This window comes from Thermoflavimicrobium daqui, from assembly GCF_003313465.1.
Taxonomy (GTDB): Bacteria; Bacillota; Bacilli; order Thermoactinomycetales; family Thermoactinomycetaceae; genus Thermoflavimicrobium; species Thermoflavimicrobium daqui.
The window spans coordinates 57,672-173,014 of the sequence record NZ_KZ845668.1; the positions used below are offsets into that span (position 1 = coordinate 57,672).

A 115,343-nucleotide genomic window follows, 5' to 3' on the forward strand; every position below is an offset into this window, starting at 1 on the left:
CGTTTTTAAATATCTTGTGGGAAAAGCCGTACCTACACAAAAAATTCGCTCTAACTAGATCTGACTACGCTATTTTGATCAAATGATGCAACATATTCTCATTTATAAAATAAACCCTTTAAATAATAAATAAATACAAAAGTCAAATTAAAATGACCCTACAGAAAAATGAAACATTCTATGCAACCTTCACTTTGCTTTAGATCAAGTAGCAGTTTGCACCTCCCACATCTTACTCAATCAAAAGTCTATCGAACCACATTTTAGCACAAAATGATAAAAAGGGATTTGGAAATATATTATGTTTCTCTCCTAATGACTGCAAAAAATAAGCAAGCACTAAGTGCTTGCTATTATTACTTGATATTGTATTTCTTTTTAAAACGATCAACGCGTCCACCAGCGTTAACCATTTTTTGCTTTCCGGTAAAGAATGGATGGCATGCAGAACATACATCAACACGTAGATTTTCTACTGTGGATCCAGTTTCAAATGTATTGCCACATGCACAGGTAACGGTTGTTAATTTATAGTTTGGATGGATAGCTGTTTTCATCTATACTCACCTCTTTCACTCACGATTGTTTTTCAATCGCCGTTAAAAACCACTGGTGTATTATATCATGAAGTCGGAACAGATCGCAAGGTAAAGAGATAGGCTTCTCTATATTACACTGATACAAAAATTTTCTTGTATAAGAAATAATAGAATAAAATGAGTCCATTAGTTCAATAAAGATAACGGATTGATCGCCTGACCATTCTTTCTTATTTCAAAGTGTAAATGATAACCGGTAGCATCTCCTGTTTTCCCCATCATACCCAATATTTGACCTGTGGTAACTTTTTGACCTTTGCTAACAAGTATACGACTTAAGTGCGCGTAGTAAGTAACCCAGCCATTTCCATGATCGATAACCACAAGGTTACCATAACTACTCGAATACCCAGCACGTGTGACTACACCATGAAGGGCAGAGTGAATAGGTGTATGGGATCGCGCGGCATGCCAAATGTCTATACCTTTATGAGGTCTACCATTACGCCAACCATACTTGCTAGTTAATGTTCCTACGACAGGCCACCTAAATACATAAGATTCCTTTCTCTCTGACACTTGCAAATTCATAACAGCTTCATCATTTTGCTGTCGAATTGGGAGAACTTTGGCTTTATGCCTATCTTCTGTTTCATCGCTTAACTGATGAGTCTTAAAAATATCCAGTGATTGCGGAACAGCGATCAATTGTCCAACAAAGATTAAATTTGACTGTTTTAATTCTGGATTGAGGTGCTTGATTAGTTGATCTGATGTTTTATATTTTTCCGCGAGTGATTCAATGGTCTCTCCCATTTTGACACGAATCCATTTCTTTAGAATAGGAATATTCAATTTTTGACCTACTCTTAGTTGATACGGGTCTTTTAGCCGATTATACTTGGCGAGTACATGATAGTCCATTCCAAAAAATTGACCAATCTGAAAAAGCGTATCGCCAGCCTTTACTTCATAAGTAAGTGGTTTGGTTTCTATCTTTGCTGCCAAATTACCATCAGCTACAGCTGTAATGGGACTTAAATACTGAACCAATGCTTCTTGGGCGATTAACTCTTTTCTTAAATCGACTTTGGAATTCTGTAGGTCTTCTGCCAACACTAATGGGGAATTTGTTGTACCCATCGCCCAAGTTGCTGAAGCGGAACAAATAGTCAAAGAAGAAGCTATAAGCTTTTTGTGGGACATTCCAACACCTCATATCAGATGATAGTTTGGGTCGACCCCATTCTAACTATATGAGGTAAATAAGTTAGATATACCAAAATTTTATTATGAAGCTGAAGTAGTTTTTAGAGGAGAGCGGGGAAGTTCCAGTGTAGCCAAAAATTCTTCATTTGTCTTACTATTTTTTAACTTTTTCAGAAAAGCCTCTACATACTCATTATTATCCGAGAGGGATTTTCTAAGTAACCACGCCTTCTCTAACTCTTCCTTACTAAGTATCAGTTCTTCCCGCCGAGTACCTGAACGTAAAATATCAATCGCTGGGAAGATACGTCGCTCTGCAAGTTTTCGATCCAAATGTAACTCCAAATTGCCTGTGCCTTTAAACTCTTCATAAATAACATCATCCATACGAGATCCTGTATCAACGAGCGCTGTAGCCAAAATGGTTAGACTACCACCTTCTTCAACATTGCGTGCCGCTCCAAAAAAACGCTTTGGACGATGAAAAGCCGCCGGGTCAATTCCTCCAGACAATGTTCGGCCACTAGGGGGAATAACCAAATTGTAAGCTCGAGCTAAACGAGTAATACTGTCAAGCAAGATGACCACATGACGTTTATGTTCCACTAAGCGCTGTGCTCGTTCTAATACTAATTCAGCCACCTTGATATGATTTTCAGGTAATTCATCAAATGTAGAACTGACAACTTCTGCTTTTACAGAGCGCTGCATATCTGTTACTTCTTCAGGACGCTCATCGATCAGTAGTACAAATAGTTCAATCTCTGGATGATTCGTAGCAATGCTATTAGCTATCTCTTTTAATAACATCGTTTTACCTGCTTTAGGCTGAGCTACAATCAGACCTCTTTGTCCTAATCCAACAGGTGAAACAATGTCCATAACACGGGTAGAGATTTTTTCAGAGCTAGTTTCTAAACGTAATCGTTCCTGTGGATACAATGGAGTTAATGCTGGAAAATGAAGTCTTTCTGCCGCAACCTCAGGATCTGCCCCGTTTACAGCTTCAACATGGAGCAAACCAAAAAAGCGTTCATTTTCCTTAGGAGCACGTACTTTTCCAGAAACCAGATCACCGGAGCGAAGGTCGAACCGGCGAATCTGGGATGCCGAAATGTAGATATCCTCTGAAGATGGTAGAAAGTTAATCGGACGTAAAAAGCCATATCCTTCAGGAAGGACATCTAAAACCCCTTCCATGAACATTAAACCATCTCTCTCAGCTTTTGCTTTTAAAATAGCAAAAATTAATTCCTTCTTTTTCATTTGGCTATAATATGGAATTTGGTATTCCTTAGCCAATTTATATAAATCCGTTAAACGGCGACCTTCCAAGTCGCTAAGTGATAATTCTTCCACGATTGCTGTCACCACGCAATTCTTCTAGATTATTTCATAACCAAATTCGGCTTTTTCTCTAGGCGATGGGTTCCTTCTATAAAGCGAACTGTTCCTGTTTTCGCGCGCATAACTAGAGAATCGGTTGTAACAATGTTCCCCTTATAGCGAACCCCTTTTAATAATTCTCCATCAGTAACACCTGTAGCTGCAAAAATAGCATCTTCTCCACTTACCATATCTTCCATACGCAATACTTTTTTCGGATCTAGTAGTCCCATTTTTATACATCGTTCATACTGAGCTTCGTCTTCAGGTACTAGGCGACCTTGGATTTCCCCACCTAGACATTTCAAAGCGACAGCAGCAAGTACTCCTTCTGGAGCTCCACCCATTCCAAATAAAATGTCTACACCCGTATCAGGAAATCCTGTATTTACTGCTGCAGCAACATCCCCATCCGAAATCAACTTAATCCTTGCACCAGCTTTACGGATCTCTTCAATTAGTTTAGCATGCCTTGGACGATCAAGAACAACAGCCACTATATCTTCTATATCCTTTCCAGTTGCCCTAGCCACAGCCTTTAGATTGTCCTCCACAGATGCATCAAGATCAACTTGTCCGATCGCTTTTGGCCCTACAGCAATTTTTTCCATATACATATCAGGTGCATGCAATAAGCCACCTCGATCAGATATAGCCACGACAGATAAAGAGTTCCAAAGCCCTTTAGCTACGATATTGGTTCCTTCAAGAGGATCTACAGCAACATCTACTTCAGGTAAGTAACCAAGCCCTAAACGCTCACCAATGTATAGCATAGGAGCTTCATCCATCTCTCCTTCACCGATCACAACGGTACCTCGCATAGGAATGGTATCAAACACTTTACGCATTGCAGAAGTTGCTGCATCATCAGCTTCATTCTTTTTGCCTAACCCCATCCAACGTCCAGCTGCAATCGCGGCTGCTTCTGTTACTCGAACAAGTTCCATTGTTAAACTTCTTTCCATACACGTTCATCCCCTTTTTTTAAGTACCAGTATGACATAAAGTCCAAAAATAGTGTAACATATTAATAAATCATGTTACACTTTATCTTTTTATATCTTTACACCTAGAGACTGGAATTTGGGGACTAATCTTTCATATCCACGTTCGATTTGTTTCCACCCAACCAGTGTTGTTTCCTTGTTCGCTAATAAGCCCGCAATTAGTAAAGCAGCAGTCGTATGTATATCTTCTCCATAGACTGTACTACCCATCAGCTTAGTAGGTCCATTAATAATCGCTGATCGACCTTCAAGGCGTATTTTCGCTCCCATCTTTACTAGTGGGTTAATATGGGAAAAACGGGATAAATGAACGTGCTCGGATACCAAGCTGGTTCCTTCGGCTTGAGTTAAGAGGACAGTAAATAGCGGTTGTAAATCAGTAGGAAAGCCAGGATAAGGAAGTGTTTTTACATCCACAGAAGTATATCTATGATTTCCTGAAACGATAAGCGTTTCGTCATCTTCTTGGATTAAGACTCCCATCTCTCTAAGTTTAGCGGAAAGGGGCTCAACATGCTTAGGAATAATTTGCCCGATTTGTACATTTCCGCGAGTAGCTGCTGCAGCAATCATAAATGTTCCAGCTTCAACCCGATCGGGAATCACTGTATGCCTACAACCACTTAAATTTCGAACCCCTTTAATGCGAATAGTATCGGTTCCAGCTCCTTTAATCTTTGCTCCCATCGAGCTTAACAGAATAGCCACATCTATAACTTCAGGATCTTTCGCAGCATTCTCAATGATTGTTAAGCCTTCGGCGAGTACTGCAGCCAACATGATATTAATGGTTGCTCCGACACTTGCCTCATCCAAATAAATTCGCGCTCCACTTAGTCGGGAGGAAGATAAGTGAATTTGACCTTCTGTTTGTGTTAAATTCGCTCCAAGTGCTAGAAATCCTTTTAAGTGAAGATCAAGAGAGTAAAAGGCATCTTCATAGCCATTAGGCATTCTTAATACAGCTTCACCAAATCGTCCGAGAAGCACACCCATTAAATAACAGGTAGCCCCGATTGGCAATGATTTTCTACTCGGTAATGATAATGAATGAACACCTCTTGGGTCAATCATCAAATCATTACCAGTAAATTCCACCTTAGCACCCATCTCTTGAATTAATTCCAAATAAGTCATGACATCGCCAATTTGCGGGACATTTTCCAAAATACACGGGGCATCAGAGAGTAATATGGCAGGAATTAGGGCAAGAGCACTATTTTTCGATCCACTGATCTGAACGCTTCCAGAGAGTGTCTGACCACCTTTGATCACCAGTTTGTCCATATATAACCTCTTCCTTTAGACGACAAGTGAATGAATTTGGCGGAAGGTACCCATCATACCTACCGCCAGTAAAGATGCCACCCTACCCAGTTACCTTCTTCCAGTCTGCTTCAAACTTTTCAATTCCTTGGTCGGTAAGAGGGTGCCTTACAATTTGTTTCAGTACTTTATATGGTACTGTGGCAATATGTGCACCATTTAATGCTGCTTCTGTTACATGGACAGGATGACGAACACTTGCTGCTATAATCTCAGTTTTAATGTTATGGATATCATAGATCTCTGCTACTTGCCGAATCAACTGCATTCCTTCTTGTCCTATATCATCTAGGCGACCAATAAATGGACTCACAAAAGTAGCCCCAGACCGGGCTGCCATTAACGCCTGATTTGCTGAGAAAATCAAGGTAACATTTGTTTTAATCCCTTTTTTAGCAAAATGATGGACAGCTTTTAACCCTTCCAATGTCATAGGTACTTTAATAGTAATATTCGAAGCGATTTGCGCTAATTTTTCTCCTTCTTCTATCATTCCTTTTGCTTCACGGCTGATAACCTCAGCACTAACCGGTCCATCTACAAAACTAACGATCTCTTGTAAGACATCTTCAAAAACACGACCTGACTGCGCAATCAAGCTAGGATTGGTAGTAACTCCTGCAAGGAGTCCTAATTCATTTACCTCACGAATCTCTTCAACGATTGCTGTATCAATAAAAAATTTCATTTTTGCACTACTACTCAAACATAGGCAATGAAAAAAGCTGATGACTTCTTATTTATCTGTTGATCCATCGGTACTTTTATTCTGCAAAAACCTATCCAATTCTAATCAGAGTAGGGAAACAAATCCGTTCACATACATGTGACGAATCCTAAGTCTGAAAAAGCTTTGATCCGGTCATAATACCTTGTAATATAAAATGAAAAAGAATGGAAATTTTCCACTTATCTCCTGACTAACTAATCGCAATAATTTAACAGATTTATTGCCCATGTTTTAAGTAACAGTGTGACACCTCCTCAGATAATGTTCTATAGATAAAATCATTTCACCTTCATATGTTTGATCATACTTTTGTTTAGTTACAATTCCTAAATGATTTAACAAGTACCCTTGCTGTAAAAAGAAGAAGGAGGCATTTTCGCCTCCTTTCTACATCTCATTCAATGTTAGGAAGCAAGGAAAACTATAAAAGAAAATTTATTAAGCCTTACCTGAGCTTCCAAAGAGGCGCATTTTTTGTTTCACGACTTCTTTAATGGCTTCACGGCCAGGACCCAAATATTTACGTGGGTCAATCATATCCGGATTAGCTTCTAAAAGTTCACGAATGACTTTTGATGAAGCAACTTGGTTTTCGGTATTTACATTGATTTTCCCAACACCAAGTGAAATTGATTTGACAATAGCTTCGTCAGGTACACCTGAACCACCATGTAAAACGATCGGTACTTCAATATTTTTACTGACTTTCTCAATGATATCAAACCGAATTTTTGGCTCCCCTTTATACATACCATGGGCAGTACCAACAGCAATCGCCATCGCATCTACTTTCGTTTCCTCCCAGAAGCGAATCGCTTCTTCAGGATTTGCTAATTTCGCATCTTCATCTGCTACATTTAAATCATCTTCTACTCCACCGATCGTACCTAATTCAGCCTCGACAGAAACTCCTGCAGCATGAGCAGCTTCTACTACTTTTTTAGTTAAACGAATGTTTTCTTCAAAAGAGTAGTGTGAACCATCAAACATGACGGAAGAGAACCCTGCACGAATACACTTTATAACCATTTCATAGCTACTACCATGATCTAAGTGGAGTGCAACAGGAAGCCCCGACTCTTCAGCAGCTATTTTAGCTAAAGCAACCACATTATTTAATCCCATATAGCGAATTGCACCTTCACTAGCACCAAAAATGAGCGGAGAACGTTCTTCAATCCCTGCCTGAATGATAGCCTGTGTAAATTCCAGGTTATTCATATTAAATTGTCCTACAGCAAATCCTTCTTTTTTAGCACGTGGTAAGAAATCTGACATAGGTACAAGTGGCATAGTTTATATAGACCTGCTACTTAAAAATCTTGCTAACCATTTCTAAGAGCTTATATCAATAACCATATCCGAACAGTCCACTAAAAAATATATATCCCTCATTAACAACTCTTAGATCAGCTTAAGTAGCAGATCTCCCTCCTTTTATTTTTTTATAATTGGACTGCTCCTAATTTATCAATCATGTTATATTTCCATTTTGTCATTATAACACTATCAATCAGACTCTTCATCATTTCCTTAGTTGTAAAATGGCCCTAGCTTCATCAGGGGTAGCAACTTCTCGATCCATTTCCCGGGAAATACGCACAATCCGTTCTACAAGTTTTGCATTCGATGTTAATTCACCTTTCCGGTAGTAGATATTATCTTCTAAACCAACTCGTACATGACCACCTAAAACAATACCCAATACAGCCATTGGTAACTGATAGCGACCAATTCCAGCGACTGTCCATGTGGCATCACTTGGTAACTGTCTAACTAGATGGAGCAAATTCTCAGGTGTAGCAGGAATCGCACCTGGAACTCCCAGAACAAGGTCAAAATGAAGATGCCCTGTCACATATCCTTTTTTAACTAAATATAGGGCATTAGCTATCATACCCACATCAAAGATTTCAAATTCTGGTTTCACACCATATTTTTGCATTTCCTTAGCAAAAGTAATCAGCTGATCAGGCCCATTCATAAACACACCTGATCCAAAATTGACTGTTCCGGTGGAAAGAGTAGCCATTTCTGGACGAAGAGAGACCGGTTGTATGCGCTCTTCAGAAGACATACCGACTGCTCCACCTGTTGATACTTGAATAATGGCATTACAACGCTTTTGAATCTCCTCCATAGCTAAACGGTATATCTCTCGATCCTGTGTCGGATTCCCTTGTGCATCCCGAACATGAATATGGACGATTGAGGCACCTGCTTCACATGCTTCTGCTGCTGCAACACCTATCTCCTCTGGTGAAGTAGGTAAATAGGGAGTATCCTCCTTCCTAACTTCGGCACCGACTAAGGCAGCCGTAATGATCAATTTATTCAAGGTGATTCCTCCCCGCGATTAACGATTTTTTGGAACTACACAAGTTCCTGAAGCACTAGCTACCAAAATCGGTTCCTTTAGCACTCTTCCTAGGTAAGGCCTGTCAGGATCATGGACAGCTTCAATCACTTTATATGCTTCAAATACAATCTTTCGCGATGTATTGCCAACTCTCTTTAAACGACCTACTGCCTCAATAAAATCTCCAGCATATACAGGTGCTTTAAATGTAACTTCATCATAAGCGACAAATAATCCCTCATCTCCATCGTGGCGAATTAATATCTCTGTTGCTATATCGCCGAATAATCCCAAGATTCGAGCACCATCTACCAAATTCCCACCATAATGGGCATCTTGCTGGCTCATACGAATACGAATCATCGTTTCTATCATCGATGTCACCTCTATTTCCATTAGTTGATACGAGACGAGAAATTCCTATGGCTACGATTCGACTTTCAACTCACTCATTTGCTTCTTGTTACTCTTAGAGGAAATTTGACTTTAAACCCAAACCATTCACTTTAAAACCCGAAGTGGATCGATTTCTTATTCCATCCTAGAATAAAACTATTATGAAACAAGCTGTTGAATAACAGCAGCCCGGAGCTCATCAATATCGAAGGGCTTTGTAAAATGACCTATTGCCCCAAGCTTGGTTGCTTCATCTACCATATCTAATTCCCCATAGGCTGTCATCATGATCACCTTAATTTTGGTATCAAGACGACGCAATCTTCGGAGCAATTCTAATCCATCCATCCCGGGCATTTTCATATCAAGTAAAATTAAATCAGGTCTTTCCAAACGTATAATTTCTAAAGCTTGCTTTCCATTTGCCGCTTGAAATACAATGAGATTGTCTTTGGAAAAAACTTCTTTCAATAGGACTCGGATACCATATTGGTCATCAACAACGAGTACTTTCTTATACAAATCCCTTCCCTCCATAGTACGAACCCAACTTTTTGGCTATGAGTATATTCCGTAAATACGAACCATTTTCCTGCACATTGAAAGAAAAATTAATTTCTATGGAAATCTTTGGTTCAATTATTCTTTAAGGACTATTTTTTTATAGTAGAATAATAAGTAAATATAAAAAAGAAAAAACAAAAGGAGGTGTCCAGCTGTTACTTTAAACAAAAGGCAAGGTAGCAGAAGGTTTATGAAGAGAAGAGTGATTGTGACACCATATCAACCTGAATGGCCTTTGTTATACCAAATAGAAGCTAGTCAACTACGTCAAGTATTTCAATCTGAACTAGTAGCAATTCACCATATTGGTAGTACATCGGTACCTCAACTGGCTGCAAAGCCAATTATAGATATTCTAGCGGTAGTCAGAGAAGTCGAAAGAGTAGATGAGTTTATTGAAGCGATGGCCAAACTCAGATACATCGCAATGGGTGAAAATGGAATACCAGGTCGCCGCTTTTTTTATAAAGGGAAAAGTAGACGAAGCCATCATGTCCATATTTTTGCTGAAGATAGTCCACAAATTAAGCGGCATCTAGCTTTTCGTGATTATTTACGACATCATCCAGTCGAGTGTGAACAATACGGTCAATTAAAAAAACAGCTTGCCAAACAATTTCCAAAGGATATAGATAGTTATGTAGCTGGAAAGAGTCATTTGATTAGAGAATTAGAGCAAAAAGCGCTAATTTGGTCAGAACAGAGGGAATTTAAGAAATAAAAGTATAGCTACGACTCTAATACTAGAGTCGTAGCTCACAACTATCTGATTTTGCTGCCCATTCTTGACTTATTTTTCACTTTCAAATATATCGTCATCATCATCTAGTTCTAAATCACTAAAAAAATCATCCAACCATTCTTGATCTTGTAATCCTTCTTTTCCCTCTTTTTTAAGATCAGTCAAATATTTATAGATAATAAAAACCGCTTTTTTTACCGCTTCATTATTTTGCCTCATATCCTCATTATTCAAAATACGATAAGCATATCTTAGAGGATCTTCTGATTTTTGCTTAGCTTCTTTGATAATCTCTTCTTTCCATTCTAAAATATCTTCATGCTGAATATCCCAGTTGGTTACCTCTCTTTCTACAAGGTAGACATTTGCCGGGTCACGCTCTAGAAAACGCCTTAATGTATCAACAGCGCGAACATCTTGATCTTCTCGATTATACCAACGCATTAGCATCAGCCAAGCTTCTTTATGATAAGCATGTTCCTTTAAATGTCCTTCCATATAACGAAAAGCATATTCAGCATACTTTCTAGTTGGTAAAGTTGTTTGATTATGTTTTAGATGCTTATTCCAATTAAATAAGGCTAAAAAATAACGATCCCAAATATCTGGGCACCTTTCTTTAGCTTGGTTAAGCCGCTTTTCTAAAGAACGAAACTCCTTTGATTCTGCAATTACCGGCCCTGTTAAAATTTGAATCCCAGCAATTACACTATTAACTTTTTGATCAAATTCCTGCTTTAATTGCTCCTTTAACTCTTTAAACTGTTTATCAATCTCTTGTTTATAATCCTCAAACTTCTTCTCAACTTGGCGATTATGATTATCTCCTACTTCATTAATAATCTCTTTAAATTTAGTAGCTTGAAAATACCCATAAAATGTTAGTACAAATCCACTTACTGTCACAGTGATTCCTAGCGCTGCAAGAATAAAGTTAGCATTATCAATTTCTCTTTCAAACTGATTCATCTTCTCTTCTTGTGACGCGGGCGTTTGAGTTACAGAATTGTGAATGGAATGATTATCATAACCAATATATGCTACAAAAATAATAGTCAAAAATAAAATAAAGACAGGCACATACCTTTTGGTAAATATCCAATATTTGCTCTTTTCTAACCGGTTTTTATGCATTAAATTATCACCGCCTTTTATATTTTTATATTATCATAATTCATATAAATTAATTAAAGTCATAAATCAATGAAATCATCCATTTTCCAACCATCTAGATTAAATTTCCTCCATTAATCGATTATTTAATCTATTATTTTTATTATTTTGACAAATTTTATTATCGTTAAAGTATCTCTCCCTATTTTCCTACTCATTCTATTATTTTCTATACAAAACTACGGAAATTTATCCGCCTAATCGGAGTATTTTCATAATGAGATAAAGCCTACCCAATTTAAGGTAAGCTTTATCTCATTCACCTATCAAGTTTCTATTATGAGATGGTTTTCCTTCCTTTTTCGCTCAATTGCTCCAAAAGGGGGGGAGTTCTACCAATTGGAAAAGGAAGTCGAATTTTTTAGCTATCTTCATTAAAATGAATTAACTCCCTACCACATTCGATAAGTTGGGTAAATGATTTTTCTTTGGTTGGAGTTCTTCTTTATTTCTACGGAACTTTTCTAAAGCCCGATACAAAGATGGAACAACAATCAAAGTTAAAAGTGTCGACGTGGTTAATCCACCAATCACTGTAATAGCAAGACCTTTTGATATTAAAGCAGCTGAAACTGATTCTACATCTCCTGATAAAGCAAGTGGAATTAAGGCACAGATAGTTGCCACAGCTGTCATCAAGATCGGGCGTAAGCGTACCTTTCCTGCTTCCACAATTGCATCGTTTATTTCCATCCCGTTTTTCCGATTCGTTTCTACTCGATCCAAGAGTACTACAGCATTGGTAACTACAATTCCAATTAGCATGAGCAATCCAATCATCGCACTAAGTGACAAAGATTGCTTCGTGATCAGCAAGAAGCTAAACGATCCAACAGGTACAAATAAAATGGAAGTTAAGATTACAATCGGGGTTAATATCCCATTGAAGGTCATACTTAAGATAAAAAATACTAAACCGACTGCAATCAACATAGCCATACCCATTTGCGAAAATTCTTCATCAATCTGTTCACTACCGCCACCTGTTTTTACTTGAACACCTTCAGGTAATTTTAAGTTGGATACATCTGCTTTTACAGCTTCTGTAACCCCTCTTACATCTTGGCCTTTTACTTGCGCAGTTACTGTGGCTAAAGTACGTCCATCCTGACGGTTAATAGCAATCGGGGTTTTATTATCATTTACTTTTGCAACTTCTTTTAATGCTTTCTCTCCACTAGGTGTTAGAATCTTGGTATTGAGTAGTTTCGCTTTCGTATCGATTTTCTCTTTATATCGAACGGTCAAATCCATTTTTTCTTGGCCGATCTTGTAATCTACTATCTCAACAGGATGAATTCTTTCAGCAATCATCATCGACAGTTGTTGAAGGTCCAAGCCCATGTCTCTGCCTTTTTGATTTAGCTCTAAAGTCCATTTGGTTTGTACTTCATTCATTTCATTTTTAACATTCTTCAATTGATCATTTTTACTTAATAACTCTTCTACTAGTTTGGCCGCTTTTTCTAAGGCGAATTGATTTTCACTATACATTTCAATATCTACATTATTTCCTTCAGCAGCGTTTCCTTGTCCAAATTCTTCTACTTTGACCGTTGAATCTGACATTTCAGCTTTTACCAGATTCGAAACCTCTTTCTGCAACGAACCCATCATTTGATCAGCGTTATAACCTTTTTTAAGCTTAACAACAATTCTTGCCTCATTGTCGACTCTCTTTTCATTTTGTAGCCCTACTTCTGCACTGCTATATTCAACTTCTTTTCTTTTCTTCAAATAATCTTCTATCTTTTGAGTGATCTTATCTGTTTGTTCTAGGCTAGCTTTTTTAGGTAACTTTAAAGTTACTGATAGATTTGTGCTACTCCCTGCTGGCATGAGAGAAAAGCCCAACATCGGCACTAAGAAGAAAGAGGCGATTAGCAATATGACAGATAAGGTGAGAACAAGCCCTTTTCGATTTAAAGCTCCTCGTAGCAGCTTCTCATACCCATGAACCAGCTTTCCATCTTCTTCTTTATGCTTCACCTTGGTAAAAAATCTTTTACCAAGCAGAGGAATAAGCATGATCGCAACGAGTAACGAAGCAAGAATCGAGAATGCTACTGCAAAGGAGAAAGGACGGAACAATTCCCCTACAAAACCACCTATAAAAGCAATTGGCAGGAATACAACACAAGTAACAAAGGTCGAAGATGCAACAGCAGTCATTACTTCTTTGGTTGCTCGGATAGTGATCTCTTTTCGGCTTAAGCGATCTCCTTTTTCTTGAATCCAGCGGTATATATTTTCAATGACAACAATACTATCATCTACGATCCGTCCAATAGCCACAGCTAATCCACCTAGTGACATCACATTGAGCGTATAACCCATTTTATCTAGTAGGAAAATGGTCACAAAAATAGAAATAGGTAAGGAAATAATAGAGATCATAGTAGCACGGAAACTACGTAAGAAAATCGCAATAACTACTACTGTAAATAAAGCACCAAACAATCCTTCTTTCACTAGTTTAGAAATCGATGTTTCAATCTCTTTACCTAAATTAGCAAGTGTAAAAACATTGAACTTATCTTGTGTTTTATACTTATTAATAACTTTTTCTACTGACTTGGCAACCTGAACTGTATTTGCTTTGGTCTCTTTGTTTACTATGATTACCAGTGAATGCTCCCCGTTAATACGAGAGATTTCTTCTGCTTCATTGCTTTGCTTGATGGTAGCAATATCTCCTAATTTAACCGGAGCTAAAGCTTTTGGATCAGACATAGCAGAAGTTTGACTACTCATCACAGTTACCTTTTTTAAGTCATTAACGTTCTTAATACTTTCATTAATATCAATCGGAATGGTCTTTCCTTTATTTTCTACAATACCCACTGTTGAATTGATATTTTTGTTATTTAACGCTTGTTTGATATCTTGTGTACTAATTCCTTTGGATTTTGCTTTTGACTCATTCAGCTCAATTATCCATTTTCTTTCTTTTAATCCCGAAATATCAACTTTGGCTACGCCATTCACCTTTTTGATTTCTGGTAAAATCTTATCTTCTACTTTCTTTTGTAATTGGTCATAGTTTTTAGATGTTAGAGCAAAATAGGATACCAAATTATTGGCAGATTCACTACCAGAAACCATACTTTCGGATTGTTCAGGTAGTTTTAATCCATTGATGATAGATTCAAGTTTATTTTTCGCCTTATCTAAGTCCGTTCCATAAGGATATTTTACCTCAAGTGATACTCCTTGACTGGATGTGGTACTTAGTACTTCTTCTGCTTCATTTGAAGCTAAAATCTGATCTTCTAATGTCTTGGTGATTTCTTTTTCATTATCCTCAGCAGATTGACCAGGCGTATTTATTTGTATCCATAAGGATGGAAAAGAGACATTCGGCATAATCTCTTGCTTAATTTGGGTCATCGAAAAAAAGCCACCCACCAAAATCAATATACATAGAATAATGATGGCAGTTCCATTTTTTAAACTCCAATTCGTAAGCCGAGACATGGTTGTTTAACCCCCTCCAGTTTTTCTATGCTAAATCTAGCACCTCTACCTAAACAGTACCTTAACAACACATAAAAAATAGGTAAATTAAAAAAATATACATATTTACTATGCATTATGCATGTATAAATCAAAAGCCTTGATTATAGCTATATATAGTCAAGTCGGCTTTATGTAAGTCCACCGTTTAGGCAAAAGTGAAATTTAATAACCATTAATAGGTGTGTTAGCAACCTTTACAATACAAGCAATTGTATTATAGCTACTAGCTCAGCACATTTTGGGATAATCTATTCACTCATATCTTTTAGCTTCCAATCGATATCCCATTCCACGTACGGTTACAATGACAAACTCATCAGACCATTGTTTAAATCGTTTTCGAAGACGTTTGATATGAACATCAATTGTTCTTTCATCTCCTTGATAATCCGTCCCCCAAATTTGCTTAATTAATTGCATACGAGTAAATGTTTTCCCAGGATAACTAGCGAGTTTAAATAAGATTTGAAACTCCTTATGGGGTAAAAGTATAAGATGATTTTTTACAAAAACCATTTGATCTTTTTTACATATTTTCAACTGCCCAATGGTTAGTGTTTCAGAAAAAACAATATGATAACGCTGAAGTAGGCCCTTTACTCTTTGGATTAGCTCCAGTGGATTAAAGGGCTCTACGATGTAATAATCATCTTTTAATTGAACACCATTTACTTGATTGTCATAAGGTTTTTTTCTTGTTAAGAATAAAATAGGCAGCAAAAAATCCCGCCTAATTTCGTCATATAAGGAGTTTCCATCCTTATATGTTAAACCATGATTTAAAAGCACTAAATCAAATGGTTGTTCATAAATCTTGTCCAATGCCTCTTCACTACTAAACGCTTGTAATACACTTAGTCCTTCTAATTCCAAATTAAATTTAATCAAATGTTGGATATGGAGGTCATCTTCAACTACTAATACTTTAACCATTTTTTCACCTTACTTTTATCTGACCCCGCTAAAAGCTAGGAGTCAAATAATTATATATGTATAGATAGGAATACAAGAGGATTCATCATAAAATAATGAACATTGTATAAATACACTATAAATATTAGAATAAATACAGAAGATATACAGGCGCTAATCTTCTACTAGCATTTCATAATTCTACATCATTTTTTAATCCTGATGGGTAAAATCTAGCGAATTATTCTATTAGCACATATTTATTTTGCAAATAAATCTAAAGGTCAATCAAATGAGAGGAGTTTACTGATGCGCATTTTAGTGGTAGGAGCCGGAGGAGTAGGTGGCTATTTTGGAGGTCGTTTAGCTGAAAAAGGGGGAGATGTTACTTTCCTTGTTCGTGATCATCGAAAGCTACAACTTGAACAAAATGGGCTAGTCATTCATAGTACACATGGAAATACAACCCTACGTGTAAAAACTTTGATTAGTGGTGAGAAACAAAAATCTTTTGACCTGATACTATTATCTGTAAAAGCATACCATCTTGATCAGGTCATCCATTCTTTGAGGCCTTATGTAGATAATCATACAGTGATTCTTCCTTTGTTAAATGGAGTAAGTCATCTTGAGAAATTACAACAATCTTTTAGTACAAAAAATGTGTTGGGAGGTCTTTGTTTTATCGAAACGACATTAAACGATCAAGGTCACATCGAACATTATAGTCCTCAACACGATCTTGTTTTTGGTGAATTAAATGGTGAGCTTACTGAGCGGGTTGAAAGAATTCATCAAATACTAAATATCGGTAATTTCCAAACTTCCTTGAGTCGTCATATCATCAAAAAAATGTGGCATAAATATATCTTTATTAGCACAATGAGTGGAATGACTGCAATGATGAAGAGCAATATAGGAACTATTTTGGAGTCCCCTTATGGCAAAGAAACTCTTGAACGACTGCTTACTGAAATTATTCAGATCGCTAAAACACAGGAACCTTCCATCGATCCCGATATTTATGAACAAGTGATGAAAACGGTATTAACTATGTCACCTACATTTAAATCTTCCATGCAGCGTGATTTAGAAAAAGGATTACCCATCGAAACGGATCATTTGCATGGTACATTATTACGCTATGCACCCAATCATCTTGATACTCCTATTTTAAAAACGGTTTATAGTACCCTAATGGCTTATACTAGGAAGCAGAATTACTCCTAAAAAGATTAAGCTCACTTCTTTGCTATAAGAGGTGAGCTTGATCTTTTCACATAAGTACAATTCCTACAGCAGATACCCCTGCAATGACAACTGCAAAAATCATCATCACAATAACGGGTCCATATCCTTTTTGATCTAAATGCATAAATGCAAATAATTGCAAAATCGCTTGTATTAATGCAGCAATCATAATAACCCAAAATGTGGTATTCGCATCAAACAAAGGCACAGCAACTAGATAAAAAGATAAAGCAGTAAAGGCGATCATTAGGAAAAAAGAGATCATATATTTGGTTACCTTACTTCTTTCTCTCTCTTTTTTCATTTGTGCAGGTCGATGGTTGATACTTGGCTTCATTCCATCACCCCTCAGTTGTTTTCCCCTTATTTATTATTATCGGTATTTATATTATATACTAAATATTATAAATATGTCGTCCCCTTTCAAATTTCGAAGCCAAAATACTTCTCTTTGACATTTTTTTATTACACTTTATAATATAAGAGAAGAAGTAAATATCACTATGTATGATCCTTCGGGGCAGGGTGAAATTCCCGACCGGCGGTGATGGCAAATTGCCTTAGTCCGTGACCCGCTACTCTAGCGGTGGATTCGGTGAAAATCCGAAGCCGACAGTAACAGTCTGGATGGGAGAAGGATGACTTCGCGTACGGTATGAACCCTTATAAAATCATTTAGGTAGTATTGGGGACTGAAAGATACCGTTTGCTTTAACAAGGGATTCGTATACCCTTTTTTCCCTTGTTACATACCATGATCATGCTTTCACAATCATGGTCATTTTCGGTATGGCTTTTTCCCGAAATGGTAAATTTCAACTATCCATCAAAGCCTGAAGGAAGAATATTCATTCTCCTTTGGGCTTTTTTATTGGGTCCTTCGTACGAGTTGTCATCAGTAACACAAGAATAAAAAGGAGTGTTTCTGATGCAACCACATACTAAACAGCAAAATCGATTAACCCGCTTAATTTTCTTATCATTGCTTGGTGGGAGTTCATTTTTAGTTCAATACTTTGAATTCCCGATTCCGGGATTACCCGCTTTTTTAAAAATTGACTTTAGTGAAATTCCAGCATTAATTGGCGCTTTTATATATGGGCCTGTTTCTGGAATCATCATCGAGTTTTTAAAAAATTTTCTCCATTTCCTCTTTCATGGTAGTGAAACCGGAGCAATTCCTGTTGGACAACTTTCCAATTTCTTAGCTGGCAGTGTATTTGTTACACTAACTTATATTCTTAGTAAAAAAGTACAGGGATTAAAAGGCTTACTCTTAGGTCTTAGTATTGCTACACTTATAACTACTATTCTTATGAGTTTAGCTAATTATTTTATACTCTTTCCACTCTATAGTATCTTAATTAATATGACACTTGCTTCACCAGAAAAACAAGCTATCGTTCTATATGGAATTGCACCATTTAATATCATTAAAGGTATCCTAATCGCTCTGATCTTTATTCCTCTCTATCGCAAAATCAGTCCTTATTTAAGCCGACAATTTTCATTTCGTTAAGAAGTTTAACTGATCTGGACTTTTTTATACAGTCTTTAGTTTATATTATATAATTATAAAAAAGCCTAGTACCTCTTCAGCTGAGATACTAGGCTTTTTATGCATTTCATTTACGCCAATGTCAATTAGACTTGTACTTTTTGTTTAATATTTAGAGCTGCTGCTACAAAATCTCGGAATAAAGGCGCAGGGCGATTTGGACGAGATTTAAACTCAGGGTGGAATTGTGAAGCAACGAACCATGGGTGATTTTTATATTCCACGATTTCAACTAAACGGCCATCAGGAGAAGTTCCAGAAAACACATAACCAGCTTGCTCCATTTGCTTGCGATACTCGTTATTAAACTCATAACGATGGCGATGACGTTCATACACAACATCAGTATGATATGCTTGATATGCTAGGCTACCTGGTTGAAGCTTACAAGGTGATAGTCCCAAACGCATCGTTCCACCTAGCTCTTCGATTTCTTTTTGTTCCGGTAAAAGATCAATAATAGGGTAAGGGGTTTCAGGAGCAATCTCTGCACTTTGTGCTTCTTTTAAATGAAGGACATGACGTGCTCCCTCAACACAAGCCATTTGCATCCCAAGACAAATGCCTAAGAAAGGTATTTGGTTCTCACGTGCGAAACGAGTAGCAACGATCTTCCCTTCAATTCCACGATCACCAAAGCCACCTGGAACTAAAATTCCATCCACATTTCCTAATAAATTATCGACATTATCTTCATTTACTTCTTCGGAGTTAACCCATTTCACTTCGATTTCTGTGTCACTTTCAAAACCAGCATGACGAAGTGATTCAACCACACTCATATATGCATCAGGTAAAGCAACGTATTTCCCAACAATGGCAATTCTTGTCTTATGAGTAAGATTTTTTACTTTATTTACCAAAGCGAGCCACTCTGTCATATCAGCAGGACCACTATCCAATCCTAAATGCTTTACAACAATTTCATCCAGTCCTTCTTTTTGCAACATTAAAGGCACTTCATATAAAGTGTCTGCATCTCTTGATTCAACCACTGCCTCACGATCAATATCGCAGAAAAGAGCAATTTTCCGTTTCATTTCCTCAGACAAGGGATACTCTGTACGACAAACAATTACATTCGGATGGATCCCAATGCTGCGCAATTCTTTTACACTATGCTGAGTCGGTTTTGTCTTTAACTCTCCACTCGCTTTTAGCATTGGTACTAATGTACAGTGAATATAAATTACATTTTCCCGTCCAACATCACTCTTAATTTGGCGAATTGCTTCGATAAAAGGAAGACTTTCGATGTCCCCAACCGTTCCCCCAATCTCGGTTATCACGACATCAGGATGAAATTCTCTAGCTGCTCTAAATACCCGATCTTTAATTTCATTGGTAATATGTGGAATTACTTGCACAGTTCCACCTAAGTAATCTCCACGACGTTCTTTATTAATAACAGAAGAATAGATTTTTCCTGTTGTCACATTACTATTTTTTGTTAAGTTGATATCAATAAAACGTTCATAATGCCCCAAATCTAAGTCCGTTTCCGCTCCATCATCAGTTACAAAAACTTCTCCATGTTGATATGGACTCATGGTTCCTGGATCCACATTTATATATGGATCAAATTTTTGGATCGTTACTTTCAAACCGCGATTTTTTAGAAGCCTTCCCAATGATGAAGCCACAATTCCTTTTCCCAATGAGGAGACTACACCACCAGTTACAAAAATAAATTTGGTCATAATCTTTCCTGTTACTAAACATAACGAAAAAGTCCGCAGATCATACAAGTTAAGATCAAAAATTAGGACCATAAAAAAAAGGACCATGAACTTTTTCTATGTTTTGTCGTAACAGTTTTACACCTCCTATATAAAATAATGCCCCAGATTATAAAAAAATAGAAAAAGCGCCCCCAAAATTAGGGGCGCTCATTGATTGCTAAAAAGCTTAAATGATAAGGATGCTAATAAACCGTACTTAATAGAGCCCAAAAGTAAGTTTAACGAAGGGGAAACCCTTTGTCAAGAAAGACTTCACACTGTTATAGATCTTCCTCTTCTTCCTCGCCATCTTCGTCATCAGTTTCATCTTCATCTTCATAAGATGAATCCTCGTCAAATTCTACTAACTCTGGATCTAATTCATCTAAATTCAAATCATAGTCGTCGCTGTCTTCATACAATTCTTCATCTAAATCTTCATCATCTTTAATATGTGCAGCCACAGCAGAGTCGGTAGTTTGTTCGGTTGGATACCAAGATCTAAGTCCCCATAAGCTACGGCCTACACAAACAAAGCGACCATCAATATTTATATCCGTATAAAGCTGAGAAATATAATAGTTAATATCTTCTTGGGTAAACCCTTTAATTTTAGAGATTTGACTAAACATATCTAAAAATTGTATGGGTTCCCCTTTTTCTTTTAACAAATCATAAGCTATATCAACCATTGAAGTCTCTATGATTTTTTCCGCTGCTAGGTTGTCACTCAAAATGGACACATCCTTCCATATGGATTCGATCCCTTAGGATCTACTCTCCATATCTTCTCGTACAATTATTTTAACCAAAACACTGCTGAAGTCAACCACAAAGCATTCTCTCAATTAAGAAATAACCATGAGCTTGCGAAATATGCATACATCATATTTAAAAATTGCTGTATAGATCAGCCACTCCATGCTGTTGGTTGACTCTTTCGCAGCTTTGATCAACCTACCTAGATAGATAAATGAATAACAAATTGGTTGATATAACCATTTTTTCGTAGAGGCTTCCTTTTTAAACCTGCTACCTATCCTTTTTGAAAACAAGCTTTCAAGAAAAACACACTACATATTACGGCGATATTGTCCTCCAACCTCATATAATGCTGCTGTAATCTGTCCTAAACTAGCTACTTTTACCGTTTCCATCAATTCAGCAAAAATATTTCCTTCTTCTTTGGCTACTCGCTTCAAACGCTCTAATGCCTCTTTGGCTTCTTGTTGGTGCTTATTATGAAACTTTCTAACGTGTTCGATTTGGGAATACTTTTCCTCTTCGGTAGCACGAGTTAATTGTACATCTGTCTCCACATTCGAGTTTGGACCTTCAAATGTATTTACACCGATAATCGGTAGCTCACCTGTATGCTTTTTAGTCTCATAATAAAGGGACTCATCTTGAATTTTCCCGCGCTGGTATTGTGTTTCCATCGCTCCAAGAACACCGCCACGGTCGCTAATCCGCTCAAATTCTTTTAATACCGCTTCTTCTACCAAATCCGTTAGCTCTTCGATGATAAACGAACCTTGCAACGGATTTTCATTTTTTGCTAATCCTAACTCTTTTGTAATAATTAACTGAATCGCCATGGCGCGACGAACAGACTCTTCGGTTGGTGTAGTAATCGCTTCATCATAAGCATTGGTATGCAGCGAGTTACATTGATCATAAAGTGCCATTAATGCTTGTAAGGTCGTACGAATATCATTAAAGTCAATCTCCTGTGCATGTAAAGAACGACCTGATGTTTGAATATGATACTTTAGTTTCTGGCTTCGTTCATTCGCACCATAAAGGTGTTTCATGACAATCGCCCAAATACGGCGTGCTACCCGCCCGATCACAGAATACTCTGCATCTAATCCATTGCTAAAAAAGAACGAAAGATTAGGAGCGAAGTCGTCAATTTTCATACCACGACTCAAATAATATTCTGCATAAGTAAAGGCATTAGCTAGTGTAAAAGCAAGTTGAGTAATTGGATTGGCACCAGCTTCTGCGATATGGTAACCACTAATACTAACCGAATAATAATTGCGAATACCATGATCAATAAAATATTGCTGAATATCTCCCATCATTTTTAATGCAAATTCTGTAGAGAAAATACAAGTATTCTGACCTTGGTCTTCCTTTAAGATATCTGCTTGTACGGTCCCACGTACCGCTTTTAACGTATTTCGCTTAATTTCTTCTTTTTCTTCTATATTAGGTTCTCGACCTTGCTCTTTACGAAACCGATCCAATTGTTGTTCAATCGCTGTATTAAAAAACATCGCCAATATAATAGGAGCTGGGCCGTTAATCGTCATCGACACACTGGTATTTGGTGCACATAGATCAAAGCCCTGATAGAGTTGTTGCATATTTTCAAGTGTACAAATACTTACGCCTGACTCCCCAATTTTCCCGAAAATATCAGGTCGCTCCGCTGGGTCTTCGCCATATAGTGTGACACTATCAAAGGCTGTTGATAAGCGTTTAGCAGCATCATTTTTAGATAAATAATGAAAGCGATTATTGGTCCTCTCTGGAGTCCCTTCTCCAGCAAATTGTCGCTTAGGATCTTCATCTGTTCTCTTTAAGGGGAATACTCCTGCTGTAAAAGGAAAAAACCCAGGTAAATTTTCTTTGTGTAACCAACGTAATAACTGACCCCAATCTTTATATTTGGGGAGTGCTACTTTGGGAATTTTCGACCCAGATAAAGTTTCCGTAAAAAGAGGCGTTTGAATCTCTCGATTACGTACCTTTGTCACTAATTGGTCTTGTTTATATTTTTTAACTAGATCAGGCCAAGTAGACAAAGCTTCTTTGTTTTCGCTTGAAATTTGTTGTTGGATCTCTTTTGTTTTTTGCTCCAGTTGAGTTACAATAGGATCTTTATTCTCTTCGCTGGCAAAAAGTTCTTTTACCCCCTGAAGTTGATAAAGATGACTTGCTAGCTTTGATTGTTCACGGGATCTTTGATGATATTTTCGAACAGTACTTACAATCTCATGTAAATAGTGAGTTCTTTCAGGTGGAATAATATATTTCTTTTGCAACTGTTGATTATCTATAGATAGTGATGATTCCCAACTTAACTGTAACTTTTCATTCATTCGATCTATAAGTTTACGATAAAAAACGTTAGTTCCTGGATCATTATAATGGCTAGCCATCGTCCCATAGACTGGAATTTGATCATCGGGAATTTCAAAAAGTTGGTGATTACGTCTATATTGTTTTTTTACATCACGCAAAGCATCTTCTGAACCTTTGCGGTCAAATTTATTAATCGCTACTAAATCGGCATAATCAAGCATTTCAATTTTTTCTAGCTGCGATGGAGATCCATATTCAGAAGTCATCACATAGACAGATACATCACTAATAGAGACTACATCTGCATTCCCTTGCCCAATACCACTAGTCTCAACAATAATTAAATCGTATCCGGCTTGCTTCATTACGGCAATCGCTTCACGGATCGCACCACTTAGCTCTGAACGTGTTCGACGGGTCGCAAAACTACGCAAAAATACATGTGGATGATGAATTGAATTCATTCGAATACGGTCACCTAAAAGTGCTCCACCGGTTTTTTGTTTGGAAGGATCAATTGACAAGATGGCAACTTTTTTATCTGTAAAATCATGAATAAAGCGTCGTACCAGTTCATCGGTTAATGAACTTTTACCTGCACCACCTGTCCCTGTTATACCAATGACAGGAATCCGGCGGGAAACGGGGGATAAAATTTCTGCGATCAGTGTTTGAGACTGAAGACGTAAGTTTTCATCTTCTGCAGCCTGCTCTACCAGTGTTAGGAGACGGGAAGTAGCTTGCTGCTCTCCCTTTCTACATCGCTCTAAGTCTTGGCTCCAGTCCCTTTTTGCAATCGTCGAAAAGTCCGCTTCCCGAATCATATAATTAATCATACCTTGCAAGCCAAGTTGACGACCATCTTGAGGAGAGAAAATTTTCGATACCCCATATTCCTCTAATTCTTTAATTTCATTTGGAACAATCACTCCTCCACCGCCACCAAAAACACGGATATGAGAAGCACCTTTTTCCTTTAATAGATCAACAACATAGCGGAAAAACTCCATATGTCCGCCTTGATAAGATGAGAGAGCAATTCCTTGAACATCTTCTTGAATCGCAGCCTCAACAATCTCACTGACAGAGCGATTATGCCCTAAATGAATCACTTCTACACCTGTAGCTTGTAAGAGACGGCGAAATAAGTTAATTGATGCATCATGTCCGTCAAATAGACTAGCGGCGGTTACAAAGCGAACTGCGTGTTTAGGTTGATATACTTCTACTTCCATCGTCTTAGCCCTCCCTTGGTATCAGCTTATCAAGTATTAAAGCCATTTGTCGCTTCGTATATTGATCAATTGTATAATGTCTTTTGAGCGCCCAACGACGAAACGCCCACATTTCACCGATAACCATGATATCGTGTGCCATCAATTTTACTGTGTTTTCATCTACCGAAAGAGTTCCATCTTCCATTCCTTTAATTAAGATATTTTCAAAAATACCTGTAATCTCTTCTTCTTTTTGCAATACATAAGACATGAGTTCTTTGGGAAGTGATTTAGCTTCTTGATAAATCAACACAATTAATGAGCTCATTTCATCCACTGTATAAAACAGGTTTTCCACACACTTTCTAAGCGAATCACGTGCAGTATCCGATTCATACAATGACTTTCTAAGTCGTGTTTCCAGCTCTGTATGGATATACTCACAAACGAGATATAAAACATCCTCTTTGCTTTGGATATATTCATACATCGTACCAATCGATAATCCACAAGCCCGTGCAATCTCACGAGTTGTGGTTTTATGGAATCCTTTTTTTATAAATAAACGTACGGCTCCCTCCACAATCTGTTGCCTTCGTTCTTTAACCAAGCGTTGGTCTTTGACAACAGAGGGAATGACAGGGGGATTGCGTTTCACAGTGATCACTCCTTCTTTCCAAACAAAATCCGATTCAACCAAATCCGAGCTACCTGATGGGGAACCTTTCTCCGAAGTGCTACTTGCTCCAATTCTGCTTCAAATTCTGGTTTTTTCATCTCCTGTTTTAAAAATTGATAGAAACTATCCTCAAGTAATTCCAAAACCTCTTGTCGCAAGTGATTTTGTCTACGCTTCACCCATTCTCCTGTTTCCTCCAAATGTTGGCGATGCTTTATGATTTGAGACCAACATTCCGATATTCCTTGATTTAAGGAAGCAATCGTTTGAACAATCGGCGGTCTCCATTCCCATTGTTGTAAATCGAGTAGCTCTTCAATTTCTGTAACTAACCGATTGGCTCCAGATAAATCCGCTTTATTTACCACAAATAAATCAGCAATTTCCATAATTCCAGCTTTAAAGACTTGGACAATATCACCCGCTCCGGGGTTAAGCACCAATAATACTGTATCTGCTAAGTGCATAATCTCTAATTCTGCTTGCCCTACACCTACGGTCTCGATCAATACAACATCAAACCCTGCTGCATCCAATACACGTACAGCTTCTCTGGTTGATCGCGAAAGCCCACCTACATTGCCACGGCTACCCATACTTCGAATAAAAACATCTGTATCCAAAGCATGTTTAGTCATTCGAACACGATCCCCTAACATAGCTCCACCTGTAAAAGGGCTGGTAGGATCAACAGCAATCACTCCTACCGAAAGCCCAACTTGTCTAATTTTTGTAATCAAACCATCTATCAATGAACTCTTTCCTGCTCCAGGTGGGCCAGTGAGTCCAATCAAAAAGGTTTTTCCGGTTTCAGGAAATATCTTTTCTAACAACTGATTTTTCTCTGGGGATCCATCTTCAATTTTGGTAATCAGCCGGGCAATGGTTCGTTTATCTTTTTGTTTAAGTAAACGAAGCCATCCATCCATAAGGCATCTACTCTTTCATCAAATAATTAGAAATGACTAATCGTTGGATTTCATTGGTACCTTCATAAATTTGTGTTATTTTAGCATCCCGCATCATTCGCTCGACTGGAAACTCTCGGGTATAACCATAACCTCCAAAAATTTGCACAGCCTCGGTTGTTACTTTCATTGCTATATCTCCAGCAAAGCATTTGGCCATCGCTGATGCTTTACCGTATGGAAGTCCTACCGTTTCACGCCAAGCTGCTTGATAAGTAAGTAGTCTTGCCGCTTCAATTTGGGTTGCCATATCAGCTAATTTAAATTGAATGGCTTGCAGCTTACCAATCGGTTTTCCAAATTGCTTACGTTCTTTGGCATAGGCTAAAGCATGATCCAGTGCACCTTGGGCGATTCCGACAGCTTGAGCTGCTATCCCATTCCGTCCACCATCTAATGTCATCATCGCAATTTTAAATCCGTCTCCTTCATTACCTAGACGCTGACTTTCGTGAATGCGACATTGATCAAATAAGATTTCTAATGTTGGAGAAGAGCGAATACCTAACTTCTTTTCTTTCTTACCAAATGAAAATCCAGGTGTTCCCTTCTCTACAATAAATGCAGTGATTCCTTTATGTTTTTTCTCTGGGTCTGTTACTGCAAAAACAACGTAAATTTCGGCATCCCCACCATTGGTGATAAAAATTTTACTTCCGTTTAAGATATAGTAGTCCCCATCTTTGACTGCCGTCGTTTTCATTCCTACTGCATCAGAACCAGATCCGGGTTCGGTTAATCCATAAGCTCCTAACATCTTTCCTTCGGCTAATGGACGTAAATATTTCTCTTTTTGTTCAGGATTCCCGAAATGATAAATAGGCCAACTCGCTAGTGAAATATGTGCCGATAATGTTACCCCAGTCGAAGCACAAACACGAGAAAGTTCCTCTACAGCAATCACATAACTAAGAAAATCGGCGCCTCCACCCCCTAACTCCTCAGGCCAAGGAATCCCAGCCAACCCTAACTGACCCATTTTATCAAAAATCGAACGATCAAATATTTCTTGTTCATCGCGTTCACTGGCTGTTGGTTCTACTTCTTTCGTAGCAAAATCACGAACCATTTTTCGCATCATTTCATGCTCTTCACTTAAGCGAAACTGCATTTGGCATTCTCCTATTCTGTTAGTCTTTAAAGAGTTCATTTGCAATAACGATCCGTTGAATCTCATTGGTTCCTTCATAAATTTGTGTTATTTTAGCATCACGAAATAGGCGTTCAACTGGGAATTCTCTGGAATAACCATATCCACCAAAGATTTGAATTGCTTCTGTCGTTACCTGCATGGCTGTATCTGCTGCAAAAAATTTCGCCATCGCTGCTTCTTTTTTGCACGATTTACCTAGCTGTTTAGCCTCTGCAGCTCGATAAACTAGGAGACTTGCTGCTTCTATTTGCATAGCCATATCGGCTAGTTTCATTTGAATAGCTTGATGTTTAATAATAGGCTTACCAAACTGTGTGCGTTGTTTAGCATAATCTAAGGAATATGCTAGAGCCGCTTTAGCAATACCTAATGCTTGCGCGCCGATCCCAATCCTACCACCTGCTAAATTAGAAAGGGCTATTTCATAACCTTGTCCTTCTTCTCCTAAGAGATTTTCCGCTGAAACGACAGCATCTTCAAAAATTAGCTCACATGTATTTGATCCACCTAAGCCCATTTTCTTTTCTTTATTGCCGATTTTGAACCCAGGTGTATCTCGTTCAACAATAAAGGCAGAAATTCCTTTAATACCTTTAGAAGGATCTGTTACTGCAAAAGTGATATAAATATCAGCTTCTCCTGCATTGGTAATGAATACCTTATTCCCATTTAAAATATATCGATCTTTATCTTTACGCGCTTGTGTTTTGATAGCAGATGCATCTGATCCCGCCTGTGGTTCGGTTAATGCGAACGCGCCAAGGTATTTTCCCTGGGCTAGAGGGATCACATATTTCTTTTTTTGTTCCTCAGTTCCATAGTTTAGTATTGGAAGGGTAGCCACCGAAGTATGAACAGCTAATATAACACCAACAGTAGCACTTACACGGGAAATCTCTTCAAGTGCACGAATATATGATATAAAATCGGCTCCAGCTCCACCCCATTTTTCCGGTATAGGAATCCCCATCAATCCTAACTTCGCCATCTTATGAATCACATCACGCGGAAATTGATCATCTGCATCCATCGAAGAGACATAAGCTTGAATCTCCTGTTCAGCAAAGTCACGTACCATTTTTTGCATGGTGTTCTGCTCTTCGTTCCATACTAGTTTCATTGTAATCTTTACCTCCGGTGCTACTCCATTATGACTTGATTACAGTAGAGCTCTCTCTCTAACTTAGCCTCTTGTTTTTACGTTCACATTCACCTCATTTTTAGACCTTTAGCAACTATCTATTCATACACATAGAAACCACGACCACTTTTTCGTCCAAGCCAACCCGCTTTCACATACTTACGTAGAAGTGGACATGGGCGATACTTACTATCAGCAAATCCTTCATATAAAGTTTCCATGATGTATAGACAAGTATCTAGACCGATAAAATCAGCTAAAGTAAGAGGGCCCATAGGATGGTTCATGCCTAGCTTCATCACTTGATCAACAGCTTCAGGAGTAGCAACTCCTTCATACACTGTATAAATTGCTTCATTGATCATTGGCATCAATACACGATTGGATACGAAACCAGGGAAATCTTGTACTTCAACCGGTTGTTTCCCCATTTGAACCGCTAAATCGTGCACAGTATGAAATACATCATCAGATGTAGCAAGTCCCCGGATCACCTCGACAAGTTTCATCACAGGTACTGGATTCATAAAATGCATTCCAATCACTTTTTCAGGTCTTTTGGTTACAGCAGCTATTTCAGTAATGGGAAGTGAAGATGTATTACTAGCCAAAATGGTATGTGAAGGACAATGTACATCTAACTCTCGGAATACTTCAGACTTTACTTTGATATTTTCTATAATAGCTTCAATCACGATATCGGAATCCGCTGCAACCACTTCGATTTTGGAGGTGGTTCCTATCCGTTCTAAAATTTCCACCTTTTTTTCTACACTAATTCTTCCTTTTTCTACACTACGATCCAAGTTTTTCTGAATACGTTCGATTCCTTTATCCAATTGGCTATCAGATGCATCCATCATTACTACCGAATAGCCCGCTTGAGCTGCAACCTGGGCAATTCCACTTCCCATTTGACCAGCACCAATTACACCAATCTGTTTGATTTCCAAAACATCTCACCCTCTACTTAAAGTTATCCTTCTATACTTAAAGAGAAAAGCTAATCCTACATTTCTACTCCAATGAAGACAATATGCAGAAATTACCCATCTACTTTGACTAAAATCGCATCTCCCTGTGCAGCCCCACTACAAATCGCTGCAATTCCTAAGCCACCACCACGGCGCTTTAGCTCATGAATCAAAGTAAGTACGATTCTTGCACCACTCGCTCCAATCGGATGACCTAAGGCCACGGCTCCACCGTTTACATTTAGCTTCTCAAGATCAATCCCTAAAATCTTACTGTTAGCTAGGGCTACTGCGGCAAATGCTTCATTGATCTCAAATAAGTCGATTTGCTTTAGATCCACATTCGTCTTTTTTAATAATTTTTGTATGGCATAGGCTGGTGTGATCGGAAAGTTTTCTGCTTCCATCGCCACTTGCGCATGACCCAAAATCTTTGCCATCGGTTTAATACCTAGCTCTTCAGCTTTTGCTTGAGTTGAAACAACAAGCGCGCAAGCCCCATCATTTACTCCAGGTGCATTACCAGCCGTTACACTTCCATCTGCCAAGTAAGCTGGCTTTAACTTCGAAAGTTTTTCTAAGCTCGTATCTCTTCTTACCGATTCATCCTGATCAACTACTATTTCCTTTCTTTTTTCGTTAACGGTAACTGTAGCTATCTCTTCCGCCAAACGACCCGCATCAATAGCCTCTGCAGCTCTTTGATGACTACGTAATGCAAACTCATCTTGCTCTTCTCTGGAAATTTCATATTTTGCTGCAATTCGACTACCATGTACAATCATATGAACATCATGAAAAGCACACCACAACCCATCATGAACCATTAAATCGACTAACTGCCCATCACCCATACGTTGTCCAAAGCGAGCCGTCTTCAAAATATAAGGAGCACGACTCATATTTTCCATTCCACCAGCTAAAATTAGACTGGCATCTCCAGCCCGAAGAATCTGATCTGCTAAAGTAATACTTCTTATTCCTGAAGCACAAACTTTATTTACCGTTTCAGTTCCTACTTCCCAAGGCAAGCCCGCTAATCTAGCTGCCTGTCGCGAAGGAATTTGACCAGCTCCTCCTTGTAATACCATCCCCATAATAACCTCATCAACAAATTCACCTGATAACTTAACACGGTTCATAGCCTCTCTTAAGGCAATCCCACCCAACTCAACGGCTGGAACATCCTTAAACACTCCACCAAATTTACCAAAAGGAGTTCTTGCTCCTCCTAAAATAACGGATTCCTTCATTTAAAACCCTCCTTCTACTGAGCGCTCGGTCGGAAATAAAACATGTAAGCGCCTTCATATATAAGGGTACACTAGTGATATTCCATTGGCAATAGTCAAAATAGAATATGTTATTATCATAATTAAATTTACCAAATTAATAACATAATCAAAAACATGTATACCCAATTCCTATGCTAAAATAGAAATGAAGATTCAACCACTCCTTTTAGCCAATGGAGAACTCATCCATTTTATATTTGAATTTGTTATATCAATCAGTTGCTCATCGCTTCCTCACTCACTCCCGTCCCATATCAGCCATAGAGTTTCTAAGAACTTTGCTCTTAGAAACGCTTGTCCTTTTGGGAAAAGTCGATCCTACACCAGGAGTGATTTAGTCTTTGAATCGAATTATGCAACAGGCTTCTATGTAAAAGCAAAGTCTTATCATTCACTTATAGTGCTTACTTTAATCTATTTGATATAAAGAGAGGAGTGCAGCTAGCTACAAATAGAAAAGATGCCCGTTCTGTTATAAGCTACCCAACTCATTTTGTTTGAGTACATGCAAATCGGCATTATTCTATTTATCTCGTAGCTATTGACAATGAGAAAAATTCCTATTTGGACAGGAGGACTAAGCATCCTTCTTTTACTGTCGGGATGTGGTCAGACAACTCCATCAACCCAGACGACAAAAGTAGATATTGTAGTTCCAGAACAACCTAAAGAAAAAGCACCTGAACAAAAGAAGTCGGAAGTATCCAATCCACAACCACTACCACCCACTCAACCAGCTCCAAATCCGTCTCCAACGTACTCGGTGGATACAAAATTACAACAAGCTAATGATATTGCCCAGGCAATAAAAAATACTACTCAATCAGTCCATGACTCAGCACATTTGCGGAGTGGTCCAAATATTTCTTCCGGTAAAGTAACCCATGTACCAAAAGGGGCACAATTATATGTTCAAACTGCACAGGTAGATCCGACTGATTATCGAATCTGGTGTTTTGTGACTTATAATTCCTATCAAGGCTGGATATCATATAAAACGTTAAATCCAAGTTATTATTTACAATCCAACTATAAAAAAGATTAAAAAAGCTGATCCAAGGATAATTCTATCCGTTGGATCAGCTTCTTTACATCGAGTCTTTCTTTGTCCAAGAATCTGTCACGATCTCATATAGGCTTTATATTTTATTTTTTCTTCTTTTGACATAAAATCAAGATGGAATAAAACAAGAAAGATAATACATTAGGAAAATGATTCGACATTTTAATAAATTTTTCTTTTGGAAGGGCTTAAAGGTAAGCTCTTTCTGTATTTTTTCCTACAAGGTTTTTATTTCTTCCATGGAGCAAGAAAAAATATAATCATCCAGGAGTGTTAATTAACCAAACATAGGTAAGAAAGGGATGGCATTTTTCGACTCAGTCGACCTCATGCCCCACTCTACGGGATAAGAAGTTCTAAGAGGCAAATCCTATAAGAACTTCTATCATTTCTTACCTAGCGGAAGTGAATGGAATCCGATGGGCTTTTAGCGCAATGACTTCCACGTGTTACTTCCATACGGCTCCCAGCGTTCCATCTGATGGAATGAGCGGACTCGGACTCATCCTTGCCAGACATCATCAGTCACGTGGCGAAAACATGCCCTCACTTCATTCCAATATGATGCAAATCAACAGCCCTGATAATCATCAGTATAGATTTGTTAAAGTTCATTTTTAAAAGGAGTACTTTTAACTATGCAAAACACTCCGACTAACCATCATCGCAAATGGAGACTCTTCTTTGGTTTTTTATTGATTACTTTATTTCTAGTAGGCATTATCTATCTTTCAATCTTACTCGATTGGCAAAAAATTTGGATACAAGCCAAACAGTTATTTTCCTCTGTCGAGTCTCTACGAAGCTTCATTTTAGGTTTTGGTGTTTGGGCTCCTGTTGCCTTCTTTGTCATACAAGTATTACAAGTAGTAATTGCTCCAATTCCGGGTGGAGCCACTGTAGTTGTAAGCGCTTATCTTTTTGGAACCTTAGGTGGACTAGCTTTAAGTTTAGCAGGAGCCGTAACAGGCTCGATCATCGTATTTCTCCTAGGAAGATACTGGGGCAGACCACTAGTGATGAAACTAGTTGGCCCATCTATTTATAATAAATATATAGGTGTATTTGATCGGAAAGGCTTACTACTCTTTATTATTTTCTTACTCCCTTTTTTACCAGATGATGCAGTTTGTGCGTTAGCGGGGCTTTCTACGATTTCGTTTCGACGTTTTTTTATTCTAGTACTTATTGGACGTCTACCGAGTATGTTTGTTACCATTCTCATTACTACAGGACTTTTAAAAGGTTCTTTGGTGCTATGGGTTACCATCGGAATTATTGTACTTCTTTCACTAGGAATTGCTTACTTCTATCGCAGCCATATTGAGACTTGGGTTTTGTCTAAAAAAACAGAGAGAAATTAAAAACCACCTGTTTTCTATAAACAGGTGGTCTCTTTTTGGATATCTAATCTCTATTCGTCCTAGTGTACAGCATTGGTAGATTGGTCATCTTGATCCCAATCGATAGACATGGCCAAAATTTCCACAACATCCATTGTTTGTACTTTTTCCTCAACTTCTTTTGCTTTGGTACCATCTGATAACATCGTTAGACAGTACGGACAAGCGCTTCCTATAACGGTAGGATTCACTTCCAAAGCTTGTTCAGTACGAGCTACATTAATACGTATTCCTTCTGTCTCTTCAGTCCACATTAAACCACCTCCAGCACCACAACACATACCATTCTCTCGATTTCGTTTCATCTCTACGAGTTCAACCCCTGGTATGCTTTTAAGGATATGGCGCGGAGCATCATAAGTTTGGTTATAACGACCTAAATAACAAGAGTCATGATAAGTAATCCGCTCTTTTACTTCTTTAGTTGGTTTAATCCTTCCTTCACGAATCAACTCTGCCAAAACTTGAGTATGATGATAAACTTCTGCTTCTAGTCCAAGATCAGGATATTCATTTTTAAAAATATTAAAAGCATGTGGATCAATCGTAATAATTTTCTTCACTTTATGTTTTTCAAATAAAGATAAGTTATCCATAGCAAGCTGTTGAAACAAAAACTCATTTCCTAAACGGCGAGCTGTATCCCCTGAATTTTTCTCTTTATTTCCTAGAATAGCAAATTTCACACCCGCATGATGCAAGATCCTTGCCAGCGCCCTAGCAATTTTTTGACTACGATTATCATATGATCCCATAGATCCTACAAAAAAGAGATACTCAAACTCTTTTTCTTCTTTTACTGTCGGAACAGGTACTTCTGCCTCTTTCTTCCATTGATCCCGTTCTTTTCGGCTTAAACCCCATGGATTTCCTTGTCGTTCAATATTATTAAATGTACGAGTAATTTCTGCATTCATTTTTCCTTCGGTCATAACCAAATAACGACGCATATCAATAATTTTGTCCACATGTTCATTCATCACCGGACATTGATCCTCACAGTTTCGACATGTTGTACATGCCCATAGTTCTTGTTCTTTAATGACATCACCAATCATTTGTATCGGGTATTCAGAAGTACCACCTTCTGTGCTTGCCCCTAGACTAAGCGCTGCTTGATTTGCTCCTGCAAATGCAAACGAGGGAACCCAAGGTGTATGAGATGTAATTGCAGCTCCTTTAGTAGTAAGGTGATCCCGTAATTTAACAATCAGATCCATCGGTGATAACATCTTTCCTGTTCCCGATGCAGGACATACATTCGTACAGCGACCACACTCTACACATGCATACAAGTCTATCAATTGTTTTTGATCCAAATCCTCTATACGTCCTGCTCCATAAGTTTCAACACTTTCATCTTCAAAATCGATCAGTGAGAGTTTGGCAGGAGGTTGATTTCTTTTTAAAAATACATTGATAGGTGCTGCCAACAAATGAAAATGTTTTGATTGTGGCACATAAACTAAGAATGAAAAAAGAACTAGAGCATGAACCCACCAACATACATAAAATAAGATTTGCCCAGTTGTAACTCCAACAAAGCCAAACACCATCGCCAACAAGGAAGAAATAGGTGTATACCAACTTAATTCACCATGGTGCCAAGCGATTTTCTCAAAGGTAGCTGATAACAAAATAGATGTTAATAAAGAAGTAAGAAAAATAATAACTAATCCAGACTTAAGACCACGTTTTAAACGAGGTAGTTTTTCGATATAACGTCGATAGTAAGCATAAAGAGTTGCTAAAAGGACGAGGAATACCGTAACTTCCTGAACAAAAGTAAAAACTTGATATAGAGTTCCCGGTTTTTCAGAAGTTGGACCCATCAACCCTTTAATAAATAAATCAATGGCCCCAAATTGAATCATAATAAATCCGTAAAACATCACTATATGCATAATTCCACTTTTCTTATCTTTCAATAACTTCTTTTGTCCAAATACATAAACCAGTATATCGTGAAGCTGTTGTTTCCAATCAATGCGAAATTCTGCTGGCTTACCCAGTCGTATAAATGTATAACGACTATAAATAATATAACCAAATAAGTAAAAAGCATATGCAGCTACGACTAAAAATACGACTAAGTTCATCCATGCTAGCATGGACATAAAGCATCCTCCTTTTCCAATTTCCCTACTTTTGAATACGCTTCCAATTGTTTGTTTTGCCATATGATTTAATATTATTTTATCACATCATGAATGAATGATCATTCATATTTTATTTAAAACATATTTAAATAATTTTCTGATCATTATCCATCGACTACCCCCCATTTATGTAAATTTTTATACACTTTATAACCTCCTCCCTCTTTAATCTTAAGAGTAAAACATTTTTAGCTTTTAGTTTTTAGGAAAAGAACCTCTCACAGCAGAGCTTAAGAAGTTCTATTGATATAAAAAAATTCTACTTGGTAAATACGATTTCTTTTCCAAGATAAGCGATCATCTTATCACCCGCATACTCCAACATTTCCTCAATTAATTCTACACCTTCTGGACTATTAACCGTTATTTCAAATGCTTCAGGGCTTTCAAAATAAATTTCACTTTTTAGAGAATAATTAGGCTCTGTTTGGCTTTGCTGTTGTTCGTCTGCAGGAAATAAATAAGTCACTTCTACTTTAACAATCCCGTTGAGTTTTAATATACGAGGTACATGATGATCATAGTAAAATTGCTCAAATGACTCGAGATCAATAATGTCTTTATATAGGACAATTAACTTATACAAAATGACACCTCTCTCTATAATATGCGAACTTTATCTCTGATAAGTAAAAAGTTGGTTTAGCAAGAATAATGACTTTTATAACCTTTTATTAGGCAAAAATATAATATCACATAATAATAAAATTGTTATCTATTTTTTCCTAAAAAGTAAAAACACAGGTTTTCTCACCTGTGCATAAATTCCTCTACTTCGAACCCCCTGAAGAGACCCAATCAACTGCTAATTGCTTGCATAGTAGCTATTTCTATGCTTTTCACGTTGCAACAATTCTTGAACAAAATAAGATGCTACATCAGGAGCCAAGCTTCCAGGACCAAACCCAGCATCATATCCTAACTCTAAAGCAAGCTCATGACTAATACGTGGTCCACCACAAATCAATATAAAGCGATCACGTAATCCCTCTACTTCTAATAAATCTACCAGTTCTGTTAAGTTAGTAAGATGAACACCCTTTTGAGTAACGACTTGAGATACCAGAATAACATCTGCATTTAATTCGACTGCTTTCATGATCAACTCTTCATTAGGAACTTGGCTTCCTAAATTATAGGCATCAATCTCTGGATAACGTTCAAGTCCATACTCACCATTGTACCCTTTCATATTGATTATAGCGTCAATCCCAACTGTATGTGCATCCGTTCCTGTACAAGCTCCTATAACTACAAGCTTTCGCCCAATCTTATCCCGAATAAACTGATTAATCTCATAAAAGTTCATCACTTGACTTTTTACTTGAGGTACACGGATTTGGGTGAAGTCGATAGTATGTTGACATTTTCCATAAACGATAAAAAAAGTATAGTTTTCGCCAAGATCTTTCATATGATAAACTTGAGGATCATCGAATCCCATTTTCATAACAAGCTGTCGTGCCGCTTCTTTTGCCTCAAGACCTGCTGGAACAGGTAAAGAAAAGCTAAGTTGTACCATCCCATCGTCAAGTGTATCCCCATATGGTTTAACTCGTGTAAGATCGGCGTTCATAGGCTGCTCCCTCCCGCTGTGGAAGTTTGAGTCTTTCCCGCAACTCATCTTCAAAAGGGTTAAAGTAATCATCTGTGCGCTCGATGACACCATCTAATCCTTTTCCACCTTCCAGTGACCGTTTTACATCCGCTAACATACCTTTTTCTAGTGCAGCAAATAAACCGATTTCCTGTACTTCTTCCAGCATCATGACTGCTTTATCTAGTACTTCTTGGGCCCTCTTTTCGATACGGCCACCTGGTTTAAAATAGATTTCTTCACTCAAATGCCGAGCATTATTAAATATATATTGCGCATTCTCAATGGCTAGTTGCCGATCATGAATATGAGGAGTATGCATTGCCTCTGTCATCATACCTAAAAGTTGAATACCTTGCCCTGTCAAAACACTTACTAAATTAAACATGGCATCTTGAATATGCCCTCGAAAAATATTTCCTGTCATATGTTTAGTAGGGGGCATATATTTCAAGGGGGCATCCGGGAAAATTTGTCTGGCCATTTGAGCTTGGGCGACTTCTAGTAAGAAGCCATCTTCAATTTCTGGGTTTATTTCAAAAGCATGCCCTAACCCCATCTGCTCAGGCGGTAATCCAGCAAACTTAGCAAATTGTTCATTGATAAATTGGGATGCAAGTACCGTATGAGCTGCTTCTATAGCATCAGCTGTAGTCAGATAGTTATCTTCTCCGGTATTAATAATAATACCAGCATAACTATTAATCATTCGTGAGAATGCTTGATCGATCAATGTTCGCTGCATATTAATATCTCGAAACAAGATTCCATATAAAGCGTCGTTTAACATCACATCGAGTCTTTCAAGCGCTCCCATCGCAGCAATTTCTGGCATACATAATCCTGAGCAGTAATTACAAAGACGAATATATCTGCCCACTTCTTTACCAACCTCATCTAATGCTTGTCGCATAATGCGGAAATTTTCCTGTGTAGCATAGGTACCACCAAATCCTTCCCGTGTAGCACCGTAAGGAACATAGTCAATTAAACTTTGTCCTGTACTACGAATTACAGCAATAATATCGGCTCCTTGACGCGCTGCTGATTTTCCTTGAACTACATCTTCATAGATATCTCCTGTGGCGACAATAACATATAAGTAAGGTTTTTTCCCTTCTCCCATCTGCTTAATCATCGTATCTCGCTGCAAACGGTTGGCCGCGATTTTATTTAATCCTTCCATGGCTAACTTTTGTCCAGTATGAACAAGTATAGGATAATCAACTAAAGGAATTTCGGTTAAGTCAATGGATCCTTGTGCAACTCGTTCTGCTACTTCTTGTGCACTTTGTTCGAGATAAAGCATAGCACCAATCATACGAGTGGCTACACCTTGACTCAATTCACCTTTTTCTAAGAGATGATCGACAACGACATTGGGGAGAGGAACTCCCTCAGCATCCACTCCATCGACTCCCATTAAACGAAGTACTGTTCGTTCAACTGCTACTGTGGTCCGTTTTGCTATAAATTCATCCATATCTTTAGCAATCACTTCAGCAGCCTTTCGCGCTCGTTTAATCTGAGCTTGGTCCAGTTTTAGTTTCTGTTCCATCGATCAATCCCACCTCGCTTTTTAATCGTTGCTTAGCTTGCGAAATAATGGCTTGTGGTAGTCCTAATAATTCTGCAATACGTATGGCCTGTTGGGGTATTGTATCTGTAACTCTTAAAGGTAGTAATCGGTAATCCATATGCTTATGAAGCTGTTGAATCATTTCTTGAGTGGAATTGCCATTATAATTAGGAAGCGTTTGTAAACCTGCAACGCGATATCCTTGCACTCCTTTTACATGAAGCACTTCCCGATAGTGTGTAACATGGATAGAAAAAAATTCTTTATTCATTAAATATTGAGTAACCGCTTCTGAAATGGATGAACCTTCTATTGGATTCGTTCCTCTACCAATCTCATCTAATAAGAGCAGTCCCGGACCAGTTTTTTGAAAGCAAAGAGTTAATCTTGCTATTTCTGCTCCAAAACTACTTAAGCCTTTTTCCCAATCTTGTCCATCCCCTATAATGGATTTGATCCAAGGAAAAAGTGGCAGACAACAGGATTTGGCTGGAACGAAAAATCCAAATTGTGCTAGTGCTACATTGACTCCAATGGTTTTTAGAGCAGCTGTTTTCCCCCCCATATTCGGACCGATAATTACAGTAACTCCTGACTTAATCGATACCTGAATCGGCATAAACTCGATATTCCATTCACGTAGCTTCTCAGCCATAAGTGGGTGAAAGCCCTCTTGAATCTCCAAATGTCTTTCCGAGTAGGTTGGTTTACTTCCATGCCAACTCTCAGCTGCTCGAATACGTGCCCACTGTAGATCGAAATGAGTTATTTTTTGATGTGCATAACGGAAAAAAGGGATAGCAGAACGAAAAGTCTTAGCAAGTTGATTGAGTACTTTTTGCTCAAGTCTAGCAATTTTTTCATTCAACTGATCTAATTCATGTTCTATTTTCTCTTGTTGTTTTGATGGCTTAAGTTCAAAGTAACGATCATAGGTTGTTTCACGAATCAACTGTAAATCATTGATTTGTAACATCTTTTTCTCTTGCTGTGATCCCCTAATTGCTATCCATTCACCAAAACGATTGCGTCGAACTTGTAATTGCTCTTCGATGATTTGAGCTCTACTTTCTCTCTCACATAACTTCTCTCTTTCCAAATGCGCTCGATTCTCACGAGCAGCTTTTAAAGCTGGGTCATACTCATCCGCTATGCTAAATGTAGAGCGTAGCGGATGAGACGGATTTAGATGCTGAAGTAAATTTGCACATGTCTCAATCTCTACTTTATTGAAATAAAATGAGTTATCGATTTCCATTTCAGTTAAAAGGCGTGCCCAAGCTCGGCTATACCATAAAAATTGTTTAATTTGAAACCACTCCGTTAAGCTTGGAACATATCCACTTTCTAACTGCAAAATCAAATCTTCCACATCTGGGATTTGCTGTAAGATCGACTCAAGCTGCGCTACCTGTTTAGGATAACGAACCAAATGACTTTGAATTACCTCTTGTTCTTCTAACAATTGCTGCCAATCTGATTCTTGTCCAGGTAAAAAAGGTGTTAATTTCTCTTTCGCTTTTTTTCCCATCGGAGTCCATGGTTGAAAGCGTAATAAAAGCTGATCAAGTTGTAAATCTTGTTTGCTCTTCTCATCGATCCACATCATTTTCTCTCCCAAATTCTTTAGAGATTATCTAAACCGTTTAAAAATCGATTCCTTTACAAAAGCGATTTGCTTCTTTCACATAGAAATCATCCTTGCTTTTCAATCATATAACATAGTCTCTTTAAAATACCTTGATCCCTTTACTCACGAACTAAATTAACAATAGGTAGTGGTGAACAAATAGGTGTTAACCTTTCTTTCAACTCTTCATGGTTAAACGAAAATCCATCTGGTGATACAGGATTAATCGCCAAAAATAATAAATTGATCGACTTTAATACGTTGATTTTGCCACCACTACGGTAAAACTGTCTTAATGTTGCTAATGAGACAAACAAATGTGTTGCATCTGGGACATAGATATGGAGATGGGGACTTTTCTGGAGTAGAGCACGAAGATTATGATCAGTAAGTGCTCCTGAAACAATGAGTCCTTCATATTTACTCAGACTACTTATTTCTGACTGCGTCATTGGGAGTAGTGATGAATATGATAACGCTTTCCATCTTTCACTCGATTTTGCATATAAACAATTTTCTTCGATCGCTTTTTGCATAAAGAGATGGACTTTTTCATCTTCACAAGCAGGTAAACGAAATAGATGAAGGGTTTCTTCCACTTTTGCTGCGATCTTCTGTAGTGAATGACCCATACTAGCTCCCACTACAAGAACCGAAGCATCTGTCACTCCTGGACTTGCTGAAACTCTGCGGTCATATGCACCATCTACCAGTACAAGATCTACTCCCCATCTATCCATCTGTGATAGCACCTTTTGAATTCCTGATAGCGTAGGAATTCCTGCAAGTTTAATATAAGTATCCTGCTTAGCCTTAGCTAAATAAATTTCACCAAGGATACTATGAATCCCTGTATGACACAATACTTCCCAATTTCCGGCTTGTTGATCAAATAGGGTATTCGCTGTTGCTACAATATTACCAGTTGATACATAAATTGGAGGTTTAGGAAGACCACTCCAATGATCTCTTTCTTCTCCATCTACACCAATGCTAACTAGCCCTAATCGCAAGTGATCTTTTAATTCCTGAACCAATGCATGACATACAGTGGTTTTTCCTGCATTTTTGGATAACCCTATAATGGAAAGAGAGCGAATGGATAATCGGGTAATCTTTTTCCACAAATCATTCATTTTGTTTAGGAATGTTCCGCCTTTTCTTCTGTTGCAGCTAATTCTACCGTGGCTTTATTCTGCTGTTGAACGCCTACACGTCGATCTTCACGTGTTAGTTGCTTAGGCTCAAGATTGATTCGCTCATTGCTCATCAATGCAGCAATTCCTACTTGGTCACCTGCTTCCTGACAATATTCACAATGGTCTGAGTCATGCGGCTGATAATTCTCTGGCTCTGGATAACTGGTAATAACTCCTTCAAAATTGCGGAGTATTGTTTTGTTTGCGCTTTGTGAAAGAATATAATTAGGGGAAAGAGGTATTTTTCCTCCACCACCTGGTGCATCAACCACAAAAGTCGGAACAGCATACCCTGATGTATGCCCGCGTAAATATTCAATAATTTCTAGTCCTTTAGAAACTGGAGCACGGAAATGCCCGATCCCCATGGATAAATCGCATTGATAAATATAATACGGACGAACACGAATTTTCACCAATTCATGCATTAATTTTTTCATCACATGCGGACAATCATTTATTCCTGATAAAATAACAGCTTGGTTCCCTAATGGAACCCCTGCATCTGCAAGCATTTCACAAGCTTTTTTGGCTTCAGGAGTAATTTCTTTTGGATGATTAAAATGAGTGTTCAACCAGACTGGATGATACTTTTTCAATATTTGACACAGATTTTCTGTAATACGTTGCGGAAAAACGACTGGAGCACGCGTCCCAATCCGAATAATTTCCACATGAGGGATCTCACGTAAATTTTTAAGTAAATATTCTAAAATCCGGTCATTAACAAGCAATCCATCCCCGCCTGATAAAAGAACATCTCGTACACTGGGGGTATTACGAATATATTCAATACATGCATCCATTTGTTTTTTTGGTACACCCATCCCGATTTGTCCTGAGAAACGTCGGCGAGTACAATAACGACAATACATGGAGCATTGATTGGTAATCAAAAATAGGACACGGTCTGGATATCGATGGGTTAAACCGGGTACAGGTGAATCAGTATCTTCTAATAAAGGATCATCCATATCAAAAACGGTTCGATTTAACTCTGAGGAAATGGGAACAGACTGCAAACGAATCGGGTCTTTGGGATCATCAGGGTCCATGAGAAGGGCATAGTATGGGGTAATATTTAGTGGAATGGTCTGTTTCGAAATTTTAACTCCTTCCAACTCATCATCTGTTAGATTGATCACTTTACTTAGATCATCAAAGTTACGAATCGTATGGGTTAGCTGCCATAACCAATCATTCCACTGCTCTTCCGTCACATCTTTCCACAAGTCGATCTTACGCCAATCTCTACGCATAAGTATCGCTCCCCCTTTTATCTCAGATTACTCCTCAAATAACTATTTATCATACTTGAATCCAATCCGATTAATTGCTCCTAAGCCAATTCGATTCACTCACGTGTTCGTGATACAGGAGTGCCGATGAAGCAATATATTTTTTACCTAGATGCATATCGAGAAACAAATAATTCCTTTATCTTTGGTGACTCTCGAAAAATATTAAGTGTTAACTCCGCATGCCCCTGTCCATATCCATTTCCAATCATCATTTGTACATCTTTCCCAACCCCTTCTGCCCCTAAGGCTGCAGCAGTAAACTGAACAGCCATGCTAAAGAAATAGATAAGTCCCTGATCTCTTGTTGCTAGAATAGCTGATAGTTCCGTATTAGGTACATTTACACAGTTAATGGTTAAGTCAGCTAACTTTCCATGTGTGACACGATCAACTACTTCATGGACTGCGATTGGATTCGTTGCGTCTACTTGGATTACTTCATGAGCTATATTTAGATTTTGTATCTCGCGACAAGCTTGCTCATTGGCTTCTAGTGCAATGACTTGTCCTTCTTTTCCCGCTTCCTTCCATGCTTGATATAGACAAAGCAATCCCGATTTTCCGCCTGCTCCCATCACTAATACGCGTTGGTTAGGCTTTACTAATCGTTTTGTCTGTAGTGGTGCTCCACATACATCCAGAGCAGCTAGTGTTACTCTTTCTGGTAAATCATCAGGTAAGATTGCATAAGGCGCAGTAGCAAAAAGAATGGCTTTACCACTGACTTCCACTTGTCCTGTCTGTAAATCAACTTGATGAATTGCTTCCAAGCTAAGTGGAGTAAGCGTTAACGAAACAAGGGTTGCAATTTTCATCCCTACTTGTATCTCATGATTCGGATAATGCGATCCAATGCTGGCCACACGCCCTATTAACATTCCGCCAGACCCTGTCACGGGATTATGCATTTTACCTCGCTCTTGAATGATATTCCAGATTTTCTCTTTAATCCGTATAATGTCTCCCTGTGCCTCTTCTTTTAACTGTGTAAATGAAGCAGAATCAATATTCAAACGTTCTACTTCAATACAAAGTTCATTTTCATAAATACTTGGGTCTGCATCAATTTTCCATGCAGGCTGTGGCAATACTCCCTGTGGCTCACGTACACGATGAAGCCCATAAGGATGACCGAGATGTCTAGAGTCTTTCATTTGATTTTCACCTCCTCACCCCCGTAATTATGCAAAAAGTATGCCAAAAAAGATATCGGTCATTTTTTTTCGAAATAGAGAGTTACCAAAAAAAATAGATCATCACTTTTTCATTGATCTGTCTTAATCTTAGATGATACGACTCACATCGTTCTTACACATCAAATAATGTTTTTATATGATGTAGGCATCTTTAGGAACCGATTCTCACAGGAGAAAACAAAAAAACTGCCAAATTTTCGGCAGCCTTTATCGAATTCGTAGCTTTTTTATCTTGTATTGGAGTGTTTGACGTGGAATCCCTAATTTTTCAGCAGCAAGCAAGATTTTCCCATCACATAAAGTTAAAGCTTTTTGAATTAATTGTTTTTCCACTTTGGATAACAGATCAGGAAGTGTTTGTGTATCAGACCACTCTAATTCTAAAAAATCAGGTTCATTCATTTCTAAAGAAGCGAAGTGAGTTGGCAGATGTTCTATTTTTAATTCAGTTTCATTGGTTAGATGTAATGCACCTTCAACTGTATTTGCTAACTCCCTCACATTACCAGGCCAGTCATATCTTAAAAATAATTCCATCACTTCATCCGAGCATGTTTCTATTTTATTTGCAATTTTCCCCTTCAAAGTACATATGAAATATTCCGTTAATAGAGGTATATCTTCTTTACGTTCACGTAAGGGAGGTAATTGAATCCGTACAACATGGATTCGATAATATAAATCTTTACGTAATCTACCTTCCTTAACGCTAACCAACGGATCTTCATTTGTAGCAACAATGATGCGAACATTAACAGAGCGGGTTCGTGTTTCTCCAACTCTCCTAACAATCCCTTCTTCCAGTACACGAAGTAGCTTTGCTTGCAAATCAATAGGCATAGCATGAATTTCATCTAGAAATAAAGTTCCACCATCTGCTAACTCAAATAAACCAGGACGATCTTCTGCACCTGTAAAAGCACCTTTCACAGTACCAAATAATAAACTTTCAAGCAGTGTTGAAGGAATAGCTGCACAGTTTTGAACCACGAAGGGGCCCTTTTTTCGTGGCGAGCTACTATGAATGGATTGAACAAATAACTCTTTTCCTGTTCCTGTTTCGCCAACAACAAGCACAGGTGAAGAAGAAAGAGCAACTCGTTTGGCTCGCTCAATCGCTTGTATCATTAAGGGATTTTGGGTAACGATATCTGTAAATTGGTACATCCTCCTCTTTTGGATTTTTTTGGACTTAGGCTCATGAATTTGCTCTTGTAACTTAATCACTTTTTCCGATAGTTCTTTAATTTTTGTAATGTCTTTGGCAATTTCTACAGCTCCTATAAGTCTCCCCTTTAAGCGAAGTGGCAATGTTTTATTCACAGTTGTAATTTGTTTTCCTTGGATATTCTGATAAGTTTGCTGTTTTTCATTAATGGCATCTCCGGTTTTTAACACTTTGAGTAGGGTACTTGTCTTTTCAGTTAAAGAGGGGAAAGCTTCTAAGACATGCTTCCCTAAAACCTCATGGACAGGTAATACATCGAGTACAGAAGCAGCACGATTATAAAAGATTGTAAAACCACTAGCGTCAACGATATGAATTCCTTCATCCAAACATTCCAATACTTCTTCAAACATCGTCTCCCTTGTCTCTAATACCCATTCCTCTTTATACACTGCTGGAACTCCTTTCTTCTGCCCAAAATCTGTCACAAAAGACGAAAATTCGCCACTTTTCAACTTGTAGACAAAGCTTTCTCGTATGGAGGTTTGTCAGCAGTCTCATTGATGACTGATTTCACTTTGCTTTTTCGGCAAGATTTTCATTGATCCCTTCCTTTTTTATATAGGTCACTTTCTAAAAGATCCATTAGCTACTCACTCTTGTAGCCGTAGCTTAGCTAGCGTTTTTAGAACTATGCTCTTCTCCCTTTGAGGAAAAGTCGAACCTACACAAAAACGATTCGTGAGCTCCTTCAGAAGCGATTCAGGCTTTTCATCCATTTATTCAACATGGTTAGCTAGTTAGTCAGCTTCCATAAAGGCCTGTGCTTCAATCCTTCTTACTTTCCATGTACCTTTTTCTTTTTCCCAAACAATTAAACGGTTATATGAATCATTTGTTTGTTTCGTTTTTCCATCTTGATATTGAAGTGTAATTTCTTGAGAAATATCAATAAAAACACAAATATTTTCCCCTTGTACATAGCTTGTTAATATTTCCACTTTTTTTGGTTGTTCCAATACCGTATTGACACCCACTTTATTTGGTTGATTGATTTCCTTTAGTTCATCTACCCGGTGATCAATAAATTGTGAATGAAGAAAAGAATTCGATTTTCTTCGGTATTTTTCAGATTGTTCCTGATCATAGGAAAAATAGACTGAAGCAAATTCAATAGACTGACTTTTAATTTTCTCGATTTCTTCTGTTGCTACTTTTATTTTGGCAATGGGTTTAAACTCTTCCGGTTCGGCTACTGTGGAGGAATCTGGTAAAGAAGGGGTATTTTTATCATATTTATACCAGATCCAAATCACTACAATAGCCAAGAAGATCATCAAAATATAAGGGGGTTTTCTTTTCCACAAAGGTATCACCACCTTCTAATCAGGGGCTTACTCATTCACTCCATAAATAGGATGGCTATAGTAGCTCGGATCAAATTTACTACGGTTACATGGCACTCCTTTGCCAATGAATGGAGTCGTATCAATACGATCACGATCCTGATTCATATGTACTTCAAAATGCAAATGAGCCTGTGTTACATCCATACCATTTCTCCCTACTTCTGCAATTTTTTGACCCTTTTGTACATAGTCACCTACTTTTACCAAGACTGATTTAGTTGGCATATGTCCATACCAAGTAGTTAAACCGTTTCCGTGATCAATTCCTACATACCACCCAAAACCAATCGGATCTGTTGAGGTCATCGGATCTGGTTTAGAAATATAGACGCGCCCTGCTTCCGCTGCAAAAATCGGTGTACCCATTGGAGCTGAAATATCAACTCCTCGATGATAATAGGTTCCTCGATTTTGACCATAAGGTGAAGAAACACATCCACCCTGCTTATGTACTCCACCGCCAACTTGAACTGGCCATAACATTCTCCCACCCAATGATACAGGCTTTCCAGATCCTACAATCATCGTCGGTCCTACATATAACTGGGCTTGTTCTTCTATTTTAGCTACTTTGTCCCATGATTTTGTAAAATAATCAACCATTGCACACGTAAGAGCACCATAATTGCCTACCTTCCCTTCTCTAACTTCTTTAACGGATTTCTTTTTTAGATCGTTCATACAAGCAGTGGGACTTCCGTTTTTACTGGAAGATTCGTGTTTCTGTCTATCACTGGCAAGCTTTTCAGCAATTGAAACCATTTTCTCCCGGACGTCTTCTAATTTCCTGAGATCTGCTTTCGTGTCCCCCATCCCTTTTTTATACTGATCATAATACATTGGTACTTTTTGAACATAATTTTGAGTCTCTGGAATAGCAGGTACTTCAGGTGGCTTCGGATTGCTCGTTGTTCCTGATACACGGGCCGGTCCTGCATTGTAAGCAGCCAATGCATAAATAAGGTTTCCTTGATATTTTTTCAAATACCTAGCAATCTCTTGAGCACCTGCGTGAATATTTTTGACAGGATCAAAGCAATCGCCATTAGGATCTAGTCCTGCTTCTTGGCAGTTTGCTGGCATTAAGTAGGGTAAGAACCCAGCGCCTTTCCGTATTTCTACGGTAGGTTTCCAAGAACTCCCCTCCGAACCGTACGTACACCTCTCGATGTATACGGCTCTCCACTTATCAATCTAGCTTCCAAAGAAGCTAGATTCGCTAACACTACTTTTGGATTTCTCATAGAGCCTCACGCTCTTACCCTATTTCGTGTTAGTGTGATAAGCTGTTCCCCTTCGCCATGTGATAGGCTTTCCCTATCTCGGACTACTATGGGAACTCCGTTACCTTAGTGGATATTCAGACTCTACAGTCATAGCCCTTGGGCACTCCACCTTAGGTAATCCCCATTTAGATAATTAGAAACATGGCATGTTGTGATGTCGGATGTGACGTTCGTCTTTTACTCCTTATTGGAGTTGGTCAACTAGGGATCATATACGAATACGGTATGCAACTACCCGTTCCGTCCTAGTTACGTAACGTTTCTAGCTACCTTTCGTTACGGGCGGTGGTAGAGCCCCCTCAGACTGTCCTTCAAGCAGTTTAGCCTTCATCCTTGTTCACAACTTTTCGTTTCGCCACTCAGTCGTGCTGTGGTAACTCAGCAACTTGTGACTTTCCCAACATGCTACGCTCCCCATTCGGTTTCCCTTTTGGGTAAGTTGGGCAACGATAGGCTTTAGCTATGATCTTTCCGCCTACGCCTTGCCAAAGGGCGATTTCCTAATTACCCTTATGGGCGCACTTGCATAACTCCCCGAGCTCCCGCTTTTGATACAGTTTTAGGGTTAAAGTTACTTTCTTGCTTTGCGATCGCTTTAAGCAGAGCTGGATCAACACCATATTTAGCTCCTGCTTCATGAAATACTTGGGCATATGGTACATCATTAGGAAATATTTCCTTGATTTCATTGATATAGCTCGAATCCATCTTATGGATCGCAGCAAGTACATTCCAAGGGATCTGGTATTTCCTACCTAATTCTTCATAAACTTGTTTGAGTGGAGCTGGAATTGCGTCTTGATAACCATAGAGAGGGATATCAGATGGATAACCATTTGGAGTTGAATCCAATGCTAAGAAAATAAAAGCGGTCATTAGTAATGGAATCATAATGATCACAATCAATATAAAGATTCCAAATCCCCCCAATAAAAAAAAGCCTTTCTTTCCTACAGCTGACTTTTTAGCAAATGCCATAAGCTCACCTCTCTTTCTCATTTTCCTTTTCGTTCTAAAAAGATTTACTCCTCCTCCTGTATAGTCCTCATATAATGGGTTACGGTTATATATCTTTCCGGTTCAGCCAAGATAAAAACTCCATTTCAATAAAAAAGCCGAGGAATGATTCTCCTCGGCAGTTTTCCTTTTCCACTTTACTCCCATTCAGATGCTTTTTACATGCGATCAGGTGCACTCACTCCAACTAGCTTAAGACCATTTCGTATTACTTGCTGGATAGCATCTAAAAGAGTAAGACGCGCTTCAGATAGCTCGATATCTTCTGTAATAACTCGCTCGGCATTATAGTAGCTATGAAATTGGGTTGCTAGCTCATGAAGATAGCGAATAACCCGATGTGGTGCTAGTTGTGCTGCTGCTTGTGCGATATCTCTTGGGAATTCCGCTAGTTTTTGAAGTAAGTCTAGCTCTTGCTCAAGCTGTAATTTAACTAGCTTAGTTGGTTCATTCGTCGTTTGGAGTCCTTTTTCTTTTGCTTGTCGAAAAACACTCGTAATACGAGCATGAGCATATTGAACATAATAAACAGGGTTTTCATTGGATTTAGAAATGGCTAAGTCCATATCAAAATCTAAATGAGTATCAGGGCTGCGCATTGTAAAGAAATAGCGTGCTGCATCCACTCCAACTTCATTCATTAACTCTTGCAAAGTAACCGCCTTTCCGGTACGCTTTGACATTTTGACTAGTTCTCCACCTTGATATAGCTTTACCATTTGGGAGATAACTATTTCAAGCTGATCTGAGTTATACCCTAAAGCGGCTAATGCAGACTTCATTCGGGGAATATATCCATGATGATCTGCTCCCCAGATATTAATAAGAAGCTGATGACCACGTCCAAATTTATTCCGATGATAAGCGATATCTGGAGTAAAATAAGTATACGAACCATCTTTTTTAACTAAAACACGATCTTTATCATCACCAAATTCGGTCGTCTTAAGCCATAAAGCTCCGTCTTGCTCGTAGGTATATCCTCTTTCCTGTAGCTCATTAATGGTTTCTTCAATGACGCCAGACTCATACATGGAGAGCTCACTAAACCAAACATTAAACGGAACGCGGAACCGTTCTAGGTCTGATTTAATTTTGGCAAGTAGCTTATCTCTCCCTACTTGTTTTAGATAGTTTAGACGCTGGGCTGACTCCATCTCCAACAACTTGTCACCTTGATCTTGAACAATCTCTTTAGCAATCTGAATCATCTCTTGTCCACGATATCCATCTTCAGGAAAAGAGTGCTCTTTGCCTAATAGTTCAAAATACCTTGCCTCAATAGATAGAGCCATCATCTGCATTTGATTTCCAGCATCATTAATATAGTATTCCCGTGTAACATCATAGCCAGCGGCATCGAGAATATTGCAAAGAGCATCACCCACTGCTGCTCCGCGAGCATGTCCCAGATGTAAGCTTCCAGTAGGGTTTGCACTTACAAACTCGATATTTACTTTTTTTCCTTGCCCTTCATAAGACTTTCCATACTCTTCTTTTTTCTCTCTAACTTCATCAATGATCTTAATTAAAAAAGAACGGTCTAAGAAAAAATTGATAAACCCTGGGCCTGCAATTTGAACCTCTCGAATCGAAGCTTTTCTTTGATCAAGGTTTTCTACGATAGCTGCTGCGATTTCACGCGGATTACGACGAGCTACCCGCGTTAATTTCATGGCAATATTGGTAGCCCAATCACCATGCTCCTTTTCCCGTGGTACCTCTAAATGAACTTCAGGAACATCTGATTCTGGAAGCAAATTGGCCTTTAAAATAGCTTGACGAATTTCTTCACGCAATGTTTCTTTTCTCTGTTCAAGCGAATTCATCGAACTTCCCCTCTGTCCATCGAATTGTTAATTGATAGTTTCCGAGTTTTTCTTGTCCCATTGTTAAATGAAATGAAAAACGAATAAGACCATGAAATTCATCACGCTCACGAAGATAATAGAGTGTATGAACGTCCATTTCAGTTTGACCTGCAGGTGTATGAATCATACTCGTCATTGTTTCTTGTGGACGATAAGTTTGTCTGTAAGAGATCGCTCCATGACGAATGATCGTAATCTGATCTTGAGTAGACTTTACTGCTGTGCGTGTCTCATCTGGAGTACCCTCATTTTCCTTATACCTTAATACCCATTCATCTCCACGCAAGGCAAATGTTCCGGCTAGATCCTGCTTGATCACTTCTGGTTGATCCTCTTGTTCATGATGAATAATCGATTCAATATGGATCTTAATGGGAATCAAGATAGATCAGATCCCCCTTTTTATTTCATAATTTATACAGGTATCTTACCATTTCTTTTTTTATTTCGCCAATAAATCACTTTCTTGAAGCCTAAATTATGTGTTTATTCGCTCTCTTCAATTTAGAAAGATAGCATAAAAGTTCTAAGCCGACTTTATCTCTTAGAGCCTTTTATCCCGTAAGTAGGGACATAAAGTCGACTTAGCTTGAACAGCTTCCTCAATCCTTATATCTATGATTTCAGCTATGAAATAAACATTATTTAATAAAGCCCAATAGCATTTCACGAATCAATTTTGCAGCCACGACGGCGGTTTGTTCAGTAGGATCATAAGCTGGAGCTACTTCAACAATATCTGCACCAACCACTTTGATATCCGATCGAGCTATCGCATGGATGGAGGCAAGCAACTCTTTCGTGTCAATTCCTCCCGGTTCTTGTGTACCCGTACCTGGAGCAAAAGCAGGGTCTAATGCATCAATATCAACAGTAACATAAACAGGGCGACCAGAAAGTTTTGGTAAGCATTCTTTTAAAGGCTCTAACACATCAAAAGGATGAAAATGAATACCTGCTTCTTTAGCATACGTCACTTCTTCACGTGTCATGGAACGGATGCCAAATTGGTAAACATTTGAGCCACCAATTAACTGCGAAATCTTTCGTAAGGGAGTAGCATGGGAATATTCTTCACCTTCATAATCTGTACGCAAGTCTGCATGAGCATCAATATGAATGACCGCTAGATCAGGATATCGCTTAAATACTTCCTGAACGACGGGCCAAGTCACTAAATGTTCCCCTCCCATACCTAAAGGCATCTTTTTTAAATCTAATACTTTACTTACAAATTCTCTAATGCTCGCTAAACTTCTCTCTGGATTACCAAATGCGAGCGGGATGTCCCCTGCATCATAATAAGAAATCTCCTGTAATTCCCTATCTAAATAATGGCTATATTCTTCTAAAACCAAAGAGGATTCCCGAATTCGTGCAGGTCCAAAGCGAGATCCCGGACGAAAACTTACTGTCCAGTCCATTGGCATCCCGAAAATTACCGCTTGAGCTTTATCTAAATCAGTACTCGAAGCGATAAAAACATTACCCGAGTATGCTTCATCAAAACGCATGAATTATTCCCCCTTGCCTGTTAGCAGCTCTTGAACAAATATAGGCAATTGAAACACAGAACGATGAATTCCTGGATGATAGTAACGTGTACCGAGTGGTGATATCAGCTTTTCTTCATCAACCTTTAATGGGTCATACTTTTTCGAACCAATCGTGAAACTCCATAATCCACTCGGATATGTAGGAATCGAAGCTGTATAAAGACGGGTAATCGGGAATACCTGAGAAATATCTTGAAACACTTGACGGATTAAGTCTCGATTAAACCAAGGTGATTCTGTCTGAGCTACCATGATTCCGTCCTCTTTTAGTGCCTCAGCAATTCCTTCATAAAAAGGCTTTTGAAATAAACCTATAGCAGGCCCAATTGGCTCTGTCGAATCAACTAAAATCACATCAAACTTATTCTTATTTTCAGCAATATATTGAATCCCATCTGTCACTTGAATATCTACACGTGCATCAGTTAAACTGCCTGCAATTTTTGGAAAATAATTTTGTGCGGCTTCGATGACTTTGCCATCGATTTCAGCTAGCACCGCTTTTTCCACACTAGGATAACGCAACACTTCGCGGATCGCGCCTCCATCTCCTCCACCAACCACTAATACATTCCTTGGATTCGGATGTGTATTCATGGCAATATGAGTAATCATTTCATGATAGACAAATTCATCTTGATCCGTTGTCATAACCATCCCATCTAAAACCATCATATTACCAAACTGTTCCGTCTCGATAATATCTAGCTTTTGAAATTCCGTTTGTTCATGATGTAATGTTCTTTTTATTTTACTTGTAATTCCATGGTTGGGTGTTTGTTTTTCTGTATACCATAATTCCATGCTCATTTACTTCAACTCCCTTGAACTAAGTTTGCTTTAATGTAGTTATTGCACAATTCAACCTCTTATCCTTTTTAAATAGATTTCCATAGCCTTGATTCATTATTTCTTAGAAGAGTGATCCTCCACAAATATGATTTCCTCTAAATCTTTATCTAATCTAGTTTTCTGGGTGAATCATGCAACATGCTCACTATATGAAAACCTGTTTTATAGCATAATCGATGTTTTTCTCGGATACAATCTTTTTCCATTCCAAACCGATTAAAGATTTATGTAAGGTATATTTTTCCTTTGCCCTTCAAATAATATGCTTGCCAACTGCCAAGCAATTTTTGAGTCAAAGGAGATACATACCATGGGCGATCGTTGTACCCAACCCTATTCACATTTAGAACAACTTTTGATTTGGCGATTATTGAAACGAATAAGTCAAGGATTACGTGCTCTTTTATATATACTTCTAATTGGAAGTTTAGGGATAGGGATTTTTTTGCTATATCTAAAATCGCACCCTCTTCCGTCGCCTGATCTACATTTAACTACTCAAATCTATGATGATCAAGGTCGCCTAATCAACTATGCTACACAAGGAAAACCTCATGAAACAATCCATATATCCCAAGTTCCGAAGTATGTGCTCCATGCTACATTAGCTGCTGAAGATCGTACTTTCTACCAACATTCTGGATTTTCGCTACATGGTATCATCCGGGCAGCTTGGGTTAATTTGAAATCTGGACAAATCGTTCAGGGGGCAAGTACGATTACTCAACAACTCGCTCGAAATCTTTATCTTACTCATGATCGTACATGGGCTAGAAAATTAAAGGAAGCTATATTTACCATTCAGCTCGAACTTCACTACCCCAAACATAAAATATTAGAAATGTATTTAAACCATATTTACTACGGTCACGGATCTTACGGCATTCAACAAGCGGCACAACTTTATTTTCATAAACCAACTAAACAGCTCTCCCTGGCTGAGAGTGCTTTTCTAGCAGGACTTCCCCGGGGACCCGAATATTATTCACCCTATCATCATTTTAAGCATGCTAAAAAACGGCAAGAACGTATCTTAGAGCTAATGGTCAAAAACAAAATGATTTCATCTAGCCAAGCTACACAAGCCAAAAAAGAGAAGATTAAGGTTTTCCCATCGATTCAAACCCAGTCCCACTATACAAAAGCCCATTATTTTCGAGATTATATCATCCAGACTGCCACCTCCAAATATGGTCTAGATGAAGATATGGTTAGACATGGTGGTTTGAAAATCTATACTACTCTTAGTACCGAGCTACAAACACAAGCTGAACAAGCCATTACTAAACATTTAAATGATCTTGATGATCTACAGGGGGCTTTAATTGCTGTCAACCCACATACTGGACATATTAAAGCAATGGTAGGTGGTAATGACTATCAAAAATCACCATATAATCGAGTTTTTGCACATCGTCAGCCCGGTTCTTCCTTTAAACCGATTGTCTATTTAAGCGCATTAAAAAATGGTTTTACTTCACTTACGAAAATATTTAGCCGTCCTACTTCTTTTATCTATGATGGAGGAGTATATCAACCTTCGAACTTTCATCATCAATATCTCGATCGTCCGATTACCATGCGGGAAGCCATTGCTCGTTCTGACAATATTTATGCAGTCAGCACTCTTTTTCAAGTGGGAATCGAGCAAGTCATCGACTTAGCTCGGCAACTTGGTATTCAAAGTAAACTTAATGCGACTCCTTCACTCGCTCTTGGTAGTTACACAGTCACTCCATTTGAAATGGCTCAAGTATATAGTACATTCGCTTCTGGAGGGATCTATCACCCACTTACAGGAATTTTAAAAATCACGGATGCTCAAGGGAATGTTCTGATCGAAGAACAACCCATAACTAAACGTATCATTCCTTCAGGGCATGCCTATGTACTCACTCAATTAATGACAAGTGTGTTTGAGCCTACGGGAACAGCCCATCGTGTCCGACAAATATTTAATCGTCCTGCTGCAGGTAAAACAGGATCAACAGATTGGGATAGTTGGCTCTCTGGATACACTCCTGATTTGACTACAACTGTTTGGGTTGGGTATGATCGTGGCAAAAAACTACCAACTGAAAAGACACGAATCGCTCAATATATCTGGGCTACTTTTATGAAACAAGCAACCAGCAAACAAGCTTCTCGCATTTTTCCCATTCCAGCAGATGTGAAAGGCGTTTATGTAGACCCAGAAACAGGCTATTTAGCTACACCTCGTTGTCCACATACTCATTTGGAGTACTTTGTCAAAGGGACTGAGCCTGTGATTACTTGTCCATTGCATCCTACAATAACGCCAAACACCAATGAGGAATCTTCTATATGGACTAAAATTTGGAATTGGTTTCGAAATGAATCATAGATAATCGATTCGATAAGGTCTTTCTAGAAAGACCTTATCGAATCTGGTATCACTGACAAGCTGACCTAGAATTTTAAAAGTATAAGTACAACATGATCTCTCTATTGCAAAGTAATTCACATACTAACACTCATTGCTGCCACCAATTTTCCCCTCACCATCAGCAAAAACACCATCATTATATAGAGTAATTAATCCAGCATTTGATAATTCTTGTAACACTTCAAACATGCTTTCACGCTTCTCTTCAGGGAGATTATCCACAAAACGGTTTATCTCCTTGGCTGTTACATTAGGTGTAAAATGGACTCCTCCATGGCGTGCAAAGAAATCTTTTTTCATCTAAAAAACCTCCTCTTTGCTTTAGATTGAGCTAAAGAGAAGGTTTTTATATACAAAAATTGCGGACCCATTTGGTCCGCAATTTTTGTGTCCTAGCAAAAGGTTCCGTAATCAAGATCTAGTGTACTCCTGTGAACAAAATTCGACAAGATGCTTGCACATTTGTTCACATACTATTCAATTTTTTAAAGGTTACTTTCTAGCATCCACTGATCACTTTAAAATCATTTTCATCTGTTTCATGAATGATATCGATTCATGTTACAAGCTTATTTTTACACAAATTGTTGTTTAAGTTCTTCTTTACTATTTTCCCACATTGATTCATTATGGTTGATTAATAATTGTTTTAAAGCGGACTTTTCCTTTTCTCCTAACTCTTTGAGCTTAATTTTCCGTTTTAAAGCGTCATCCATACGATTCACATGCTCCGCTAAATTTTTCCATCCGCGTCTTGCTTCTTTATTGATAATCATTGAACAAGCAGTAGCTCCTGCGTAGTAAGTACCTTGCTCATTACGATCAATGGCAATCCACACTACCCAATAAAGCTTTCCATCTTGTACCTCTTCTTTATTGGACACAAACTTAATTCCTCTTTCAACAGAACTTTTCGCATGTAATAATCCGAGATCGATCTTAGCATGTTCTCCATCAATTAAGATTGCTGATAAATTACTTAGATTTAAAGTCCCAGTATAGTAATCGCCATGTGTTGTTGATTTATTACTTAAAATATTGAATTGTGGTTTTTCTTTCATTGCCTTCAGCCTCCTTCTCTGTTCTTATTTTAGCTTACGCTTATGAGAATGTGCAAAATAGAGAGCTGAAGAATTTATATTCAACCAAAATGGATAAGATAAAGAATGGGTTACTCTTGATATCATTCATCGACTGAAGTTAAGAGTTACCCATTTCCATACAGATACTATGTTGCAGCTCTATAATGTCAGACATCCATCCTAATTCTTTCTCAGCTACTGTTTATATCAACTTGTTAATCACATGGAGCGAATGATCTCTCTAAATCAACATGCTCCTCCCTATATAATTACGCGATTTATGAGTAGGTAATATGCTCTAAATCATGTAAAAGACCTTATTTGGTTACTATTTTTTTATATTGGAGCTCTTTTATACTCTTAAAGGGAAATGTTTGATATTGCTGATCTTTTGACTGACGAATGGGTAGATGGATATGGAACGTTGTCCCACGTCCTGGTGGGCTAGTAACATGAATTTGCCCGCCATGATCTGATATAATCCGTTGGCAAATAGATAATCCCATACCAGTTCCTTCTCCTTTAGTAGTAAAGAAGGGATCAAAAATCCGTTCATAATACTCTGGGCGAATCCCCATTCCGGTATCTTTCACACGGATCACTACACGGTCTCGCATCTCACGCCAATGAATCTCGACCTTTCCTTTTTCCTCAAGAGATTCCAATCCATTTTGGACAAGGTTGATTAATACTTGTTTAATTTGTTCGGGATCTGCTTCAATCATGACTCTAGAGATAGGGGGATATAGTTTTAATTCATGTCCCATTAGAAAAGCTCTAGGTTGGAGTAGACTAAATACATCATTCATCAATTGATCTAAGTCAAAACAAGAAAATTTCGCTGGTCTTGATTCGCTTAAGTTTAAAAACTGTTTTAACAAATCATTAATTCGATCAATTTCAGGTAAAATAATCGACTCCCATTTTTTTACGGCATCTGATTCAGCGGCTGAGATCTGTACAAATCCTCGAATTGATGTAAGTGGATTTCGAATTTCATGAGCAAGTCCTGCCGCTAGCTGTCCTACAGCAGATAACTTCTCAAGGTGGCGTTGGCGCTCATCTTCTTTATAACGTAGTCGCTGCTGTTCAATAGATAACCGTTCTTCCGCTAGACGAATTAATTCAGCAGCTGAATTAGCTTCATTAGGATAAGTAGCAATTCCTAGGCAATAACTAGGTAACCCTTGCTCTTCTTTTAAATCTCTCATCATTTGATCCATCACATCCAGACATTTTCGCAGAGCTTGATGATCCCCCATCAAACCGATTGCAAATTGATCTCCATCATAGCGCGCTAACTGTACATGAGGCGGTAAACCTCTCTTTAATTGTCTAGCTAGTTTAATTAATAACTGATCTCCATAATCCATTCCGTGCTTCATATTTACCTGTTTAAAGTCCGTTAAATCCATACAGATTACATGATAAGACTGATTTTGTCCACAACGTGTCAGTGTTCGAATCATCTGTTCTTGAAATCCACCTAGATTATATAATCCGGTTAAATAGTCACGCCGATATGTTTCTTCAATCTCAGCGTGATATTCATGTAAGCTTTGCTGCGCTTCCCTCATTTTATTTAGTAAATAGACATTTTTCTTCTTCGTCTTTTTTAATTGATCAAATGAACGCCGTACCTGTAAACTCATCCAACTAATCCAAATAAAGAGGAATGTTTCGCTAATGATCCGAGCAAGATAAAAATTGTGTACATAAGTTGTAATCTGCAATAAGTGAAAAGTAGCTGTATAAATACAAGTGATATAAGTAATCCTTTCGCGATTTGTTCGAACTAGTACATTTCCTAAAACGATTAAGTAGATGGCCATCATGGGAATCATGAGTGTAAGGAGATCAACAGTAACCAGTGCGAATAGTACAGATAAAACATAGCAGTAAGGTGGGAATTTATTTACTTTTGACTGTTTCATAAAAAGGAAACTAAGTAAAATAAATGTTGCTACACAGAGTACAAACCAATATAAGTAAGGATGATTGGAGAAAAAGCTTTTTACTGAATCATATAGAATTCGTGTTTCAAATGCTTTAAAATCATCTAACACTTGGATCCCCACTCCTAACTTTTAGCGACTCAATGCTTAATATTTGAAGAGTTGGTGAGGATGTTTATTAGTAAGTCCATTCCGTTACCTTTGCTCCATCAAAATTCACTTCTCTATTCGAACAAAATACGACAAAGGGATTTCAAATTCTTGCAACAATGGCAATTGTTCACAAAATGTTTCTAAAATAAAATGATAAAAGAGGGAGTCCTACTATGGGACTCCGCTCTTAAGAAAACTTTTCAGTACTCGGAATATTATCCCAAGTAATTGACTAGATGACTAAATCCTTGTGCATTAGCTGGCTCTCTTTTTACTTCTGTTTCATCATGATGCTCTTGACTTTGAGTGGCCAGTTTATCCCAAGTTGGGTAAGATTCTTCCATCATCACATGATCACGCTTGAGTAGTGGAGTTACTTTTTGTTGTTCTTCAGCAAAATGTTGTGCATAGCCAGGCTCTACTCCTGTTCCAAAAGATGCTTGTCCGATGTGACGAGGTGGATACATAGGTTGATCATTAAGCAAAGTGTGAATCACCGTCTCCTTCAGAATATTTTTAATTTCTTCACTACGATATCCACTTTCTAAGCTCTTAATCCACTGATAAACCGGTCCATCCTCTGGTGTAAAGGTGACATTTCTTTGTGTAGGTACATACTCACTTCTCAATTGGATTTGTTCTTTGAGTGTCCGTGCATCGCAGATCGATTGAAGCGGGAAATAATTGTTTCTTAGATAAGATTGAATACAATACTTCACCAACATTGGGAATTGACCTTTCGGAAGAATTTCATACCAATAGCGTACTAACCGATCCTTTTTACCGAGATATACTCCAACTGTAATTGAAGACATATTTTACACCTCTTTTTTTATTGGAAAATTTTAAAATCCTTTAATTAATGTTAATGGTAGCAGTATACAATTAAATACGTCAACAGGAGGTTTTGTCGAATAAGCTCGTATATTTCCGAAAACGAAAAAAACATGCATAAAGCATGTTAGATTTATTTTTACCCAGTACAATCTATGCTAAAATTTATGGGGAATGGATAAATTTATTTTTATCAAATAATCTTTTTGTGATTTTTTACAATCTGATTATACATAATCGGATTTACCAATTTACTAAACATTTTGAACCTAGGTCTTGTATTTACCTCAAATATCCAAATATGATTTTGTTTGTCAATTCCTACATCAATTCCTAATTCTTTTAATCCGTTAAACCTATGGTTTAATATTTTAGCAACATTTTTTGAAAGATAATACAGTTCATAAAAGAGTTCACTCATTTTTTTTTCATTATTTCTTGTTATATATCGCAAAACTCGTGACACTTCACATGGCCTAGAACCTTTACAATAGTTCGTAACGATCTGACCCGGAGAAGCTATTTTAGCCACCATTCCAGTTAGTTCCCACTTCTCATCCGGTTTTTGTAAGAAAATACGCAGATCGAAGGGTCTATCTTTTATGGTTGCCAAAGAAATTCCTTGTTGAATAATGTACCTTTTTAATGGTGATAATTTTCGATCAATAGCCTTAATCAATTGCTTTTTCCCTACAACATATCGACAATGATATGGACTACAGTACTCATAGATTTCATCTTGAATTTGCCGAATACGAATAATCCCTTCCCCTCCACCTCCTTTATCTGGTTTGATATAAACAGATGTATATTTCTCTAACATGGAGAGAAGTGTTTCTTGATGATACCATCCTGATTCTGGAATATAAGGTTTCACAGAGTCATGTTTTAGTAAAACCATGGTTTTCAATGCTTTACTGGCTATTTGTTGATACCTTCTAATTCGCATCTTCACTCCTCCTTACCTTCCATATCCTATTCATTTGTATTCAAGTTAGCTCTTCATACATTCTGCCCATTTTTTCACAATGACGAACTCAAAGATTTGCAATAAAGTAATGATAGTGAACTAAAAGCAGATGATAAAATAAAAAGTGGAATAACTAGAGAGCTTTCCTTTCAAAAAACGGTTAAATCATCAACCTGATCTTAGTTTTAAGCTGCTCAAATTTCAGACAAAAAGTTTAGCTCAGACTCACAATCTGCTATTCTAAAGAGTACAAGCAAACAACAGGAATTATCACTTTGCCTTCATCGCAACTTCAAATCATATATAAAAACTATTTAGGGGGGTTTTAAGTCGATGGGAGCACATATTTTAGTCGTGGAAGATGAGAAGCCAATTGCAGATATTATCAAGTTCAACTTAGAAAAAGAAGGATATACGGTTTCTTGCGTTCATAATGGAGATGAAGCGATTCAAACAGCTCTTTTAGATCCACCGGATCTAATTGTTTTAGATTTGATGTTACCAGGAGCAGATGGAATCGAAGTTTGTCGACAAATTCGACAACATCATCAGTTACCTATTATCATTCTTTCTGCAAAGGATTCCGAAGTAGATAAAGTTTTGGGGTTGGAAATTGGGGCTGATGACTATGTAACCAAGCCCTTTAGCAATCGTGAATTACTTGCTCGGATTAAAGCCAACTTACGCCGTTCAAATAAAAGTCAGCCCTCTTCTTCAGGAGAAAAGGAGAGTAATCTGTTTATTATCGGAGATCTAACGATTGACCCGCATAGTTTTGTAGTCCAAAAAAGAAATAAAGCGATTGATTTAACTCATCGCGAATTTGAACTATTATTGTATCTTAGCAAACATATTAACCAAGTTGTTACTCGTGAACATCTATTACAATCAGTATGGGGATATGACTATTTTGGAGATGTTCGAACAGTAGATGTAACCATTCATCGATTGCGTGAAAAAATCGAAGATGATCCTAGCGCACCAAAATATATTATCACACGTCGTGGAATTGGCTACACGATGCGAGATCCTAATGCATAAGCGGTGATAGAATGAAAAATTGGACTCATTATGTAAGCCGGCTACAATGGAAACTTGTAGTCATCTTTCTTCTATTATTTGTCGCATCGGTTCAACTAATCGGTGTCTACATCATCCGAACACTCGAACAGCAGTATATCACCGATTTTCTAATCGATCTAAAAACACAGGCACAGATGACCGAGATTCCCTTAAAAACAGTGCTAGAAAACCAGCATACTCAAAATACAACGGAACAAAACAATGAAATTCATAATCTTCTTCGTAAACTTCGCATTGATCGTGATATGCAAGTTCAAGTGCTAAACGAAAATGGAATTGTCTTAAGTACAACATCTCCTGATAAAGAAGAGATTATAGGAAGAAAAAATGAATACTTCATCCGCTCTGAAAATCAAACCACTTCCAAAATTCGACGTGATCCAATCAAAGGTATCGATTATCAAATATATATACGGCCTATCAAAAATAATAATGGAGATCTAATAGGTAGTATCTATATTGAAGCTTCTTTACAGCCTGTTTATGAAAAAATCTCTTCCTTTACAAAAAAGCTGATTCTTATCGGTGGTATCACTTTGGTTTCATCCGCTTTTTTAATCATCCTTTTAGCACGTACCATTACTTCACCTTTGGAGGAAATTACGAAAAAAACAACCGAAATGGCAACAGGTAACTTTGCAACCAAAGTGAAGGTTTATAGTAAAGACGAAATCGGGATACTTGCTACCGCATTTAATAATTTATCCTCCGATTTACAAAAGGCCCTGAGCCAAAAGGAAGAGGAAAAAGAGAAATTGGAATCTGTCTTAGCAAATATGAGTGATGGCGTGTTAGCAACTGATCGAAATGGATATATTATCGTCAAAAATCTCTGGGCTGAGAAAATCTTAAATCGCTCTGTTCATATTGGCGATTCATTGGAAAACGTATTAGCTTTATCTAACCCAATTTCTCTACCACTGGAAAGTAAGCGTCAAACTTTTCTGGAGCTTAATAGCGAAGATCTCGAGGAACAAACCATTGTCAAAATTACTTTTACCCCCATTAAGCCACAAGGGCAAACAGAAATGGTAGGCTTGATCGCTATCTTACAAGATGTCACCGAAGAAGAGAAGTTAGATCGTCAACGAAAAGACTTTGTTGCGAATGTTTCCCATGAACTACGCACTCCACTTACCACCATTAAAAGTTATTTGGAGGCACTTGAAGATGGAGCTATTGGGGAGCCAGAGCTCGCAATGCGTTTTTTAAAGGTTACACGTCAAGAAGCTGATCGAATGACTCGACTTATCCATGATTTATTACAGCTTTCTCGTTTAGATGCAAAGCAAGCTCGTTTCAATAAAAAGGCCATTAATTTAACTAATATGCTCGAAGATGTTGTGGATCGCTTTTCATTTCAGTGCAAACAGAAAAACATCCAAATCTCTTTACACGCGGGGAGATATTTACCCCATGTCTATGCAGACCGTGATAAAATAGATCAAGTATTAGATAACCTAGTATCCAATGCTGTGAAGTATACACCTGACGGTGGAAAGATTTCGGTCTATGCCAAACACCGCGCTAACGGCATGATTGAAGTGGCCATTCAAGATACAGGCATCGGTATTCCAAAAAAAGATCTAGGGCGCATTTTTGAACGCTTTTACCGTGTAGATAAAGCACGTTCACGTAATATGGGGGGAACTGGATTGGGACTAGCTATCGCACAAGAAATCGTTCGTGCTCATGATGGAGAGATATGGATTGAAAGTGAATACCAAAATGGAACGACGATCTCCTTTACATTACCCCCTTGTGAACCGGAGGTTATTGGATGAATGGAAGATGGATAGAAAATATCAAGACGGGTAGTCTTGTTGTTCTTGTTTTGCTTAGCTTTATTTTAACCGGAAGCTTATGGTACATGACACCATCCTATGAGGAAAAAAAACCTAACTATCAGATACTCCACTATATCGGAGAAAAAAAATATAATCAGAAACAGACATATCAGCTAACAGCCCCTCCTTTTTTATTACTTCATCAAGGTGGGAATCATTTTCAACTAACGATGAATCACACAGACTATGATAGCTGGCTTAAAATCTTATCCGAAGGCAAAACGAGTAATTATGAAAACAAAACTCCTACAGCGAGTGACTGGAATTATCTCTTTAAACAGTCAAACGGTATTGAGCTTCATTTTTTTCGAGACCTATCCTTGGATTTGCTTGCTTCTTTTCTCCATATCGATACACAAGAACAGATCGTTCTGGAGAATTTGGGTAAAGTGAGTCGTATTTGGTTATTTCCTGATTCTCAAAAGAAACTAGTCAATATTTGGTTTATCTCAGATAGTAGATCAGAAGTTGTCCAAGCTAATACAGATATTTCTGTTCTTCAATTTGAAAAGCAGTTTAAGCAGTCAGATCTTGCTGGTCTCGACACCTTTGAGCCCATACCTGTTAATAAAAAAGCCCCCTGGGAGGCAGCCAATGATAAAGTCCCATTTTCACGGGTAATCTATCTACCAAACGAACCATTACCAGTCAAAAGATATATTTATAAACCTACCTCGATTCATATTAACGATATGAAGCAGTTTTTATTTCCGGTAGATATTATTACTCCAGATGAGCTAACAACTGGGCAATTCATTTATGCTTATGAAGGACGTACTTTAACTTATTACCCCAAACAAGAAAAGATGATCTATAACGGTCCTATGCCTGAGAGAGCAGATTTAGAGAGTGACATACTCAAAGATATTGATCAAGTAAATAAATTTATGTCAAGTCATCAAGGTTGGACAGGCCACTATCTGTTAGACACGTTTAATGACCAAGAAGCTACCAACTTCTATACATTTCGGCTTATACACCATGGCTATCCTGTTTACTGGCAAACAGAAAGCCCTCAAACTAAGCCTCAACAATATTTGGATACCATACAATTTCAAATCGAAAAGCGAGAAAATAAATATCAACGCTATATGCAATTTCTCCCTGATCAGCCAACTAGTACGAAAGACCAAACTTTACCCAATAGCAAAAGTTTGCTTACTGCCTTAACGGATAGGAAAATCGATTTGGATAAGATTAACCGAATTTATCCAGGATATCGAGCAAATGGGGTGACAGTAAGTGCAAAAGAAAAGCAAGTCGTACTCGAGCCAGTGTGGATCGTATCCATGTTAGATGGTAAACAGCACTTTATCGCTTCTCCATAATACGGGGAGGGTGAAAAAATGGATTGGCATCGTGCAAAAACAATCTTAATTATCGCTTTTATTTTTTTAGATCTATTTCTGGGTTTTCAGCTATATACCACCATGCAAGCTAAATCTCAGTATATGAATAAAAATGAACAAATGCCAGAGCAAGCTTTTCAAACTCAGCTAAGGCAAAAACAGATCAAACTAGGTAAACCCTTACCCTCTGATCCAGCGCAAATTAACGTTTTTAAAGCAAAAGTATCCAATCTACCAAGTTGGCAAAAAGGGGAACGCGGAAGCTATGTTAAAACATATTCTAAGCCCATTTATGTCAAAGACGAGAGCAGCTTAAATAAGCTGCTCAGTACAATCGTTCCCCATTTTAGTGATTATCGTTACTCGAAAAGTGATTCAAAACCAAATGAGCGCGTCTATCTGCAAACAAAAGAAGATCTTCAGATTTTTAACGGACGTCTTGTCGTTCAACTCGAGAAAAATAAGCTAAAAGCTATTGAGTTATCCCATTATACCTTCACGCAATCTTTGGATGAGTTGCCCATCAATTCTGCGCAATCATCGTTGCTCTCTCTAATTGAAAGTGAAAAAATATCTAAGAAGATCATTCATGAAGTTTCACTGGGTTACTGGGCATACCCTACAGCTGAAGAGGAAACGATTTTACCTGTTTGGCGGATTTATATTGGTGACACTTATTATCTTGTACCTGCTAACAAAGCCTCAAGTCAAAACATAGAGAAAATAAAAAAATAAGGATAGAAGGAAAGAGGTTAGATGAAATTTAGTGTTCTCGCAAGTGGAAGCTCTGGAAACTCAATTTATATTGAATCGAACCGAATACGCATTTTGATTGATGCAGGGATTAGTGGAAAACAAATGGAGCAGCGTTTGAAACAGATTGGAGTGGATCTTTCCACTCTATCTGCAATTTTTGTCACACATGAGCATATTGATCATGTAAAGGGGTTAGGTGTACTAGCAAGACGTTATCAAATCCCTGTATATATGAACGAAGCAACTTGGTCACAGCTTCCAAGCAGTGTTGGTGAAATACCCATCTCTTTACAAAATATCGTAGCGAGTAGCAGTATGATCGATCTGGAGGATATACATATTGAATCCATTCCTATTTCGCATGATGCTGTAGAGCCTGTTGGATATCACATCTATACCGAGGATGAGTCGATAGCCGTGGTTACAGATCTAGGTTATGTCAATCAGCACATTATTAAAAAAGTATCTGGAGCAGATACATTGATTTGGGAAAGCAATCATGATGTAGAAATGTTAAGAGTAGGGTCATATCCTTGGAATATCAAACGAAGAATCCTTGGTGATATGGGGCATCTCTCTAATGAAGACTCTGGTACTGCTCTGGTAGACATTCTTCATGGAAAAGGAGAACAGGTTTATCTTGCTCATCTTAGTAAAGACAATAATCTAGCAGAGCTCGCTCATCTCACTGTCAAAGATATTTTAGAAGATGCAGGTTTAGACGTAGGAAAAGAAGTATATTTAAAGGAGACCTATGCTGATCGCCCTACTCCTTTACAAGCTGTAAAAAGAAACGCACTGATTAAAGCTTAATAGTCCTTTTAATCAACAAGAATGTAAGCCAATGATTCTCATGTTAAATATCTGCGCTCTTTTAATAGAGTAGGTAGATATGGCTGCATTCTTTTTCATTTTAAGGCTAATCCTTCTTCATGTAATCGATGTTGCTTGAAGAACAGCATGTTGCATCATTCGATTGAAAATCCAGAACATACTTAGAGGAAATCGCGAATCATTTTTGTGTAGGATCAACTTTTGGCCAAACCTTTAGCGGGATTGAGCGGGGAAACGATGAACGGATGGATTAGAGGGCAACCTCTAAGAAGCAAATATAAAAGAAAGACATCATAAAGAAACTGGATCTAAGACTTTAGGAAAAAGAGGCAAATGTCACGTTTTTATGAAACAGCTTCCTAATTTTTCATAGTGATGATCGTCTTTAGTATAATATTCATAAATATATCAAATACTGTAGCCGATAAACCTCAGAAAGGAGGTAATCCTGTTGTTTCTAACATAGGCACTTGTTATATCTTCCATTACCCACCATATATACACAGCAGTTATGTCTCTTTTTGTCTATGTTTTAATAACAGGAGACCACAAACATATGGGTTTTTATGATAATCGAAGTCAAAGAACCTCTCCACTTTTAATTGCAGTGATTTCAGCAATTATTGGCGGACTGATCGTATTACTGTTTACTCCCTTGCTTATTCAAAGTGGCGTTATCAAACTTCCTACAACGAATCAAGTTAGCAAGGCACCTGGTCCTACTCAAGTAACTACTGTTAAAGTAAATACAGATATTACTAAAGCTGTAGATAAAGTTCGCCCCGCTGTTGTTGGAGTTGAAAGTATTCGCAAGGCAGATGGTTTCTTTTCAGAAGAAGAGCGTGAATCCGGATCAGGAATTATTTTTGAAAAAAGAAATGGCAAAGCGCTGGTGGTCACGAATCATCATGTCATCGAAAATAGTCGAAATGTAAGGATCGTCATTTCTACCAATAACAATACACCCAAAGTAGTTCCAGCCAAAATCTTGGGTAAAGACAAAGTAACCGATTTAGCTGTATTAGAAATTAATGATAAATATGTGACAACCGTTGCTGAATTTGGTAACTCCGATGTCCTTAAAGCTGGTGAGCCAGCAATTGCGATAGGAAACCCATTAGGTTTAACCTTCTCTCAATCGGTAACAGTAGGTGTGATCAGTTCACCTAAACGTACTTTCCAAGCAAATGAATATATTTCAACAGATGTCATACAAACAGATGCAGCGATCAATCCTGGTAATAGTGGTGGTGCTCTGATTAATACAGCAGGTCAAGTTATAGGTATTAATACACTAAAAATTGCTGAACGAGGAGTAGAAGGGCTGGGCTTTGCAATTCCAATCAACCATGCTCGTCCGATTATTAATAACCTAATTAAGAGTGGTCGTGTACCTCGTCCTTATATTGGTGTCTCCTTCTTAGGTAACTTATATCAATTATCAGATGGAGAACGTGACTTATTAAAGTTACCTGCCAGTGTAACTGGGGGAGTAATCGTAGAATCAACCGAGCTTGCTTCCCCAGCAGCAAAGGCTGGCTTAAAACGCCTCGATGTCATCACATCGATTAATGGTAAATCCATCAATTCTGTCGTTGACTTAAGAACCTATCTATATAATAAAACAACCATTGGCTCTACAGTTCGTTTAACAGTATATCGGGACGGAAAAAAGCAATCTGTAGAATTAGAATTACAAGAAGCACCTCCTAATTTAGCTGGATAATATGATATAAACGATACATAAAGCATTTAGTGCAAATTTTAGCCCAGAATCCTTTTTATTGGGATCCTGGGTTATTTTATCGATCATTTGGTGAAGGAGGAATATACTTTGATTTGGTATGCTTGTGAAGAACATCTTGATTATATTATGGATGACATTATCGATACTTACATGGTTGCTCCAATCCTAGAGTCTTATCAACCTATTCGTCCATCGGAAAAAAAGGCATGTAAGTGGTGTGGACAATCTTCTGAGTATCAACTTACATTTGAGCTAGAATCATCATAAAAGAGGGAAAAACGTGCGTATCCAAGTGATTACTGTAGGAAAACTAAAAGAGAAGTTTTTGCGTCTTGCCTGTGATGAGTATCTAAAGCGATTATCTTCTTATGCCAAAGTAGAGATACTGGAAATTGCCGAAGAAAAGGCCACAGATACTCCATCTTTAGGGGAAATCAAATGGATCTTACAAAAGGAAGGGGAACGAATTCAAAAAGCGATTCGTTCAGATACATATCTTATCTCCTTAGCTATTGAAGGTAAATCCCTTTCATCTCCTGCTTTTGCAAAGAAATTAAACGAGCTGGCTACTTATGGGCAAAGTCACCTTACCTTTCTCATTGGCGGATCTTATGGGCTTGACCCATCGCTATCAAAGCAGTCAGACTTACTCTTATCCTTTTCAGCGATGACCTTTCCCCACCAGCTCATCCGTGTGTTTCTACTGGAACAAATTTACCGTTCTTTTAAGATTAATCGTGGTGAGACTTATCATAAGTGAAGGAGGAAAGGCATTTTCTGGCCTAGCAAATGATTCCAACAAACAATTCAAGTCATTTTCCTCTCTTTCTCCCATATAGTTTGATTAGAGTGTATCTCATGTAGGGGGAAAGAGGATTATGCAATTTTATTATGGTGAGCAAATGCCGTTGCGGGTTTTAGATGAAGCTGAGTTTTGGAAACAGCAAGAGGAAGAACACACTGTTGTTATTAGAGAGGCCTTCAAAAATTTGGAAGAGAAATATGTGAATGCATTAAAAGAGTGGGAACAAGCCTTGTCAAAAACACATCAAAAAGTGGTTAGTTATGTGGAAACAGTAAATCGCAGTCAATATGTCTATGCCGAACTTAAAAATCATGTGATTCAGCTTGTGACATTCTGCTTAGAGGAGAGTATGCAATTTATTGAATTATGTCGCCAGATTAAAACTCATAGTTCAGTGGTTAAGAACAACCCGATAGCTAAAACAATTCTCGACCATATCATCAGGGAATCAGAATACTTTATTGGTATTGCACGTACCATTTTATACAACAATCCAGATAGATGACCCTATGCTTATAAATTGGTTTCTCTACCTGCAAGGTCGTGCTACGCCCAATATAAATAAATCCGCCTTTCTAGTTAGTGTGGCGGATTTTTCTATATATTGATCTCGATTGATAATTTCCAAATCAAAATAGCTGGGTCGCATTCACAATTTAATAGCTAACCATGAGTAATAGGAATAAATCCTCCATCAACAGCATTTTCTATCATGGACATCCATAGTTCATAATATCCAACCACACTTGATCCAGCAAATACATTTTCTCTTCATGCTCTTCATCTTCTTCTTTTCTCTGGTAACTATTCATTCGATACTATAATATATGAATGGAAAGCAGAAGAAGGGGCGTTATAAAAATGAATTTAGCAGAATTACAGAAATGGGTTGACGAAACTTATCAAAAACGGGGCTGGAAAGAGTTGGGTCCCTATATTCGTGTTGGATTTCTCATGGAAGAAGTGGGGGAAGTTGCTCGTGCTGTCCGAGCGATTGAAATCGGTCGAGATCGCCCTGATGAAGTGACACCATCTGATCAAGAGTTACACCAAGAGTTAATTGGGGAGTTAGGCGATGTATTAGCCAACATTGCACTTCTAGCCAATATCTATGATCTCTCCCTCGATGAAGTGGTAGAATCCCATAAACAAAAATTACAAGAAAGATACCAAGCCAACCACAACTGCTGATTGACTCTAGTTAAATACCGAAAGCATATTTGAAATAGGTTTTTAAATAAGTAATATGCTATAGTTAAATTAAGTAGTGTCTCATTACTTAGTATGATTGGAGGAAAGAAAAAGATGACACATATGCACTTTACCGCTTGGATTATTCTTTTAATTTTATTTTTTGTCACTCTCCCTAAGCCAAAACCACCGAAGTCATTGCATATGATTATCCGTCTTTTTTATTTAATCGTTATCGCTACTGGATTAGATCTCGTTTTCCGTTTTCAAGTGTTTAGTTTAGGTTCAACTGGAGAGTATATTGGTAAAATTATCTTAGGTATTTTGGTAATTGGTTTTATGGAAATGGTTCTGGTGAAGAAGTCCAAAGGTCAACCGGTCAAAGGATTTTTAATTGGATTTTGGATTACATTGATTCTTGTTATCTTACTTGGTCTCCGTTTACCATTAGGCTTTAGATTCTTTTAGAGATCCTTCTCATCTAAAGCATCCTCATATCACAATATGGTATGAGGATGCTTTTCTATCTTTTGTCATCTTAAATATTCCATAACAAAACCGCTGAACATTGTCAGCGGTTTTTCATATCCTATTTGATATATACAGGACGTACTTGCACAGTTTGATCACGATCAGGTCCAACTGAAAAGGTGGCCAAAGGAATTCCAGTCAATTGAGTCACTCGTTCTACATAATGGAGAGCTTCCAGCGGTAAGTCATGCAGGCTACGTACCTGAGTAATATCTTCTTTCCATCCTGGTAACTCCTCATATACAGGCTCGCACTCGGAGAGGACTCTCAAATTGCTTGGATAGTTTTCAATAATTTCTCCACGATAACGATAAGCTGTACAAATTTTAACTGTATCTAGACCGGTTAAAACATCTAAAGAGTTTAAAGATAAATTAGTAATACCACTTACACGGCGCGCATGGCGAACAACAACCGAATCAAACCAACCTACCCGGCGGGGTCGTCCAGTAGTCGTACCATATTCTCTTCCGATTTCGCGAATTCGATTACCAATTTCATCATGAAGTTCGGTTGGGAAGGGACCATCACCTACTCGTGATGTATAGGCTTTCGCTACCCCAACTACTTGATGAATTTTGGTAGGTCCTACACCTGAGCCAATACAAACTCCACCCGCTACTGGATTGGATGAGGTTACAAATGGATAAGTCCCTTGATCGATATCTAACATAACACCTTGTGCACCTTCAAATAAAACACGCTTTCCTTGATCGATAGCATCGTTTAATACTACTGAAGTATCGGTAACATAAGGACGAATCACTTCTGCATACTTCATGAAGGAATCATAAATTTCTTCAAAGGTAAATCCTTCCAGTTGGTAAAGTTGCTTAAACATGCGATTTTTCTCATCCAAATTACTTTTAAGTTTTTCAGCGAAAATCTCAGGATCTAGCAAGTCGCCAACACGAATCCCTGCACGCGCAGCTTTATCCATATAAGCAGGGCCAATCCCTTTTCCAGTGGTTCCGATCTTATTGCTTCCTTTTCGTTTCTCTTCAGCTTTATCCAAACGAATATGATAAGGCATAATCAAATGGGCACGATCCGAAATCCGTAAGTTCGATGCATCGATTCCATGAGACTTTAAGTATTCGAGCTCTTGAATTAAAGCCTCAGGATTAATTACCATTCCATTTCCTAACACACATACTTTTTCCTTATAGAAAATGCCTGAGGGGATCGTATGCAGTTTATAGCGGGTTCCATCGAAAACAATGGTATGACCAGCATTGTTCCCTCCTTGGTATCTAGCAACAGCTTCTGCTTTTTCAGCTAGGAAATCCGTAATTTTACCCTTACCTTCATCTCCCCATTGGGTACCTACAACAACTACTGTGGACATTGTTGTTCCTCCTTTTCAGGATCTACTTCTTTGTTTGCTCCGTACGATACGAACTACAACTATATTTTATCAATCGATCCCTAGGCAGGTCAATTAAATACGAACATTTAACAAATATTATCACCTATTTATTCGGCAAAATCATGATTTTTTACTTCTAAACTCAAAAATTTATTGTAGTTTTTGAGAAACAGCAATTCTACTTTCCCTACTGGGCCATTTCTTTGTTTGCCGATGATCACTTCAGCAATATTTTTCTTCTCTGATTCCTCATTATAATAATCATCCCGATATAAAAAGGCTACAATATCGGCATCTTGCTCAATCGAACCTGATTCTCTTAAATCTGATAGCATTGGGCGTTTGTCTTGTCTCTGTTCTACTGCACGTGATAACTGAGATAACGCTATAACAGGGACATCAAATTCACGAGCCATCAACTTTAAGGAACGGGATATTTCCGAAATCTCCTGTTGACGACTATCTACACCTCTACCTGAAATTAACTGAAGATAGTCGATCAGGACTAGACCAAGACCATGTTCAGCTTGAAGACGACGTAGTTTAGAACGAATATCAAACACAGTAACACCAGGGGTATCATCGATAAAAATCGGCGCTTCGCTTAATGCTCCTATTGCCATCGTTAGTTTTTCCCAGTCTTCCTCTTTTAAATTACCTGTACGGAATGCTTGGGCATCAATGTTGGCTTCTGCGGCGAGGATCCGCATAACCAACTGTTGAGCTGACATCTCTAAGTTAAATATGGCTACAGTTTGTCCAGCACGTAAGGCTACATTCTGTGCCACATTTAAAGCAAAAGCAGTTTTCCCCATACTTGGACGTGCAGCTAAAATAATTAGGTCCGACTTTTGAAATCCAGAGGTCATTCGGTCCAGATCTACAAAACCGGAAGGAGTTCCTTTTAACCCTTTTGGGCTATTGTACATCGACTCAATTTGCTCAAAGGATTGCATTAATACATCGCCAATGGGGATAAAACCCCCACGCACCCTTCGCTGGGAAATTTCTAGAATACTCTTCTCCGCTTCATTAATAACATCGGCCACATCTTCTCCACCAGAATAGCCAGAAGCAGCGATTTGGGTAGCAGTTCGAATTAGCCGACGCAGAGTCGCTTTTTCCTCAACAATCTGTGCGTAATAATCTACGTTAGCCGCTGTTGGAACAATTCCCGCCAATTCAGTTAAATAAGCAACCCCTCCAACTTCCTCAAGCCATTTACGATCTTGTAATTCAGCAGTCAGGGTAACTAAATCAACAGGCTCACCTTTCTGGGCTAAGTCATTCATTACTTGAAAAAGCTTTTGATGTCCTTGTCGATAAAAGTCCTCGGCTCTTAATCGTTCATTTACCATAATTAAAACAGAGGGCTCAATTAAAATAGCACCCAAAACCGCCTGTTCAGCTTCAATATTGTGTGGAGGAAGACGATCAGCAAATAAATCACTCATTTGCTTTCACCTCCAAACTCAATAAAAAAGCACCCCACCCCCTTGTGGAGTGCCACCTAATCATCGGTGAGATTACTTTTCTACTACATGCACATTGACATGAACCAAAACTTTAGGATGTAACTTGACAGGGACTTTTGTTACACCTAGTGAACGAATAGGTTCTTCTAATAAGATTTTTTTCTTATCAATCGGAAGTTGATGTTTTTTCCTTAACTCTTCACTAATTTGTTTCGCAGTGATCGATCCGAACATACGACCGCCTTCCCCTGCTTTGGTAGCAAGCTTAACGGTGATTTTCTCTAACTTTTCCCCTAATAACTTCGCTTGTTCAAGCTCTTGTTCTTTTTTTACTTCTGAAATTCGTTTCTTCTCTTTTAGTGAATTCACATTTCCTTTCGTTGCTGCAACTGCCAACTTACGTGGGAATAAAAAATTCTGAGCATATCCTTCGGCGACCTCTTTAATTTCCCCTTTTTTTCCAGTCCCTTTTATATCTTGAAGTAAAATGACTTTCATTCTACTTGCCCCCAATTTCTAATGTATCTTTCAAAATCCCCAAAAGTTGTCTCTTAACCTCTTCTAAACTTTTCTTTTTAATCTGGCTAGCTGCATTGGTTAAATGCCCACCGCCTCCCAATTGCTCCATAATTACCTGTACATTTAACTCACCATGGGATCTTGCACTGATCGAAATTAGATCTTCTTCTCGACGGCAAATCACAAATGAGGCGATCACTCCTTGCATATTCAAAAGAGTGTCAGCTGTTTGAGCAATCATGACTTGATCATAGATTTCATCTGAGGCTCCCACTGCTATGGCAATTTGTTGCTCAAATAACTCGGTATTCTTAATGATCTCTGCTCGTTTTATAAATCGTTCTAGATCTTCTTTTAATAAAGATTGGACCATGGTAAGATCTGCACCGTGGCGGCGCAAAAAGGAGGCCGCTTCAAATGTGCGCGAACCGGCACGTACAGCAAAATTTTTGGTATCGACAACAATTCCTGAAAGTAAAGCGGTAGCTTCAAGCGGGTCCATGGCTAAACGGTTCTCTTGGTATTGCAATAACTCTGTTACCAGTTCACAAGTAGAAGAAGCATAAGGCTCTAAATATACCAATACTGCATCATCCACAAAGTCTTCTCCACGACGATGGTGATCAATAATTACAATACGTTCTGCTTTCTCCAGTAGCTTAGGCTCAATCGCGAGCGAAGGCTTATGAGTATCTACAAGGACCAATAAGGTATCCGGTTCATCCACCCATTGCAAAGCTTTTTCTGGAGAAATTAAATGATCACCTAAATAATCATGTTCCTTCACAATACTCATTAAACGTTCAATCGCTGAGTTAGCTTCATCCATGACAATGTATGCTTCGCAATCATTGATTAAGGCAAATTTCACAACTCCAATGGCTGCCCCTAGTGCATCCATATCTGGTTCTTTATGCCCCATCACCAAAACACGATTACTATCTCTAATGAGATTCCCCATAGCATAGGAGATCACTCTTGCTCGTACTCGAGTCCGTTTCTCTACCGCATTTGTCTTACCACCAAAAAAGACAGTTCGCTCTGGATTTTGTACTGCTGCTTGGTCACCACCACGAGCAAGTGCAATTTCTAAAGCAGACTGAGCATTCCTTGATCGTTCGATCATGGTTTTTCCAACGCTTGTAACTCCAATACTTAAGGTTAAAGGAATTTTATATTGTCGAGTCATATCGCGAACAACATCAAGAATATCAAAGCGTGATTGAATTAATTTTCTGAGTGATCTTTGTTCAGTTACAAAAAACATTTTATCTGTATCTAGCCGTTTTAAAGTCATCTGATACTCTTCAGCCCAATTAGAGATAGCACTCCAAACATTGCTTAGAAGTGAAGTCATCTCTTGATCAGATAAACCTTGCTCTACATCATCTAAGTTATCTAAATGAAGAAAACCCAAAACAACTTGTTCTCGCTCATATTTATCTTTTAAATTTACAAACTCAGTGACATCCTGAACAAAGTAAAGGCGCTCTTCAGCTTGATGAAGTAATTCAAAGAATCGCTTACCTATTTGAATCTGAAAAATTTTGTCACTTTGCTTCTTTTGTTTTTGCTCAGGAAATATATCATCGACAGAAAGACCGATCAAACGAGACTGATTTAGAATGTCTTGAACATAGCGATTATGCCACTCAATCTGTCCTTCACGATCATAAAGTAACATTCCTATTGGCATTTCATCTAAAACTGATTGGCCAGCATTTTTAATCCGGTGTGATAACGTTAGGATATACTGGTTATAGTTTCTACGAAATACTTGTTCCGCTCGATACAATACGAGTGCAAGTACAAAAAACAGGCATAAGCCAAGGATTCCAATCATCCAGTTGTAAATCGAAAGAATCGCAATGAGAATCAGGCAAAAACACATGGCAAAAACCATATGATACCCATACCATCTTTGGAACACAAATCTCGGCATCTCTTTATCCCCTCAAATTGCACTCGTTCTCTACATTCATTACTAGAATCACTAAAACAAACTAAATCTATCGCACTCATACCACCCAAAGATGGTATGCCATCAAATAGAACATCTATGATTGTTCAAAAGTAAATTTCCCCTATACGAAAGTGGATCTTTCTCAAAAAGGATGGGTTATTAACATAGGGTATAAAGATTTAATCATTTCATACGGCGTATACACTGTTAGACTTAGTTTTATTTTACCCTAGTTCTTTTAGATCGCAACTATTGGTTTAAAAGTAAATTTGCCCAAGATATAGCCCCAACCAAGCTATACTCCTTGTTGATCTTTCAGTCTTTATTTTTTTGTTTTTCCAATATCCATTTTCGCAAGGAAAAGCCTACATCAACAACTCCCAAAAGCTGGATAAACATCGATAGCGGAGTCCACAACATAAAAAAAGCCAAAACTAACCAAGCTCTGCGTTTATTACGATAGTGTAGCCAAAAGGCGATTAGGGAAAGTCCTTGTATCATAAATAAAAATTGCAAGATAAACAAAACACCTAAATAATTGTCTAATACTTTGGATCCAATCCAGTCACTTAGTAAATAACCGATCATGATCACCATATAAAAGTAAAAAAACACTTTCGGCAAATGCCAGTCTCTGAAAGCGAGAACCTTTTTAGTTTCAAATCCTCTTCGACTTAGCCATTTTCTTCCTAGCCAAAAGTTGATAAAGGAGATTGGAGGGACCATTAAAAGTATCATCACTGGTAAAAATAGATTTAAACGTATATAATTCGGATCAATTGTACCTATTCCTATTTCTTTTCCCTGCTGATAAACTTTTATCAATTCCTTTTGTAATAAATCGATCCAATCATAAAATCCAGGAATGAAGAGATAGGAAACCCCAAAAATAACCAATATACCTACACAACTAGCAATTAGGCCCGCTAGCACCACATCAGTTCCAGTTGTTTCCTTCTTACGATACATGATCCCCATACTAATCCCAACGATCAAAGCGAATAATATAATAACTCCTCCAACACTCCATCCCCAAAGGGCCGTGAGTCCTCCAGCTAGAGCTGCTAGGAGCAATCCATAAGTGGGGCGAAACCTTGTTACTAATAAGAAAATGGGGAGAGGGAGGAGATAAAACGCAAATAACATAAAGGGAGTTAGAAATAGACTTAGAAGTAAGATAAACATCACAGAAAGGAAAAAGAGGTCTTTATTTGCTTTTCTAGGCTGCTCAGTCACGCTCCCATCACCTCTTATTCATATACTCTTCAAGTGAAGAAAGATCACCATACCACTGTTCCAATTGGTGACCTTCATTTTTATGTTCTCTTAATTTATCAATGATAGCTTGATCTAACTCACGAAAGCTTAATCCCATTCGCCTAGCCAAAATATAGGTAGATACGATCAGGCTAGATAAGCTATCTATAAGAATATGACGATTGGCATAATATAATCCCTTAAATAAGTTAGCAATTTGATTCAACATATCTGTTTTGAGCCAATCGATCACCTTAATATTTTTGGCAAACTGCATTCCTTTCTCCGGCCGATTCATCAGTCTTGCACTCCTTTAACGTAAAAGACATCTAGTTGAACTTTCTTCAACCTTCGGCCGTTTTCCTGCTTGTATACGAAAAACAGGGGTAAAATCAAATACCCCTGTTTAAAAGAATTAATCATTCGTATATGGTAAGAGAGCCATTTGACGTGCTCTTTTAATTGCTCGGGTTAGCTGACGTTGGTATTTGGAGCTAGTCCCTGTCACACGACGTGGTAAGATTTTACCGCGCTCGCTGATAAATTTTTTAAGTAAATCGACATCTTTATAATCGATATAGTCGATCTTGTTAACCGTAAAGTAGCAAACTTTACGACGTTTATTACCGCGACGACGTGCCATCTTCAAGTCCCTCCTTTATCAATAAGCTCATCTATATCCGTTTTCTAGAAAGGCAAATCATCATCGGAGATGTCAATCTGTCTTCCATCATCAGCAAAAGGATCATCCATTGGCTTTTGACGGTTATTGCCATAAGAGTTTCCACCATAATTATTATTGCCACCATAGTTGTCTGGGCGGAAATCATCAGGTGGTCCTCCAGCAGCTCGACTCTTCGAGGAATCCAAAAAGCGTACGCTATCAGCAATCACTTCCGTCGTCCAAACTGTACGACCTTCCTGATTTTCATAGCTGCTCACTTGAATTCTCCCCTCTAATCCGACCAGAGAGCCCTTACGAATATAATTGGCACAGTTTTCAGCAAGTCCCCGCCAAGTTACGATTGGAATAAAGTCAGCATCCCGTTCTCCTTGTTGATTGGTATAACTTCGATTAACAGCAACGACAAAACGAGTAACTGCTACGCCATTCGAAGTATAACGAAGCTCAGGATCACGCGCTAACCGTCCAATCAGGATGACCCGATTCAGCATTGACATCCTCCCCCTTTATTTAGATGATCTAACCTTTGTGTTTTTATTTCTCATCGACATTGATTGTTAAATGACGGATGATATTGTCATTGATGTTAATTACGCGATCTAATTCAGAAACTACATCAGCATCTGCGTTAAAGCTGTAGATTGTATAGATACCTTCACGGTATTTATCAATCATATAAGCAAGGCGGCGCTTCCCTAAATCCTGTTCTTCTAGGATCTCTCCGCCTCCATTTGTAATAACAGCTTGTACTTTCTCACGAGTTGCTTTTAGTGTTTCTTCATCCACATCTGGGCGTACAATGAAGTTTAATTCATATTTACGCACGTTCTACACCTCCTTCTGGACTTTACGGCTCTACATTCTTTTCGTAGAGCAAGGAGTAATAAATACTCACGATAATATATTTTAACAAAAAGTAGGGTTCGTAGCAAGAACTAAACCATATGCCTTTCCCGCAATCATTAGGCTAAGAATAGATACGAGTTAACATGCTAAACATTAAATCGGAAGGTAATAATGTCCCCATCTTGTACTACATAATCTTTTCCTTCTAAACGTAGTAGACCCTTCTCGCGTGCATGGGCTAATGAACCTACACGAATTAAGTCAGTATAACTTATCACTTCTGCCCGTATAAAACCACGCTCAAAGTCGGTATGAATTACTCCAGCAGCTTGAGGCGCTTTCGTACCTTCACGAATGGTCCATGCTCGAACTTCTTTTTCGCCGGCTGTAAAATAGGTAATTAATCCAAGTAAGCGATAAGCAGCATTAATCAGACGATCCAGGCCTGAAGTTTCTAATCCTAGCTCAGCTAAGAACGCTTTTCGTTCTTCTGCATCTAATTCCGCAATCTCAGCTTCGACTTGTGCGCTTACTGTAACTACATCCGCCCCTTCCTTCGCTGCAATTTGCTTTACTATTTGAACATAGGGATTTTGTTCAGGATCTGCTACTTCTGCTTCACCAACATTTGCTGCATAAAGCATTTTTTTCAGAGTTAATAAATTAAGACTCTTTATTATGAGTTTCTCTTCATCACTTAGGTCGAGTGAGCGTGCAGGGCTTCCCTCCGCTAAAACTTCTTGTAAACGTGTCAATAGCTCATGCTCTTGGATCGCTGCCTTATCCCCACTCTTTTTTTGCCTAGCTACACGCTCCAAACGTTTTTCTACAGATTCCAAATCTGCCAGCACCAATTCTAAGTTAATTGTTTCTATATCACTGGCTGGATCCACTTTTCCTGCTACATGAGTAATATTTTCATCTTCAAAACAACGTACGACATGAATAATGGCGTCAACTTCACGAATATGAGACAAAAATTTATTTCCTAATCCCTCACCCTGACTAGCTCCTTTAACCAGTCCAGCAATATCTACAAACTGTACCGATGTAGGTATGATGCGCTGTGGATTTACGATTTCCGCTAAGCGATCTAACCGCTCATCAGGTACATCAACCACTCCTACATTGGGATCAATTGTACAAAATGGATAGTTCGCTGATTCTGCTCCAGCTTGTGTAATAGCATTAAATAGTGTGGATTTCCCTACATTAGGTAATCCAACAATCCCTGTAGTTAGTCCCATACGGCACCCCTTTTCTTCTCTTCCAAATGGCACAATAATTGAAGGCAACTTCTTCATTATATAAGAAAATTAATATCCAAAAAAACAGCCGCTCCCAATAAGCGGCTACTTTATTCGCGATCCTTTACTTGACTTTCTGTCTGCTCCGCTGAAACTAATACTTTTTTCATTCGTTGTTCAAAACGGCGACGAGGTAAGAGTATACTATGATCACAGCCTGTACATTTAATTCGAATATCCGCACCCATCCGAATGACTTTCCATGCATTCGTTCCACAGGGATGAGGCTTCTTCATCTCCACAATATCACCTAAGGCAAATTGCTTTTTTTGCACAAAAGATCACTCTTTCTCAAATCAGTCGGATTTGAAGGGTAGCTTCAATCACATCTTTATTAGACAATGCGCTTTGCCTTAATTTAAAAGATAAAAACCAACATTGCAATAGGTTAAAGTAAATATTTCATGGAATATTTCTGAAGCAAGAAAGGATTCCAACAATCCTCGTGGTTCAATAACGTTTACCTTTAAACAATCACCATTTATTCTTTTATATCTTTACCTATCTAGAGATAGCCACCTATCCTAAAAACATTTTACATAAATTTATACTATTATAAAATATTTGAGGGTATATATAATTAAATCCTGCTTTTAAATCCAATATATCTGTTGTAAGTCGATTTATAATATCATTGACTTTTCATTGTATCTCGTTGAGACATCACTCTTTTTATCCCCTTAATCATAGATAGAACAAGAGCCGAATTGTTGTATTTGGTGACTGTTTTAGACGACCATCTCTTTTAAAAATATAGATCGATGATATTCTGATGGATTAACCTACTTATGAAATCCCCATGTATGGAGTAGCTTAGTAAGAATCGCCTCTTTATTCATATGTTGCAGATGTTCTTCGGTTTCTCCCTCATACTCTTTTTTCCTTACAATACTAAGTCGTGATGACAATAGCATCGATAATCGTTCACCACGTATATTTTCTTCCTACTTTCCGTATACTGGTAAGGATGAATTTTCCGGAGGTAGCGAAAATGAGAGAGTTTCACTTGGCTCCGCAAACTCATACCTTAACCTTTCCATATAGAATGGAATATACTCATCCACATGCTAGTCAGCTTTTTTCTGATCATATTTCTTATGCGCTTAATGATTTTCAAGCCGAATCTCGGATCATATGTGTTTGCATAGGAACAGATCGCTCAACGGGTGACTCATTAGGTCCTTTAGTCGGCTCTTTTCTAGCTAAAAAAGCCCCAAGTCATATCAAGATTTTTGGCACACTTGACGAGCCTGTTCATGCTCTAAACTTGCAAAATACCATTCAGTATATTCATAGCAAATATCCAAAATCTCCAATCATCGCAGTCGATGCTTGTCTAGGTCATCTGAAAAGCGTCGGTTGGATTCAAGTAGGGTTAGGTCCGATTAAACCGGGAGCAGGAGTAAAAAAGGATCTACCCGAAATCGGACAAATTCATATTAAAGGAATCGTTAATGTTTCTGGGTTTATGGAATATATCATTCTACAAAATACACGTTTAAGTGTTGTAATGAAGATGGCAGAAGTCATTTCTTCTTCTATTTTAATGGCCACTTCAACCAATCAAACTTCCTCAAGCTTATAAGTTTTCTAGGCATTCTGGGCTCTTTGAGGAAGAAAACATAAGTGATCAATTATCTAATCTTTTACTAAGATTCGGTAATTGTTTCAATAGGAAGTCGCCGAATAATAAGGAAGCTGTTTACTGGTACCTTACTTATTCGGCACATCTATTTCTTTTTATGGTTTAAATAGGTTTTTGGGAACAATTGCATCATTTCATCCAAACCTAAGTCATTCTTAGCATGAGAGCGAAGAGCAGCCGATCCAGTGACCAACCTCCATTTAGTCTAAATAAATGCTTGACTAATCTCTTGGATAGCACGTATAAAACAGGCAATCTCTTCAGTTGTATTAAAATATCCCGGACTTACACGTATAGCACCAATTTGACCTGTTTTCATTTGCTGATGGGCTAAAAAAGCACAATGTAAACCTGATCGAACAGCAATTTGATAATGTTGATCAAGAATCATCGCTACCTCAGTGCCACTTACATTTCTTAAATTAAACGAAATAATAGGGAGTTTCGGTGGCTCCAAAGTGTATAATTCTACACCTTCAATACTAGCTAGTCCTTCCCATAACAGATGGGTTAATTTTTTCTCATGTTCATAAATTTGATCGATTCCTGTTTGCAAAATAAACTCGACTCCAGCTCCTAATCCTGCAAGTCCAGGTGTATTAGGTGTTCCACTTTCAAATCCAATCGGTTTTTCTACTGGCTGTTCTAACTGTTCAGAGCGGTTTCCTGTTCCTCCTTGGATCATAGGAACAAGTGAAACGGACTCATGCACATAAAGTCCACCTGTTCCTTGTGGTCCAAATAAACTCTTATGCCCTGGAAAAGCTAATAAATCAATGGGTAGCCTTTCCAAATCGATCGGAAGCAACCCGGCCGTCTGCGCTGCATCAACTAAATAAAAAATTCCCTTCCTGCGCGCTACGTCTCCAATTTCCTCAACCGGTAAAATATCTCCTGTTACATTGGAACCATGAATAGTAACAATTAATCGCGTATTAGTTTGAATAGCATTGGCTACTTGCTTAGCCCAACCTACCTTCTTATCATACGTAATCCAAGTCGTTTGTACATGCATCTGCTTTTGTAAATAGGAAGCTGGGCGCGCGACTGCATTATGCTCCCAACCAGTAAGAATCATATGATCTCCTGATTGTATAAGCCCTTTGATTGCTTGATTCAATGCATAAGTGGTATTAGGGAAAAATAAAAGATTGCTAGGATTTTTTACTCCTAGCAATTGAGATAATAAATTTCGAGTCCGAGTAATAGTTTGGCTCGCCCTAGAAGCTAATTGATGATTTCCACGTCCAGGATTGGCTCCGTACTCCTCAATTGCTTGCTTAACTGCCTCTGCAACACCTTTAGGTTTGGGCCAAGTCGAAGCTGCATTATCTAGATAAATCATCCTATCACCTGATCCTGATATAATAACTCTACTAAGCGCTCTAGCTCCCGTTCTGAATGATATACAATTTCAATTTTCCCTTTACGCCGACCTTTTTTTATCTTGACGGGTGTACTTAATAATTGTTGTAGCATATCTTCGTATCTACGAAGACTGGGGTCAAGCTCTCCTTTTGATTTTTGTTTTTCTTTTCTTACAGGTAATTGATTTATTTTTTGTACCCATTCTTCCAATTCACGAACACTTGCATTTTCTTGCTTAACTTTTTCTGCCAACTTTTTTTGTTGCTGGGCATCTTTAAGTCCTAATAATGCACGTGCATGCCCCATTGACAATGTTCCACGTGAAACATCTTCCTGTAATTCCTCTGGTAGCTGTAAAAGCCGAAGAAAGTTTGTCACATGCGACCGGCTTTTTCCGACACGTGTCGATACTTGTTCATGGGTTAATGAAAAATGTTGCATTAGTTTTTGATAAGCATAAGCAATCTCTATCGGGTTTAAATCTTCGCGTTGTAAATTTTCTACTAAACCAATTTCCAACATTTGATCATCATTTAACTCTTTAACTACTACAGGTACTTTCGCTAAACCTGCCTTCTTAGCTGCGCGAAATCGACGTTCTCCAGCAATAATTTCATATCCTCTAATACTCTCTCTTACAATCAGTGGTTGAATAATCCCATGTAACTTAATAGAATCACTTAATTCTTCGATCAAATCATCTCCAAAATGCTTGCGTGGTTGATATGGATTTGGACGCAATTTATCTAACTCAACTTGCTTAACTACATCTTCTTCTGAAATTTCAACTTGCGGAAATAAAGCACCTAAACCTAAGCTTTTGACTCCATCTCCTAAGCCTTTACTACTCATGACTAATCACTTCCTTAGCTAAGTCAATATAACACTCCGCACCACGTGAACGCGCATCATACATTAGGATCGGCTTTCCATGACTAGGAGCTTCGCTTAATCTGACATTTCGAGGAATCACTGTCGTATAAACTTTTGAACCGAAATATTTTTTTACTTCATCCATAACCTGAACAGATAGATTCGTTCGTTTGTCAAACATCGTTAGCAAAACACCTTCAATCCCTAAAAATTTATTGAGATGTTTTTGAACCAAGCGAATCGTATTTAACAATTGACCTAATCCTTCTAGCGCATAAAACTCACATTGTATGGGAATCATGACTGTTTCAGCTGCTGTTAGAGCATTCAACGTAATAATACCTAAAGAAGGTGGACAATCAATAAAGATATAGTGGAAATCATTTTTGACATATGATAAAGCCCTTTTCAGCCTCAACTCACGGGAAATAGCTTGGGCTAATTCAATCTCAACACCAGCAAGCTTAATCGTTGCAGGAATGACCCACAAATTATTCACAGAGGTTGATATAATCACCTCATTGGGTATTGTCTCATTCATAAGTACATCATAAATGCACTTAGTTACATCTGGTTTATGGATTCCTAAACCACTTGTGGTATTTCCTTGCGGATCAATATCTACAATGAGTACTTTTCTCCCCAAGGAAGCTAAACTTGCTGCTAGGTTAATGGATGTTGTTGTTTTGTAGGGTAGAAAACTAGCGCCTTATATATGCATCCTAAAATAATTCGCTTATGGCCACTTATCAGATAATATCCTGATTCGACTTAAACAAATTCTACCGATCACATATACAGGTTTCTAGTATCCCCCTCCGAACCGAACGTACACCTTTCGATGTATTCGGCTCTCCAATTGTCGCTAGGTCAGGTGATTACAATGGTTTCCGTGCTAATGGGTCTATTGATCTTCGTTTGATTTGTTGTGGAAAATAGATCATTATTTTTTCTTTTCCATTCACAGTATGATACTTTGCTCCAATTGTTTGTTTTCCAGTAGCACTTACGATTAGACCATATTTTTTAAGAACTTTTTTCACAGAGCATTTTTCTTTATTCGCAATGGTTTTTAATAAACTTTGAAAGTGATAATAGCGAAATTTCCCCAGTTTTTTACTTACATCATCAGCATAACAATAATAGCTATACAGACCACTTATTTCAGTATGGTATCGACGAATAATCTCTGATACAGGAAAATGAAGCCACGCTGAAAAGTGAATAGGCTGTCCATTTTTCATAAATGGATGAAGCTTAGATTGAATAATCTCATGTGGAATTAAAAAAAGGAGCTTCCTATTTGTTGACTTAACAATATGATAGCCAAGAAATTCTACCTTCTCATCATGAATAAAGGCAGTTTTACTTGTATTTAAATCAAGTGTCAACTCTAATTGCTGCTCTAAAAATTGCAACATCTGCTGTTTTATTTGGATAGCAGTCTTCTTGGTACCCGTTATCCAAACAAGAAACTCATCGTGATAGCGAATATATTCCACTTTTTCCTGAATCATTATGTTTTGCACATAATGATTCATCCATTGATCAAACGGATGTAAATAAATATGAGCCAATAGGCGACTTAGCTCTCCTAACGAACCTTTATTTACAAAATCAGGTTTCAAATAGCCCGCCTGTAAAAAACGATGTACCAACTCAATAAACCGACCGTCTGCAATTTTTCTATATAACAGTTGTAGCAGGATAGGGTGAGAAATTTGAGCAAATAAGTTTTTGATTTTTCCTTTGATTACCCAATTAGATTCTGGTGCAAATTGATTTAGTTGATACAACACTTCTTCTATAGGAACTTCTTTTCGACAGCCTATAGCCGCTTCTATGAAGACGGGTTGGTATATAGCTTCAATGAGCAAACATAATACTTTTTGAACTAACTGGTCTGTATGACATCCTTTATTTTGTTCTAGGGAAAGAGGCTCTGGATAATACCGTTCATACCGCAATTGATCAATAATCTCTTCTATCACTTCCATCTTCAATTTTCTTGAACAATCTTGCTGTGCAAGTTGATAAAAACTAGGTTGAAATAGATTGCGATATACTCGTTGAAATATAAAATTTGCATTCTTACTAGATTTCTGACCTAGTAATGATAAGATTACTTTGGCCTTCTGCATTTCGCATACCTCCGTAATTTATCATTTCGACAATCTGCCTTCCTTCGCCACGTGACTGGCTTTCCCAAGTCTCAAACTACTATGAAGGCTCCGCAGCCTTAGCGATAATGCCTTAGGCTGTCTCCGTTTAGCTCATGTAAATACAAAGGGAGTGACTTAGGTTCCCGTTCGCTTCTTTGACGTATCAACGATACGCTGGGAAGAGATAGAGAGTGTAAATAGTGTTGGCAAACCCATTTACAATCCCTCCCGTGTACGTTTCGATTAGCTTTCGTACACCTTGGTAGTTTAAGCGAAGAAGCTGGGTTTAAAGCAGTTTAGCCTTGACCATATCACTCCACTGGCCTTGCATATCAACTTATTAGCTAATTTCATAAGTCATATGCTTTACTGACATGCTATGGTCCCCTTTGATGTTTCCATCTCAGGTAAGTCAGTTGGCCATCAGGATCCCTCTCTAATCCTGAGCCCTCATTGGGCAATATTTACAGACCCTTACGGACGCACGCCAACTCCACCTTTTTGATTAGCAATCGCTATAATTTTCCCCATATGATTCACCTCTCTTAGTTCTCACATCTCTCTCACAAAGAACCCAATTAAGTGTGTAGCCTACTTTGGTTGGAAGCTTGATATAGTCTTGTCCAGATGAGAATGGTGTCTAGGACAAATGATTTTCCTAAGGTAACTTAAATAACAAGGACCATCTTATAGCAATCTCAAAAAAATACGATGTAAAATAGCAAACGAATTGAGTTCCTGTTTTAAGAGCAATTGATTACTACGATAGATAAGTAGTAGGGATCATCTTTACACGAAACAGGAAAAATGATCCCATTTTATTCTTCTGTTTGTAGACAATATTGCCCTTTAAAAAATCCACTGCTTTCCATTTGAGAGCTCCGAGTTATAGATCTTCTGAGATTTACTGTTTGAAGCTCTTTGTTTCTTAAGTAAAAGTCGTCCTACAATAACTCCCACTTGCTAAGATCTTTACTTAATCTGAGCAATATGTCTATAGATGAATAGTCCGAATAGAGGTTGCCCTCTTAATCAGCCGTTCATCGCTTCCCCCCTCACTCCCATAGCCTTAATCGGTCCATAAAGTTGTTCCTTGGGGAAAAGTCGTTCCCACACAAAAGTACTTCATGGCTTCATCTAGGAATGATCTAAGTTTTGGCTCGAATGATGCAACATGCTCCTGATAGATCTAGTTGTCTCAAATGTACTCTTTCTCCAAGAAAGTAATTGATACAACAAGATCTACCAGCAGATAGTAGATTAATTTTACGATAACACAAAATTTTGCTCTTGCCATCTCCTAAGAAAATGATTTTACGGAAACTTTCTATCCATCTAACATTTAGAGAGTTAAATATCTGTCTACCCAATAATACAGAAGTTCTCCTATACACGGTCATGTCACTAACTTCAAAAGTCCAAATAACTTCTAGATAAAACCGCGAATCATTTTTATGTAGGATCAACCTTTCCCATAGAGAAAGAGCACTTCAAAAGTTATACTTAATTCGAAACTCTATGGACTAATCAAAGTTATGGGAGTGAGTAAGGAAACGATGAGTGATGGAGTTTAAGAGGGTAACCTTTACTTCTATTAGAAGAGCTATTTTGTATAACCCCTATATCTTAAACATATTGTAGTCCATCCCCCAATCATTGGCTTTCAAAAAAGTTGGAGTTAGTCCAACATAAAATAGCTTCCATAAGATCATCCTTATTTAGGGATTCTTATAACTAACTCATAATAGGCATCATGCTCATTTTCATCAGTCACTACCTTCATTCCAGACTCTTGAATCATATGGATGGATTGCCGAATGGTATTAACCGCAATACGTAGATCTCTTGAAACAGCACGGCGTCGACCTCTTTTTTTATCTTTTGGTTTTTCATTTTCCAATATTTTGCGTACTCTCTCCTCAGTTTGCTTTACATTTAAATCCTTATCCAGTATCTCCTGTAAAACAAGCAATTGTAACTCTTCTCTTTTCAAGGCTAACAAGGACCTTGCATGTCTTTCTGTAATTTTTCGTTTAAGAAGTTCGTCATGAATCGCTTTGGGTAACTGTAGTAATCTTAACTTATTAGCAATAGTTGATTGTCCTTTACCCAATCGTTGAGCTAGACTCTCTTGTGTGAGATGATGGATTTCAATTAATTTTTGATAAGCATACGCTTCTTCAATCGACGTTAAACCCTCACGTTGCAAGTTTTCAATGAGTGCTGCAGATGCAGCTTGACTATCTGTCATCTCTCTTACAATTGCAGGAATCGTGGACAACTCAAGCTTTTTGACTGCACGGAGCCTCCGTTCACCTGCGATCAATTCATATGTATTTTCCTTACGACGAACAACAATAGGTTGGATAATTCCGTGTGATTGAATGGTTTGACATAATTCATCAATCCGTTCATCGTTAAATAACGTACGCGGTTGATAAGGGCTTGGTTCAATTTCTTCAACTGGGATATGCCTTACCATCTCATGACCTTTTTCCCCTAAGCTAAACCAGCGTGTAATGGATTCTTTCATCTCATCTCCCCTCCTTTTCCCAGATAGCAAGAAACAACAATAATTAAGAGAATCAAGCTATATTACAGGTTGACTAAAGAATGACCCAACCAATATATTACATTCGCTACCTAATGCTAACTACCTTCTCATGTTTCACGTGAAACATTTGAGAATACTAACAAGCCCGATTTTCCTTTTTAGCTAATTGAATTTCTCTATTTTTGAGTAGGAGTGAAACTGAATATCCATTATATAGCACATTTTGTGAATAAACTTCCATGTTCCACGTGAAACATTTATAAATAGATTTTGATATGAGTTACTTTCAAGTATCATGCGTTCCTTACTCTACATCTCATAATGATGTTGTTTTTTTGATTAAAGTAAATAAAGTCATCCATTTGATAATCATCGAAAAATGGAAATTTAACAAATTTGTAACTTCATCCTCTTATATAAGAAAATAATGCTGATAAAAACTATCCTTTTCTTCAGCTTAACGACTTTTATTTGCTCTACCTTGATTAGGTGTGAAACAAAAGTGAAAAAAAACATGAAATAAGGAGGCTTTGTAAGCAATCTAAAATTATTTTCCTTTCTAGCTTTTTAAATCAAGTAAAAAAAAGAGCATGCAAAAATGAAAATAATAGAATGAAATTTAACAATCGACTATACCTTATTGACCCTTATACTTAGCTATTGATAGAATCGTTCACAGGAAGATAAAAGGAGGAAAATCAGATGAGTATTCCTGTTTACATAGGCAATGACCAAGGATACTATGGTACCAAAGTTGTTAGCCGTGCTAATGGAAAGTTTTATAAAATGTTTATCCGTAATATGGTGGTTCCTAACCGTGTAGGAGAAATTACCTACAATAATGATCCTCATAACATTATGTATAAAGAAGCGGATGGGGATCGGGAATGGTTTGTCGGAAAATTAGCGATTGAACAATCAGGTGATGATGAACTATTCGATTCACACAAACGTCGTTTATTTAGCCCAACTTGGTTCCGCGAACAAGAATATCTCATTATGTTCAGAGTGAGTACCGGGTTGATGTTACAAGGTAATACAGAGCCGATTGTCTCCGTAGCATTACCAACAGATAGCTATGTAGACTATAAAGACGATCTTAAACGTCGCCTTATTGGAAAACATAGTTTTGAAGTTAAACAAGGTAATCTCCCTTATAGAAAAATTGAGTTTGAAATTAAAAAAGAAAATTTATTTGTTATTAGCCAACCTATGGCTACTTTATTCCATATTGCCTTAGACCGAGAAGGAAATCTGTTAAATGAGGATTTATTTATTCAAAAAGTTAGTATCAACGACTTAGGTTTTGGTACTTCTGATATTGAAACTCTACATGGCGAAACCATCATTAAACGTCAAAGCTTCACTTCCCGTTATGCCATGATGACTGTATATCAACGGTTATCTAAAAAGTTATTAGAATTTACGCGCAGTGTCGACTCAGAACAAAACGGAAAAGAATATCCTATTTGGAGTTTGCCACGAATTGTAAGTTCCGGAGAAATCAGCTTTAAAGGAAAGATTCATGATATCAGCTCAATCGTACAAGAATCTATCAAAGAAGTTGGGGAAAGCTTAGTTGATGAAGTATGGAATCGTCTCGAGTTCGGTGATGATATTACCTACATTATTCTTACAGGTGGTGCATCGATTCCTTTCAAACCATTCTATCGTGACCGATTTGGTGATAAATTGATCTTCGCGGAAGACTATGGAATTGAAGCCCAATTTGCCAATGGTTTCGGTCTCTGCAAATTCTCTCAATCCAAATCTAAAGCTGTACCTGTTAAAGATCTTCTAGAAGCAGCAGCTACAATTCAACAAGAGTTTACTCCTGATACAGCTAATGAACCAGTAGTATCTAAAAAACAAAAAGTAGCAAAAAAATAGTAGGAAATACCCCCAAAAAGAATTTTTGGGGGTATTAATTTATATATAAAATGTGAGCAAAAGGAGAACGAAAATATAATATTATAAATTGGAACTAGCCATTCCCACAAAAAAGAGAGATAATAAATGGAGGAGTCTAGGAAGTTATTCTATGTTAAAGGAGGTGCCAAACTGTTACTTAGAACATAGAAAGTCGTCCATAGAATAGGAGAATATCCATCCATTATATTTTCCATCACACCCTGCCCTGTTTTAGGTAGTATTCACTTTAATGGACTATTATCTATGTTTTTAGTAGCAGCCAAACATGTCTCAGCATGAAAAGCTATTTGATCTCATATTATTGGGATCTGGAGAAAATGGAAAAGAGATCATTCAGGGTTTAGAAGAACAAGGTAAACGTGTCTTATACATCAACCTACAACCTGAACTTATCGCTTCCATGAGTGTCCAAGTACCTTATGAGTATACTTCCGATGAGCGGAATGAAGATAAACAACCTTTCAAAATTTTAGCACATACACAAACATTAAATACTTCAACTTATGAGTTAAGAACATATATGTTTCAAGCCAAGCAACATGAAGAATCTTTAGAAGTAAGCTCTATGAAAGATCAAGAAGTTCAATCAAAAGAAATAGAACAAGCACAGCCTACAAAATTTGAATCAACTGTACTAAAGAGTGAAAAGGAAAAACATGAAATAAATCATGTTTCCAAAACAGAGGAAAATAATTCTCTGCATAAAGAAGAAAATCTTGAAAAAGTTCTACAAGCATTTGATGAAGTATTAGAAGTGGAAGAACCTACTGAAAAGATGAAAGAAGAAGTTGTTGTTCCCAAGAAAGTCATGGACGAGGTAAACCATAGTCACAGAGAAACAGCTTCGACCGAAGTAAATGATTCATCTATCGAACAAAAGATACAACCTTTTATTCTATCAGAACCCAATAAAGATACTACGGATTCTAATAATGAAAAAACATTGGATATATTAAAAGCAAGAGAACTATCATTAAGAAAAAAACTGTTTCGACGCAAAAACCAAGTAGATTCGGACAACAGTTCTTCATTTAATCAAGCATTCTCCTCTACTTTAGAAGTGAAGCCGGAAACAGAGGAATCGAAATCACCTAAATCAACTGATACGAATATTGCTTCCGAACCTGTTGAAAGTTTAGATGAACAGCCTATTCAAAAATCGATTCAAGAGGAAACTGATACGAACGGACATGAGCACTCATCTGAATCTTTAACCTATTCATCTGAATATGATCGAGAAGTCAAGCTAAGAAAGAAATTCTTAGGTAGAAGTAGACATTCATTATCCTATTCTGAATTAGAACAACAGGAAGAAGAAGCCATCCAAGGAAATAATGAAGATATCACTAAACAAACTGAATCAAGAGAGCGATTAACTGTTGAAAAACAAGAGGAAATTTCCCCAGAATCTCTTTCTTTAGAATCCTTTACCTCTCGGCGACGTTCCCGAGCAAAAAAGAAGAACCGTTTATTTGCCAATATCGTAAACCGTCCACCTCAGGCAAGGGATAATCCTCCTTCATCAACACCTGTAACTGAGGCTAACAACCAACAATCAAAACCGTTAGCTTCCGACTACTTCCCGCAATCCGAAGATGAAATTATCGATATGGCTGATTTTAATTATAATTCAGAACTAAATACGAACTCTTCTCCTACATTAAAAAGAGATACAATTGAATTTGAAGATGCTTATGGTTATAACCAATGGGAGGAGTTTTTTACCCCATTCTCTCATAGCAGCCGAAAGAGGCAAGAAATGAATAAAATAGAGAAGCGAAAGATCGCCTTACGTGGTTTGCATAATTTAATTAATAATTTAGGATAAAAATAAGCAGCAACGAATGTGCTGCTTATTTTTATTAAAGCATATTACGTACTAATGGCTATTTATATACGTATTAATTAATAAAAATCTCTTATTACTTTAACGGTTGCTTAGCTGGAATTCCGGCACGACGCGGAAATATTTTGGGTGTTTTTTTCTTCTTTTCAATCAATAGCAAATGACGGTCTCCCATTCCCTCTGGAAGTGATAAGTTTATAGTTTTAACTGTAGCATTTCCTAGTTGCACTAATGCTTTTTTTGCCTCGGACACTTCATCTTCAATAAGAGACCCTTTCATCGCTATAAACCGTCCACCCACTTTGGCAAAGGGCAAGCAATATTCCGCAAGAATATTTAGTCTTGCAACTGCACGAGCAGTTACCAAATCAAAAGACTCACGAAGTCCTTGACTTTGTCCCCAATCTTCTGCGCGACCATGAATACAATCAACTTGTTTTAGATTCAGTTTATTCACCACTTCTTGCAGGAAGCCAATCCGTTTTTTTAATGAGTCCAATAAAACTAACCGAATATGTGGGAAGGCAATTTTCAAAGGGATACCAGGAAACCCTGCTCCTGTTCCAATATCAATGACTGTTTGAATTTGTTTAATTGGAATGTGACGAATGATCGTTAATGAATCATAAAAGTGCTTGACATAAACTTCATGGTGATCTGTGATTGCTGTTAAATTCATCCATTGGTTGGTTTCCACAAGATGTTGATAGTATACCTCAAATTGAGATAATTGTTCCTCTGTTAAGCTAATACCCCAATCCGCTATTTGTTGTTTAAGCCAATCTCCTTCTATCACCATCGATCCTCCTTAAAAAAGGTCTGATCATAATGGATCAGACCCTCACCAGAAATGATTTGTTGCTCAAATTGTTTTATGAGGTTGCCCTCTAATTCAATCCATCACTCATCGTTACTCCATTCACTCTTGTAATGAATGATACAATGTAGCTGTTTTATTTTTTTACTGCCTTATTTCCTTGTTCAATGTGGATCATCAAAATCGAAATATCGGCTGGATTGACCCCCGAGATCCGAGATGCTTGTCCTAATGAAATTGGACGTACTTTTTCCAGTTTTTCACGTGCTTCAGAAGAAATACCTGCTACTTTAGCATAGTCTACCCAATCCGGGATGCGTTTTTCCTCGATTTTCTTCATTTTCGCCACTTGCTGTAATGCTTTTTTAATATACCCTTCATACTTTAACTGAATTTCTACTTGCTCTGCTACCTCTTCCGGGATCGCCTCAGCTAAAGGTGCCATCTGCAAAATTTCTTGATAACCGAGTTCCGGACGCTTAATTAGACCTGCCAATTCGATTGCATTATTAATAGGTGATGTTCCCATCTTTTTAAGAATAGCTTGCACCTCTGGAGTAGGACGAACTTTGGTTTGGCGTAAGCGATTGATCTCCTTCTCAATGGCTTCTCGCTTTGCTACAAATCGTTGATACCGTTCTTCAGGAATGAGACCAATTTCGTATCCTAGCTCTGTTAACCGTAAGTCTGCATTATCATGACGAAGAAGTAGGCGATACTCTGCCCGTGACGTTAACAAACGGTACGGTTCTTCAGTCCCTTTAGTTACTAGATCATCAATAAGAACACCAATATACGCTTGAGAACGATCTAAAATTACCGGATCTTTTCCTTGTACTTTTCTAGCGGCATTGATACCAGCCATAATTCCTTGTGCTGCCGCTTCTTCATAACCTGATGTTCCATTGATTTGTCCTGCGGTAAACAAGTTTTCTACGATTTTCGTTTCTAAGGTAGGCCAAAGCTGGGTTGGGATGATTGCATCATATTCGATCGCATACCCTGTTCGCATCATTTCTGCTTTTTCTAAACCGTTAATCGTTCGTAACAGTTGAAGTTGTACATCTTCAGGTAAACTGGTTGATAAACCTTGAACATACATCTCCTCAGTATCTCTTCCTTCTGGCTCGATAAATATCTGATGACGATTCTTATCTGCAAAACGAACGATTTTGTCTTCAATCGAAGGGCAATAACGTGGACCTGTTCCTTCAATCGCACCAGAATACATAGGAGCACGATGTAGGTTTTCCCGTATAAATTGATGTGTACGCTCATTCGTATGAGTTAACCAACAAGGAAGTTGATCCATAATAAATTCCGTTGTCTCGTACGAAAAAGCACGTGGAACATCATCACCCGGCTGGATCTCCATCTGTTCTGTATCGATTGATTTACGGTTGATACGTGGTGGTGTTCCTGTTTTAAAGCGAACTGTCTCAAAACCTAACTCATGTAAATGATGCGCTAAATTAATAGATGGTTGTTGATTATTAGGACCACTTTCATAAGATAAATCACCAATAATGATACGACCACGTAAGTAGGTTCCTGTAGTGAGAACGACTGTTTTTGAGGAATATTGCGCACCTGTTCGAGTCACAACTCCTTTGCATTTCCCATCTTCTACTATAAAGTGTTCTACCATATTCTGATGAATTTCTAAATTAGGCTCCGTCTCCAGAGCGTGTTTCATCGCTTGCTGATAAAGTACTTTATCAGCTTGAGCGCGTAAGGCATATACCGCCGGACCCTTCCCTGTATTTAACATCCGCATTTGAATATGGGTTTTATCGATGACTTTAGCCATTTCCCCACCTAAAGCATCGATTTCCCGAACGACATGCCCTTTAGCTGGGCCACCGATAGAAGGATTGCAAGGCATATAAGCGATTGTATCTAGACTAAGCGTGATTAATAAAGTTGAACATCCCATACGAGCAGCTGCTAAAGCTGCTTCACAACCAGCATGACCAGCACCAATCACAATTACATCATATTCTCCCGCTGGATAGGTCATCATCTCACCCCCAAATACATTGGTTGTAAACTTCGTATTTCTAAATATAAGCAAGTCTTTGGATCAAAAAATACAACATATTCCCATCGACTATCCTTACTATGATTACTTACCAAGACAAAATTGGGAAAAAATCTGGTCTATCAAATCCTCAGCTACAGCTTCTCCGATCACTTCACCCAAATATTGCCAAGCATTTTTCAAATCAATCTCAACCATATCTAAAGGCATTCCTGATTCAATTCCGTTCAATACTTCTTGTACACTCTTTTTTGCTTGAGTTAGCAAATGGATATGTCTGGTATTACTAACATAGGTCTGATCCGTCATTTCCATTTTACCCAAATAAAACAAACGAGCAATCGCTTCTTCTAGTTGATCAATTCCTTTTTCCTCTTTAATCGATGTAGTAATTAGTGGGGTTTCTCCAATCAATGATTGAACTTCTTCTAAGTCCAAGCGCCTTGGGAGGTCAACCTTATTTACGATCACGACTTTTGTATATCCTTGTAATAAACGAAGTAGTTTTCGATCATCATCGGTTAGAGGCTCTGCATAATTAAGTACAAGTAGCACTAAATCCGCCTGAGCAAGGGCTTCGCGAGAACGTTCTACTCCGATACGTTCTACGACATCCTCTGTTTCGCGAATTCCTGCTGTATCCAACAAGCGTAAGGGAATCCCACGTACATTGACATACTCTTCGATTACATCTCGCGTTGTTCCGGGTATTTCTGTTACAATTGCTTTGTTTTCTTGAGTCAATGTATTCATCAAAGAAGATTTCCCAACATTGGGACGCCCTACAATAACCGTAGCTATACCTTCTCGCAATATCTTCCCTTGACGCGCTGTTTGTAATAACTGATCGATTTCTTTTAGAATGGACTCACAACGCTGGACTAAGTATTGACTGGTTAGTTCTTCTGCATCATATTCAGGATAGTCCACATTGACCGCTAGATGAGCAAGCGTCTCAACAATATCATGACGTAGACGGCGAATCATCCGTGATAAACGACCTTCCGCCTGTTGTATCGCTACTTTTGCTGCTTGATTGGTTTTTGATCGAATCAGATCAATCACAGCTTCAGCTTGAGATAAATCAATACGACCATTTAAAAAAGCCCGCTTCGTAAATTCACCCGGTTCCGCCAAACGCGCTCCTGAAAGAAGCAATGCTTCTAATGTAGCTTGTACAGGAATCATCCCACCATGACAACTAATTTCTACTACATCTTCCCGTGTAAAAGTACGGGGGGAACGCATGACGGTAACTAATACCTCATCAATCCGCTCTTTCGTTTGAGGATGAACAATATGCCCATATTGCACTGTATGTGTAGGAACATTCTCCAAATTATTTTTCCCATGATATATTTGATCCGCAATCGGTATCGCTTCGGGACCGCTAACACGAATAATAGCGATTCCACCTTCACCAGGTGGAGTAGAAATTGCGGCAATTGTATCGGTTTCCATTCTTTCACCTCAAAGGCCTCTTCACTTTTTCATTCATCATATCATACACATATAACCCAATCAAAAAAACTCTCCAAACAGAGAGTTTCAGGGATAAATTTCCTACAGAAAACCAAATAGTGAAAACGAAATTTTATAGGCTATGCATAAGCCGGGTTTTCCCTTTCAAGTAAAACAAACTTTATAACATGATTATTTCCATTTTTAAAAAGGGTTTCTCTTAAGACAAATAGTCATTCATATATTGCTTTAAGAAAAACCCTTCTATTACTTAACTATCCCTTTTACTTTGCAACCCTAACTTAACATTCACTACCACATAACGAAATGGTTCTACACCTTCACTACGAGTAGTGATTCTCTTCATCCCTTGTAAAGTTTGATGAATAATTTTACGATCCATAGCTGGCATGGGTTCTAAAGACGCCGATTGATGAGTTTGAAGTACACGGTCAGCTACGCGATGGGCTAGCAATTCCAGCGATTTTACCCTACGCTCACGGTATCCATCCACATCGAGAATAAAACGGCGTTTATCCCGAAATTTCTCCACATGACGATTAGCTACTAATTCGCTCAAAAACTGAAGTGAAGCAATTCTTGATCCTTGTTTACCGATAAGAGGGGCTAAATCGGATCCTTCAAGCCCTAGTACAACGGGTTTTTTTCGCCCACCTTGATCTTTTATCGTTACCTTGACATCAAATCCCAATTGCTTAACTACTTGTTCCACAAATATAATTGCTTCCTCAACAGGATCAACTAAACACTTCACTTCTACCTTTGCATCACGAGTACCAAATAAACCAAAAAAACCCTTGCTTGGTTGCTCCAAGACATCAATCGTTACTTTATCACGCGTTGTGTTTAATTGTTCTAAAGCAGATGCAACCGCCAATTCAATGGTTTTGGCTTGTACAACTACTTTATTCAACGGGTAGCGCCCTCCTGAACTAATTTACGCTTTAACGGATTAAAGATCAATAAATATTGTAAGATATAGATTGCATTACCATATACCCAGTATAAAGATAAAGCTGAAGCAAATTGATATGCCAAGATAGCGATCATCACAGGGAATACCCACATCATAATCTTATTCATTTGTGCTTGTTGCGGATTATCTACTCCTGCTTGTGACACAATAAATTGGATATAGGTTGTTGCCGCTGCAAGTAGCGGTAATATCAAATAAGGATCCGGTTTACCTAACTGTAACCATAAGAAATTGGAGTCTGCAATATGAGGATTCCGTACAATCGCTTGGTAAAAGGCGATTAAGATAGGGAATTGAATAATCATTGGCAAACAGCCTGAAGCAGGATTATATCCATGCGTTTGATATAACTTCAACATTTCTTGCTGCATTTGCTGTGGATTGTTTTTATATTTATCTTGTAACTTTTTCATTTTAGGTTGGAGCTTTTTAAGTGCTTCCATGCTTTTTATTTGCTTCCAATATAGTGGCGCAATAATAAATCGAACAATTAGGGTGACGACCAAAATCGATAACCCATAGTTACCGAGTACCCCTTCAAACCAGTCCAATAAATCTGACATTGGTATAACCAAAAATTTATCCCAAAAACCGCCATTTACGCGATCTTTCTCTGTAATATGGGACATATTTGGAGAACATCCTGCTACCATCACAACCGCCATAACAAGCAGAAAAATGAGAGCAATTTTATTACGCCGCCGCTTTTGCAATAATAACGCCTCCTTTAATATAAGATTATCTATATTAACCGTTTACTTTTGTTTTTTGTTTCTCCTTCTTTTCAGGAACTAGATCAATTCCACCTGGATGAAATGGATGGCACTTTAAAATCCTCTTCAATGTATACCAACCACCTCGCCAAAAACCATGGCGTTCAATTGCGATTAAACCATATGTTGAACATGTTGGATAAAAACGACAAACAGGCGGTTTAAACGGAGAAATAAATTTACGATAAAATCGAATAAGTGCTAAAGCGAGTTGTTTCATATTCCCACCCCATTTGACCTTTAGCAGATGCTACATCATTTCAATACTCTGTCGGATCTAATCGGTTTCTCTTTTATGAAATGATGCAACTTGCTTATTTTTTATCTTGAGGGGGTTCACTTACAAATAATCGTGCGCGGCGAAAAACATGCCGTAAACTAGATTTTACTTGATCATACGACATATTCGCAACAGGATTTCGGGCAATCACTACAATATCCGCCTGTGACTTGATATGTTCCATCCAATGTCTAGAAACTTCCTTAATTAGCCGCTTAACCCGATTCCGTACGACTGCGTTACCTACCTTGCGACTTACGGATATACCTAGCCGAGCAGGTCCGCTTTCTGACCGTTTCGCAACATATACAACAAACTGCCGATTCGCAACGGATCTCCCTGCACGAAATACTCGACGAAAATCATTTCGCCTTTTCAGACGATATACGCGCTGCAAAGGTATACTCCTTCCTATGAACCTCTGTCTATTTCTCTCAATTATAGGGAAAAAATAAACAGATTAAACCAAATCACCTTTCTATCTTACTTTCATACATAGGAAAAAAGGCCACAGAGTAAGTGGCCTGGTCACCTTAAGCAGATAAAACTTTTCTTCCTTTTCTTCTACGGTTACGTAATACTTTGCGGCCATTTTTCGTGCTCATGCGAGCGCGAAAACCGTGTACATTTTTACGTTTACGTTTACTAGGTTGATAAGTACGTTTCATATTATTCACCTGGTGATCCTTAGCTTTCTCATGCATGTAAGCTAAGGTGAACCGGATCGGATAAAGATCCGACTGCGCCCCAGGTAACCTCCCTTCTATATCATGCGTTCATCAATACCCGACGACAATCTATAACATTATACCGAGTTTAAAGTAAAAATGTCAAGAAACCCTTATGCTCTAAGGGATAAGCATGTGGATAAATTTTCAACCTGCTTTCGAAAATCCTTTATGTAATTAACCTTTTCATAAACATATACAAAACGTGTACTTTCTGTTGATACATCCAATTTTCCTTTTCTGGTTAAACGAAAGGTTTGATTTTTACACAACAGAAAGGAAATCACAAATCTAGAAAAATGGTACGTGGCGGATTAAGAGGGGCACTTCAACTTAAAATAAAGAGACTAAAGTTATCCACATGTTTATAACCTGAGGATTCCCCATCTCCTTATGTGGATAACTTATCGTAATTATCCCCATCCACATGTGGATAATTTTTGCGCATCGGAAACTTTTTACACATCTTATCCAAAGATTATCCACTGGTTATCCACAGTATTCAGGGGTGTGGATAAAAAAAATCCACATCCTTGTGGATTGTGGATAACTTTCCATTTCTCATTGTAAATACTGGGATAATTTGATATTCTATTGTTGCTTTATCAGTGGATAACTCACTTGTTCACAAACACTTATCCACAACTGTGGATAAGTGTTTGATTATTTATTCACATCCCTGTGGAAAATATTTTAGACAAGGTGTGGATGATGTGAATAAGTCATTTTTACTCTTTATTATCATCATTAAACCTTGTGGATAAATTATTTATATCATCTAGCTGAGAAAGGAGGAGAATGGGTGGAACATGTTCAAGAGCTATGGGCCAAGACACTGAAGGTATTGCAAGAGCAAGTTAGCAAGCCTAGTTTTGAGACTTGGTTCAAAGCTACCGAAGCCACCGACTTCCAGAACAACACGTTAACTGTTACAACACCCAATGAATTTTCCCGCGATTGGCTAGAATCTCGCTATGCCAATATGATTCGTTCCACACTACAAGCAATGACGGGGACAAACATCAAAATCAAGTTTGTCATACCAGAAAACGCTAATAAAAAAACCGCTGAAGCCGAAGTAGTTGAAATAGCTCCCCCACAATCTCAGTTAAATCCGCGTTATACCTTCGATACCTTTGTCATTGGTTCTGGAAATCGCTTTGCTCATGCTGCATCATTAGCTGTCGCAGAAGCACCTGCTAAAGCATATAATCCACTATTTATCTATGGTGGTGTTGGGCTTGGCAAAACCCATCTGATGCATGCGATCGGTCACTATGTACAAGATCACTCGTTATCTAGCCGAGTTGTTTATTTGTCTTCTGAAAAATTTACTAATGAATTTATCAACGCAATTCGAGACAATAAAGCAGATCACTTTCGTAACAAATATCGATCGGTGGATGTCTTGCTAATTGATGATATTCAATTCTTAGCTGGAAAAGAACAAACACAAGAGGAATTTTTCCACACTTTTAACGCATTACATGAGGAAAACAAACAAATTATTATCTCAAGCGACCGCCCACCCAAAGAAATTGATAACTTGGAAGATCGACTGCGTTCTCGATTTGAATGGGGATTGATCACAGATGTCCAACCCCCAGATTTAGAAACACGGATTGCTATTTTACGAAAAAAGGCGATTGCTGATAATCTAGATGTCCCTAGTGAAGTCTTAGCATATGTAGCAAATCATGTAGATACCAATATTCGTGAGCTTGAAGGGGCTCTAATCCGAGTGGTTGCTTATTCAGCTCTGATGAACCAGTCCATCAGCACCGAATTAGCCAAAGAAGCTTTAAAAGATATTATCTCTAATTCTGCTCCTCGTGTAGTAGGTATTCAGCATATCCAGCAAGAAGTATGTAATTACTATCGATTGCGTGTTGAGGATTTAAAAAGTAAAAAGAGAACCAAAACAGTTGCATTCCCTAGACAAATCGCCATGTATTTATGTCGCGAACTAACTGATTACTCCCTTCCAAAAATAGGAGAGGACTTCGGAGGGCGTGATCATACAACTGTTATTCATGCTCATGAAAAAATTAGTCGCATGTTGAAAAATGATCCACAATTGCAACATGTAATGAAAGAATTGAAAAAGAGAATTACTCGTGGTTTATAAACAGGGGATTGTGTAAACTGTGGATAACTTGTACTCACTTATACACATGTTTTACACAGCCAATTCATATGGTATATCTGGGATAGACCCACTTATCCACAATATCCACAGCCCCTACTACTACTATTACTATTATTATTATTAAATATAAATAAAAAAGAGCACTCATTTTTCACTTTTTCATTTGTTTTTTTATCGCTTCACTTATCCACAAAAAATTGGGGATAGATTTAGCTTAAGGAGGATTTTCATGGAACTGTCTACTATTCATTCCGCATCTATCCAAATGAAACTTACAATTGCTAAATCAGCGCTTGTTGAAGCTGTTTCACAAGTATCAAAAGCTGTATCTAGTAAAACAACCATACCCATCTTAACGGGAATTAAAGTATCTGTAGATGAAGAAGGTCTTACCTTAACAGGAAGTAATTCAGACATTACCATCTCTGTGCGCGTACCCAGAAAAGTAGAGGATAAAGAACAAGTAACTGTAGAAAAAACAGGGGATATTGTTTTACCAGGGAAGATTTTCGGCGATATTGTACGTAAGTTACCTGGTGATAAAGTGGAATGGATGGTAAATGATCGCTTTCAGACAATTATCCGTTCTGAACAAGCAGAATTTCAACTAAATGGGCTCAATCCTGAAGAATATCCAAGACTTCCTAAGCTTCCACGTGAACAAGTTTTTACCATGCCTGCTGATCTTTTAAAATCAATCATTCGACAGACCGTATTTGCTGTAGCTACCAATGAAGCCCGAGGAATCCTTACTGGTGTACAATGGCAATTGGACTCAGGTGTACTTACTTGTGTAGCAACAGATAGTCACCGTTTATCTCGTCGTCAAGTTGAAGTGGAAGGCTCAGAAGACTTGGTTTTAAGAAATGTTGTTATCCCTGGAAAGAGCATGAATGAATTGGCCAAAACTTTAGCTGATAGTTCAGGTTATGTTGATATGATTGTGGCAGACAATCAAATTTTGATCAAAAATAATCATCTTGAGTTTTACTCCCGTTTACTTGAAGGAGTTTATCCAGATACCAATCGTGTAATCCCGAAAAATGGAGAAACCAACTTAGTCACATCGACTAAAGAATTGTTACAATCTGTTGAGAGAGCTTCACTTATTACCAGAGAAGGTCGAGATAATGTGATAAAATGGACTATAAATGACGGGAAGGTTCAAGTTACATCTACTGCGCAAGATATTGGAAGTGTTACAGAAGAAGTGGTAGCTAAAGTAACGGGTCCGGATCTAAGTATTTCATTTAACGCTCGGTACATGATTGAAGCCTTACGATCGATTGACAGTGAATCACTTCGCATTCAATTTACAGGTGTGATGACGCCATTTATCATCCAACCAGCAGATCGAGACGATTCCCTTCACTTAATCGTGCCTATCCGGACCCGCTAAACCGAGGAAGGAAGTCGAAAATGAAAAAAGTAAAAATAGATGGTCCGTATATTACACTGGGCCAGTTATTAAAAAAAATAGATTTGATCGATAGTGGGGGACAAGCAAGGATTTTTCTCGATATGACTGAAGTAAAAGTGAATGGTGAGCATGAGCTAAGACGGGGTAGAAAGATTTATCCACAAGATATTGTGGATATTGCAGGTCACGGAAAAATGCATATTATCCAGGTGTAGGAGGGCACTTACTTGCGTGTGCAGCATTTAGAGCTACGTCAGTATCGTAACATCACTGCTCTTGAACTTCAGTGCCCCGAAGAACTCCATCTGTTTGTTGGTCCCAATGCCCAAGGAAAAACAAATATTCTCGAATCCCTTTATGTACTGGCTCTTGGTAAATCCCATCGATCTCGCTCATCACGGGATTTAATTCAATTTGGTAAGACACGAGCAAACTTAAAAGCAAAAGTAAAAAAAAATAACCAAAATGAACGTTTGGAAGTGCAGTTATTTGAAAAAGGGAAAAAAGTGATTCGTAATGGTATTGAGCAGCCTCGACTAAGCCAGTATATCGGCTCTCTCCCCACTGTATTGTTTGCACCAGAGGATTTAGCCTTAGTCAAAGGAAGTCCACAAGTACGTCGGCGTTTTCTGGATATGGAAATTGGGCAGGTAAACCGAACGTATGTCCACCATTTAACACAGCTAACGAAATTGATCACACAACGAAACCATCTTTTAAAAGAGCTAGGAAAGAGTCGGCAAATTCAATCTGCTTTACTCGATGTGCTAGATGAGCAATTTATTTCCTTAGCTGTTCCGATTTGGGAGAAGCGGTTTCGCTTTTTAGCTTTATTAACCAAATGGGCGAGGAAAATTCACGAGACCATAACTCAAAATCAAGAGGAACTTATGATAGAATATGTTCCATCTATCCAAATTCATGGGGAAATGACCCAGACAGAGTTACAAGAAACATTTGCGCAGGAATTATCAAAAATAAGAGGAAAAGAAATTCAACGGGGCAGTACTTTAGTAGGACCACAACGAGATGACTTTAGCTTAAAGGCGAATCAGCTTAATTTACATGCGTTTGGGTCCCAAGGCCAACAGCGTACGGCTGCTTTGTCGTTAAAACTAGCAGAGATTGAGTTAATCTATCAAGAAATGGGTGTTTATCCCACTCTTTTATTAGATGATGTCTTATCTGAGTTAGATGATTCACGCAAGACACATTTATTGACTGCTATTCGTGGTCGGGTACAAACATTTGTAACAACAACCAATCTTGAAGGAATTGACCCAGCTCTACTCAAGCAAGCACGAATTTATCAAGTAAGGCAAGGTATTATAACCGAACTGGGGTGAGAAGGTGTTTATTCACCTAGGTGGAAATCGTATGATTCGCATTAGCGAGGTGGTTGCAATTATTGATGTAAATACCAATAAAGCTTCGGATCCATCTTGTTCATTTATCGAGCTTGCCAAAAAAGAAGGGCAAGTTGAACAAATTTCAGCGGACGAAATTAAATCATTTGTCATAACCAAGCAAAAAGTGTATGGCTCTCCGATTTCCTCGCTGACTCTGATGAAAAGAGCAGAGCAGAGCCAAAATCATCAGAAATTATGATCTCTACAAGAACTGGATTTTGAAATGGATTAAGAGAGCAGGTGACTGAGGTTGACCGTACAAAAAACCAACTATGATGAAACACAGATTCAGGTGCTTGAAGGTTTAGAGGCTGTAAGAAAAAGACCAGGGATGTATATCGGTTCTACATCGAGCCGAGGGCTTCATCATTTAGTTTGGGAAGTTGTGGATAATAGCATTGATGAGGCTTTAGCTGGACGTTGTGATACAATTTCAGTAATTATTAACCCTGATAATAGTATTACAGTAACAGATAATGGAAGCGGGATTCCTGTAGGAATCCATCCAAAAATGGGACGACCGGCTGTTGAAGTTGTTATGACTGTCCTACATGCAGGTGGAAAATTCGATAATGAGGGGTACAAGTTTTCTGGTGGTCTACACGGTGTAGGTGTATCTGTAGTCAATGCTTTATCAGAATGGGTAGAGGTTGAAGTAAAACGTGAAGGAAAGATTCATCGTCAACGGTATCGTCGTGGAGTTCCAGAAACTGACCTTGAAGTGATCGGATATTCAGACGAAACAGGAACAAAAACTACTTTTAAACCAGATCCAGAAATCTTTACAGAAACAACAGTCTATGACTATGGTATCCTGCAAAATCGGATCAGAGAATTAGCTTTTTTAAACCGCGGTGTAAAGATTATTTTAGAGGATCATCGTGATGAAAAACCTCGTTCGGAGGTTTTTCAATTTGATGGTGGTATTCGTTCTTTTGTTGAACATTTAAACAGTAAACGAGAAGTGCTACATGAGCCTCCTATTTCGATCGAAGGGGTTAAAGAGCAAATCTATGTGGAAATTGCTATGCAATATAATAATTCCTATTCATCCCATATTTACTCTTACGCCAACAACATTCATACCCATGAAGGGGGAACTCATGAGTCGGGATTTAAGTCAGCATTGACACGTGTAATCAATGATTATGCTCGTCGTAACAACTTGTTAAAAGAAAGTGATAGCAATCTAACCGGAGATGATGTTCGTGAAGGGTTAACGGCTATTATCAGCGTAAAGATTCCGAATCCACAATTTGAGGGGCAAACCAAAACCAAACTAGGTAATAGCGAAGCACGTACAGCGACAGAACAATTGTTCTCAGAAGGATTACAAACTTTTCTAGAAGAAAATCCGGCGATCGCAAAAAAAGTCATTGGAAAATCAGTAATGGCTGCTCGAGCTAGAGAAGCAGCACGTAAGGCACGTGAACTAACACGGAGAAAAAATGCGCTTGAAGTAAGCTCCTTACCAGGAAAATTGGCTGATTGCACCTCTCGTAATGCGGAAATTAGTGAATTATTTATCGTTGAGGGAGATTCGGCAGGAGGTACCGCAAAACAAGGGCGTGACAGAATGTTCCAAGCGATATTACCACTTAAAGGGAAAATTCTAAATGTGGAAAAGGCACGTTTGGATAAAGCATTGTCTAATGACGAAATTCGTACGATTATCACAGCCTTAGGAACAGGCATTGGTGAAGATTTTAATCTAGAAAAAGCTCGCTATCACAAAATTATTATCATGACCGATGCTGATGTGGATGGTGCACATATTCGTACGCTATTGCTGACGTTTTTCTATCGTTATATGCGCCCACTTATCGAAGATGGTTATGTCTATATCGCCCAGCCTCCGCTTTATAAACTACAACAAGGAAAAACCATTCGTTATGCTTACAATGACAGAGCAAAAGAAGAACTTTTGCGAGAGATGGAGCAAAGCGGAAAAGGAAAAATTGATATTCAAAGATACAAAGGTTTGGGAGAAATGAATGCTAATCAGCTTTGGGAAACAACCATGGATCCGGAAAGTCGCACTTTACTTAAAGTGTCCTTGGAAGACGCAATCGATGCGGATCAGGTGTTCGAAATGCTGATGGGAGATCGAGTTGAACCACGCCGTGACTTTATTCAAGAGTTTGCCAATCAAGCTAACTTGGATGTGTAATACTTGTTTAGAACCATGGTCTTGGTTGGTAAATGAATGGGGAGTTGAATGATTTGGCAGAATCAGAACGTATTCAATCAGTCAATATTAGCGAAGAGATGAAGACTTCCTTTTTGGATTATGCGATGAGTGTAATAGTGAGCCGGGCTTTACCTGATGTCCGTGACGGGCTAAAACCGGTTCACCGCCGTATATTATATTCCCTACATGAACAGGGAATGACACCTGATAAGCCTTATAAAAAATCCGCACACGTAGTCGGGAACGTACTAGCGCAGTACCATCCTCATAGTGACACTGCCGTATATGATGCCATGGTAAGAATGGCTCAAGATTTTTCATTCCGTTACATGTTAATTGATGGTCATGGGAATTTTGGATCGGTGGACGGGGATGCCCCGGCAGCCATGCGTTATACAGAGGCGCGCATGGCTTCAATCACGTTAGAGCTTCTTCGGGATATTCACAAAGATACGATCGACTTTATGCCTAACTATGATGGGCAAAAACAAGAACCACAGTTCCTTCCTGCACGCTTTCCTAATTTACTTGTAAATGGGTCTGCTGGAATTGCAGTAGGAATGGCTACCAATATCCCACCACATAATCTCAATGAAGTCATTAATGGAATTCTGTATTTGATTGATCATCCTGAAGCGACTATCGATGAATTAATGAAATTAATCAAAGGCCCTGACTTCCCAACAGGGGGAATCATTCTTGGTTTAGATGGCATCCGTAAAGCATTCCGAACTGGAAGAGGTAGTATTCAGATTCGTGCCAAAACCCGAATTGAAGAAGCGGGTAATGGTAAGATGCGTATTGTGGTAGAAGAACTTCCGTATCAAGTGAATAAGGCCAAGTTAGTTGAAAAGATTGCAGAATTGGCACGGGATAAGAAAGTGGATGGAATCACTGACCTACGTGATGAGTCTGACCGAAATGGAATGCGTGTGGTCATCGAATTGCGTCGTGATGTCAATCCACGTATCATCTTAAATAACTTGTACAAACACACCCAGTTGCAAACAGGCTTTGGGATTAATATGTTAGCTTTGGTCAACGGAAAACCTCAAGTGCTTAATATAAAACAGGCTTTGTATCATTACCTTGAGCACCAAGTAGAAGTCATTCGCCGCCGGACTCAATTTGACCTAAATAGAGCAGAAGAACGTGCTCATATTTTAGAGGGCTTAAGGATTGCCCTTGATCATATCGATGAAGTAATTAACCTAATCCGTTCATCGAAGGATACATCAACAGCCCGTACAGCTTTGATGGAACATTTTGGTTTAAGTGAAAAACAAGCCCAAGCCATCCTTGATATGCGTCTGCAACGCCTAACTGGCTTAGAACGTGACAAGATCGAGAAAGAATATGCCGAGCTCCAACAGACGATTGCTGAGTTAAAAGCGATATTAGCAGACGAAGCAAAAATCCGTGGGGTTGTGAAGCAAGAAATTATCGAGATCAAAGAGAAATACGGAGATGAGCGCCGTACACGTATTAAGATCGACGTAGAAAGCATTGAAGATGAAGACCTAATTCCGGAGGAAGAAGTCGCGATTATTATGAGTCACCGAGGCTATATTAAACGGATGCCTCTGTCTAACTATCGTGCTCAAAAAAGAGGTGGCAAAGGTGTTACCGGAATGGGGACTAAAGATGATGATTTTGTGCAAAATCTCTTCGTTACCCATTCACATAACTACTTGCTATTCTTCTCAAATAAAGGGAAAGTTTATCGATTAAAAGCCTATGAGGTGCCAGAATTAGGTAGAACGGCTCGGGGCACCCCTATTATTAATTTGATTCAAATTGATCAAGGTGAATATATTCATGCCATTATTCCTGTCAAAGAATTTAATGATGAAAACTATCTGATCTTCTGTACCATGCATGGGATTGTGAAGAAAACAGCATTATCGGAATTTGAAAATATCCGTCGTAACGGACTATTTGCGATTAACTTACGCGAAGAAGATGAATTGGTTAGCGTTCGTATGACAGATGGAGATCAAGAAATCATTATTGGAACAAGTACAGGAATGTCGATTCGCTTCCATGAAGCAGATGTAAGAGAGATGGGACGATCTGCGACAGGAGTGAAAGGAATCACCCTCACGGATGAAGATTATGTGATTGATATGGATATTGCGATTCCAGGAAGAGATGTATTAATCGTAACCAAAAAAGGTTATGGAAAAAGAACGCCACTTTCGGAGTATCGTGTACAATCACGGGGTGGAAAAGGGATCAAAACATTAAGCATTACTGAGAAAAAAGGGCAAGTAATCGGTCATAAAGTAGTTTCAGCTGAAGAAGACCTGATGATCATTACCCAATCTGGAACAGTCATCCGGATTAACGTAGCCGATATTTCAGTCATGGGACGGTATGCTCAAGGTGTCAAACTGATTGCGGTAGATGGAAATGAAGAAGTAGCGACCGTCGCTCGCGTACAAATTACAGATGAAGAAGTTGAAGAAGAAAAAGAATAAATCATGAGGGATGATTTTAGCGAACATTGCCGATGATAATGGTAATGTTCGCTTTTTATCATCTTTCCAAAAAGTTATCCACAATTATCCACAGGTTATCCACAGTCTATACACATCCTTTTTCAGATGATTCTAATCTATTTATTCTTCATTGACTGTACATCGTAGCTTTGCTACACTAGCAAAAAATCTTGGACATCAATAAAGGGGAGCAGGAAATGATGTGGGAACAAAAGTTTACAAAAGAAGGATTAACTTTTGATGATGTATTATTAATTCCAGCTAAGTCGGAAATTTTACCTAAAGATGCTAACTTAGGTACACGTTTAGCAAACTCAGTTCGTTTAAATATCCCTTTGATTAGTGCTGGAATGGATACGGTGACTGAATCTTCCTTGGCCATCGCCCTCGCACGTCAAGGAGGGATTGGTATTATCCACAAAAATATGAAAGTGGAAGAGCAGGCTGAAGAAGTAGATCGTGTAAAGCGTTCTGAAAGTGGAGTGATTACCAATCCTTTTTATTTGCATCCAGAGAATAAAGTGCATGATGCTGAAGAGTTAATGGCTAAGTATCGTATTTCCGGAGTTCCTATCGTTGATGAAAACATTCGATTAGTCGGTATTATTACTAATCGTGACCTACGCTTTATTCGTGACTATTCAACCAAGATCGCTGAGGTTATGACCAAAGAGAATTTGGTTACAGCACCTGTCGGAACAACTTTAGAAGAAGCTGAGATCATATTACAACGTTATAAAATTGAAAAGTTACCGCTTATTGATGAACAAGGTGTATTAAAAGGCTTGATTACCATTAAAGATATTGAGAAAGCAGAGCAGTTCCCAAGTGCCGCTAAAGATGAACAAGGACGTCTACTCGTTGGGGCTGCTGTTGGTGTGGCCAAAGATACGATGCGTCGTGTAGCAGCACTCGTGGAAGCGGAAGTAGACCTTATTGTTGTCGATACTGCTCATGGTCACCATAAAAATGTATCAGAAACCGTCTCTGTGATTCGTAAACAATACCCTGATTTAGTGATTGTTGCTGGAAATGTAGCGACCGGTGAAGCAACAAAAGATTTAATCGAAGCGGGAGCCAATGTCGTGAAAGTGGGAATGGGACCTGGTTCAATCTGTACGACAAGGGTTGTAGCAGGGATTGGAGTTCCTCAAATTACTGCTATTTATGACTGTGCTACTGTAGCTAAAAAATATGGGGTTCCTATCATTGCGGATGGGGGAATCCGATATTCAGGTGATATTGTTAAAGCTCTTGCAGCGGGAGCGGATGCTGTGATGTTAGGTAGCTTGCTGGCTGGAACTGAAGAAGCACCTGGAGAACAAGAGATTTTCCAAGGTCGCCGTTTTAAAGTATATCGGGGAATGGGTTCGATGGGAGCCATGCAGCAAGGTAGTACGGATCGTTACTTCCAAGAAAATCAGCAAAAGTTAGTTCCAGAGGGGATTGAAGGGCGCGTTCCTTATAAGGGGCCTCTGGCAGATACGGTTTACCAATTGATTGGCGGGATCAGAGCGGGTATGGGTTATTGTGGTGTAAAAACGATTGAGGAGCTCAAAGAAAACACGCGCTTTATTCGTATTACGAATGCTTCCTTACGTGAAAGTCATCCACATGATATCCAAATTACGAAAGAAGCCCCCAATTATCATGGCTAAAATATAAAATCAATGAGTTATTATAATCAAAATGACTCAGAAGATAATTAAGGATAAATGTGAAGAAGTAGGAAACTCCTCCTGCTTCTTCTTTTCTTTTGTTAGCGGATATTGTAAACTTGAATGAGTCGGTAAAGAACGGATTGATTTTGGATGGAAGGGAGGAGTTACTGATGAAGCATCGATGGGGATTTGGTTTAGGAATTCTACTGTTTGTGGCTTTGACTTTGGGTATGCCTGTCCAAGGTTTTGCTCAAACAAACTCATCTCTTTCAAACCTCGAAGCCAAAGCTTATTTTATGATGGATTATGAAACAGGAACCATTTTGGCTGAGGAAAAATCAGAAACAAAACGTCCACCTGCCAGTATGACGAAATTGATGACAGCTTTTCTTGTTTTGGACGAAATAAAGGCTGGAAAGCTGAAATGGGAAGACCAAGTGAAGATTGGCAAACGACCGGGAGCACTCACAGGAGAACCGGTTCCATTTAAGACAGGAACTCAGGAAACGGTTCGTGACTTAGTTACAGCAATGATGGTTAAATCTTCCAATTCTGCTGCTGTAGCCTTGGCAGAACACATAGGACAAACCGAAGATCAATTTGCCGATATGATGAATCAAAAGGCGAAACAGTTGAAGATGCATCAAACGAAATTTTTCACTGCGAGTGGTTTAGATAAGGCTTCTTATAAAGAATTTGCCCCTAAAAACGGTGTGGATAATCGAATGTCTGCACACGATACAGCTATTTTAGCTCGCGAATTAATGAAACAACATGGCGAAATATTAGATATCACCAAGCAAGCCAAAGTAACCATCCATGTAGGGGAAACAAAGCAAAAATTAGAAAACACGAATGATATGCTATCGCCAAAAAATAAATACTATGTAGATGAAGTGGATGGACTCAAAACAGGATTTACAGATGAAGCAGGAGCTTGTTTTGTGGGAACGGCTAAAAAAGGGAATATGCGCTTAATCACAGTAGTGATGAAATCATCAAAGAGTGGTCGATTTAAAGCAACCAAAAAACTATTAACATACGCTTTTGATAACTACCAAGTAAAACCGCTGAAAAAAGCAGGCGAATCGATCGCTAAATCAGAAAATTTAACAATCCCTAATGGTGTAGAGCGCACAGTCCCCATGGTCTTAGAAAAGGATCTCCAATTTCCTATACATAAAGGGGAAGAAAGTAAATATACCTTCCAAGTTACCAAAGACCATGTCCAAGCTCCGATCAAAAAAGGTCAGACTTTAGGAAAGATCAAAGTCTTGTACAATGGTCAGGAAGTAAAAGGATTAGAACCATTTAAGTTAGTTGCTCAAACCGATGTAGAAGAGGCAAGCTCCATTCGCTTATTCTTCCGTGAGATCGGTGATACTATCTCAGGCTGGTTTAGCTAATTCATATAAAAACGAATGGTAAAGCTATTACGATCAATAGATAAATAGATAAATAGTACACAGTCTTCAACTAAAACAAATAAGTAGATTACGTTAAATCGTATAAAAAGCGAAGAGTATATAGGATATATGGTATCATTCGAGTCAAAACCAAATTCATTCCTAGACGAAGTAGCGAATCGTTTTTGTGTAGGAACGACTTATGATTGATTGAGTGGGAGTTCAAAAACGATGAGTGGTTGATTAATACTACAACCTTAATTTATATAATAAATAGTTATAGAACCTATCTCTTGGTGATGATGTACAAGAGTTAGGTTTTTTTCATTGGATAGAATTGGAAAGCAAAGGAGCAGGTATGATGCTGATAGAAGACAGTAAGATTTTACTTGTTGATGATGATCAACATATTTTAAACTTGCTGGAATTTGTTTTGAAAAAAGAGCAATTTAACCAGATCAAGACAGCCAAAAGTGGCCGAGAAGCTAGCCAATTATGCCAAAGTTGGATGCCTCATTTGATCATACTCGATATCATGCTACCTGATACGGATGGACTATCTCTATGTAAAGAATTGCGTCAGTGGACACGTGTACCTATTTTATTTTTGACAGCAAAAACTACCGACTTAGATATTTTAGCCGGATTTCAATTTGGTGGAGATGATTATATTACTAAACCATTTAATCCTTTGGAAGTGGTCGCAAGAATTCGAGCTCAATTACGCCGGGAGCAATATATGTTCGAACAGCCACAGATTGAAAGTGTCACATTCGACTTTGGTCGCTTTCGAGTAAATGAAGCGTATGGACAACTATGGGTGGAAGGTGAACAGATCGAGTGCCCAGCCAAAGAATTTCAGTTGCTTGTCTATATGTGTAAACATCCAAATCGAATTTTCAGCTGGAAACAACTGTACCGTCAGGTATGGGAAGAAATGGAGTATTATGGGGGGCATAATACTGTCAAAGTTCATATCAGGAGACTTCGAGAAAAGATCGAACGAGATCCTAGTCATCCTGAATATCTCGTGACCGTAAGAGGTTTAGGGTACAAAATGGTTTTACCCAAGTAGAAGGGAAATATGATGCAATGAAGCGGCGATTTACCTTTTATTTTTTACTTATATTGTTACTCCTATTTGTGTCACTGTTTCTATGGGGAATGATTGGTCCACCATGGATTTATGAATATGTTTTGAAGCGAAATTATCCCGAAAATCTTTTAACCCAAGACTACTTGGAAAAGATTGCAGAAAGTACAGTATGGAAAGATGAGCAAGTATCGATCAAACCAGAAGTCCTCCATTTTATCCAGCGACATAAAGGTTGGCTCCAAGTATTAGATGAGAATGGCAATGAAATTTATCAGTATCGACGGCCTGATCATCTTCCTCAACATTATATCCCAGGGCAATTAGTTTCTTATTACCAATTTCCTGAACGGACAGGCTTTCTGATCTCGACTTGGTATGGAAAGATAAATGGGAGAAACTTAACTTGGATCTTAGGAAAAGATCGACATCACGCGAATAAAGAAACGGTCCCGATGAATGTACAAGCTCAATTTGCAAGTTCGATGTTTGCTGGTTGGCTTGTCATTACTCTGATTCTAGCTTTTCTCATCGGGAAATTTCTGGGGAGTCCGCTTTTATCAATTTTAACTTGGCTACAAACACTTTCCGCTGGCTCGTATGATGAGCCGCTCGATCGTCGAGGGAGACCGATTAGTCAAAATCGATTTGGCATTATGAAACGTTCTTATCGAATTTATAGAGAAGTGATCGAAGCACTGCACAAATTGACTCGTACTTTAAAACAGAATGAAGAAGACCGAAAACAATTAGAGAAAACCCGAGAAGAGTGGATGACTGGGGTTTCTCATGATCTAAAAACACCATTATCAACAATTAAGGGATATGTGGATGTGTTGAGTTCCAAACATTACCCGTTAAGTGAACACGAGGTGAGTGAAATAACAGACATTTTACAAGAACGGATCAGGTATATGGAAGATTTAATTCAAGATTTCAATTTAACATTTCGTTTAAAAAATCATGCTCTTCCTTTACATAAGCAGCGAGTGGATATTGCTAATTTAGTACAAGAATCCGTACTAGATATGGCCAATTCTCCAAGGGCTGAAAAGTATGAATTCCGGTTTTCTTCCAGTCCGGAAGAGTTATATGCCGATGTCGATCCGAAATGGTTTAAACGAGCGATGGACAACTTAATTGGCAATGCGGTGATTCATAATCCACCAGGAACACTGATTGAAGTGATGGTGCAAGAGAAGAAGCAATCCTATCAAGTAGTGATCCGTGATCATGGGAAAGGAATGGATGAGGAGACGCAATCCCGTTTGTTTGATCGTTATTATCGAGGAACAGATAGTGGCAGAAATTATAGTGGGACTGGTCTGGGAATGGCCATTGCCTATCAGTTAATCCAAGCTCACCAAGGTAAGATGGATTTGGTTAGTCAACCGAGTCACGGAACAAAAATTACGATGAACTTTCCTTATGAGAATACAAAAGCACCTGCTGATTGACAGGTGCTTTGATTTATGAATGCATATCTTTTTTGGTAAAAACACGAAGTCCGATGAAAAGAGCGATGATAAATACAGAAATAACGATACCATAGAAAACGGGATAAGATTGAATGGGCGCTTCGTCAGCTGGAGACATGGCTAGATTGGGTAATGCCCAAGGATAATACTGTCCGTACTTCGTGTAAGATAAAATAAAGGCAGGGATCGCGAACCCAATATTGATCGCGAGCGGAACACCAAAACTACGCCAATGAGTGGAAACGATCATCTGAATGGTGGCAAGAGGTAGAGAGGCTATGCAACCCAACATGGCGAACTTGAGTAAATCCAACCAGGGAAGTTCCCCAGGAATTCCTGTGATTAAACCGGCTGGGATATAAAGCACGACCATAAGCAGCTGGGTAAAA

100 protein-coding genes, 1 pseudogene and 1 riboswitch (1 of these 102 only partly in view) are annotated in these 115,343 nt (G+C 38.2%); of the genes and pseudogenes, 31 read left to right on the forward strand and 70 right to left on the reverse strand.

What is annotated here, in order from left to right:
* Positions 1 to 356 precede the first annotated feature (356 nt).
* From rpmE to DL897_RS11655, 10 genes are all read right to left on the reverse strand, one after another.
* Positions 357 to 557, reverse strand: a complete 201-nt coding sequence (gene rpmE / locus DL897_RS11610; RefSeq protein WP_113659318.1) for a 50S ribosomal protein L31 — start codon at positions 555 to 557, stop codon at positions 357 to 359.
* Between the two features lie 168 nt (positions 558 to 725).
* The gene (locus tag DL897_RS11615; RefSeq protein ID WP_113659319.1) at positions 726 to 1,745 is read right to left on the reverse strand and encodes a M23 family metallopeptidase; all 1,020 of its coding nucleotides are present in this window, start codon (positions 1,743 to 1,745) and stop codon (positions 726 to 728) included.
* Positions 1,746 to 1,829: 84 nt separating this feature from the next.
* A complete protein-coding gene (gene rho / locus DL897_RS11620; protein ID WP_240627420.1) occupies positions 1,830 to 3,110 on the reverse strand; it encodes a transcription termination factor Rho in 1,281 nt (426 codons plus the stop codon).
* A 26-nt stretch (positions 3,111 to 3,136) separates the two neighbouring features.
* On the reverse strand, positions 3,137 to 4,102 hold the full coding sequence (glpX, locus tag DL897_RS11625; protein WP_113659320.1) for a class II fructose-bisphosphatase: 966 nt from the start codon (positions 4,100 to 4,102) through the stop codon (positions 3,137 to 3,139).
* A 90-nt stretch (positions 4,103 to 4,192) separates the two neighbouring features.
* Positions 4,193 to 5,431, reverse strand: coding sequence for a UDP-N-acetylglucosamine 1-carboxyvinyltransferase (gene murA / locus DL897_RS11630; RefSeq protein ID WP_113659321.1), 1,239 nt, complete (start codon positions 5,429 to 5,431; stop codon positions 4,193 to 4,195).
* An 82-nt stretch (positions 5,432 to 5,513) separates the two neighbouring features.
* Positions 5,514 to 6,158 (reverse strand): fructose-6-phosphate aldolase, encoded by a 645-nt coding sequence (gene fsa / locus DL897_RS11635; protein WP_113659322.1) that lies wholly within the window; start codon positions 6,156 to 6,158, stop codon positions 5,514 to 5,516.
* Between the two features lie 480 nt (positions 6,159 to 6,638).
* Entirely contained in the window at positions 6,639 to 7,493 is an 855-nt protein-coding gene (gene fba, locus DL897_RS11640; RefSeq protein ID WP_113659323.1) for a class II fructose-1,6-bisphosphate aldolase, read from the reverse strand.
* A 232-nt stretch (positions 7,494 to 7,725) separates the two neighbouring features.
* The gene (gene kce, locus DL897_RS11645) at positions 7,726 to 8,538 is read right to left on the reverse strand and encodes a 3-keto-5-aminohexanoate cleavage enzyme (protein ID WP_113659324.1); all 813 of its coding nucleotides are present in this window, start codon (positions 8,536 to 8,538) and stop codon (positions 7,726 to 7,728) included.
* A gap of 18 nt (positions 8,539 to 8,556) precedes the next feature.
* Positions 8,557 to 8,934, reverse strand: a complete 378-nt coding sequence (gene kal / locus DL897_RS11650) for a 3-aminobutyryl-CoA ammonia lyase (RefSeq protein ID WP_206186520.1) — start codon at positions 8,932 to 8,934, stop codon at positions 8,557 to 8,559.
* Positions 8,935 to 9,114: 180 nt separating this feature from the next.
* Entirely contained in the window at positions 9,115 to 9,477 is a 363-nt protein-coding gene (locus DL897_RS11655) for a response regulator (RefSeq protein ID WP_420824135.1), read from the reverse strand.
* Positions 9,478 to 9,709: 232 nt separating this feature from the next.
* On the opposite strand from DL897_RS11655, the gene DL897_RS11660 reads away from it, so the two are divergent.
* Positions 9,710 to 10,240 (forward strand): GrpB family protein, encoded by a 531-nt coding sequence (locus DL897_RS11660; protein WP_113659326.1) that lies wholly within the window; start codon positions 9,710 to 9,712, stop codon positions 10,238 to 10,240.
* 69 nt (positions 10,241 to 10,309) lie between these two features.
* On the opposite strand, the gene DL897_RS11665 is transcribed toward DL897_RS11660, so the two are convergent.
* From DL897_RS11665 to DL897_RS11675, 3 genes are all read right to left on the reverse strand, one after another.
* A complete protein-coding gene (locus tag DL897_RS11665) occupies positions 10,310 to 11,395 on the reverse strand; it encodes a hypothetical protein (protein ID WP_113659327.1) in 1,086 nt (361 codons plus the stop codon).
* 423 nt (positions 11,396 to 11,818) lie between these two features.
* Positions 11,819 to 14,911, reverse strand: coding sequence for an efflux RND transporter permease subunit (locus DL897_RS11670; protein ID WP_113659328.1), 3,093 nt, complete (start codon positions 14,909 to 14,911; stop codon positions 11,819 to 11,821).
* 294 nt (positions 14,912 to 15,205) lie between these two features.
* Positions 15,206 to 15,886, reverse strand: coding sequence for a winged helix-turn-helix domain-containing protein (locus DL897_RS11675; RefSeq protein WP_113659329.1), 681 nt, complete (start codon positions 15,884 to 15,886; stop codon positions 15,206 to 15,208).
* A gap of 288 nt (positions 15,887 to 16,174) precedes the next feature.
* Here DL897_RS11675 and DL897_RS11680 point away from each other — a divergent pair, with 288 nt between their 5' ends.
* On the forward strand, positions 16,175 to 17,095 hold the full coding sequence (locus DL897_RS11680; RefSeq protein WP_113659330.1) for a ketopantoate reductase family protein: 921 nt from the start codon (positions 16,175 to 16,177) through the stop codon (positions 17,093 to 17,095).
* 46 nt (positions 17,096 to 17,141) lie between these two features.
* Here the strand turns inward: DL897_RS11680 and DL897_RS11685 are convergent, their stop codons facing one another.
* Positions 17,142 to 17,453, reverse strand: a complete 312-nt coding sequence (locus tag DL897_RS11685) for a cytochrome C oxidase subunit IV family protein (RefSeq protein ID WP_113659331.1) — start codon at positions 17,451 to 17,453, stop codon at positions 17,142 to 17,144.
* 170 nt (positions 17,454 to 17,623) lie between these two features.
* Positions 17,624 to 17,759, forward strand: a riboswitch (FMN riboswitch).
* 285 nt (positions 17,760 to 18,044) lie between these two features.
* Here DL897_RS11685 and DL897_RS11690 point away from each other — a divergent pair.
* Entirely contained in the window at positions 18,045 to 18,635 is a 591-nt protein-coding gene (locus tag DL897_RS11690; protein ID WP_113659332.1) for an ECF transporter S component, read from the forward strand.
* 125 nt (positions 18,636 to 18,760) lie between these two features.
* Here DL897_RS11690 and DL897_RS11695 read toward each other — a convergent pair whose 3' ends face one another.
* The 9 genes from DL897_RS11695 to DL897_RS11735 form a co-directional block, all read right to left on the reverse strand.
* A complete protein-coding gene (locus tag DL897_RS11695) occupies positions 18,761 to 20,374 on the reverse strand; it encodes a CTP synthase (protein WP_113659333.1) in 1,614 nt (537 codons plus the stop codon).
* Positions 20,375 to 20,676: 302 nt separating this feature from the next.
* A complete protein-coding gene (gene rpoE, locus DL897_RS11700) occupies positions 20,677 to 21,129 on the reverse strand; it encodes a DNA-directed RNA polymerase subunit delta (protein ID WP_113659334.1) in 453 nt (150 codons plus the stop codon).
* 339 nt (positions 21,130 to 21,468) lie between these two features.
* Positions 21,469 to 24,726, reverse strand: coding sequence for a fused isobutyryl-CoA mutase/GTPase IcmF (gene icmF / locus DL897_RS11705; RefSeq protein WP_113659335.1), 3,258 nt, complete (start codon positions 24,724 to 24,726; stop codon positions 21,469 to 21,471).
* Positions 24,727 to 24,730: 4 nt separating this feature from the next.
* Positions 24,731 to 25,366, reverse strand: coding sequence for a TetR/AcrR family transcriptional regulator (locus DL897_RS11710; RefSeq protein ID WP_113659449.1), 636 nt, complete (start codon positions 25,364 to 25,366; stop codon positions 24,731 to 24,733).
* Between the two features lie 5 nt (positions 25,367 to 25,371).
* The gene (gene meaB, locus DL897_RS11715) at positions 25,372 to 26,316 is read right to left on the reverse strand and encodes a methylmalonyl Co-A mutase-associated GTPase MeaB (RefSeq protein WP_113659336.1); all 945 of its coding nucleotides are present in this window, start codon (positions 26,314 to 26,316) and stop codon (positions 25,372 to 25,374) included.
* A gap of 7 nt (positions 26,317 to 26,323) precedes the next feature.
* Complete coding sequence (locus tag DL897_RS11720) at positions 26,324 to 27,466, reverse strand: acyl-CoA dehydrogenase (protein ID WP_113659337.1); 1,143 nt, start codon at positions 27,464 to 27,466, stop codon at positions 26,324 to 26,326.
* Between the two features lie 19 nt (positions 27,467 to 27,485).
* The gene (locus tag DL897_RS11725; RefSeq protein WP_113659338.1) at positions 27,486 to 28,628 is read right to left on the reverse strand and encodes an acyl-CoA dehydrogenase; all 1,143 of its coding nucleotides are present in this window, start codon (positions 28,626 to 28,628) and stop codon (positions 27,486 to 27,488) included.
* 119 nt (positions 28,629 to 28,747) lie between these two features.
* Positions 28,748 to 29,602, reverse strand: coding sequence for a 3-hydroxybutyryl-CoA dehydrogenase (locus DL897_RS11730; RefSeq protein ID WP_113659339.1), 855 nt, complete (start codon positions 29,600 to 29,602; stop codon positions 28,748 to 28,750).
* A 92-nt stretch (positions 29,603 to 29,694) separates the two neighbouring features.
* A complete protein-coding gene (locus tag DL897_RS11735) occupies positions 29,695 to 30,876 on the reverse strand; it encodes an acetyl-CoA C-acetyltransferase (protein ID WP_113659340.1) in 1,182 nt (393 codons plus the stop codon).
* A gap of 589 nt (positions 30,877 to 31,465) precedes the next feature.
* Here DL897_RS11735 and DL897_RS11740 point away from each other — a divergent pair.
* On the forward strand, positions 31,466 to 31,963 hold the full coding sequence (locus DL897_RS11740) for an SH3 domain-containing protein (protein WP_113659341.1): 498 nt from the start codon (positions 31,466 to 31,468) through the stop codon (positions 31,961 to 31,963).
* A 656-nt stretch (positions 31,964 to 32,619) separates the two neighbouring features.
* Positions 32,620 to 33,345, forward strand: coding sequence for a TVP38/TMEM64 family protein (locus DL897_RS11745; RefSeq protein WP_113659342.1), 726 nt, complete (start codon positions 32,620 to 32,622; stop codon positions 33,343 to 33,345).
* A 59-nt stretch (positions 33,346 to 33,404) separates the two neighbouring features.
* Here DL897_RS11745 and DL897_RS11750 read toward each other — a convergent pair whose 3' ends face one another.
* The 16 genes from DL897_RS11750 to speE all read right to left on the reverse strand — a co-directional run bounded on the left by DL897_RS11750 (position 33,405) and on the right by speE (position 53,156).
* Positions 33,405 to 35,501, reverse strand: coding sequence for a (Fe-S)-binding protein (locus tag DL897_RS11750; RefSeq protein ID WP_113659343.1), 2,097 nt, complete (start codon positions 35,499 to 35,501; stop codon positions 33,405 to 33,407).
* Positions 35,502 to 35,802: 301 nt separating this feature from the next.
* The gene (locus tag DL897_RS11755) at positions 35,803 to 36,129 is read right to left on the reverse strand and encodes an EthD family reductase (protein WP_168188774.1); all 327 of its coding nucleotides are present in this window, start codon (positions 36,127 to 36,129) and stop codon (positions 35,803 to 35,805) included.
* Between the two features lie 219 nt (positions 36,130 to 36,348).
* Positions 36,349 to 37,119: a lysine 5,6-aminomutase subunit beta gene (gene kamE / locus DL897_RS11760; protein WP_113659345.1), complete on the reverse strand. Its 771-nt coding sequence runs from the start codon at positions 37,117 to 37,119 to the stop codon at positions 36,349 to 36,351.
* Positions 37,094 to 38,698, reverse strand: coding sequence for a lysine 5,6-aminomutase subunit alpha (gene kamD / locus DL897_RS11765; RefSeq protein WP_113659346.1), 1,605 nt, complete (start codon positions 38,696 to 38,698; stop codon positions 37,094 to 37,096). The genes kamE and kamD overlap by 26 nt, the downstream gene beginning before the upstream one ends.
* Entirely contained in the window at positions 38,661 to 40,325 is a 1,665-nt protein-coding gene (gene kamC / locus DL897_RS11770) for a lysine 5,6-aminomutase reactivase ATPase KamC (protein WP_168188775.1), read from the reverse strand. The genes kamD and kamC overlap by 38 nt, the downstream gene beginning before the upstream one ends.
* A 143-nt stretch (positions 40,326 to 40,468) precedes the next feature.
* Positions 40,469 to 41,485 (reverse strand): lysine 5,6-aminomutase reactivase subunit KamB, encoded by a 1,017-nt coding sequence (gene kamB, locus DL897_RS11775; protein WP_113659348.1) that lies wholly within the window; start codon positions 41,483 to 41,485, stop codon positions 40,469 to 40,471.
* A gap of 5 nt (positions 41,486 to 41,490) precedes the next feature.
* A complete protein-coding gene (kamA, locus tag DL897_RS11780; RefSeq protein WP_113659349.1) occupies positions 41,491 to 42,807 on the reverse strand; it encodes a lysine 2,3-aminomutase in 1,317 nt (438 codons plus the stop codon).
* A 143-nt stretch (positions 42,808 to 42,950) separates the two neighbouring features.
* Entirely contained in the window at positions 42,951 to 44,003 is a 1,053-nt protein-coding gene (gene kdd, locus DL897_RS11785; RefSeq protein ID WP_113659350.1) for an L-erythro-3,5-diaminohexanoate dehydrogenase, read from the reverse strand.
* Between the two features lie 249 nt (positions 44,004 to 44,252).
* Positions 44,253 to 45,665, reverse strand: coding sequence for a sigma-54 interaction domain-containing protein (locus DL897_RS11790; protein WP_338067092.1), 1,413 nt, complete (start codon positions 45,663 to 45,665; stop codon positions 44,253 to 44,255).
* 348 nt (positions 45,666 to 46,013) lie between these two features.
* Positions 46,014 to 46,580 carry a hypothetical protein gene (locus DL897_RS11795; RefSeq protein WP_113659351.1) on the reverse strand — a complete coding sequence of 189 codons (567 nt, stop codon included), beginning with the start codon at positions 46,578 to 46,580 and terminating at the stop codon, positions 46,014 to 46,016.
* Positions 46,581 to 46,607: 27 nt separating this feature from the next.
* Positions 46,608 to 47,816 (reverse strand): peptidoglycan DD-metalloendopeptidase family protein, encoded by a 1,209-nt coding sequence (locus DL897_RS11800; RefSeq protein WP_338067094.1) that lies wholly within the window; start codon positions 47,814 to 47,816, stop codon positions 46,608 to 46,610.
* A 602-nt stretch (positions 47,817 to 48,418) separates the two neighbouring features.
* The gene (locus tag DL897_RS19075) at positions 48,419 to 48,886 is read right to left on the reverse strand and encodes a transglycosylase SLT domain-containing protein (RefSeq protein WP_206186521.1); all 468 of its coding nucleotides are present in this window, start codon (positions 48,884 to 48,886) and stop codon (positions 48,419 to 48,421) included.
* A gap of 197 nt (positions 48,887 to 49,083) precedes the next feature.
* The gene (gene argS / locus DL897_RS11810) at positions 49,084 to 50,754 is read right to left on the reverse strand and encodes an arginine--tRNA ligase (RefSeq protein ID WP_113659353.1); all 1,671 of its coding nucleotides are present in this window, start codon (positions 50,752 to 50,754) and stop codon (positions 49,084 to 49,086) included.
* Complete coding sequence (locus tag DL897_RS11815) at positions 50,741 to 51,178, reverse strand: YwiB family protein (RefSeq protein WP_168188776.1); 438 nt, start codon at positions 51,176 to 51,178, stop codon at positions 50,741 to 50,743. Before DL897_RS11815 ends, argS begins: the two co-directional genes overlap by 14 nt.
* 259 nt (positions 51,179 to 51,437) lie before the next feature.
* Positions 51,438 to 52,310 carry an agmatinase gene (gene speB, locus DL897_RS11820; protein ID WP_113659355.1) on the reverse strand — a complete coding sequence of 291 codons (873 nt, stop codon included), beginning with the start codon at positions 52,308 to 52,310 and terminating at the stop codon, positions 51,438 to 51,440.
* A 3-nt stretch (positions 52,311 to 52,313) separates the two neighbouring features.
* On the reverse strand, positions 52,314 to 53,156 hold the full coding sequence (speE, locus tag DL897_RS11825) for a polyamine aminopropyltransferase (RefSeq protein WP_113659452.1): 843 nt from the start codon (positions 53,154 to 53,156) through the stop codon (positions 52,314 to 52,316).
* 358 nt (positions 53,157 to 53,514) lie between these two features.
* Here speE and DL897_RS11830 point away from each other — a divergent pair, with 358 nt between their 5' ends.
* Complete coding sequence (locus DL897_RS11830; protein WP_168188777.1) at positions 53,515 to 55,569, forward strand: transglycosylase domain-containing protein; 2,055 nt, start codon at positions 53,515 to 53,517, stop codon at positions 55,567 to 55,569.
* Between the two features lie 123 nt (positions 55,570 to 55,692).
* Here DL897_RS11830 and DL897_RS11835 read toward each other — a convergent pair whose 3' ends face one another.
* The 5 genes from DL897_RS11835 to DL897_RS11855 all read right to left on the reverse strand — a co-directional run bounded on the left by DL897_RS11835 (position 55,693) and on the right by DL897_RS11855 (position 60,584).
* Complete coding sequence (locus tag DL897_RS11835; RefSeq protein ID WP_113659357.1) at positions 55,693 to 55,911, reverse strand: hypothetical protein; 219 nt, start codon at positions 55,909 to 55,911, stop codon at positions 55,693 to 55,695.
* 275 nt (positions 55,912 to 56,186) lie between these two features.
* Positions 56,187 to 56,672, reverse strand: coding sequence for a YwhD family protein (locus DL897_RS11840; protein WP_113659358.1), 486 nt, complete (start codon positions 56,670 to 56,672; stop codon positions 56,187 to 56,189).
* A 338-nt stretch (positions 56,673 to 57,010) separates the two neighbouring features.
* Positions 57,011 to 58,759, reverse strand: a complete 1,749-nt coding sequence (locus DL897_RS11845) for an ATP-binding protein (protein WP_113659359.1) — start codon at positions 58,757 to 58,759, stop codon at positions 57,011 to 57,013.
* A gap of 257 nt (positions 58,760 to 59,016) precedes the next feature.
* On the reverse strand, positions 59,017 to 59,616 hold the full coding sequence (locus DL897_RS11850) for a hypothetical protein (protein ID WP_113659360.1): 600 nt from the start codon (positions 59,614 to 59,616) through the stop codon (positions 59,017 to 59,019).
* A gap of 212 nt (positions 59,617 to 59,828) precedes the next feature.
* The gene (locus DL897_RS11855; RefSeq protein ID WP_113659361.1) at positions 59,829 to 60,584 is read right to left on the reverse strand and encodes a YheC/YheD family protein; all 756 of its coding nucleotides are present in this window, start codon (positions 60,582 to 60,584) and stop codon (positions 59,829 to 59,831) included.
* 354 nt (positions 60,585 to 60,938) lie between these two features.
* Between DL897_RS11855 and yycF the strand changes: the two genes are divergently transcribed.
* From yycF to DL897_RS11910, 11 genes are all read left to right on the forward strand, one after another.
* A complete protein-coding gene (yycF, locus tag DL897_RS11860) occupies positions 60,939 to 61,646 on the forward strand; it encodes a response regulator YycF (RefSeq protein ID WP_113659362.1) in 708 nt (235 codons plus the stop codon).
* A gap of 11 nt (positions 61,647 to 61,657) precedes the next feature.
* Positions 61,658 to 63,472: an ATP-binding protein gene (locus DL897_RS11865; RefSeq protein WP_113659363.1), complete on the forward strand. Its 1,815-nt coding sequence runs from the start codon at positions 61,658 to 61,660 to the stop codon at positions 63,470 to 63,472.
* Positions 63,469 to 64,863, forward strand: a complete 1,395-nt coding sequence (gene yycH, locus DL897_RS11870; protein ID WP_113659364.1) for a two-component system activity regulator YycH — start codon at positions 63,469 to 63,471, stop codon at positions 64,861 to 64,863. The genes DL897_RS11865 and yycH overlap by 4 nt, the downstream gene beginning before the upstream one ends.
* A gap of 18 nt (positions 64,864 to 64,881) precedes the next feature.
* The gene (gene yycI, locus DL897_RS11875) at positions 64,882 to 65,619 is read left to right on the forward strand and encodes a two-component system regulatory protein YycI (protein ID WP_113659365.1); all 738 of its coding nucleotides are present in this window, start codon (positions 64,882 to 64,884) and stop codon (positions 65,617 to 65,619) included.
* Positions 65,620 to 65,640: 21 nt separating this feature from the next.
* A complete protein-coding gene (locus DL897_RS11880) occupies positions 65,641 to 66,453 on the forward strand; it encodes an MBL fold metallo-hydrolase (RefSeq protein ID WP_113659366.1) in 813 nt (270 codons plus the stop codon).
* 577 nt (positions 66,454 to 67,030) lie between these two features.
* Positions 67,031 to 68,200 carry a S1C family serine protease gene (locus DL897_RS11885; protein WP_113659367.1) on the forward strand — a complete coding sequence of 390 codons (1,170 nt, stop codon included), beginning with the start codon at positions 67,031 to 67,033 and terminating at the stop codon, positions 68,198 to 68,200.
* Between the two features lie 108 nt (positions 68,201 to 68,308).
* Positions 68,309 to 68,488: a CxxH/CxxC protein gene (locus DL897_RS11890; protein ID WP_113659368.1), complete on the forward strand. Its 180-nt coding sequence runs from the start codon at positions 68,309 to 68,311 to the stop codon at positions 68,486 to 68,488.
* 13 nt (positions 68,489 to 68,501) lie between these two features.
* Positions 68,502 to 68,981 carry a 23S rRNA (pseudouridine(1915)-N(3))-methyltransferase RlmH gene (rlmH, locus tag DL897_RS11895; RefSeq protein WP_113659369.1) on the forward strand — a complete coding sequence of 160 codons (480 nt, stop codon included), beginning with the start codon at positions 68,502 to 68,504 and terminating at the stop codon, positions 68,979 to 68,981.
* A 118-nt stretch (positions 68,982 to 69,099) separates the two neighbouring features.
* Positions 69,100 to 69,531 (forward strand): DUF2935 domain-containing protein, encoded by a 432-nt coding sequence (locus tag DL897_RS11900; RefSeq protein ID WP_113659370.1) that lies wholly within the window; start codon positions 69,100 to 69,102, stop codon positions 69,529 to 69,531.
* 356 nt (positions 69,532 to 69,887) lie between these two features.
* Positions 69,888 to 70,217: a MazG nucleotide pyrophosphohydrolase domain-containing protein gene (locus tag DL897_RS11905; RefSeq protein WP_113659371.1), complete on the forward strand. Its 330-nt coding sequence runs from the start codon at positions 69,888 to 69,890 to the stop codon at positions 70,215 to 70,217.
* A 114-nt stretch (positions 70,218 to 70,331) separates the two neighbouring features.
* Positions 70,332 to 70,685, forward strand: a complete 354-nt coding sequence (locus tag DL897_RS11910) for a YisL family protein (RefSeq protein ID WP_113659372.1) — start codon at positions 70,332 to 70,334, stop codon at positions 70,683 to 70,685.
* Between the two features lie 121 nt (positions 70,686 to 70,806).
* Here DL897_RS11910 and DL897_RS11915 read toward each other — a convergent pair whose 3' ends face one another.
* From DL897_RS11915 to DL897_RS18895, 12 genes are all read right to left on the reverse strand, one after another.
* Positions 70,807 to 72,096 carry an adenylosuccinate synthase gene (locus DL897_RS11915; protein WP_113659373.1) on the reverse strand — a complete coding sequence of 430 codons (1,290 nt, stop codon included), beginning with the start codon at positions 72,094 to 72,096 and terminating at the stop codon, positions 70,807 to 70,809.
* Between the two features lie 128 nt (positions 72,097 to 72,224).
* A complete protein-coding gene (dnaB, locus tag DL897_RS11920; RefSeq protein WP_113659374.1) occupies positions 72,225 to 73,571 on the reverse strand; it encodes a replicative DNA helicase in 1,347 nt (448 codons plus the stop codon).
* A gap of 72 nt (positions 73,572 to 73,643) precedes the next feature.
* Entirely contained in the window at positions 73,644 to 74,090 is a 447-nt protein-coding gene (gene rplI / locus DL897_RS11925; RefSeq protein ID WP_113659375.1) for a 50S ribosomal protein L9, read from the reverse strand.
* Position 74,091: 1 nt separating this feature from the next.
* Positions 74,092 to 76,053, reverse strand: a complete 1,962-nt coding sequence (locus DL897_RS11930; RefSeq protein ID WP_113659376.1) for a DHH family phosphoesterase — start codon at positions 76,051 to 76,053, stop codon at positions 74,092 to 74,094.
* 336 nt (positions 76,054 to 76,389) lie between these two features.
* Positions 76,390 to 77,310, reverse strand: coding sequence for a DUF2232 domain-containing protein (locus DL897_RS11935; RefSeq protein WP_113659377.1), 921 nt, complete (start codon positions 77,308 to 77,310; stop codon positions 76,390 to 76,392).
* Between the two features lie 7 nt (positions 77,311 to 77,317).
* Entirely contained in the window at positions 77,318 to 77,629 is a 312-nt protein-coding gene (locus DL897_RS11940; protein WP_113659378.1) for a MazG-like family protein, read from the reverse strand.
* A 117-nt stretch (positions 77,630 to 77,746) separates the two neighbouring features.
* Positions 77,747 to 77,974, reverse strand: a complete 228-nt coding sequence (rpsR, locus tag DL897_RS11945) for a 30S ribosomal protein S18 (protein WP_093227487.1) — start codon at positions 77,972 to 77,974, stop codon at positions 77,747 to 77,749.
* A 44-nt stretch (positions 77,975 to 78,018) separates the two neighbouring features.
* Complete coding sequence (locus DL897_RS11950) at positions 78,019 to 78,507, reverse strand: single-stranded DNA-binding protein (RefSeq protein ID WP_113659379.1); 489 nt, start codon at positions 78,505 to 78,507, stop codon at positions 78,019 to 78,021.
* A gap of 43 nt (positions 78,508 to 78,550) precedes the next feature.
* Complete coding sequence (gene rpsF / locus DL897_RS11955; RefSeq protein WP_113659380.1) at positions 78,551 to 78,841, reverse strand: 30S ribosomal protein S6; 291 nt, start codon at positions 78,839 to 78,841, stop codon at positions 78,551 to 78,553.
* Positions 78,842 to 79,008: 167 nt separating this feature from the next.
* Positions 79,009 to 80,109 carry a redox-regulated ATPase YchF gene (gene ychF, locus DL897_RS11960; protein ID WP_113659381.1) on the reverse strand — a complete coding sequence of 367 codons (1,101 nt, stop codon included), beginning with the start codon at positions 80,107 to 80,109 and terminating at the stop codon, positions 79,009 to 79,011.
* 110 nt (positions 80,110 to 80,219) lie between these two features.
* Entirely contained in the window at positions 80,220 to 80,444 is a 225-nt protein-coding gene (locus DL897_RS11965) for a DUF951 domain-containing protein (protein ID WP_113659382.1), read from the reverse strand.
* A 507-nt stretch (positions 80,445 to 80,951) separates the two neighbouring features.
* A complete protein-coding gene (locus tag DL897_RS18895) occupies positions 80,952 to 81,083 on the reverse strand; it encodes a hypothetical protein (protein WP_276308586.1) in 132 nt (43 codons plus the stop codon).
* Positions 81,084 to 81,160: 77 nt separating this feature from the next.
* Between DL897_RS18895 and yyaC the strand changes: the two genes are divergently transcribed.
* Entirely contained in the window at positions 81,161 to 81,754 is a 594-nt protein-coding gene (yyaC, locus tag DL897_RS11970) for a spore protease YyaC (RefSeq protein WP_240627408.1), read from the forward strand.
* A 265-nt stretch (positions 81,755 to 82,019) separates the two neighbouring features.
* On the opposite strand, the gene DL897_RS11975 is transcribed toward yyaC, so the two are convergent.
* From DL897_RS11975 to noc, 5 genes and pseudogenes are all read right to left on the reverse strand, one after another.
* Complete coding sequence (locus tag DL897_RS11975) at positions 82,020 to 83,159, reverse strand: aminotransferase class V-fold PLP-dependent enzyme (protein ID WP_113659383.1); 1,140 nt, start codon at positions 83,157 to 83,159, stop codon at positions 82,020 to 82,022.
* Positions 83,156 to 84,034: a ParB/RepB/Spo0J family partition protein gene (locus DL897_RS11980; protein WP_113659384.1), complete on the reverse strand. Its 879-nt coding sequence runs from the start codon at positions 84,032 to 84,034 to the stop codon at positions 83,156 to 83,158. The genes DL897_RS11975 and DL897_RS11980 overlap by 4 nt, the downstream gene beginning before the upstream one ends.
* Positions 84,027 to 84,743 (reverse strand): annotated as a pseudogene (locus DL897_RS11985) (ParA family protein); the annotation flags it as partial. The gene DL897_RS11980 and the pseudogene DL897_RS11985, both read right to left, overlap by 8 nt.
* 190 nt (positions 84,744 to 84,933) lie before the next feature.
* Positions 84,934 to 86,196, reverse strand: coding sequence for a reverse transcriptase/maturase family protein (locus tag DL897_RS11990; RefSeq protein ID WP_113659386.1), 1,263 nt, complete (start codon positions 86,194 to 86,196; stop codon positions 84,934 to 84,936).
* Positions 86,197 to 87,931: 1,735 nt separating this feature from the next.
* A complete protein-coding gene (noc, locus tag DL897_RS11995) occupies positions 87,932 to 88,750 on the reverse strand; it encodes a nucleoid occlusion protein (protein ID WP_113659387.1) in 819 nt (272 codons plus the stop codon).
* Positions 88,751 to 89,473: 723 nt separating this feature from the next.
* Between noc and DL897_RS12000 the strand changes: the two genes are divergently transcribed.
* On the forward strand, positions 89,474 to 90,661 hold the full coding sequence (locus DL897_RS12000; protein ID WP_113659388.1) for a ParM/StbA family protein: 1,188 nt from the start codon (positions 89,474 to 89,476) through the stop codon (positions 90,659 to 90,661).
* A 307-nt stretch (positions 90,662 to 90,968) separates the two neighbouring features.
* Positions 90,969 to 92,531: a hypothetical protein gene (locus tag DL897_RS12005; protein ID WP_113659389.1), complete on the forward strand. Its 1,563-nt coding sequence runs from the start codon at positions 90,969 to 90,971 to the stop codon at positions 92,529 to 92,531.
* 94 nt (positions 92,532 to 92,625) lie between these two features.
* On the opposite strand, the gene rsmG is transcribed toward DL897_RS12005, so the two are convergent.
* From rsmG to rpmH, 8 genes are all read right to left on the reverse strand, one after another.
* On the reverse strand, positions 92,626 to 93,342 hold the full coding sequence (rsmG, locus tag DL897_RS12010) for a 16S rRNA (guanine(527)-N(7))-methyltransferase RsmG (RefSeq protein WP_420824136.1): 717 nt from the start codon (positions 93,340 to 93,342) through the stop codon (positions 92,626 to 92,628).
* A gap of 160 nt (positions 93,343 to 93,502) precedes the next feature.
* Positions 93,503 to 95,386 carry a tRNA uridine-5-carboxymethylaminomethyl(34) synthesis enzyme MnmG gene (mnmG, locus tag DL897_RS12015; protein WP_113659391.1) on the reverse strand — a complete coding sequence of 628 codons (1,884 nt, stop codon included), beginning with the start codon at positions 95,384 to 95,386 and terminating at the stop codon, positions 93,503 to 93,505.
* Positions 95,387 to 95,491: 105 nt separating this feature from the next.
* Positions 95,492 to 96,868 carry a tRNA uridine-5-carboxymethylaminomethyl(34) synthesis GTPase MnmE gene (gene mnmE, locus DL897_RS12020; RefSeq protein ID WP_113659392.1) on the reverse strand — a complete coding sequence of 459 codons (1,377 nt, stop codon included), beginning with the start codon at positions 96,866 to 96,868 and terminating at the stop codon, positions 95,492 to 95,494.
* Positions 96,869 to 97,139: 271 nt separating this feature from the next.
* Positions 97,140 to 97,802, reverse strand: a complete 663-nt coding sequence (gene jag, locus DL897_RS12025; protein ID WP_113659393.1) for an RNA-binding cell elongation regulator Jag/EloR — start codon at positions 97,800 to 97,802, stop codon at positions 97,140 to 97,142.
* A complete protein-coding gene (locus DL897_RS12030; protein WP_240627412.1) occupies positions 97,799 to 98,578 on the reverse strand; it encodes a YidC/Oxa1 family membrane protein insertase in 780 nt (259 codons plus the stop codon). Before DL897_RS12030 ends, jag begins: the two co-directional genes overlap by 4 nt.
* A 34-nt stretch (positions 98,579 to 98,612) precedes the next feature.
* Positions 98,613 to 98,858 (reverse strand): membrane protein insertion efficiency factor YidD, encoded by a 246-nt coding sequence (yidD, locus tag DL897_RS12035; protein ID WP_113659394.1) that lies wholly within the window; start codon positions 98,856 to 98,858, stop codon positions 98,613 to 98,615.
* A gap of 94 nt (positions 98,859 to 98,952) precedes the next feature.
* Complete coding sequence (gene rnpA, locus DL897_RS12040) at positions 98,953 to 99,315, reverse strand: ribonuclease P protein component (protein ID WP_113659395.1); 363 nt, start codon at positions 99,313 to 99,315, stop codon at positions 98,953 to 98,955.
* Positions 99,316 to 99,451: 136 nt separating this feature from the next.
* Positions 99,452 to 99,586 carry a 50S ribosomal protein L34 gene (rpmH, locus tag DL897_RS12045; RefSeq protein WP_093227528.1) on the reverse strand — a complete coding sequence of 45 codons (135 nt, stop codon included), beginning with the start codon at positions 99,584 to 99,586 and terminating at the stop codon, positions 99,452 to 99,454.
* Positions 99,587 to 100,448: 862 nt separating this feature from the next.
* Here rpmH and dnaA point away from each other — a divergent pair.
* From dnaA to DL897_RS12100, 11 genes are all read left to right on the forward strand, one after another.
* Positions 100,449 to 101,774 carry a chromosomal replication initiator protein DnaA gene (dnaA, locus tag DL897_RS12050; RefSeq protein WP_113659396.1) on the forward strand — a complete coding sequence of 442 codons (1,326 nt, stop codon included), beginning with the start codon at positions 100,449 to 100,451 and terminating at the stop codon, positions 101,772 to 101,774.
* 286 nt (positions 101,775 to 102,060) lie between these two features.
* Positions 102,061 to 103,194 (forward strand): DNA polymerase III subunit beta, encoded by a 1,134-nt coding sequence (gene dnaN, locus DL897_RS12055; RefSeq protein ID WP_113659455.1) that lies wholly within the window; start codon positions 102,061 to 102,063, stop codon positions 103,192 to 103,194.
* 20 nt (positions 103,195 to 103,214) lie between these two features.
* On the forward strand, positions 103,215 to 103,430 hold the full coding sequence (gene yaaA / locus DL897_RS12060) for a S4 domain-containing protein YaaA (RefSeq protein WP_113659397.1): 216 nt from the start codon (positions 103,215 to 103,217) through the stop codon (positions 103,428 to 103,430).
* A gap of 18 nt (positions 103,431 to 103,448) precedes the next feature.
* Positions 103,449 to 104,561: a DNA replication/repair protein RecF gene (recF, locus tag DL897_RS12065; RefSeq protein ID WP_338067095.1), complete on the forward strand. Its 1,113-nt coding sequence runs from the start codon at positions 103,449 to 103,451 to the stop codon at positions 104,559 to 104,561.
* A 4-nt stretch (positions 104,562 to 104,565) separates the two neighbouring features.
* Entirely contained in the window at positions 104,566 to 104,823 is a 258-nt protein-coding gene (gene remB / locus DL897_RS12070; protein ID WP_113659399.1) for an extracellular matrix regulator RemB, read from the forward strand.
* A 51-nt stretch (positions 104,824 to 104,874) separates the two neighbouring features.
* Positions 104,875 to 106,794: a DNA topoisomerase (ATP-hydrolyzing) subunit B gene (gyrB, locus tag DL897_RS12075; protein ID WP_113659400.1), complete on the forward strand. Its 1,920-nt coding sequence runs from the start codon at positions 104,875 to 104,877 to the stop codon at positions 106,792 to 106,794.
* Between the two features lie 53 nt (positions 106,795 to 106,847).
* Positions 106,848 to 109,295, forward strand: coding sequence for a DNA gyrase subunit A (gyrA, locus tag DL897_RS12080; protein ID WP_206186522.1), 2,448 nt, complete (start codon positions 106,848 to 106,850; stop codon positions 109,293 to 109,295).
* A gap of 221 nt (positions 109,296 to 109,516) precedes the next feature.
* Positions 109,517 to 110,974: an IMP dehydrogenase gene (gene guaB / locus DL897_RS12085; RefSeq protein WP_113659456.1), complete on the forward strand. Its 1,458-nt coding sequence runs from the start codon at positions 109,517 to 109,519 to the stop codon at positions 110,972 to 110,974.
* Between the two features lie 173 nt (positions 110,975 to 111,147).
* Positions 111,148 to 112,383, forward strand: coding sequence for a D-alanyl-D-alanine carboxypeptidase family protein (locus tag DL897_RS12090; RefSeq protein ID WP_113659402.1), 1,236 nt, complete (start codon positions 111,148 to 111,150; stop codon positions 112,381 to 112,383).
* 361 nt (positions 112,384 to 112,744) lie between these two features.
* The gene (locus DL897_RS12095; protein ID WP_206186523.1) at positions 112,745 to 113,458 is read left to right on the forward strand and encodes a response regulator transcription factor; all 714 of its coding nucleotides are present in this window, start codon (positions 112,745 to 112,747) and stop codon (positions 113,456 to 113,458) included.
* Positions 113,459 to 113,475: 17 nt separating this feature from the next.
* On the forward strand, positions 113,476 to 114,933 hold the full coding sequence (locus DL897_RS12100; RefSeq protein WP_113659403.1) for a sensor histidine kinase: 1,458 nt from the start codon (positions 113,476 to 113,478) through the stop codon (positions 114,931 to 114,933).
* A 13-nt stretch (positions 114,934 to 114,946) separates the two neighbouring features.
* Here DL897_RS12100 and DL897_RS12105 read toward each other — a convergent pair whose 3' ends face one another.
* A protein-coding gene (locus DL897_RS12105) for an ABC transporter permease (protein ID WP_113659404.1) crosses the window boundary here: on the reverse strand, positions 114,947 to 115,343 show its 3' portion. The gene runs 341 nt beyond the window's last position; the window shows 397 of its 738 coding nt (coding positions 342-738); its start codon lies beyond the right edge, outside the window; the stop codon is at positions 114,947 to 114,949.

Excerpts from the sequence above, each read along its gene's own strand:
- rpmE (WP_113659318.1), bottom strand. The coding sequence starts at position 557 with ATGAAAACAGCTATCCATCCAAACTATAAATTAACAACCGTTACCTGT.
- DL897_RS11615 (WP_113659319.1), bottom strand. The coding sequence starts at position 1,745 with ATGTCCCACAAAAAGCTTATAGCTTCTTCTTTGACTATTTGTTCCGCT.
- glpX (WP_113659320.1), bottom strand. The coding sequence starts at position 4,102 with ATGGAAAGAAGTTTAACAATGGAACTTGTTCGAGTAACAGAAGCAGCC.
- murA (WP_113659321.1), bottom strand. The coding sequence starts at position 5,431 with ATGGACAAACTGGTGATCAAAGGTGGTCAGACACTCTCTGGAAGCGTT.
- fsa (WP_113659322.1), bottom strand. The coding sequence starts at position 6,158 with ATGAAATTTTTTATTGATACAGCAATCGTTGAAGAGATTCGTGAGGTA.
- fba (WP_113659323.1), bottom strand. The coding sequence starts at position 7,493 with ATGCCACTTGTACCTATGTCAGATTTCTTACCACGTGCTAAAAAAGAA.
- kal (WP_206186520.1), bottom strand. The coding sequence starts at position 8,934 with ATGATAGAAACGATGATTCGTATTCGTATGAGCCAGCAAGATGCCCAT.
- DL897_RS11660 (WP_113659326.1), top strand. The coding sequence starts at position 9,710 with ATGAAGAGAAGAGTGATTGTGACACCATATCAACCTGAATGGCCTTTG.
- DL897_RS11665 (WP_113659327.1), bottom strand. The coding sequence starts at position 11,395 with ATGCATAAAAACCGGTTAGAAAAGAGCAAATATTGGATATTTACCAAA.
- DL897_RS11670 (WP_113659328.1), bottom strand. The coding sequence starts at position 14,911 with ATGTCTCGGCTTACGAATTGGAGTTTAAAAAATGGAACTGCCATCATT.
- DL897_RS11675 (WP_113659329.1), bottom strand. The coding sequence starts at position 15,886 with ATGGTTAAAGTATTAGTAGTTGAAGATGACCTCCATATCCAACATTTG.
- DL897_RS11680 (WP_113659330.1), top strand. The coding sequence starts at position 16,175 with ATGCGCATTTTAGTGGTAGGAGCCGGAGGAGTAGGTGGCTATTTTGGA.
- DL897_RS11685 (WP_113659331.1), bottom strand. The coding sequence starts at position 17,453 with ATGAAGCCAAGTATCAACCATCGACCTGCACAAATGAAAAAAGAGAGA.
- DL897_RS11690 (WP_113659332.1), top strand. The coding sequence starts at position 18,045 with ATGCAACCACATACTAAACAGCAAAATCGATTAACCCGCTTAATTTTC.
- DL897_RS11695 (WP_113659333.1), bottom strand. The coding sequence starts at position 20,374 with ATGACCAAATTTATTTTTGTAACTGGTGGTGTAGTCTCCTCATTGGGA.
- icmF (WP_113659335.1), bottom strand. The coding sequence starts at position 24,726 with ATGGAAGTAGAAGTATATCAACCTAAACACGCAGTTCGCTTTGTAACC.
- meaB (WP_113659336.1), bottom strand. The coding sequence starts at position 26,316 with ATGGATGGATGGCTTCGTTTACTTAAACAAAAAGATAAACGAACCATT.
- DL897_RS11720 (WP_113659337.1), bottom strand. The coding sequence starts at position 27,466 with ATGCAGTTTCGCTTAAGTGAAGAGCATGAAATGATGCGAAAAATGGTT.
- DL897_RS11725 (WP_113659338.1), bottom strand. The coding sequence starts at position 28,628 with ATGAAACTAGTATGGAACGAAGAGCAGAACACCATGCAAAAAATGGTA.
- DL897_RS11735 (WP_113659340.1), bottom strand. The coding sequence starts at position 30,876 with ATGAAGGAATCCGTTATTTTAGGAGGAGCAAGAACTCCTTTTGGTAAA.
- DL897_RS11740 (WP_113659341.1), top strand. The coding sequence starts at position 31,466 with ATGAGAAAAATTCCTATTTGGACAGGAGGACTAAGCATCCTTCTTTTA.
- DL897_RS11745 (WP_113659342.1), top strand. The coding sequence starts at position 32,620 with ATGCAAAACACTCCGACTAACCATCATCGCAAATGGAGACTCTTCTTT.
- DL897_RS11750 (WP_113659343.1), bottom strand. The coding sequence starts at position 35,501 with ATGTCCATGCTAGCATGGATGAACTTAGTCGTATTTTTAGTCGTAGCT.
- kamE (WP_113659345.1), bottom strand. The coding sequence starts at position 37,119 with ATGAACGCCGATCTTACACGAGTTAAACCATATGGGGATACACTTGAC.
- kamD (WP_113659346.1), bottom strand. The coding sequence starts at position 38,698 with ATGGAACAGAAACTAAAACTGGACCAAGCTCAGATTAAACGAGCGCGA.
- kamC (WP_168188775.1), bottom strand. The coding sequence starts at position 40,325 with ATGTGGATCGATGAGAAGAGCAAACAAGATTTACAACTTGATCAGCTT.
- kamB (WP_113659348.1), bottom strand. The coding sequence starts at position 41,485 with ATGAATGATTTGTGGAAAAAGATTACCCGATTATCCATTCGCTCTCTT.
- kamA (WP_113659349.1), bottom strand. The coding sequence starts at position 42,807 with ATGCGTAGAGATTGGCGTAAGATCGACTTGTGGAAAGATGTGACGGAA.
- kdd (WP_113659350.1), bottom strand. The coding sequence starts at position 44,003 with ATGAAAGACTCTAGACATCTCGGTCATCCTTATGGGCTTCATCGTGTA.
- DL897_RS19075 (WP_206186521.1), bottom strand. The coding sequence starts at position 48,886 with ATGGCATTTGCTAAAAAGTCAGCTGTAGGAAAGAAAGGCTTTTTTTTA.
- argS (WP_113659353.1), bottom strand. The coding sequence starts at position 50,754 with ATGAATTCGCTTGAACAGAGAAAAGAAACATTGCGTGAAGAAATTCGT.
- speB (WP_113659355.1), bottom strand. The coding sequence starts at position 52,310 with ATGCGTTTTGATGAAGCATACTCGGGTAATGTTTTTATCGCTTCGAGT.
- speE (WP_113659452.1), bottom strand. The coding sequence starts at position 53,156 with ATGGAATTATGGTATACAGAAAAACAAACACCCAACCATGGAATTACA.
- DL897_RS11830 (WP_168188777.1), top strand. The coding sequence starts at position 53,515 with ATGGGCGATCGTTGTACCCAACCCTATTCACATTTAGAACAACTTTTG.
- DL897_RS11835 (WP_113659357.1), bottom strand. The coding sequence starts at position 55,911 with ATGAAAAAAGATTTCTTTGCACGCCATGGAGGAGTCCATTTTACACCT.
- DL897_RS11840 (WP_113659358.1), bottom strand. The coding sequence starts at position 56,672 with ATGAAAGAAAAACCACAATTCAATATTTTAAGTAATAAATCAACAACA.
- DL897_RS11850 (WP_113659360.1), bottom strand. The coding sequence starts at position 59,616 with ATGTCTTCAATTACAGTTGGAGTATATCTCGGTAAAAAGGATCGGTTA.
- DL897_RS11855 (WP_113659361.1), bottom strand. The coding sequence starts at position 60,584 with ATGCGAATTAGAAGGTATCAACAAATAGCCAGTAAAGCATTGAAAACC.
- yycF (WP_113659362.1), top strand. The coding sequence starts at position 60,939 with ATGGGAGCACATATTTTAGTCGTGGAAGATGAGAAGCCAATTGCAGAT.
- DL897_RS11865 (WP_113659363.1), top strand. The coding sequence starts at position 61,658 with ATGAAAAATTGGACTCATTATGTAAGCCGGCTACAATGGAAACTTGTA.
- yycH (WP_113659364.1), top strand. The coding sequence starts at position 63,469 with ATGAATGGAAGATGGATAGAAAATATCAAGACGGGTAGTCTTGTTGTT.
- yycI (WP_113659365.1), top strand. The coding sequence starts at position 64,882 with ATGGATTGGCATCGTGCAAAAACAATCTTAATTATCGCTTTTATTTTT.
- DL897_RS11880 (WP_113659366.1), top strand. The coding sequence starts at position 65,641 with ATGAAATTTAGTGTTCTCGCAAGTGGAAGCTCTGGAAACTCAATTTAT.
- DL897_RS11885 (WP_113659367.1), top strand. The coding sequence starts at position 67,031 with ATGGGTTTTTATGATAATCGAAGTCAAAGAACCTCTCCACTTTTAATT.
- DL897_RS11900 (WP_113659370.1), top strand. The coding sequence starts at position 69,100 with ATGCAATTTTATTATGGTGAGCAAATGCCGTTGCGGGTTTTAGATGAA.
- DL897_RS11905 (WP_113659371.1), top strand. The coding sequence starts at position 69,888 with ATGAATTTAGCAGAATTACAGAAATGGGTTGACGAAACTTATCAAAAA.
- DL897_RS11910 (WP_113659372.1), top strand. The coding sequence starts at position 70,332 with ATGACACATATGCACTTTACCGCTTGGATTATTCTTTTAATTTTATTT.
- DL897_RS11915 (WP_113659373.1), bottom strand. The coding sequence starts at position 72,096 with ATGTCCACAGTAGTTGTTGTAGGTACCCAATGGGGAGATGAAGGTAAG.
- dnaB (WP_113659374.1), bottom strand. The coding sequence starts at position 73,571 with ATGAGTGATTTATTTGCTGATCGTCTTCCTCCACACAATATTGAAGCT.
- rplI (WP_113659375.1), bottom strand. The coding sequence starts at position 74,090 with ATGAAAGTCATTTTACTTCAAGATATAAAAGGGACTGGAAAAAAAGGG.
- DL897_RS11930 (WP_113659376.1), bottom strand. The coding sequence starts at position 76,053 with ATGCCGAGATTTGTGTTCCAAAGATGGTATGGGTATCATATGGTTTTT.
- DL897_RS11940 (WP_113659378.1), bottom strand. The coding sequence starts at position 77,629 with ATGAATCGGCCGGAGAAAGGAATGCAGTTTGCCAAAAATATTAAGGTG.
- rpsR (WP_093227487.1), bottom strand. The coding sequence starts at position 77,974 with ATGGCACGTCGTCGCGGTAATAAACGTCGTAAAGTTTGCTACTTTACG.
- DL897_RS11950 (WP_113659379.1), bottom strand. The coding sequence starts at position 78,507 with ATGCTGAATCGGGTCATCCTGATTGGACGGTTAGCGCGTGATCCTGAG.
- ychF (WP_113659381.1), bottom strand. The coding sequence starts at position 80,109 with ATGGGACTAACTACAGGGATTGTTGGATTACCTAATGTAGGGAAATCC.
- DL897_RS18895 (WP_276308586.1), bottom strand. The coding sequence starts at position 81,083 with ATGCTATTGTCATCACGACTTAGTATTGTAAGGAAAAAAGAGTATGAG.
- yyaC (WP_240627408.1), top strand. The coding sequence starts at position 81,161 with ATGAGAGAGTTTCACTTGGCTCCGCAAACTCATACCTTAACCTTTCCA.
- DL897_RS11975 (WP_113659383.1), bottom strand. The coding sequence starts at position 83,159 with ATGATTTATCTAGATAATGCAGCTTCGACTTGGCCCAAACCTAAAGGT.
- DL897_RS11980 (WP_113659384.1), bottom strand. The coding sequence starts at position 84,034 with ATGAGTAGTAAAGGCTTAGGAGATGGAGTCAAAAGCTTAGGTTTAGGT.
- DL897_RS11990 (WP_113659386.1), bottom strand. The coding sequence starts at position 86,196 with ATGCAGAAGGCCAAAGTAATCTTATCATTACTAGGTCAGAAATCTAGT.
- noc (WP_113659387.1), bottom strand. The coding sequence starts at position 88,750 with ATGAAAGAATCCATTACACGCTGGTTTAGCTTAGGGGAAAAAGGTCAT.
- DL897_RS12000 (WP_113659388.1), top strand. The coding sequence starts at position 89,474 with ATGAGTATTCCTGTTTACATAGGCAATGACCAAGGATACTATGGTACC.
- DL897_RS12005 (WP_113659389.1), top strand. The coding sequence starts at position 90,969 with ATGTCTCAGCATGAAAAGCTATTTGATCTCATATTATTGGGATCTGGA.
- mnmG (WP_113659391.1), bottom strand. The coding sequence starts at position 95,386 with ATGACCTATCCAGCGGGAGAATATGATGTAATTGTGATTGGTGCTGGT.
- mnmE (WP_113659392.1), bottom strand. The coding sequence starts at position 96,868 with ATGGAAACCGATACAATTGCCGCAATTTCTACTCCACCTGGTGAAGGT.
- yidD (WP_113659394.1), bottom strand. The coding sequence starts at position 98,858 with ATGAAACAACTCGCTTTAGCACTTATTCGATTTTATCGTAAATTTATT.
- rpmH (WP_093227528.1), bottom strand. The coding sequence starts at position 99,586 with ATGAAACGTACTTATCAACCTAGTAAACGTAAACGTAAAAATGTACAC.
- dnaN (WP_113659455.1), top strand. The coding sequence starts at position 102,061 with ATGAAACTTACAATTGCTAAATCAGCGCTTGTTGAAGCTGTTTCACAA.
- yaaA (WP_113659397.1), top strand. The coding sequence starts at position 103,215 with ATGAAAAAAGTAAAAATAGATGGTCCGTATATTACACTGGGCCAGTTA.
- guaB (WP_113659456.1), top strand. The coding sequence starts at position 109,517 with ATGTGGGAACAAAAGTTTACAAAAGAAGGATTAACTTTTGATGATGTA.
- DL897_RS12090 (WP_113659402.1), top strand. The coding sequence starts at position 111,148 with ATGAAGCATCGATGGGGATTTGGTTTAGGAATTCTACTGTTTGTGGCT.
- DL897_RS12095 (WP_206186523.1), top strand. The coding sequence starts at position 112,745 with ATGCTGATAGAAGACAGTAAGATTTTACTTGTTGATGATGATCAACAT.
- DL897_RS12100 (WP_113659403.1), top strand. The coding sequence starts at position 113,476 with ATGAAGCGGCGATTTACCTTTTATTTTTTACTTATATTGTTACTCCTA.